General features: G+C 53.8%; 74 protein-coding genes, 1 pseudogene and 4 riboswitches. Of the genes and pseudogenes, 35 read left to right on the top strand and 40 right to left on the bottom strand.

Annotation, left to right across the window (positions count from 1 at the left end; translation table 11 throughout):
• Positions 1-680 (top strand): nucleotidyltransferase family protein (locus tag RRY12_03880; protein MEG2183795.1); only part of this gene is annotated, 680 nt, incomplete at its 5' end.
• A 78-nt stretch (positions 681-758) separates the two neighbouring features.
• Here RRY12_03880 and coaD read toward each other — a convergent pair.
• Both coaD and RRY12_03870 read right to left on the bottom strand, forming a co-directional pair.
• Positions 759-1,247, bottom strand: a complete 489-nt coding sequence (coaD, locus tag RRY12_03875; protein ID MEG2183794.1) for a pantetheine-phosphate adenylyltransferase — start codon at positions 1,245-1,247, stop codon at positions 759-761.
• Positions 1,240-1,746, bottom strand: coding sequence for an RsmD family RNA methyltransferase (locus RRY12_03870; GenBank protein MEG2183793.1), 507 nt, complete (start codon positions 1,744-1,746; stop codon positions 1,240-1,242). Before RRY12_03870 ends, coaD begins: the two co-directional genes overlap by 8 nt.
• A 94-nt stretch (positions 1,747-1,840) precedes the next feature.
• Here RRY12_03870 and RRY12_03865 point away from each other — a divergent pair, with 94 nt between their 5' ends.
• Positions 1,841-3,046 (top strand): MFS transporter, encoded by a 1,206-nt coding sequence (locus RRY12_03865; protein MEG2183792.1) that lies wholly within the window; start codon positions 1,841-1,843, stop codon positions 3,044-3,046.
• Positions 3,047-3,120: 74 nt separating this feature from the next.
• Here RRY12_03865 and trmB read toward each other — a convergent pair whose 3' ends face one another.
• The 4 genes from trmB to RRY12_03845 all read right to left on the bottom strand — a co-directional run bounded on the left by trmB (position 3,121) and on the right by RRY12_03845 (position 5,657).
• Positions 3,121-4,110, bottom strand: coding sequence for a tRNA (guanosine(46)-N7)-methyltransferase TrmB (gene trmB, locus RRY12_03860; protein ID MEG2183791.1), 990 nt, complete (start codon positions 4,108-4,110; stop codon positions 3,121-3,123).
• Positions 4,095-4,961: a 16S rRNA (adenine(1518)-N(6)/adenine(1519)-N(6))-dimethyltransferase RsmA gene (rsmA, locus tag RRY12_03855; protein ID MEG2183790.1), complete on the bottom strand. Its 867-nt coding sequence runs from the start codon at positions 4,959-4,961 to the stop codon at positions 4,095-4,097. Before rsmA ends, trmB begins: the two co-directional genes overlap by 16 nt.
• A gap of 144 nt (positions 4,962-5,105) precedes the next feature.
• On the bottom strand, positions 5,106-5,378 hold the full coding sequence (locus RRY12_03850; GenBank protein ID MEG2183789.1) for a type II toxin-antitoxin system YafQ family toxin: 273 nt from the start codon (positions 5,376-5,378) through the stop codon (positions 5,106-5,108).
• 3 nt (positions 5,379-5,381) lie between these two features.
• The gene (locus RRY12_03845; protein ID MEG2183788.1) at positions 5,382-5,657 is read right to left on the bottom strand and encodes a type II toxin-antitoxin system RelB/DinJ family antitoxin; all 276 of its coding nucleotides are present in this window, start codon (positions 5,655-5,657) and stop codon (positions 5,382-5,384) included.
• A 226-nt stretch (positions 5,658-5,883) separates the two neighbouring features.
• On the opposite strand from RRY12_03845, the gene lepA reads away from it, so the two are divergent.
• The 14 genes from lepA (at position 5,884) to RRY12_03775 (ending at position 30,611) form a co-directional block, all read left to right on the top strand.
• Complete coding sequence (gene lepA / locus RRY12_03840) at positions 5,884-7,695, top strand: translation elongation factor 4 (protein MEG2183787.1); 1,812 nt, start codon at positions 5,884-5,886, stop codon at positions 7,693-7,695.
• Positions 7,696-7,701: 6 nt separating this feature from the next.
• Complete coding sequence (gene hemW, locus RRY12_03835; GenBank protein MEG2183786.1) at positions 7,702-8,817, top strand: radical SAM family heme chaperone HemW; 1,116 nt, start codon at positions 7,702-7,704, stop codon at positions 8,815-8,817.
• Positions 8,818-8,907: 90 nt separating this feature from the next.
• The gene (selA, locus tag RRY12_03830) at positions 8,908-10,341 is read left to right on the top strand and encodes an L-seryl-tRNA(Sec) selenium transferase (protein ID MEG2183785.1); all 1,434 of its coding nucleotides are present in this window, start codon (positions 8,908-8,910) and stop codon (positions 10,339-10,341) included.
• Positions 10,341-12,251, top strand: a complete 1,911-nt coding sequence (selB, locus tag RRY12_03825; GenBank protein MEG2183784.1) for a selenocysteine-specific translation elongation factor — start codon at positions 10,341-10,343, stop codon at positions 12,249-12,251. The genes selA and selB overlap by 1 nt, the downstream gene beginning before the upstream one ends.
• A 141-nt stretch (positions 12,252-12,392) precedes the next feature.
• Positions 12,393-12,607, top strand: a riboswitch (cobalamin riboswitch).
• A 185-nt stretch (positions 12,608-12,792) separates the two neighbouring features.
• Positions 12,793-14,175, top strand: coding sequence for a hypothetical protein (locus RRY12_03820; GenBank protein ID MEG2183783.1), 1,383 nt, complete (start codon positions 12,793-12,795; stop codon positions 14,173-14,175).
• A gap of 134 nt (positions 14,176-14,309) precedes the next feature.
• Positions 14,310-16,187, top strand: a complete 1,878-nt coding sequence (locus RRY12_03815; protein ID MEG2183782.1) for a TonB-dependent receptor — start codon at positions 14,310-14,312, stop codon at positions 16,185-16,187.
• Between the two features lie 65 nt (positions 16,188-16,252).
• Positions 16,253-19,708: a Synerg-CTERM sorting domain-containing protein gene (locus RRY12_03810; protein ID MEG2183781.1), complete on the top strand. Its 3,456-nt coding sequence runs from the start codon at positions 16,253-16,255 to the stop codon at positions 19,706-19,708.
• A gap of 322 nt (positions 19,709-20,030) precedes the next feature.
• Positions 20,031-20,276: a Veg family protein gene (locus RRY12_03805; GenBank protein ID MEG2183780.1), complete on the top strand. Its 246-nt coding sequence runs from the start codon at positions 20,031-20,033 to the stop codon at positions 20,274-20,276.
• A 69-nt stretch (positions 20,277-20,345) separates the two neighbouring features.
• Entirely contained in the window at positions 20,346-21,206 is an 861-nt protein-coding gene (locus tag RRY12_03800) for a 4-diphosphocytidyl-2C-methyl-D-erythritol kinase (GenBank protein MEG2183779.1), read from the top strand.
• A 5-nt stretch (positions 21,207-21,211) separates the two neighbouring features.
• Positions 21,212-22,045 (top strand): phosphoribosyltransferase family protein, encoded by an 834-nt coding sequence (locus RRY12_03795; protein MEG2183778.1) that lies wholly within the window; start codon positions 21,212-21,214, stop codon positions 22,043-22,045.
• 256 nt (positions 22,046-22,301) lie between these two features.
• Positions 22,302-22,473: riboswitch (cobalamin riboswitch) on the top strand.
• 275 nt (positions 22,474-22,748) lie between these two features.
• Complete coding sequence (locus RRY12_03790; GenBank protein ID MEG2183777.1) at positions 22,749-24,677, top strand: TonB-dependent receptor; 1,929 nt, start codon at positions 22,749-22,751, stop codon at positions 24,675-24,677.
• A 27-nt stretch (positions 24,678-24,704) separates the two neighbouring features.
• Positions 24,705-26,048 carry a hypothetical protein gene (locus tag RRY12_03785; GenBank protein ID MEG2183776.1) on the top strand — a complete coding sequence of 448 codons (1,344 nt, stop codon included), beginning with the start codon at positions 24,705-24,707 and terminating at the stop codon, positions 26,046-26,048.
• Positions 26,049-26,125: 77 nt separating this feature from the next.
• Complete coding sequence (locus RRY12_03780; protein MEG2183775.1) at positions 26,126-28,165, top strand: hypothetical protein; 2,040 nt, start codon at positions 26,126-26,128, stop codon at positions 28,163-28,165.
• Positions 28,158-30,611, top strand: coding sequence for a Synerg-CTERM sorting domain-containing protein (locus RRY12_03775; protein ID MEG2183774.1), 2,454 nt, complete (start codon positions 28,158-28,160; stop codon positions 30,609-30,611). Before RRY12_03780 ends, RRY12_03775 begins: the two co-directional genes overlap by 8 nt.
• Positions 30,612-30,751: 140 nt before the next feature.
• On the opposite strand, the gene RRY12_03770 is transcribed toward RRY12_03775, so the two are convergent.
• The 11 genes from RRY12_03770 to RRY12_03720 form a co-directional block, all read right to left on the bottom strand.
• Entirely contained in the window at positions 30,752-32,659 is a 1,908-nt protein-coding gene (locus RRY12_03770; protein ID MEG2183773.1) for a TonB-dependent receptor, read from the bottom strand.
• A gap of 93 nt (positions 32,660-32,752) precedes the next feature.
• Positions 32,753-33,490, bottom strand: coding sequence for a TonB family protein (locus tag RRY12_03765; GenBank protein ID MEG2183772.1), 738 nt, complete (start codon positions 33,488-33,490; stop codon positions 32,753-32,755).
• Positions 33,487-33,876 (bottom strand): biopolymer transporter ExbD, encoded by a 390-nt coding sequence (locus tag RRY12_03760; protein MEG2183771.1) that lies wholly within the window; start codon positions 33,874-33,876, stop codon positions 33,487-33,489. The genes RRY12_03765 and RRY12_03760 overlap by 4 nt, the downstream gene beginning before the upstream one ends.
• On the bottom strand, positions 33,854-34,480 hold the full coding sequence (locus RRY12_03755; protein MEG2183770.1) for a MotA/TolQ/ExbB proton channel family protein: 627 nt from the start codon (positions 34,478-34,480) through the stop codon (positions 33,854-33,856). The genes RRY12_03760 and RRY12_03755 overlap by 23 nt, the downstream gene beginning before the upstream one ends.
• Positions 34,481-34,484: 4 nt before the next feature.
• Complete coding sequence (gene cbiR / locus RRY12_03750) at positions 34,485-35,288, bottom strand: cobamide remodeling phosphodiesterase CbiR (protein ID MEG2183769.1); 804 nt, start codon at positions 35,286-35,288, stop codon at positions 34,485-34,487.
• Positions 35,288-36,265 carry an iron ABC transporter permease gene (locus tag RRY12_03745; GenBank protein MEG2183768.1) on the bottom strand — a complete coding sequence of 326 codons (978 nt, stop codon included), beginning with the start codon at positions 36,263-36,265 and terminating at the stop codon, positions 35,288-35,290. Before RRY12_03745 ends, cbiR begins: the two co-directional genes overlap by 1 nt.
• The gene (locus RRY12_03740) at positions 36,262-37,035 is read right to left on the bottom strand and encodes an ABC transporter ATP-binding protein (GenBank protein ID MEG2183767.1); all 774 of its coding nucleotides are present in this window, start codon (positions 37,033-37,035) and stop codon (positions 36,262-36,264) included. Before RRY12_03740 ends, RRY12_03745 begins: the two co-directional genes overlap by 4 nt.
• Before the next feature lie 29 nt (positions 37,036-37,064).
• Complete coding sequence (locus RRY12_03735; GenBank protein ID MEG2183766.1) at positions 37,065-37,982, bottom strand: ABC transporter substrate-binding protein; 918 nt, start codon at positions 37,980-37,982, stop codon at positions 37,065-37,067.
• 192 nt (positions 37,983-38,174) lie between these two features.
• Positions 38,175-38,334, bottom strand: a riboswitch (cobalamin riboswitch).
• Between the two features lie 241 nt (positions 38,335-38,575).
• Positions 38,576-39,709, bottom strand: coding sequence for a methylmalonyl Co-A mutase-associated GTPase MeaB (gene meaB, locus RRY12_03730; protein ID MEG2183765.1), 1,134 nt, complete (start codon positions 39,707-39,709; stop codon positions 38,576-38,578).
• Positions 39,709-41,907: a methylmalonyl-CoA mutase gene (gene scpA, locus RRY12_03725; GenBank protein ID MEG2183764.1), complete on the bottom strand. Its 2,199-nt coding sequence runs from the start codon at positions 41,905-41,907 to the stop codon at positions 39,709-39,711. The genes meaB and scpA overlap by 1 nt, the downstream gene beginning before the upstream one ends.
• Positions 41,897-44,074 (bottom strand): methylmalonyl-CoA mutase family protein, encoded by a 2,178-nt coding sequence (locus RRY12_03720; GenBank protein ID MEG2183763.1) that lies wholly within the window; start codon positions 44,072-44,074, stop codon positions 41,897-41,899. The genes scpA and RRY12_03720 overlap by 11 nt, the downstream gene beginning before the upstream one ends.
• 130 nt (positions 44,075-44,204) lie before the next feature.
• Positions 44,205-44,366, bottom strand: a riboswitch (cobalamin riboswitch).
• 176 nt (positions 44,367-44,542) lie between these two features.
• On the opposite strand from RRY12_03720, the gene RRY12_03715 reads away from it, so the two are divergent.
• Together RRY12_03715 and RRY12_03710 are read left to right on the top strand one after the other, a co-directional pair.
• The gene (locus RRY12_03715; GenBank protein ID MEG2183762.1) at positions 44,543-45,079 is read left to right on the top strand and encodes a L,D-transpeptidase; all 537 of its coding nucleotides are present in this window, start codon (positions 44,543-44,545) and stop codon (positions 45,077-45,079) included.
• Positions 45,080-45,098: 19 nt separating this feature from the next.
• Positions 45,099-45,329 (top strand): hypothetical protein, encoded by a 231-nt coding sequence (locus tag RRY12_03710; protein MEG2183761.1) that lies wholly within the window; start codon positions 45,099-45,101, stop codon positions 45,327-45,329.
• A gap of 360 nt (positions 45,330-45,689) precedes the next feature.
• Here the strand turns inward: RRY12_03710 and RRY12_03705 are convergent, their stop codons facing one another.
• The gene (locus RRY12_03705) at positions 45,690-46,253 is read right to left on the bottom strand and encodes an ATP-binding protein (GenBank protein MEG2183760.1); all 564 of its coding nucleotides are present in this window, start codon (positions 46,251-46,253) and stop codon (positions 45,690-45,692) included.
• Positions 46,254-46,394: 141 nt separating this feature from the next.
• Between RRY12_03705 and glgP the strand changes: the two genes are divergently transcribed.
• From glgP to glgC, 3 genes are all read left to right on the top strand, one after another.
• Entirely contained in the window at positions 46,395-49,658 is a 3,264-nt protein-coding gene (gene glgP / locus RRY12_03700; GenBank protein ID MEG2183759.1) for an alpha-glucan family phosphorylase, read from the top strand.
• Positions 49,659-49,671: 13 nt separating this feature from the next.
• On the top strand, positions 49,672-51,150 hold the full coding sequence (locus tag RRY12_03695) for a glycogen/starch synthase (protein MEG2183758.1): 1,479 nt from the start codon (positions 49,672-49,674) through the stop codon (positions 51,148-51,150).
• Between the two features lie 104 nt (positions 51,151-51,254).
• Positions 51,255-52,556 (top strand): glucose-1-phosphate adenylyltransferase, encoded by a 1,302-nt coding sequence (gene glgC / locus RRY12_03690; GenBank protein ID MEG2183757.1) that lies wholly within the window; start codon positions 51,255-51,257, stop codon positions 52,554-52,556.
• A 78-nt stretch (positions 52,557-52,634) separates the two neighbouring features.
• On the opposite strand, the gene RRY12_03685 is transcribed toward glgC, so the two are convergent.
• Complete coding sequence (locus RRY12_03685) at positions 52,635-52,916, bottom strand: hypothetical protein (protein MEG2183756.1); 282 nt, start codon at positions 52,914-52,916, stop codon at positions 52,635-52,637.
• Between the two features lie 139 nt (positions 52,917-53,055).
• Here RRY12_03685 and RRY12_03680 point away from each other — a divergent pair, with 139 nt between their 5' ends.
• The 6 genes from RRY12_03680 (at position 53,056) to RRY12_03655 (ending at position 58,312) form a co-directional block, all read left to right on the top strand.
• On the top strand, positions 53,056-53,517 hold the full coding sequence (locus tag RRY12_03680) for an Rrf2 family transcriptional regulator (protein MEG2183755.1): 462 nt from the start codon (positions 53,056-53,058) through the stop codon (positions 53,515-53,517).
• 26 nt (positions 53,518-53,543) lie between these two features.
• Positions 53,544-54,725, top strand: a complete 1,182-nt coding sequence (gene nifS, locus RRY12_03675; protein MEG2183754.1) for a cysteine desulfurase NifS — start codon at positions 53,544-53,546, stop codon at positions 54,723-54,725.
• Positions 54,726-54,752: 27 nt separating this feature from the next.
• The gene (locus RRY12_03670) at positions 54,753-55,247 is read left to right on the top strand and encodes an iron-sulfur cluster assembly scaffold protein (GenBank protein ID MEG2183753.1); all 495 of its coding nucleotides are present in this window, start codon (positions 54,753-54,755) and stop codon (positions 55,245-55,247) included.
• Positions 55,234-55,683: an MOSC domain-containing protein gene (locus RRY12_03665; protein MEG2183752.1), complete on the top strand. Its 450-nt coding sequence runs from the start codon at positions 55,234-55,236 to the stop codon at positions 55,681-55,683. The genes RRY12_03670 and RRY12_03665 overlap by 14 nt, the downstream gene beginning before the upstream one ends.
• 76 nt (positions 55,684-55,759) lie before the next feature.
• Positions 55,760-57,832 (top strand): heavy metal translocating P-type ATPase, encoded by a 2,073-nt coding sequence (locus RRY12_03660; protein MEG2183751.1) that lies wholly within the window; start codon positions 55,760-55,762, stop codon positions 57,830-57,832.
• A gap of 51 nt (positions 57,833-57,883) precedes the next feature.
• Complete coding sequence (locus RRY12_03655; protein ID MEG2183750.1) at positions 57,884-58,312, top strand: TOBE domain-containing protein; 429 nt, start codon at positions 57,884-57,886, stop codon at positions 58,310-58,312.
• Positions 58,313-58,391: 79 nt separating this feature from the next.
• On the opposite strand, the gene pdxT is transcribed toward RRY12_03655, so the two are convergent.
• Positions 58,392-58,967 carry a pyridoxal 5'-phosphate synthase glutaminase subunit PdxT gene (gene pdxT / locus RRY12_03650; protein ID MEG2183749.1) on the bottom strand — a complete coding sequence of 192 codons (576 nt, stop codon included), beginning with the start codon at positions 58,965-58,967 and terminating at the stop codon, positions 58,392-58,394.
• Positions 58,967-59,845: a pyridoxal 5'-phosphate synthase lyase subunit PdxS gene (pdxS, locus tag RRY12_03645; protein ID MEG2183748.1), complete on the bottom strand. Its 879-nt coding sequence runs from the start codon at positions 59,843-59,845 to the stop codon at positions 58,967-58,969. Before pdxS ends, pdxT begins: the two co-directional genes overlap by 1 nt.
• Positions 59,846-59,958: 113 nt before the next feature.
• Between pdxS and RRY12_03640 the strand changes: the two genes are divergently transcribed.
• The 5 genes and pseudogenes from RRY12_03640 (at position 59,959) to RRY12_03620 (ending at position 64,655) form a co-directional block, all read left to right on the top strand.
• A complete protein-coding gene (locus RRY12_03640; GenBank protein MEG2183747.1) occupies positions 59,959-61,317 on the top strand; it encodes a PLP-dependent aminotransferase family protein in 1,359 nt (452 codons plus the stop codon).
• Positions 61,318-61,390: 73 nt separating this feature from the next.
• On the top strand, positions 61,391-62,221 hold the full coding sequence (locus RRY12_03635; GenBank protein MEG2183746.1) for an Mrp/NBP35 family ATP-binding protein: 831 nt from the start codon (positions 61,391-61,393) through the stop codon (positions 62,219-62,221).
• 181 nt (positions 62,222-62,402) lie between these two features.
• Positions 62,403-62,714: pseudogene (locus RRY12_03630) on the top strand (Spx/MgsR family RNA polymerase-binding regulatory protein).
• Positions 62,715-62,973: 259 nt separating this feature from the next.
• Positions 62,974-63,471, top strand: a complete 498-nt coding sequence (locus RRY12_03625; protein MEG2183745.1) for an Lrp/AsnC family transcriptional regulator — start codon at positions 62,974-62,976, stop codon at positions 63,469-63,471.
• A complete protein-coding gene (locus tag RRY12_03620) occupies positions 63,468-64,655 on the top strand; it encodes an aminotransferase class I/II-fold pyridoxal phosphate-dependent enzyme (GenBank protein MEG2183744.1) in 1,188 nt (395 codons plus the stop codon). The genes RRY12_03625 and RRY12_03620 overlap by 4 nt, the downstream gene beginning before the upstream one ends.
• Before the next feature lie 107 nt (positions 64,656-64,762).
• Here RRY12_03620 and RRY12_03615 read toward each other — a convergent pair whose 3' ends face one another.
• The 9 genes from RRY12_03615 to RRY12_03575 form a co-directional block, all read right to left on the bottom strand.
• On the bottom strand, positions 64,763-65,302 hold the full coding sequence (locus tag RRY12_03615; protein MEG2183743.1) for a prolyl-tRNA synthetase associated domain-containing protein: 540 nt from the start codon (positions 65,300-65,302) through the stop codon (positions 64,763-64,765).
• A 34-nt stretch (positions 65,303-65,336) separates the two neighbouring features.
• Positions 65,337-66,026: a GntR family transcriptional regulator gene (locus tag RRY12_03610; protein ID MEG2183742.1), complete on the bottom strand. Its 690-nt coding sequence runs from the start codon at positions 66,024-66,026 to the stop codon at positions 65,337-65,339.
• 19 nt (positions 66,027-66,045) lie between these two features.
• Complete coding sequence (locus RRY12_03605; protein ID MEG2183741.1) at positions 66,046-66,972, bottom strand: glycyl-radical enzyme activating protein; 927 nt, start codon at positions 66,970-66,972, stop codon at positions 66,046-66,048.
• 9 nt (positions 66,973-66,981) lie between these two features.
• Positions 66,982-69,405 (bottom strand): formate C-acetyltransferase/glycerol dehydratase family glycyl radical enzyme, encoded by a 2,424-nt coding sequence (locus RRY12_03600; GenBank protein ID MEG2183740.1) that lies wholly within the window; start codon positions 69,403-69,405, stop codon positions 66,982-66,984.
• Positions 69,406-69,503: 98 nt separating this feature from the next.
• Positions 69,504-69,890: a heme-binding protein gene (locus tag RRY12_03595; GenBank protein ID MEG2183739.1), complete on the bottom strand. Its 387-nt coding sequence runs from the start codon at positions 69,888-69,890 to the stop codon at positions 69,504-69,506.
• A 101-nt stretch (positions 69,891-69,991) separates the two neighbouring features.
• On the bottom strand, positions 69,992-70,774 hold the full coding sequence (locus RRY12_03590; GenBank protein ID MEG2183738.1) for an NAD(P)-binding domain-containing protein: 783 nt from the start codon (positions 70,772-70,774) through the stop codon (positions 69,992-69,994).
• Between the two features lie 68 nt (positions 70,775-70,842).
• Complete coding sequence (locus RRY12_03585) at positions 70,843-72,276, bottom strand: TIGR00366 family protein (protein MEG2183737.1); 1,434 nt, start codon at positions 72,274-72,276, stop codon at positions 70,843-70,845.
• Positions 72,277-72,318: 42 nt separating this feature from the next.
• On the bottom strand, positions 72,319-73,545 hold the full coding sequence (locus RRY12_03580; protein ID MEG2183736.1) for an amidohydrolase family protein: 1,227 nt from the start codon (positions 73,543-73,545) through the stop codon (positions 72,319-72,321).
• A gap of 76 nt (positions 73,546-73,621) precedes the next feature.
• A complete protein-coding gene (locus RRY12_03575) occupies positions 73,622-74,374 on the bottom strand; it encodes an SDR family oxidoreductase (GenBank protein ID MEG2183735.1) in 753 nt (250 codons plus the stop codon).
• A 451-nt stretch (positions 74,375-74,825) separates the two neighbouring features.
• Here RRY12_03575 and RRY12_03570 point away from each other — a divergent pair, with 451 nt between their 5' ends.
• Positions 74,826-75,356, top strand: a complete 531-nt coding sequence (locus tag RRY12_03570) for a GNAT family N-acetyltransferase (GenBank protein ID MEG2183734.1) — start codon at positions 74,826-74,828, stop codon at positions 75,354-75,356.
• A gap of 118 nt (positions 75,357-75,474) precedes the next feature.
• Here RRY12_03570 and RRY12_03565 read toward each other — a convergent pair whose 3' ends face one another.
• The 7 genes from RRY12_03565 to RRY12_03535 all read right to left on the bottom strand — a co-directional run bounded on the left by RRY12_03565 (position 75,475) and on the right by RRY12_03535 (position 81,670).
• Positions 75,475-76,596, bottom strand: coding sequence for a sodium ion-translocating decarboxylase subunit beta (locus tag RRY12_03565; GenBank protein ID MEG2183733.1), 1,122 nt, complete (start codon positions 76,594-76,596; stop codon positions 75,475-75,477).
• 39 nt (positions 76,597-76,635) lie between these two features.
• Positions 76,636-77,037 (bottom strand): biotin/lipoyl-containing protein, encoded by a 402-nt coding sequence (locus RRY12_03560; GenBank protein MEG2183732.1) that lies wholly within the window; start codon positions 77,035-77,037, stop codon positions 76,636-76,638.
• A gap of 33 nt (positions 77,038-77,070) precedes the next feature.
• Complete coding sequence (locus RRY12_03555) at positions 77,071-77,463, bottom strand: OadG family protein (protein ID MEG2183731.1); 393 nt, start codon at positions 77,461-77,463, stop codon at positions 77,071-77,073.
• A 17-nt stretch (positions 77,464-77,480) separates the two neighbouring features.
• Positions 77,481-79,040 carry an acyl-CoA carboxylase subunit beta gene (locus tag RRY12_03550; GenBank protein ID MEG2183730.1) on the bottom strand — a complete coding sequence of 520 codons (1,560 nt, stop codon included), beginning with the start codon at positions 79,038-79,040 and terminating at the stop codon, positions 77,481-77,483.
• Between the two features lie 94 nt (positions 79,041-79,134).
• Positions 79,135-79,539, bottom strand: coding sequence for a methylmalonyl-CoA epimerase (gene mce / locus RRY12_03545; GenBank protein MEG2183729.1), 405 nt, complete (start codon positions 79,537-79,539; stop codon positions 79,135-79,137).
• Between the two features lie 2 nt (positions 79,540-79,541).
• Complete coding sequence (locus RRY12_03540) at positions 79,542-79,958, bottom strand: cobalamin B12-binding domain-containing protein (protein ID MEG2183728.1); 417 nt, start codon at positions 79,956-79,958, stop codon at positions 79,542-79,544.
• 32 nt (positions 79,959-79,990) lie between these two features.
• The gene (locus tag RRY12_03535) at positions 79,991-81,670 is read right to left on the bottom strand and encodes a methylmalonyl-CoA mutase family protein (protein MEG2183727.1); all 1,680 of its coding nucleotides are present in this window, start codon (positions 81,668-81,670) and stop codon (positions 79,991-79,993) included.
• Positions 81,671-82,002: 332 nt separating this feature from the next.
• On the opposite strand from RRY12_03535, the gene RRY12_03530 reads away from it, so the two are divergent.
• On the top strand, positions 82,003-83,202 hold the full coding sequence (locus tag RRY12_03530) for an FprA family A-type flavoprotein (protein MEG2183726.1): 1,200 nt from the start codon (positions 82,003-82,005) through the stop codon (positions 83,200-83,202).
• A 2-nt stretch (positions 83,203-83,204) separates the two neighbouring features.
• A complete protein-coding gene (locus tag RRY12_03525; protein ID MEG2183725.1) occupies positions 83,205-83,942 on the top strand; it encodes an RsiV family protein in 738 nt (245 codons plus the stop codon).
• Positions 83,943-84,027: 85 nt separating this feature from the next.
• Here the strand turns inward: RRY12_03525 and RRY12_03520 are convergent, their stop codons facing one another.
• The 3 genes from RRY12_03520 to RRY12_03510 form a co-directional block, all read right to left on the bottom strand.
• Positions 84,028-84,498, bottom strand: a complete 471-nt coding sequence (locus tag RRY12_03520; GenBank protein MEG2183724.1) for a hypothetical protein — start codon at positions 84,496-84,498, stop codon at positions 84,028-84,030.
• Positions 84,491-86,056 carry a Na+/H+ antiporter NhaC gene (nhaC, locus tag RRY12_03515; protein ID MEG2183723.1) on the bottom strand — a complete coding sequence of 522 codons (1,566 nt, stop codon included), beginning with the start codon at positions 86,054-86,056 and terminating at the stop codon, positions 84,491-84,493. Before nhaC ends, RRY12_03520 begins: the two co-directional genes overlap by 8 nt.
• A gap of 396 nt (positions 86,057-86,452) precedes the next feature.
• A partial coding sequence (locus tag RRY12_03510) for a Na+/H+ antiporter NhaC family protein (GenBank protein ID MEG2183722.1) occupies positions 86,453-86,716 on the bottom strand: 264 nt, incomplete at its 5' end.

The following is an 86,716-nucleotide window of genomic DNA, read 5'->3' as shown; positions in this document are numbered from 1 at the left end:
ATTACGAAATGGCGGCGCTTCCCATAAAACGCGTCGGTGCCGCCTACACAAGCGCGGAGCTTGAAGAGGTATCAAGCGCCACGGCCATACGCAAAGCAATAAAAGAAGGGCGCACAGAAGAGGCGATTGGCGCTATGCCGGAGGCTTCCGCCAGCATCCTGCGCGGCGCGATGCTGGATGGGCGCGCCTGCACGGATAGCGCCGTGCTCTGGAAGCTGCTGCGCGCCGCGCTGCTTCGCGCCTCCGCCGAAGAATTGAGGCAGACCGCCGAAATATCCGAAGGCATTGAATATAAAATGAAAGAGCTTGCGCTTGAATCTGAAAGCTTCGAGCAGTGGGTGGACGGCTGCACCTCAAAAAGATATACGGCGGGCCGCATCAGACGATATGCGATACACGTCCTGCTCGGCCTCGGACACTGGACAAACCGCGCGGCGCAGAGGCTGGGGCCGCCATATATACGAGTGCTCGGGATGAACAGCGCTGGAAGAAAACTTCTGCGAAAGATGCGCGGCAAAAGCACTCTGCCAATAGCCGTCACATGCGGACAGGCGGCGCGCGCCTCGGCCTACGCTGCGGAGGCCGCACGCGTAGACCTGCTCGCCGCCGAACTCTGGGAGGAACTGATCCCCGGAGGGCGCCTCGGAGGAGAACACAAAAGAAAAATAATCATGGCTTGAACCAAAGCGGCATATCAATAAAGGCGGCGGCTTCGTAAAAATCAAAAAAGCCGCCGCCTGTTTATTATTTGATTATTTTTACAGATTCCTCGGGGGTATCCTTTCCCGCAGTCTTCTGTATACTCCGGGGGGAACCATATCCCGCACCGCCCCGCCGAATTTTATCGTGTCTTTTATCGCGCGGCTTGAGATGTAGGAATATTTTGCGTCCGTGACGATGAAGAATGTCTCTATCTCCGGCGCAAGCTGTCGGTTCATCTGAGCCAGCTGAAATTCGTATTCAAAGTCTGACAGCGCGCGCAGGCCTCGGATTATTATGCGGCTCTGCTGCTGGCGCATGAAATCCACCAGCAGGCCGTTGAAGTATTTGACTTTGACGTTCGGCAGATGGACCAGCGCTTCGCGCGCCATTATCTGGCGTTCCTCCTCGCTGAAGGTGGAACGTTTTTCGGGGTTCACAAGCACCGCGACTACCAGCTCGTCAAAGAGCGCGGCCGCGCGTTCTGATATATATATATGTCCGTTGGTTATTGGGTCGAATGACCCAGGATAGACCGCTCTAATCATTCTCCACACTCTCCGTCCTTCTGTTGTAAAAGCTGAGCACGGTGCCGCCGTATTTTCTGTCGCAGCGCTCCCATCGCGCCTCGTCCATCGGCGCTGGCTCCTCTTCGTCGGAATGTTCAAAGATTATAACGCCGCCGGGCGCTAAAACGCATTCGCTGGCTTCGATAAGTTTTATAAATTCCGCGCCCCAGCCGAGATTATATGGCGGGTCCGCGAATATGATGTCAAATTTTTCGCCGGCCTTCGCAAAACGCGGCAGCGCACGCCGCACGTCAAAGCAAAGGCAGGAGATCGAAGGCGGCGCTTTTTTTATTATCTCAGCATGGCGTTTTTTATCGGACTCCACAAGCACGACCGGCGCCGCGCCGCGTTTTGCGGCGTTTGCCGCGATTTGTCCGCTGCCCGCGAAAAGGTCCAGAAAGCTGCGTCCGTGAATGTTTCCCAATATATTAAAGAGCGCGAGCGTCACTTTGCCCGTCGTCGGCCTCATTTCCTTCATCCGTGATTCCCCCATAACAGTTGCCTCGTGCCGTAACAATAAGAGTATAATAGCGGATATGTCGGCTGTATATACAGCTTTTGGGGGATTTTTTATGACCGAGCCTTCCGCTTCAACTGAAAATCAAATTATCTCGCCGCAAAACAAACGCAAACTTTTCGGCGTTATCTTTCTTCACGGCTTCAACGACATGCATTCCACGGCGCTGCCCACCATTATCCCCATGCTTGCGCAGTCCATTGGGCTTACGCTGGGACAGGCGGGCTTTTTGAACGCGCTATTTGGCATAACGAATATTTTCGCGCAGCCGATAACCGGATATTTCGCAGACAGGCTGCGGCGTCCGTGGTTTGCCGTGTGGGGGCCGCTTATTTCGGTCTGCGGCGCGTGCCTTCTGCCTCTTGCCCCAAGTTACGGCGCGGCCTTTATTTTTGTCGGCATGATGAGCGCTGGCACGGCGCTCTTTCACCCTCAGGGCTCTGGCGGATGCGGGGCCGCGGCGGGAAAGGCTAAGCTTGCCTTCTATCTTTCGCTCTTTCAGGCAAGCGGCGGCATCGGAAGCTCGCTTGGGCCGCTTTACGTCGTATTTATGATCTCAATGCTGGGCAGACGCGGCTTTCCGCTTGTCGTGCTGCCGGCGGCGGCCGCTTTATGCTTTTATATCTGGCGCAGCATCGGAGGGCGCACAAGCGAAATAGTCCGCGATTTCAACCCTTCCGCAGATCAAAATATTTTCCGAAATCTGCGCTATCTGCTGTCAAAAATAGGCTGGATCGTCTCTATCACAAGCATTAGGGACGCGTCATATCAGTCTATAAAAATATTTCTGCCAATGCTCATCATCTCGCGCGGCGGCTCCATTGCTATGGGCGGCGCGATGCTCTTTGCGCTCACTCTCTCAGGGACGCTTGCCGGGATAGCGGGAGGGCGCATCGCCGACAGTTACGGCGACACCAAGGTGCTTTTCGGAGCGCTCGCCGCCTCTCCTGTATTTTTGATTGCGGGCCTGTGGAACAACAGCCTCTTTTCGCTTTCGATGCTTATGATAGGCTTTGCCTTTTTGCAGGCGAGCACCCCAGTCTCCACCGCGATGGCGCAAAGAAGATGTCCCGAGATGCGCAGCCTTGCAAGCTCGCTTGCTATGGGCGTATCGTGGGGGCTTGCCAATCTCGCGGTGACGCCTGTCGGGGTGATCGCGGACTACGCGGGACTCCAGCAGACGCTAAACGTTGTCGCCTTTCTGCCGTGGACGGTGACCGCCTGGTACGGAATAAAAAAGTTCATCAAAAACAGGGCGTAGGCTACATCCATAAAATAAAAATATGGCCGGCGCCTCGTACTGGCGCCGGCCATATTTTATGCGAGTATGCGAGTTTAATCTTCGCGTTCGGCATCCTCCGCGAGGCAGGCGGCCGCCTCGCGTGAATCCCTGCGGCCCGCCGCGTCGAGCGCCGCAAGCAGCGCGGCCCTCATAGCGGGCGTTCTGTAGGGATGTCCCACGGAGTCCACTTTTATATTTACGCCGCGCGGCGAGGCCAGCACCTTTAGGTAAAAATGCTGTTCAAAGCCTTCGTCGGCTGTAATGACGAGTATTAGGCCCGCTCCCTCGGCGGAGACGAAGGCATCGCGGAATATCCAGTGCCCCTTGCCGCCAACGCCACGGCCTTCAAGATCTTTCAGTGCCTCCATTACCTCTTTTACGTTCTTTTTTGTAAGCGCTTCGCCTTCCATCGGCCAATTCTCCTCTTCATGCGGCTTTTCTGTCAGTTTCGCCTCTTTTGTGACGACGAGGCTCCATGTATCTTTTCCCATTGCCTTCCATTTGCGTTCGTATTTTGTGACGTAGGGGCGCACCGGGTTCAGCACGGGAGTCTCCGCGCTAAAGAGCGGATTGCCGGCAAAGACCTCCGCCGTCTCCTCCGCGTACCAGTCCACGTCTGTGGCAAGTTCAAAGGCGCCTTTCGGTTCCAGCAGATATTCCAGCAGCCCGGCGAAGGAGGGAACGGTCACCCTGCGCTGTGCATGCCGCGTCTTCGGCCACGGGCAGGGGAAGTTCATGTGGACGCGGCTCACGCTCTCCGGCGCGAAGCAATGGCGCAACAGAAAACGCGCGTCGCCGTGCATGATGCGGGCGTTGGGCAGCTCCGCCATAAGTATGCGGCGCGCGCCCTTCGAGGCGCACCACTGCGAGACCTCTACGCCGACGACGAGCGCTTCAGGGTTGCTGTGCGCCAGATATTCAAGAAATTCTCCGTTGCCAAAACCTATCTCAACGATGACGCGTTTGTGCGGCACCGCCGCAGCCCAGTCTATTGGCAGATCATCGCTCTGAGAAACGATAACTTTGTTTATATCCCAGTACATTCGCCGCTCTCCGCTTCTTTTGGTTTTTTATTTTTAAGATAAAAGGCCGGCTCTTTTGCAAGCGCGAACCATTTATCCAACGTCACCTCTTCGGCGCGCTCCGTCGCCTTCATGCCGTGCGCTTCGAGTATCTCAAGCGCGCGCGCGCGGTCTACGTCGGTGTAGCCGACAGACCAGTTGTTGACCAGCGTCTTGCGGCGCTGTGTGAATGAACGTTTCAAAAGGCCGCGCCACGTCCTGTCGTTTGCCAGCTCGCGATTTTTGCCTATCTTTATGTCGATGATGGCTGAATTTACCTTCGGCTGTGGGTTGAAGGAAGAGGGCGGCACGCGTCGGACGACCGCGGCCTCTCCCATCGCCTCTACCGTGATACCAAGCGGCGAACGCTCTCTGTGCCCCGCGGGAGAACAGATGCGTTCGGCGGATTCAAGCTGCACCATGAGCAGCATATAGCCCACGCCGCGCGGCACAAGCTGTTCAAGGAAGGTCCACATAAGCGGCGTCGTGATGTGGTACGGGAGGTTCGCAATTATCTTTGTCGGGTGCTGCGGCAGGCCGTTTGCGTAATCAAAGCGCACCGCGTCGCCCCAGAAACATTTACAGCGCGCGTCACGCGCCTCGATTTTTTCTATCCCTTCGCGGAGGCGTTCGTCCACCTCGACAGAATAGAGCGCGGAAAGCTGCGTTGAAAGCAGCCCGCGCGTCAGCACTCCGTCGCCAGGGCCTATCTCCAGCACTACGTCGCCCGGCTGGATCTCCGCCTGCTTTACTATAAAATCCACAACAGAACGGTCTATCAAAAAGTTCTGTCCAATATCCGTGTTGTGCACAAAATGTTTTTTATCAGACATAGAGCGCCATACTTTCTAAAAGTTAAATTCGCCAAAAAACGGCTTTTTTTATTTTATCATCTACAGGTAATTTTATCCGCTGAAATTATAGAAAAAACTTGCTACAAGACGACATCTCAGCGCGCTTTTCTGCGCGCTGGGCGTCTAGAGCCTGTAAATTTCCGCATGTGTGCCGGCGCGCGCCAGCCGAACGGCGTCATCCGCCACCGAGTATATCAACAGCCAGTCCGGCGCAATGTGCAGTTCACGGTAGCCGTTCCAGTTCCCCGTAAGCGCGTGGTCTCTGCATAAATCGGGCACGGGACTGCCGCAGCGGAGCAGTTCTATTAAATCAAACAACGATCCGGTCCTGCGTCCCTGTTTTTCCGCCAGCTTAAGGTCCCGTTTGAACTGTGCGGATATACGCAGCTCTTTCATTTTTTATCTGGTGACGGTTACGCCCAAATCTTTGAACATCGACGCCGTATCTTTATATACGGAACCGCCGCCGTCGTTCAGTTCTCTGACCGCCGCGCGCGTGAGGTCGTTCGGGCTTTCCTGAACTGCGATGTCAAACGGCAGCCGCCCTGTCTCGGCAAAGCGCACCAAAAAGGCGTTGATCAAAGAAGAAAGCGGAATACCTACACGGTCGGCATAGTTCGACGCCCTCTCTTTTACCTCTTCGTTTACTCTTACATGTATCGTTGTTGTAGACATCTGCATACGCCTCCTAATGATTGCGATAAATTGCATCTTATCGTGTATGATATTATCACATATTCCGCAAAAAGATAACGTTATTTAACTATTTTACAGCGCAGCGGCACAACCTATTATTGCCGCCGCGCAAGCCTCTCGCAACATTCCTAAAATTATACATTGCCGAAGACGCGACATATCAGCTAAAATACAATATGGATATGAAGGAGTGAAGGAAAATAAAATGAAACTGGAAAACATACGAAACTTCAGCATCATCGCCCACGTGGACCACGGAAAGTCTACTCTTTCGGACAGGCTCCTTGAGGACACGGGGACTATAGAAAAAAGGAACATGAAGGCGCAGATGCTCGACACGCTGGACATTGAGCGCGAGCGCGGCATCACGATAAAGTCCGTGCCGGTGCGCATGGACTACCGCGCCGCAGACGGCAAAGATTATATTCTGAACCTCATCGACACGCCGGGCCACGTCGATTTTTCATACGAGGTCTCGCGTTCCCTTGCCGCGTGCGAAGGAGCCGTGCTGGTAGTAGACGCGTCGCAGGGCGTTGAGGCGCAGACTGTGGCCAACGGCTACCTCGCGGCCGACCTCGACCTTGAACTTGTTCCGGTGCTCAATAAGGTGGATCTTCCTTCGGCGCATCCGGAGCAGGTGAAGCGCGAGCTGGAGGAGATAATAGGCATCGACGCAAACGACGCGCTTGATGTTTCGGCAAAGACAGGCGCAGGCGTACCGGAGCTTCTGGAGCGCATCGTGCGCGACATTCCCGCGCCGTCTGGAGATTCGGAGGCTCCGCTTCAGGCGCTTATTTTTGACTCCATCTACGATAATTACAAGGGCGTCATCTGCTATGTACGCATTGTAAACGGCACGCTAGAGGCGGGCAAAAAGGTGCGCTTTATGGCGACGGGGCAGGATTACCAAATAGACGAAGTGGGAGTCTTCAAGCCCGGCATGGTCACGGTCGAAAAGCTCGGCCCCGGCGAGGTCGGCTTTATCTGCGCAAGCATCAAGAGCATTGAAGAGGCGCGCGTAGGAGACACCATAACGGAGTCCTCCCGCCCCGCCGGCGCCCCGCTGCCCGGATATAAAAAGGTGAAGCCCGTCGTCTTCTGCGGCTTTTACCCGGTTGAGCGCGAGGATATAAACCAGCTCCGCGAAGCTCTTGAAAAACTTCAGATAAACGACTCGGCCATCAGCTTTGAGCCGGAAAATTCCGTAGCGCTTGGATTTGGCTTCCGCTGCGGCTTCCTCGGGCTGCTCCACATGGAGATAGCAAAGGAGCGTCTGAACAAGGAGTTTGGCGTGGACCTAGTGGCCACAGCACCGAACGTCGTCTACCAGATAGTCTGCACCGACGGCTCAATAGTCGAGGCGCACAGGCCCTCAGACTTCCCCGACCAGGGGCGCACGGAGGAGATCCGCGAGCCGTACATCAAACTTTCTATATTTATGCCGGAGAGCTTCGTCGGCGCCGCGATGCAGCTTTGTCAGGAAAAGCGCGGCACCTACATAGAGATGCATTTCATAACGCCGGAGCGCGTGCGCCTCACCTATGACATGCCGCTTGCGGAATTTATACTTGACTTTCACGACAGGCTCAAATCATGCACGCGCGGATACGCATCGCTTGACTACGACCATATCGGATTTCGCGCGGCGAACCTCGTGAAGGTCGACCTGTTGCTCCAGGACGAGCCGGTGGACGCCTTCTCGTTCATCTGCCACGCGGACCAGGCCTATCACAGAGGACACGCCGTCGTCGGCAAGCTGAAGGAGCTCATCCCCAGGCAGCTCTTTGAGGTGCCGGTGCAGGCGGCCGTCGGCAAAAAGGTTATCGTGCGCATGAACATCAAGGCGGTGCGCAAGGACGTGCTTGCAAAATGCTACGGCGGCGACATCACGAGAAAGCGTAAGCTGCTAGAGAAGCAAAAAGAGGGCAAAAAGCGCATGAAGCAGGTCGGACGCGTCGCGATACCTCAGGAGGCCTTCCTCGCCTTCATGGACGTCACGAAGGCAGAGGATAAATAGCCCCTCATGGGGGAACTCTCCTCTTTATACATACATGTGCCCTTCTGCACCCGCAAATGCAATTACTGCGCCTTTGAAAGCGCGGTTCCAGAGGAGGGCGGGCGGGAGCTGTGGCTTACGGCGCTTGAACGCGAAGCGGAGCTGCGCGCACAAACTACGGCGCGGCGGCCGAGGCTTGCCACCTGCTACATAGGCGGCGGCACTCCTACGGTGCTTTCGCCGCTGCATTGGCGCAGGCTCATCCAAATCATCGACAAATTCTATGATTTTGAAGACGACGCGGAGGTGACGGTGGAGGCAAACCCGAACTCTCTGCGCGCCGAGCACCTGCTTGAATGGCGCGACTGGCGCGTCACCCGCGTCAGCATCGGCGTCCAAAGCTTCGACGACGCGGAGCTTGAACAGATGGGCCGGCTGCATACGGGAAATCAGGCACACGAGGCAATGTCCGCCGCGCTCGCTTCTGGATTTTACGTAAGCGGAGACTTCATCTTCGGTCTGCCGGGGCAAAGTTTCCAGAACTGGGGGCGGACGCTGCGTGAAGCCGCGCGATGCGGTCTGCATCACCTCTCGCTCTATCAGCTTTCTATTGAGCCGGGCACGCCGTGGGCTTCGCTTGACTCCGCCGCGCTTGGCGACGGATACGCCGCCTACAGGTTCGCCCAGTGGTATCTTCCCCAAAAAGGATACGCACAGTACGAGACGGCCAATTTCGCGCGCCCCGGAAAAGAAAGCCGCCACAACCTTAACTACTGGCGTGAAGGCTCCTATATAGGCCTTGGCGCCGGAGCCGCGGGATATATAGATGGAGTAAGATACAAAAACTTCGGCGCGCTTGCGCGGTGGGCGGAGGCGGTAGCGCGCGGCGAGCTTCCTATTGAGTCATCGGAAGAGCTGACCCCGGCTGCGCGCGCAAAAGAGGCGGCGGTGCTTGCGCTGAGGACGACGGCGGGCATAGAGGCCGCGGCCTACGCCGCAAGCTACGGACAGGAGGCGCTTGAGGCGCTTTACGCAAAACTTCGGAAATTTCCAGACGACCTCTGCACGGCGCGGGACGGACGGATTGCGCTTTCGCAAAAGGGAATGCGCGTCGCAAACCTCATCTGGGAAGAGATAATTTGATCCGCTCAAAATATCGCGGCCCAAACAAAAATCATAAACATACAAGCTCAATAAAAACATAAAACCAACACAGAGCGGGGAGGCTTTCCCTTGAAGACAGAGATACAAAACATCATGCGAAAAATTCCGTCAATGGACAAGATGCTTGCGCAGCCGTGGATCGGCTGCTATGAAAAGCAGCTCGGACGCGAGACGGTGAAGCTGCTTTTGACCGATCTGCTCGCAGCGCAGAGGGCAAAAATAATAAACGACCCGGAGACCGCCTTCGACGCAGAGACGATAGCGGCGGACGCGAAGGCGCTTCTGGCGCGCAGGGCGCAGTCGAGCATTCGCCCCGTCATCAACGCGACTGGCGTCGTCATCCACACAAACCTCGGGCGTTCGCTGCTTGCCAAAGAGGCGCTAGAGGCTGTGGACCGCTGCGCGTCGTCGTTCAGCACTCTTGAATTTTCCCTGGAAGAGGGCGCGCGAGGCCACAGAAACGACCACGTCGAGTGGCTGCTCTGCCGCCTCACAGGGGCGGAGGCCGCGCTTGTCGTCAACAACAACGCAGCCGCCGTCGTGCTTGCACTGATGGCTCTTGCAAAAGACAAAGAGACCGTAGTCTCGCGCGGAGAACTTGTCGAGATAGGCGGCTCCTTCAGGATACCTGACATAATGGCGCTCTCCGGCACAAAGATGGTGGAGACGGGCACGACGAACCGCACGCACCTAAAAGATTACGAAAACGCAATAACGGACGAAAGCGCGATGCTCCTGAAGGTGCATCCGTCCAATTACAGGATAACGGGCTTTGCCTCCTCCGTGCCGCGCGAAGAGCTTTCGGCTCTTGCGCGCAGCCGCGGCCTCGTCTTTATGGAGGACTTGGGCAGCGGGATGCTCATAGACATCTCAAAAGCGGGCCTTTCAAGCGAGAACGACCCCACCGTCGCGCAGTCGCTCAAGGCCGGCTGCGACATCGTCACCTTCTCCGGCGACAAACTGCTGGGCGGTCCGCAGATAGGCGCGATCGTCGGCAAAAAGGAACTCATCGCAAAACTGAAGAGTCACCAGATGCTTCGCGCCATGCGCGTGGACAAAATGACGCTCGCCGCGTTCGAAGCTACGCTGCGCCTCTATCTGCGCGGCTGTGAAAATGAAATCCCCACCGTTGAAATGATCTTTAAAAAACCGGAAGAACTAAATAAGGCGGCGCAGAATTTCTGCCGGAGGCTGAAAAAATTCTTCAAAACGACAAACATACAACGCGTACAGCTAGGCGTCGTACAGGCCGACGACACAGTAGGCGGAGGCTCGTTCCCTCAGTCCGTTCTGCCGGGATTTGCCGTCTCGCTCGCGCTGCCGGAGATGGGAAGCGCCGGCAAGCTGGCCGAGCGCCTGCGCACAGGAAAATATCCCGTCGTAACGGGCGCCTCTTTGGACAGAGTGCTCTTTCACATGAGGACGCTGCGCCCGCACGACGAGGACCGCATCATAGAGACGCTGAAAGAGATGCTCTACATGCCCGAAAAAGAGGCTCTGTGATGGCAAATCTGGAATACCCGTTTGTAATAGGCACGGCGGGCCACATCGACCACGGAAAGACCTCGCTCGTCAAGCGCCTGACCGACGTCGACTGCGATCGGCTCGCTGAGGAAAAAAAGCGCGGCATGACGATAGAGCTGGGCTTTGCGCCCTTCACGCTGCCTTCGGGACAGACGATAAGCATCGTAGACGTCCCCGGACACGAAAAATTCATACGACAAATGGTGGCGGGAGCCGCAGGGGTGGACGCCGTAATGCTGGTAATAGCAGCCGACGACGGCGTAATGCCGCAGACGCGCGAGCATCTGTCCATACTGTCGCTGCTTGGCATAAAAAACGGCCTCACAGTCATAAATAAAACAGACCTCGTAGACGAAGAGATGCTGGAACTTGCCGTAGACGACGCGCGCACGCTGCTTGCGGATACCTTCCTCGCCGACGAACCGGTCATCCCCGTATCCGCGCTGACCGGCGCCGGCATCGACGAACTAAAGGCGGCGCTGCAAAAAATGACGGAAGAGTCGGAGAGCAAAAGCCGCAGAGGCGCCTTCTTCCTGCCAGTCGACAGAGTGTTTCATATCTCCGGCTTCGGCACGGTCGTGACCGGCACCGCCATAAACGGCGAAATAAAAGAGGGCGACGACATAGAGGTGCTGCCTGAAAAAAACCTCACAAAAGTCCGCTCCATCCAGGTGCACGGCCTCCCCGTTGAAACCGCAACGGCTGGACAGCGCGTCGCAGTCAATCTCGCGGGGCTTGCGCTCGCGGAGGTAAAACGCGGAGACGTCGTCACCTCGCGCGGCTGCTTCACGCCCTCGTCGTGCCTTGACGTGCAGATGAGGCTGCTAGGCGCGGCGGAACCAGTCAAACACTGGCAGCGGCTGCGCCTCCATGTCGGAACGACGGAGGCGATGGCTCGCGTCAGCCTGCTCGACCGAGAGATACTGATGCCCGGCGAAAGCGCGCCAGCGCAGCTCATAACGGAGGAACCGGTCGTAACTTCAATGAAAAGCTGCTTCATACTGCGCACCTACAGCCCGCTCATAACGGTCGCCGGCGGAAACATATTGATGGCGGCAGGCGAACGCCCGAAGAGCCGCGCTACAAAGACCGCGCTCATAAAATATCTGGAAGAGATGGCCGAAGGCCCCGCGCTGAAAGAACAACTGCTTGCCTTCGTCAATTACAAAGGCAGGATATCCGCCGCGGACGCCGCGAGAATGAACGAAATAACGCTAACAGAGCTTATGCGCGCCGTCTCCCCTTTTGAGGCAAAGGGCGACATGGCGGTCGTGCGCGGCGCGGAGACGCAGCTTGTATCAAAAGAGCGGGCCGCGCTTTACGCCGGCGCGATAAAAGAACGTCTAGAGGCCTTCCACAAGGAACACCCCGAAAGACAAGGCCTAAGCGCCGAAGAGTGCGCAAAGAGCTTCGACACGCCGGACGTAAAGTTCGCAAAAGAACTGCTCACCCTCTTTGACAGGCAGGGCGCGCTGAAATTTACAGGCGAGCGGGCGCGGCTTTGCGGCTTCGAGCCGTTTGACGAAGAAAAATTCTCAAACCAGGTGGCCGCGGTCAAAAACTTCGCGCTCGCAAAGGGCTTTTCGATGCCCACGATAGACGAAGCGCGCGAAGCGGCCGCACTCTCCGCGGAGGAAATGAAGCGGGTCGTCTCCTACTTAAAAGAACGAAAAGAACTTGTAACGATTACCGGCGCGTTTCTTCTTTTTCCTGAAATTGAGTCTGAGTTCAAAAACAAACTCCAGACCATCGAAGGAGAGATAACGCTCGCGAACGTCCGAGACGCCACCGAAAGCAGCAGAAAATACACGCTTCCGCTGCTTGAATACTTCGACAGCAAAGGCGTCACCCGGCGCGCCGGAGAGAAGCGAATACTGATAAAAAGGTAGAGATATACAACAATTTGCACACAGGGGCGTCTTACAGCAGCCGCACTCTACCATGATTTCATCACTGACAAGCAACTCGAAATTTCATCTTGACAGAAACAATTCGCATGTTATACTGATTTTGAAACATGCAGTCATGCTTCAAAAAAACTGAATATCTGTTTCTACGTCGTAAGGGAATCCGGTAAAAGCCGGAGCGGCCCCTGCCACCGTGATTGGGACGAAACCGCAGCATGCCATTGCCGAAAGGTGAGAAGGCGCGGGATAAACAAGAAATTGTTTATACAGAGCAAAGTTTTACGCTCTGTAGAGGATGACCGAAAGTCGGGAGACCTGCCGTATGAAATGTAAGCAAGTGAAGCGCAGAGGGCGCGGAACGGCTGTCTTTTGACTAGCGCGGTATTTTGCCGTGCATACTAAATGTGAAGAGGACCGTTCGCTTGGTTCTCTATTTTTTTGCCCTCTGATCATGACCGTACAGTGGAGTATACGACAGGCCCGCTCGGGCCTCGTATTTCAAATGACAACGGAGGGTATTACTTTGCAGAAAAAAGATCATGTTTTGCGCCTTATTTTAACGTTTCTCTGTGCCGCGGCGATAGCTTCATTCGGTATTTTCCCCGAGAAGGCGTCCGCCGATCTCTTCTATGCAGTTTCCAATTACAGCACCGGCTCCGCCGGCACCCTTATCAAAGACTCGGGTGATTTCAAAGTAAAGGCGAATCAGGTAAATAACCTTGGACGCGACGCCTGGGGGTTCTCGTTCCGTGACGCCGGCGCCAATCAGCGCGCGATGATACGGGAGTACCGCTACGGCCCAAACGACACGGTCTATATATGGGACCCTGCAAACTGGAAGGCTCCCATCGTCAATGAATCCTGCTTCGGTACCAACCTCCATGCAGTAACTTCACATGGACCGTACCTTTTTGCAGTTACATACGAGGGGTATTTTAACGAAAACTCTAATCAGGACTCCGGTGAAATCGTTCGGCTGGACACCGCGAACGGCTACAAGGTGGATAAACGCTGGCAGTACAAAACGTTTACAAATTCGCTAGGCGCCGTTTGCTCGCCCCACGGCGAAGCGGTGGCCGTTTACAACGGAAAGGTCTACGCGCTCTTCGCGATTTCGTATAACGGCGTCTCTCGTTATGAAGAAAGCGAGCTTATCGAGTTTGAAATGGACCTAACCCCTACCGGGCGTAAAGCCAAGGTGGGAAAGAACGCCCTGCGTATGGCCGAATATAACGGAAAGGCCTATGTCGCGGCGATCGGCGGCTATCAGGGGCCGATGACCAGCGGGAATATCTACGAGGTCGACCTTGAGACGATGACGTCGAGAAAACTTATCGACTGCTCCGACTCTATGCAGGATCCAAGCAGGCCTGCAACCGTAAGTGGATATGGGATCACCATTGCTAAAGACGGCACAGCCTATATCATGGCGGGCTCATATCACGGCGCAGCCGATTCCCGAATGGGAGGCAACGATAATTACGCGGGTTTCAACGGCAGGATTTTTGTAACGACCGCCGAGGCTCTGAGCAAGATGGGCGACCCCGGAGAGGTCGCCGCCTCCTATTATAATGCCGGTTTCTCGTGGGACCTCGTCTTCGACGAGAAGGATTCCACGCTCTGGTGCATGGTCGGCAAAGCGCTTGAGGCAAGGGACAAAAGCGGCGCGTTAGTGCGTCGCTTCGAACCGGCGGAGCTGGGGGACAACATTTATTCTATTGCAGTGATGGACGATCTTAAGAATTTCGACAGCGACGACGGCGGCGATAACGATGGCGGCCACGGCGGCACTTCAGACGGCGGCGGTGGCGGCGGGTGTGACTCAGGCGCTGGCTGTGGATTCGCCGCCGCGATGCTGATTTTCCTCTGTCGCACGCGTCTGAAGCGTACCCAAAGGCAAAGATAAGCGCAATGATTATTTCACCTCTTCCGCTAATTCGCCTCGCCGCTGCCGCGCTGCTTTTAGCGGCTTCAGCAATGCCCTCGGCGGGTGCCGTTGACCTCCCTCCAGAAGTGATAAGTTCGGACAGCGGAAGTCCTATGGTACTTTCGCCGGGCGCCGTCACAGTAGTAATGCCGGGTGAGAGAAGCGGCGAACAGAAAAATCTTCCAGACCTCCTCGAAGAGGTGCCCGGGCTTCAAATAATCCGCCTACAGGGACGTCACGGCTACGCCGTCGCCTCCATCCGCGGCAGCACCTCCGCTCAGGTCGCCGTGTATGTGGACGGCATTCTTGCCAATTTACAGAGCGAAGCGGCGGTAGACCTCTCTGCTATCCCAGTTGATACGATAGAACGCATCGAAGTTTATCGCGGTTACATCCCCGCGCGTTTCGGCGCACAGGCAATGGGCGGCGTGATAAACATTATCACCAAGATGCCAGCGAAGCCAGAGACTCGCCTGTCTTTCGGTGCTGGTTCTTTCGGCCGCTACAAAGGAATCCTGTCGCACGCGGCGAGACTGGGCGACGGTAAATTTTTCGGCTCGTTCACCCGCGAGAGCTATCGCGGCGATTTCAAATACTGGAACGACAATGGGACTCCATACAACGACACCGACGACTATGAGGCTGAACGCCGCGACAACGGCTTTGAGAAGGCTGACCTCCTCCTTAAATGGGAGAACGAAAACTGGAGGGCGCGCGCCTCATGGGTGAAAAATGACCGAGACCTGGCGCTGGAGGCCCCCGGCATAGACAGACCCTACGGTTTGCAGCGTCCAGGAGCGATACTCGACACGGAAAAGTGGGACCTCTCGCTCGGACGCAGACAGAAGAGCGGAGATGTCGACTGGGGCTGGAAAACTATCTACACGCACCAGACAAAAGACTACGACAGCAGACGCGGAACGGCGCCAAGCATCATCGGCGGCGCATACGTGACGGAGAGCAAATATAAGACGGAACGCATAGGCGCGGCGGGAGACGCCGCCTGGCGCATTGGAGAACGGCACTATATCGAGGTGCTCGCGGAATTCTACGAGGAACGGCTCGACGTGCGCGGAGACATGCTTTACACCTACCTTAACGGCAAAGACCGCTATCGCTCCCGCAACTGGAGCGGCAGCCTGCAGGACACCATCTCCCTCGACGGCGGAGGCACCTTTCTAGCGACCCCTTCCGTACGCTGGTTCAGCCAGGACGACACAAGCCACGCCACCTGGCAGATAGCTCTCTCAAAGGCATTCTCCCCCGCATGGACCCTCAGAAGCACCTTCGGGACATACGCCCGCGCGCCCAACATGTACGAACGGTACGGCGACGGCGCCTTTATCCTCCCTGCAAAGGGCGATCTTGAATGGGAGACGGGAAAACAGTTTGACATCGGCGCGGCGTGGCACGGGGTTTCGGGAGAAACTCAAATAAAAGCGTCGCTCACAGGCTTCTGGCGCGAAAGCGACAACCTGATAGAGTTCGACATGGAAAGCCCCGCCTATGGCCGCTACAAAAACATCGCCAAGGCGAAAGTAAAGGGCGTCGAGCTGGAGACGGAACTTGAGTCGGAATTGTGGAAACTGACGCTATCCGGCACCTGGATAAGGGGAACCAACGAGACCCCAAACGACAGCGGCAGCGTCCGTTATTACGGCAAGACGCTCCCCAACCGGCCAGAATGGAGCGGCAAGGCGAGGCTCACGAGAAAATTTGAAAGAGGGCAGCTCTTCGCTGAGGTTCAGTATATAGGCGAAAACTACGCCGATTCATCACAAAAGGTCCTGTTTGACGCGCGCACGATATGCGGCGCAGGCGTCAAATATAAGCTCAGCCCCGTATCAACGATCATCGCGGGAGTAGACGACATTTTCAATCAGGCCGACGACTGGCGCATGAGGCCCGACGGGCTGAACGGCCCGGTGCGTATGCTTTGGTATCCCGTCGAAGGGCGGACATTTTACGTGACGCTGGAAACTGTACTTTAATTTTTTTGGCCGCCCGGCGCGCAGGCGGACATAGAAATATACAAACTAAAAATGGAGGAAATGCAATGATGAAACGGTTTATCGGCAGTTTCAGCTTCAGAAAGAACCGCGTCACCTATCTCATCGCGGCGGCTTTGATATGCGCTGTTGGTATCGCACTGGCAAATCCAAGCCTTATACCGAGTCCGTCAATGTTCGGTGGAACGACGGAGGCTACGGTAGACGTATCGGGAAAGCAGAATGTCTGGCACGTCACGGTCTTTGACAAAGACGACGGCAGCGAGGGTACAATGCGCTGGGCCGTCGGGCAGGCAGTGGCAAAGGGAGGCAAACAGACAGTGCTTTTTGCCGAAAGCTCACAAGGACGTACAAATGGGAAAGTTTCACAGATCACCGCTAACCCCATCGTGGTCAGCGGTGATATTGATCTTGATATTTCAGCGCTAAGTATGAATCAGAGTTATCAGTGGGGCAGCAACACGATTAAAAGGACTTCCGGAACTGGAGGCATCTTTAAAATAATCGGCGACAAGGCCCACGGCCCAAAAGTCCGCTTCCAGGGGCTGGTCTTTGAAGGCGCTAAAACGGCCGGAGGCAGTTATGATTCTGACCGCTCCAACGACGGCGCCATCCACATACAGGGCGAGTACACGCGCGTAGAGGTCATCGGCTGCACCTTCAAAGACAACCGCGCCATAGGCGGTGGCGCCATCTACGGCCGCGGCGGCACGCTGTACGTGCGCAACACGCTTTTTCAGTCTAACAGGGCACTCTACGGCGGCGCAGTCGACGTCTCAGATATGGACGTGACCTTCAAAGCCTGCGCATTCAAAGACAATGCAGCTTCTACCAGTGACTATATGGGACGCGGCGGCGCGCTCTTTGCCGGCGGCTTTGTGGACGGCACTCATGACAAACTGAGGATAGAGGGCTGCTCCTTCACCAATAATGGCGCAAACCTCCACGGAGGCGCGCTCTGTGTCGGCTCGGTCGTCCGCGATGTGACTGTCACCAACACCACCTTTGCCGGCAACTGGGTTCTCCAGAAAGGGGCAAATTGGGCCTGCGGCGGCGCCGTATACTTTGAAAACAGCGCAAACAGCAGGGGAACCAAAAAAATAGAGAGCTGCACCATCGTCGGCAACACCGCGATATATGACGGCTATCATGTAATGGCAGCCGCGATCGGCGGCGGCCTCTACGCAGAAGCCGGAAAGAATCAGGCGCTGGAACTTAGAAACTCGATACTCGTCGGCAACAGCACCAGTGTCACCGACACAGCTGAGCGCGGCGAGGGCAACGTCGCCTTCCATGCCGAACACGACGGAAAGCACGCAGATATTTACGGCAACGCAAGTCTCATGGGATACAACCTGGCGGCCGTTGTCTCAGAAAACGCCACAAAAACCACAAGCGATACGGTCAACTCTGATTTCAGCGACAGCACTAAAGGTTCTTATTTTGTAAAATGGCTCGCCAACGGTTCTTTCGTTCCCGACGGCTGGACGCCAAAAGGAGCGAGCTTTGACCTCTCGGAGGAAAAAACAGGGCCGATGGCGGGTGCTTACGAGATGCGTGATACCGTTACCGTAGCAACGATACCTCTTAAAGATGACGGTACAAAAGACTCTCTGAATAATAATCCCGCCTTTGACAAAATCCCCAAAAGCGCGATAACAGTCTCATGTGATGCTCTTGCGGTAATACGCCCACAGAGCAGCAACGGCGATATCGGAGCCAGAGAAGTGTTTTTTAATTCTAGCAACCTACCTTCAAGTCCAGAATTTACCAACCCCACCCCATTGACATCGGGAGGACAAAAGCCTGTAAACATATACCAGTATGTCCCTACCAATATTACTAAAATACACATCGACAGAGACGGCGGGTTTTTCAAAAGCATCGAGATGCTAAATTGTGGCATGGATTATGCTATATGGGTTCCTGGATATTGGGGGTTGCCGAAAGTGCTGGACATGCGGGTAACATCGTTTGGCGTAATGGTCGGATACCTTAAATCTGGAATGTACAGCTTGGATGCCGTACCAGCGTATTTGCGCGATGGCAAATACACAAACAAAAGTTACATTTCTGATATGCCAGGCTTAAAATCTTCCCTTGCACCTGAACAAGGAACTTTATCGTTCCCTAAAAACGAAATCACCGTCCGTGAGGGAGAGGCCCTTCCAGTACAGCTTCTCATCGCCTCCGCCGACGTCACCGACCCGCGCATGATCTGGAGCGTAAGCAGCGCCGACAACATCCTGCGCGCCACGGCAGCCGACGCCGACGACCCCGAATACAGCGGCTGGGCCTGGGTGAAGGGCCTGCACAAAGGAAGCGCGACGCTTAAGGCAACCTCCATCCGCAGCATGGAAGACAACAAAGACGACCCTGAATTCTGGGCTACGGCGACCTGCAAGATCAACGTCGCCTATCCCGCGAGCGCCGTCTATATCAAGAGCATCTCGCTCGAATCCTCAGCCGCGGAGCTCTACCTTGACTCCAGCGCCAAGGGGACGATGCGCGTCGTCTTTGACAAGAGCAACCCAGACCAGGCGGTAAATGTGCCCTACTCAGTTGAATGGTCCGTCTCCGATGAAACGATAGCCGCCGTCAAACAGCGCGCGTCAAACCCAGTATGGGCAACTCTCACTCCGCTCAAGGCCGGCTCCGTCGTCGTTACCGCAAAGGTGACTCAGGGCGGCGAGCTTCAGGAGAAGGATATTTACACAGCAAACTACACTGTAGTCATCAAAGCGACCGGAGGCGGCGGCATCGTTGACGAAACGCCTGACGGCGTATCGGTCTCCCCGGTGAAGCCCGCCATCTCCGTTCCCGGCATCGTGACTTCCGCTCCACAATTTGCGGCAGATGTCGATCTCGTCGCCACACTGATTGGCGCGAACTCGGCCAATATCACCGCCGACAGCAAGGGCAACCTGACCTTAAAAAACAGCCTTGTTTCCAGGTCGGCCGAGCAGGCGGTCGCCGCCGCAATAAAAGATGGAAAACTTGAAGCGGGAACAAAGATTGAGGGTATGCACACGCTTCCTATCTTCACCGCTACGGGAAATGAGCTGCGTGAAATCCTGGCTACCGGCTTTGCAGTATCGGGCGATGTACTGGGTGTTGGAAGGCCGCAGGAGCTACATCTGTTCAAAGTATTCCCTGATGACCGCGAAGGACGGCTGTTCGATTTTGCCGCAACGTCAGGCGACTACAAGGACAAGACATTCACAGTTCTTGACGGCTCTAATAACGTGCCGGAAAAAATTATCGCCAGTGAAAGCTACACCTTAGTCGTTTTCGTGCAGGACTGCGGCGAATTTGACCTCGACAAAACAGAAAACGGCGCAGTGACAGACCCCGTTGCGATTCTCAACACAAAAGCCGCCAGCGCCGCCCCTGACGCACCATCATCCAGCGGCAGCGGAAGCGGCGGCTGCAACGCGGGATACGGCCTGCTAGCGTGTCTCGCCTTGCTTCCGGCGCTGGCATTGAAAAAACACAAAAAATAAAACATTCCTAAAACCAGGGCGGCCTATCAACATGCCGCCCTGGTAGTTTGCTCCCCAAGCCCCTAAGAGAGCCCCTTCGCCTTCGCCTCTCAGAGCCTGTATTGACTGATAACATTAGAGCTCCCCTCTCACTTCTTTATTAACGCGGCTGTATGAATAACTACAGCAAAGGCGTCACCCGACGCGCCGGGGAGAAGCGAATACTGATAAAAAGGTAGAGATATACAACAATTTGCACATTACCCTTCACATTTATAGAGCGTGTTGCATTTTTGAACGTTTTGATGTACAATAATTCGACAGCGTTGTGGAGGTGTTGTAGATGCCATATACTTTAGAGTCGATTCGTGAGATAGTTTCTCTCCACAAAGGCGCCAGGGTCTTCTACAGAGCGGCCAACGGAAGGCGTAAAATTGAGGAACGTACAGGTGTGATCCAGGATACTTATCCAAGCCTCTTTACGGTGTTCATAGAATCACAGCAAAGCACCGTATCTTTCAGCTACACGGACCTCCTCACAAAAGAGGTCGAATTGCAGCTCGAGGCGAGCGGCGAGCACCTGTTCTAATCACGTAAACAGCACTGAACGCCCCGGCGGTAAAGCCGGGGCATTTTTAATATTCCAGGGAGGCCGCAAATGTCCTGCACCGTTTTGTCGCCAATTAAAATAAACCTCATCCTTAAAGTATATGATAGACGTCCCGACGGCTATCATGATATTTATTCACTTTTCTGGCAGAAAATCGCGGCTGAAAGGTTGACAATTTTCACAAATTGCGCTGAAATTACAGCAGACATTATTGACGTTGAAGGGGCAGTCATATCAGGAGAGAATATCCTGACAAAGGTGCTGAAAACGGCAAGAGAGCGCGGCCTCTTTATTCCGCCTCTTAAGATTCGACTGGAAAAACATTTTCCAGCCGGAAGCGGCATAGGCGCGGGAAGCGGCAACGCGGCGGCCCTCATAAAATGGCTGGGGACGGAGTACGGGCTTGCTCTTTCCTGCGGCGAAATCGCGAAATTAGGAGCCGACGTTGCCTTCATGACCACGGATCACAGCATAGCCGCGGCACGCGGCGCGGGCGAGCTGCTTTCGCAAGCGACGGCCGAGCTGAAATATACTTGGCTGTTGGTGTTTCCGACATGGCAGTCAAACACCGCGGAGGCATACCGGAAACTTGACGAAGCGCGCTGCGGCGCGAGCGCCTCAATGGTCGCGGACGACGCGCGGCTCGAAGAAGCCGTCCTCCGGCGGCTTTTAGCGGGAGAATGCGCGGGCCGTCTGCCGAATGACTTTTTCGATGTACTTGCCGCGGAGCACGCGGAGTATCTGCTTGCGGAACAAACGGTGCAGGAGAGCGGAGCCTCGGCATGGGGATTGTGCGGCAGCGGAAGCGCTTTTTTTGCCCTTTACGCGGACCGCGGTGCGGCGGAGGCGGCTGCGCAAATATTTAACAAAATGCAATGGGTCATAAAAACATATATTGATACGGAGTGATAACCATGAGGGGTCAAAGAACCGAACGACTTGTGCGGCTGGCGGCAAAGTTTATGCTCTGTCCGTCCAAATTGGTCTCATTAACAGATCTGGCAAATAAATTCAACGTTTCAAAGACGGTCATAAGCGACGACGTTGAGGTGATAAACTCGGCCATGGGCGCCGAAGGATTCGGCCAGATGCAGGTAGACCGCGGACGCAGCGGAGGGGCGCGCTTCGTGCCGCTCTCAACGCCGGAATACAGAAAATCATTGCTCTCAGAGATAGCGGAAAAACTTTCCGACCCTGAACGCAACCTGCCGGGCGGCCTCATCTACTACAGCGATCTAATCTTCAACCCAGAGACGGCGCTTTCTCTCGGCTTCTGCATGGCGTCGCTCTTTACAGACGCCGCGCCCGATGTGGTGATGACCTCAGAGGTCAAAGGCATCCCGATCGCAATGTTCGCAGCCTACGCACTCGGAGTGCCGCTTGCCGTCTGCCGATTCCGCAACCGCCCAAGCGACGGCGCGGCCGTAGGCGTCCACTACCCCACAGCAAACGGCGACGTCAAAACAATGTACATCGGCACGCGCCAGATGAAGCGCGGCAGCCGCGTCCTCATAGTCGACGACTTCATGCGCGGCGGCAGCACCGCCTCCGGTATGCTGCTCATGGCAAAACAGTTCGAGGCCGAAGTGGCCGGCATCGGCGTATTCATCGCCTACGACGAACCAAAAGAAAAGGCCGTCCCCAACTATCATTCGCTGCTTACGCTGCACCACAACCAGTCCGGAGCAAACAGGCTAGAAGTAACAGAAAGGCCGGAGCCGGAAAACAAAAAAGCAAAAAAAGCCTAAACCTCCCGCTGATATAACAGGATGAACATAAAGCAAAGGGCGCCGTATGACAAACATACGCGCCCTTTGTCTATTCTGATATACAAGTGGTCTTCTAACAGTATTGGATTGTAGTAAAATTATCCCGCCCTCTAACAGCGTCCGCATTGTTTTTTCAAAATGATATTTGTAATTCCAGGCCGTAATGCGGCATTTATTTAACAAGCCCCTTGACGTACACAAGAACGCTGGTATACAATCAGCCCGTTGAACGCCGTGACGTTCATAATATATCAGTTTCTACGGAGTAAGGGAATCCGGTCTATGCCGGAGCGGCCCCTGCCGCTGTAATCGGGACGAAACCGCAATATGTCATTGCCGAAAGGCGAGAAGGCGCGGTAGTAGGATGAACGAGAGCCAGAAGACCTACCGGAGATACGGAGTTAGCGATGCGCAGTGGGCGCAGAACGGCGATCTTCCGCATTTTTGATGCGCATTGTTGTCGTGTGTATATAGGGAGAGAGCTGTTCTGCAATGCAGAGCCTCTCTCCCTTTTTTCGTGTATATCCTCTTCGCTCTCTTCAAGAGGCGGCTTTGCCGTCATATCATATCTATTCATATATCGGAGGTCGCCATTTTGCAAAGAGAAATGCGAGTCATTTTGTTGTGGATATTTTTATTCACTTTATCGCCGTTCCCTCATCATTTGACCGGAAATATTATGATGGGCGCTTCAGAGGCCGTGGAAGCGCCAGTCAAACTGCCTGAAGAAAAAATCATCGCCGAAGCGGAAAATGAAGAAGACAAGCTGCTGCTCTCTCCCGGCACAGTAACGGTCATAAAACCGCAGGAGATGAAGGGAGAACAAAAAAATCTTCCGGAACTTCTAAAACAGGTTCCGGGACTGCACATAATTGAAACGCGCGGCCGAGGCGCCTACACCACGGCCACCGTGCGCGGCAGTGATTCATCCCAGGTCGCCGTATACGTCGACGGCGTGCTAATGAACCTCGGAAGCGAGGCGGCTGTGGATCTTTCCACAATTCCAGTAGAGGATGTCGAACGCATTGAGGTCTATCGTGGTTACATTCCGGCACGCTTCGGCGGAGCGTCGATGGGCGGCGTCATCAACATCATCACGAAGAAACCGGAAAAGGCAGGAGGCACTGTGACGCTTGGCGCGGGATCTTTCGGCCGTTTCCTCAGCGGAGCCACATACAACACAGCGCTTTCCGGCGGCGCGTTTATGGCCGCCGTTAATTACGAACGGACTGACGGCGACTTCCCCTATCCAAACGACAACAACACACCCTATACCCCCGCCGACGATTACGACGCCAACCGCCAGAACAACGGCTATAAAAACGCAAACGTCCTTCTAAAATGGAACAACGATAACTGGAATATCCAAGGCGGCTGGAAAAAAAATGACCGCGAGCTCCCCTATTCAGCCCCGGGCGCAGACAAACCACTCAGCCCCTCTGGAGCTACGCAGAAAACGGACCAATGGAACACTATTGTAAAAAACACCCGTAAAATCGGAGACCTCACGCTCGGCATCCGCTTTGAATACCTTCATCAGAAAAAACAATACGACGACCCAAACGACACTATAGGCGGCTGGGGAGAACAGCACAATACCTACACCACGAAGCGCTTCGGTACGGCTATTGACGGTTCTCTTCCAATCGGAGACGCCCACCTTCTTGAATTTTTATGGAACTACTACAACGAAGAGCTAACGACCGAAGGCGATGTCGTCAAGCGCTTCAGCGGAAGATCAGAGCACTCTCGCAACTCGTGGAACGGACAGATACAGGACACGATAGCGCTCAATAAAGACGGAAATTTTTGGTTTACGCCGATCCTCCGTTGGAACTCCGCAGACGGTGAAACAAAATTCTCCTATGGCGCGGCGCTTACCAAAAAATTCGATGAACACTGGACGGCAAAGATAACCGGCGGCAAATATAACCGCGCGCCAAACATGTATGAACTGTACGGCGACGGTGCTTTCGTCGTACCCAATCCCGGTCTGAAATGGGAAGACGGGACGCAGTACGACGCCGGACTTTCGTGGGAGGGAGAGATCAAAGAGACTCATATCAAAGCGGAGCTCACCTATTTTTACCGCACATCAAACAATCTGATTGACTATGTAATGGTAAACCCGCGTTACGCGCAATACGTCAACATAGGAAACGCGGAGGTCTCCGGAGTTGAACTGGAAACAACTTTAAAACGCGACAAATGGGATCTATATCTTTCCGCGACCTACATGGACCCCGTCAACAAGAGTGACGGATATATGTATGACACTCCTCTGCCCAACCGTCCAAAATGGGAAGGACTTCTGCGCGTCAGCCGTAAGATATTAAAAGACGACCGCGCCACTATTTTCGGCGAATTCCACTACATTGGCAAAAATTATTACGACATGCAGGGAGAGGTCGGATGGGACAACCTGAAAACCTTCGGCCTGGGGATTCGTTATCAGATAAACGACAGATTAAAATTGGTCCTCGGCGTGGACGACGTATTCAACGCGGGGCCCGATGTAATGCTTTTCGCAACCGGCAACGGGCCGGAAAGAACCCTATGGTATCCAATGCAGGGCAGGGCCTTCTACGCTACTCTGCTGTGGAATTTTTAAAACTATCTTATTCAGGAGGAAGAAATCATGAACAGATTCACCCGGGCTACCTTTTTAATAATAGCCGTGGCAGCGGCATCTTTAACCGCCATACCGGCCAGAGCTGACCTTATCTTCACACGTCAGGACAACTCGTACGCCAACACCGCGCTTGGGATCATCCAGGGCGCTTCGGCCCCCGTATCCCCACTCATCAGCAACATGGGCGGGAACGCGGGACAGGGGATTTATCCTTTTGTAAACGCAGACGGTAAATTCAGGACGGCAGTAACATTGTACACTTCAAACGGCACTGACGTCATCAACATATACAACCCCGGAGAGCAGAGCGCATGGGCCACGCAGTCCGCATGGAAAGCTCCCCTCTACGAAGCGGTGACGACGCTCCATAACACCAGAACAATGGTAGCGATGGGCGGCAGCCTCTACGCTACGGCCTACGATATTCCTATTGTAAGCAAAATATCAACGGGAGGCGACGTATATAAGCAGAGCAAAAAATACGAATACACGCACCTGAACGACAAATACAACGGTCACGGAGAGGCTCTCGTTGCCTACAACAACAGCCTATATGCAATATTCACAGGGGTAAACGACCCTTGGGACTTAACGAACGGCGACTACCGTTTGAATGAACTCGTCAAGCTGGACGCTGATCTTAATTTCGTGGCCTCGGCCGACATGACAGGCAAAAATCTTGATGGATTTACTCCCGGCTCCTATTGCGTAAAGGGAAACACCCTTTATGTCGCCACGTTGGGCGGCGTCCAGCAGTTTGGCGAAAAATGGAATCCAGGCTCGTGCATCGAAGCGGTCAATCTTGACACCATGGCAGTCTCGCAGCTTGTATCAGCAGACGCGGTAAACAAAACAGACCCTACGTTCAAACACATGTTCGACGCCGTGCTATGCGTCGGCGACAAAATATACATCCAAGCCGCAAAGTGGACCTCCAAAGACGACTACACGGCAGGATACGACATCCGTATATACGAGACAACGGCTGAAAAACTCAAAAAAGGCGACATCGGCGTGCTTCTTAAGAAATTCGTAGGCAGCTACGGATACCGTCTTGGACTTGTCCATGATGAAAAAACGGGGTATTTATGGGCCGGCGTCGGCTACAGCCTGTGGCGCTATGACGGCTCAAGCTGGACGGAATACGGAAGCAACGCTCTGAGCGGCAACATAGCCGCCTATGTCGCAATAAATCCCGCAGGCGCGATAGATCCCATAGCACCCACTCCAACGCCAAGCGGCGGCGAAAGCAGCGGCGGCGGCGGTTGCAGCGCCACAGGCTTTGGGTTGTTCTCATTCCTCACCATCGTTCCCTTATTAAAATACGGGAGAAAGTCACAGAAGGGATAACGCGGATATGGCGCTGCAAGAATATCTACAGCGCCTTTTACAACTTTTCAGTTAAATTCACAAGGAGGACTTTTAACATGGCCAAAGCAAAGATATTTTTGTGTCTATTGGCGGCCATCGCCGCCACTGCTTTCTCTTTCACCAGCGTCACTCAGGCGCAGGAGGCAAAATGGATCGACAGCGCCGATACGGGATGGTACACGGCGCGATCAGCTGACGTCGTCTTTACCATAAAGACCGCCGAAGAGCTCGCAGGTCTTGCGAAACTGGTAAACGAAGGAACGGAGAAATTTGCGAAAAAAACGGTGAAACTTGGCTCGGACATCGACCTCGGAGGCAAAGTTTGGACAGGGATAGGAATAACGGGTAGTACATTCCGCGGCCTCTTTGACGGACAGGGATACACCGTAGGGGGCCTTGGCGTGATCACCTGCGGCGAAGCTAACGGTAGATATTTCGGTCTTTTTGGAAAGCTCGCATTGAACCCCACCCTTAATATCCGAAATCTTAACGTTGCTGGGAACATTTCTATTTCTCCGGAGGATATCGCGGCAATAGGCGGCAATGAACACAGAATAGGAGCTATTGCCGGAGACGCGACAGGGGCTCCCGCAACTACCTCCATTGAAAATTGTTCTTTCAAGGGCAGCATTAAAGGCTGCGGGAGCGGCAAGATCGGAGGAATAACCGGGTATGGAAGTATTGTTCTTCGTAATTGCAGCGTAGAGGCAAATATAACCACCGACAATTCCCAAAATACTACTAACACAAGCACCGTTGCTATTGGAGGTATCTCTGGTTTTGCTAATGTAGCCATAGAAAACTGCTTCTTTAACGGTTCGATCAGTTCCTCCGAAAAAGCCGGGATGGGCAACGTCAATGCGGGCGGAATAGCTGGCGATTCAAATTTAGGCGCAACAATCACCAATTGTGCGGCCTCATGCGACATCAATATAACCGGAGGACGGCATCCACAAGCAGCTTTTGTAGACGACAAGGCTGTTTACGCCAATAACGCCGGAGGTATCGCGGGTGTGATCCATGGACAGCTTATTTCCGGCTGCTCCGTTCAGGGGACTATTAAGGCCGCATCTATGATACCAGGTGACATATATGTAACTGCCGGCGGCATAGCGGGATCCAACAAAGACGACGTGGTGTTAGAACATTGTTCTTCTACGGCGCGCCTCTCTGCCTCAAGCGACAACGAGGGGAGTATCCTGGGCTGTTTCGTTAAGAAAAATAATGTAAAAATGTATCAGTGTGAATGGCTTTCCGGAGAAGGCCTCCCTGTCAGGATAGCCTCCAACGACACCGCAATACCAACGTATGAAACAACGAATCCACTCCGTTTCAGCGTAACAGAGGCGAAGAGCGCAGCGGACCTCACGCCGGTAACTCTTATCACCGTCCCAACCGTACGCATTCTCGAAAATAAGAGCTATGCTCAAAAGGCGAGCCTATTCCCCTCGGGAGCCGGGAAAACAAACGGACTTTTATGGACGTGGGGATCTTCCGACGGCGCAGTAGCCTCTATCGCTTCATCCATGAATGAAAAGGCGGTAGTCAAAGGAGTAAAAGTAGGGGTAGCTTCGATAGTGGCGTCGGCAAGCGGCTTCCTTGGAGAAAATTCCTGGAGCGTAAAAACCTACGCCGCCGTCACAAAAGCGATGCTCGCATCGCTGAAACTTGACGTTAAATCTGTGACGCTGGGCGCAGCCGGTGAGTCAAAGATAGTCACAGCCGCTCTTGCACCGGAAGAGGCCTCCTATCCTGTGCTTAGGTGGGAGTTCAGCGTCGTATCGGGAGACGCGACGGCGGACGATGTTGAAATAACGCATGTCGGCAGTTCTAGAAAAGCGAAAATCACCCTGCTAAGATACGTGCCTGGCGCACAATACCGCCTCAGCGCCCATACCGTTGACGGTTCCGAACTCTCGGACGACGTGCTGGTAAACACCGCGTCTGAGCAGAAAGCTCCCTCCGAAGGTCCTGGAAGCTCCGGCGGCTGTAACGGCGGTAATTTTGGCTGGGGTGCGGCCTCTCTTACGCTGCTTGTCCTTTTACATACCTCGAAAAAAAACCGTTTGATAAAAGGAGGAAAAGACAATGAATAAAATGTTTAAAAAATGGGGACGCTCTTCCGCCATTGCGGCGGCGCTTGTTCTGATAACACTCTTTTACACATCCGCTGTGATAGGCGCATCTGGCGCATGGACGCCAGACACGTCATGGTACGACGCCTATAAAGATGAACGAGGAAGCGCCGAGAATCCTTTTCTCATCTCCACGCCGGAAGAACTGGCGGGCCTTGCGAAAATGGTCAACGCTCCATCAGGCACATGGGGAGTTACAAAGCTCAGCTTCCAAAACAAGCATATCCTTTTGACGCGCGATCTGAATCTCGAAGACAAAGAATGGGCTCCTATTGGATGGTATTTAAGCTACGCTACAAAACAGTCATGGGGAGGCACAACCAGGGAATACGAAGGCTTCGACGGGACCTTCAACGGAGGCGGACATACGATCTCTGGACTAAAAATAGAAACCTGCGAAAATGTGCCAGTATATCAAACAAAACAGACCGAAGCGGCTGGCCTTTTTGGCTATCTTGACAAAGCGGGAACGATAAGAAACCTCACCGTCAAAGGCAAGGTAAACGCGTCCAAATGTGAGGGCGTCGGCGGGATAGTCGGCTGGGCTGACGGACGTATCGAGAACTGCGTCTCAAACGTTGAGGTACGCGCCACAAGTTCCAAAAGAGGATACGCCGGCGGCATCGCCGGACTTAACGGCGGCAACCAAGGGGAGAACATCGGCACCGAGTATGAAAACCCATTTGCGGTCATACGCAACAACGTCGTTTTGGGCAGCGTCTCCTCCACCCCATCATCATTTTCCTACGCCGGCGGAGTTGTCGGCTTCTCGCACTGGTACAAAGGAAAGGTCCAGAACAACGTGGTGCTCAGTCCGGTGGTAGAGGCTGGGATGGATGCCGGCGGAATTTTCGGCGGCTTCAACAGCCTGGTGACGGAGGACAACGTCTCCGCCGCTCAGAAGATATTGGCCTCCCCCTCCTATGCAAAAGGCATCGTAGGTGCCTTCGGCTACGGCTATCAGAACTGCTACTGGCTCAAAGAAAATAGAGAGCAGCCCGAATACGGCTGGGCCAGTGAAACGACTGGACTGACGACAGAGGCTTCAAAGCTTCCGGTCGCCGCCGTAATAATGGACACTGCCTGCTTTAAAACGACCAAGCCTGGCGAAACGCGCGACATCCATATCACATCCTACCCTCTCACCTCAGACGCCTCGTCGCTCAAATACACATGGAGCGTGGAGACGTCAAAGCTTGATATAGTTAAGGGACAGGGCACAGCAACACTCACAGTGAAGGCGAAGGACGCCGCAGGCGCAGATGATATATTTGCCGCCGTATCGGCCGATGTCGCCGGTCTGCTGAGCCACACGACAACGCAGGCTGGAGGTCTTACAGTTTACACTCCAAAATTTGATACGACGGCCTCTCTGCAAGGCGTTCTTAAGATTGCGCCAAACGCGATTCCAGTTGAAGGCATAACGGCCTATGGCTCTAACACAGCCTGGAAAGAGGGCGAGACCAGAATTCTGGGAGCATCCGTTAGACCCTCAGACGCCGATTCAAGCGACGTCAAATGGACCCTAAGCGCGGTAAGCGGCGCAGCGTCCTCTGAAGATGTGATCATGAAAAACGCGGAGAACGGAAATCTTTCCATACTCCTGCGCACGGGACATGACAAGGATTACTCCTACACCTTTACAGTCTCTACCGTGGACGACAAATTCTCAGATTCCATCACAATCGTTGGAAACCCCGTAAAAGATGTTGAAGTTTCCGGGTTCATTCCGGCAGGAGAGGCTGTTCCAAATTTTGTAGAGGCTCTGAAACCGGTAGGCGCAACCAGTGCGATGATCGAAGAGCTTGCCGCCGCAATGGGAGTGGATATCTCCGTCTTCCGCGTTAATTCAAAAGGAATTCTCTACCTCAACAGTGAAAAGGTGAATGCCGCAGTAAACGAAGCGGCTAAAAAAGAAAATTTCAAGGTCTCAGTCATTCATCCTCTCCCCCTCTTCTCCGTTAAGGTAAGCGCTGCCGGCAAAATAGCGGCGGCCGGATTAATAGTCAGCGGTGACCAGTTGATGGCGGAGAAGGTCTCCGATATCAGGATAGTTAAAACAAGAGCAGACGGAACAGGAGATCTCTTCACCTATGCCGAGGACCGCGACGCCATCGGCGACAGGCGCTTCGCGCTGCAATCCATGAACGACAAGCTCATGGCTCCGACAGACGCGATAGAGGCTGGCAAATCATACAAACTTGTCCTCTACATCAGGGATAACGGAACAAGCGATCTAAACCCTGCTGACGGCGACATAATTGACCCTGTCGCCATTGTAAAGGCGGCAAGCGAACAACCCAAAGAGCCTGCGTCAGGCGGAAGCGGCGGGGGATGCAACGCTGCTGGGTTCGGAACTTTCATGCTCCTTGCCTTGCTGCCATTTGTTCACCGCAGAAAAAAATAGGGCCACAGGTTTTTAAGTTTCAACGGCACAGCGGCGAGCCTTCTTTATTGGAAGGCTCGCCGCTGTGCTGCAAGTGAGGGAAGTGCCGCAGAAATATATTTTTATTTTTGCCGGCAAGACTGCCAGCAAGTGATGCGGTCTTAGAATTCGTACGAGGCGGAGAGGACGATTCTTCTTTCCGGCGTGATGTACCCTGAATTATTCAGGAAGAACTCTTTGTCAAAAATGTTTGTGCAGGCAAGACGCAGCGTTGTGCGCTCCACTTTCCATGAGACGGCGGCGTTTACGATAAAGATATCCTCGTCGCTGTAATTAGTGTTGGAGATGCGCCTGTCTCCGTAATAATGCATCATAAGCTCCGCTTTCCACGGATCTTTGCTGAACCCAAGCACGCCCGATAGGTCAAGGCGCGGCTGGTCGGCTCGCTCCCACTCGCCGCCGCCAGATTTCTGTTCCGCGTGGATGTAGGACAGTCCCTGCGTGTAGGACCAGCTTTCGTGGAAGTTCCATTTATATTTTCCTTCGAAGCCCCATCCCCTATATTCGTCGACGTTGACATATTTGCCCATCCAAGTGAGGGGATCGGAAGAATAATTGATTTTATCCTTCATATCTATATAAAAGAGCCCAAAGTTCCAGGGATTTTTTGCGCCGTCGTCCTTGAGGCCTATGTCGTAGGTCCAACCCTTTTCCGGTTTCAGGTCGGGGTTCTTTTCAAGAGAAAAAGGAATGCTGCCAAACATCTGGTAGAAGCTAGGCATGGAGAAGTACCGTCCGGCTGTGACATAATAGAGCAGCCCGTTGCGGTTGGCCCAGTTGAGCGAAACACGGGGCAAAAATTCTTTGGCGTCCGCGCCGTTATCGATGTTCCAGTATTCGTAACGCAGGCCTATGTCAAAGGCAGCTTCGCCTATAGGGATGGAGGTCTCCATGTATGGCGCCCATCCTTCTCTTTTTGTGCTGTAAGCGTCCGCGTCGCCCCACGGGTTGTCGTGATTGGCGTAGTCGCCCTCTATGCGCTTCCAGTCAAGGCCAAAGACGAACGGCAATGTCCCTATTTCCGTTTTACGGTTGAAGGTGGCGCCCAGGGTCTTGTCCGTATAATAGGTGACGCCGGAGCTGTCATAGACGTCCTTGTCGTTTTGATTATGGTAGACGCGTCCCGTCGTTTTTCCATCCGCGTAGTTCAGGGCAAAACGGTGATATTTATTTTTCTGGCTGTCCTGTGATGTAGAGGGAGCACCCCATGTGCTGGTATAGTCCCATTTAGATTTATAATCCCCAACTGCTCCGACAAATGACCACGGGCCTTTGGCAAAGCGGAATGAGTAATCGTTTGCCTTGTAGTCTGTACCGTAATCGTAGAGCCCCGTCGCTGGGTCTGCAAGGCGCATCTTTACGTCGCCCTCCTGGGTGCGCGTGTATGAGATAGAAACTCTGAGGTCATTGCTAAGCACAAGGTCTCCGCGCACATTGCCGCGAAGCCAGTCTTTGTTTCCGCCCTCAACCAGAACGCGGCCAGATGATTTTTCAGCGCCGCCGCGCGTTATGACGTTGATGACGCCGCCCGCGGCGCTGGAGCCGTAGATGGCGGAGCTTGCGCCCTTTGCCACCTCTATGCGTTCTACGTCGGTAAGAGAGATGGAACGCAGGTCAAACGGGGAGCCAAGCTGCTCGCCCACACCAAAATTATTGTTCATAAATGGAATGCCGTCGACAAGCAACAGCACCTCTGTGTTGAGGCCGCGTATCGAAACTCCCTTGCTCTGCGCCATAGAGGCGGCGTTTACGAGGGTGTTCACTCCTGGGACGGAGGAAAGCGCCTCCTGGACGTCGCGCGCTCCGCTGCGTTCTATTTCTTCGCGCGTCACAACATAAGTCGGAGACGGAACGTCGGCGATGCTGTCGGCCAGACGCGATCCAGTCACCTCTACTCCGGCGACCTCGGCAATATCCCCGCTTTTTGTTTCGTTCGCGCTGAGCGGAGCTGAACAGAACAGGATAGTAAGAACTACGAATAAAGAAAATAACTTTAACTTTCCAGACATATCGAAAAACACATCCTTCAAAAATTTTTGCAAAAAAAAACCTGACAACAGCGGGTAAATTCCTATCAGCTAATTTGTTTCAGAGGAGCTGCGTTAATACGCGATTTTAAACGCAAACGGTATACGGACTCGGAGCCGTCCGTCGGAATGGAATTTCCATCCCTTTACGGCCTTCAGAGCGGCGCTGTCTAGACGCTCAAATCCGCTGGATCTTTCAAGCTCCGCCGATACGACCGCTCCGTTATCCAATGCGGCAAGCACGACGCTTGTTCCCTCCTCCTTTCTCTTGCGCGAAAAAAGAGGATAGTCCGGCAGCACTTTTTTTAGCACGGTAAGCCCACTTAGCTCAAAAACACCGCCGCCGTCGTCTCCAGCAGCACGCCCATCGCCTGCGGCAGACGCGCCGCCAAACTCCGAACCGACCCCGCCTGCGTTTTCAGAGGCGGGCGCGCCTTCGTCGCCAACCTGCTGCGCCGACGTTTCAGCAGCCATTGCTTTTGAAACAGGCAGTTCATCTTTCGTGCTGTTTTCCATCTTCTTTGACGCTCTATTTACATCGGTCTGCTGAATCTGCCGCTTTCGCTTTTCCTCCGGCACAGCGGACTTTGGAACCACCGAAGAAACTGGCTTGAGGCCTCCATGCTGCGCGGCTTTGGGTGAACGCGAGGCCGCGGCTCGATAGTCGGCTAGGCTGACAGTCATTATAGGCGTGGGCTCTGGGTGCGCCTTTAACTCGCAGCAGCCTATAAGAAGCAGTACCGCCGCGTTTAGCGCGATGCTGAAGACCACCGCCGCCGCCCATCTGTTGTGCGCTTCACAGGTATACGTCATTTTGCATCTTCTCCCGCAAGCATCAGCCCGGCTGATGGCACTCCGGACTTTCGCAGTAATGACAGCGCCTCTGTGACGCTGCCGTATGACACATCTTTATCGCCAGCTACGAGCAACTTGCGTCCGTTGAGCGCGGCCGCGAGCTTCGGCAGTTCGGCCTTTGTGGTTTCGCGCCCGTCCCATTGGAACCTGTCGCCTGGCGAGACTGTGAGAATGACGGCGCCGCGCGTATCTGTCGGCGCTCCCTCTCCCGCTGGAAGGTCTACCTTAAGATTGCCCTGCACGAAGGAGGCGGTGAGGACAAAAAATATTATCAGCATGAAGAGGACGTCGATGAGCGGCGTGATGTCGATATCCGCGCTTTTATTCCTTCCGCGTCTTGCCATCTGTGCAGCCCATCCGCAGTCTCGTTATAAAATCGGCGCCCCTTTTGAGCGTCTCCTCTTCGTTGTCTATTCGCGAGTTAAGCAGGCCGTAAACGAAAATGACGGGGATGGCGACGGTGAGCCCGGCAACCGTGGTATAGAGCGCCTTCCATATACCGCCTGTGACGGCGGAGGCGCTTATCTGGGCGCCCGCGTGGAGAGTGCCGAACATTTCGACCATGCCAAGCACCGTCCCCAGCAGCCCCAGCAAGGGCGCCGTTTTTCCGATGAGTTCAAGAATGTAGAGCTTCTTTTCCCATCTGAAGATTTCGCGGCGTATCTGCTGCGCCAGCAAGAGTTCCATTTCCTGCGGAGAGTCCTGCCATTCGCAGAGCGCTGCCGTAAAAAGTCTGTTCAAGGAGCCTGCCGAGGAGGCCGCGATGGCCTTCGCCTCTTCCATATCTCCGTTTTTTATCGCCTCGCCCAGTCGCTTTTCTAGTGTTTCCGGTTCCGCGCTTTGCTGGCGAAAGAAGAGAAATCTTTCGGCGGCAACGGCCGCGGCGACGACAGAGAGCGCCGCTATTATCCACATTATGATCCCGCCGTCGTTCATGTACTGCAGCATCTGGTCAATATCCTCCCTTTTCTTCCATTGATATAAATTTTCTTATGGCCTCGAGCGAAAGCTCGTAATTATTTTCAAAGACCTCAAGCGTCATCACGCGTTCACGGCCGTCCTGCGCAAGCATCGAGACGATCGCGCGAAACAGCGCGGGGTCGAAGCTGCTCATGCTGACGTGATCCGTGCCGTCTTCCGTTACGCCGTGGATATGAAGGCAGCGCGTGTGCGGCAGGTAACGGCGCATCTGTTCAAGCACCGGGTGTCCGTATCTGACAAGATGCCCTATGTCCAGGCACATTGAAAGGCCGCGCTCCTCTATCAGCGGACAGGCTATTTCTATGTTGTAGTCAAGCGTCTCGACGCATATCGCGGCTGGTTCGTCGATGTTGTCCGCGAGCCTTTTAAGTGAGCCGCCGCTTTTTTCAAGCCACGCCGGCATATCCGCGCTTGGAAAACGTCCGAAAAGCTCCCCATCCAGATGCAGTATCCACGCGAACGGCTCCAGCGGAGCGAAAAGCTCCATTATCCTGAGGCAAGAGTCCTCGCAGCGCACGCGCTCCGCGGCGTCGGTCGAAAGGCAGATGTCGTCCGGGAAATGAACGGTGCAGCTCATGTCAAGGTCGCGGCGCAGCGCGGCAAGTTCTCTTACCTCGGTCTGCGTTGGAATGTTTGAACCGTATTGATTGTCAAAGAGTACAAGCTGCATATCCTGCGCCTCTTTGGAGAGCACACGCATGTTTTCGGAAAAAGCGCCCGGCACGACCCATGAGGTGCCGCCCAGCCTCACGCCGGGAAAACGCAGCGGGTGCATCAGCCCCGCCCCTTTACTAGCAGCCACAGAAAGAACGACGAGCCTATCGCCGAGGTGATTATGCCTACCGGTATCTCCGTGGGCGCCCAGAAGGCCCTCGCGGCGGTGTCGCAGATGACGAGGAAGGCTCCTCCGAAGAAGGCGCAGCTTATCGTAAGCTGCCTGTGCGATCTGCCGGTCAACGCGCGTGCAATATGCGGGCACATCAGCCCGACGAAACCGATGGGGCCGCAGAGGGCGACGCTTACGCCTATTACAAGCGAAACAAAGAAGAAAACCAGCCGGCGAAGATTTTTCACAGATACGCCGCGGCTGGCCGCCATATCCTCTCCGCAGACGAGAAGGTCAAGCTGCGGTCCTACAAGCCACCCAACAGCGCCGATAATGACAAGCCCAGGCAGCGAGGCGAGAGCGGAGGCGAAGCCGACCGTCTGAAGGCCGCCCATCGTCCATCTCATCATCTTGAAGCTGTCTGCAAATCCGCCAGTATATTGGATCATCATGTTGAAACTGCCAAAGAGAAAGTTTAGAGCAACGCCGGCAAGCAGCAGCGAGCCCATTGAAAGGCCGCCTCTTTTAAAACTGCCCGCAGCATACAGCAGGGCAATGGCAAGAAAAGCTCCGGTAAAAGCGGCGAATGAGAGTCCAGAGATGAGGCCGAACAAGGCAAACGATATACCGAGCCTGATGTAGGCGACCGCGCCGAGAGCCGCGCCCATGGAGACGCCGAGCATGTCGGGCGACGCGAGCGGATTTCTGAACAGCGCCTGAAAGATAAGCCCGCAGATGGCGAGCGTGGCGCCCGTTAGCCAGCCTAGCGCGGCGCGCGGGATGCGCAGCTCAAACAATATCTGCGAAGCCGCGGGGTCCGCTCCTCCAAAGAGGGCGTCGGGAGATATAAAGTACGCGCCGATAAACGGCGACGCGCAGAGAACGAGCGCGGAAAGAAGATAGAGAACCAAGAGGCGGCGCTTCATGACACGAGCCCCATCGGCACGACATAGGGGCGCATCTGCCCCGCGTTTTGGAAAGCTACGAAATCCGTGCCGAATATATCGTTCATCATACCGCAAGAAAGAAAATCCTCCGCCGCGCCGTTCCAGACCAGCCCTCCGCCTTTCAGCGCGATTATGCGGTCCGCGCCGTGAAGCGCCATATTGATATCATGAGTGACCATGACTATCGTCTTTCCTTCGCTCGATGCCGCCTCTATCAACTCCAGCATCTCGGCCTGGCTGCTGTAGTCCAAGAAGCTCGCGGGTTCGTCGAGGAAAAGTATCTCAGTCTCCTGCGCAAGAGCCGCCGCAAGCAGAGCGCGCTGACGCTCCCCCCCTGAAAGGGTCGAAAGGACCCTATCCGCATATTTGTCGGCCCCGGCGCGTTTTAACATCTTCTCAACGATGACGCGGTCTTCATCTGATTCTCCGCTCAGTACAGGACGCCAAGGATAACGGGAAAGCATGGCAAACTGGCGCACAGTGTAGGGCATATCCGCGGCTCCGTTTTGATGGAGCCACGCGATGCTGCGGGCTATGCGGCACGCGCTCATGGAGGCGGTAGGCTCTCCCAGGACTGCGACGCTTCCTCCCGCAAGGGGCGCAAGGCCTCCCAAACACTTAAGAAGAGTGCTTTTTCCGGCCCCGTTCGGGCCGACGACCGCGGCAAACTCACCCTTCAGGATGTCGAACGAAATATCGGAAAGAATATTTTTTCCGGCAAAGGAACAGGAAAGGTTCCTAACCTCCATTATTGGCGTTACTTCTGACGCAGCGGAAATCACCATTTTACCTCGGGGTGCAGCGCCTTCGCGAAGGATTTTATAATAAAGGGCAGGCGCGGTCCTGGGCGCAGAAATACGGTGCCGTCCATGATATAGATACGCCCGTCGCGCACCGCTTTGACCTTGACCCCCGAAAGCCATTGGCCCTTTAAATATTTTTCATTGAATACTTTATTTATATCTATCTTGTCTGCCGAATGATAATATTTCGCTTCACCGACGAGGTCCACTATCACATTAGGGTCTATGAGCGCAAGCCCCTCCTGAGATATTTTGTGGTAGGTGACGACGCTCTTTGTCTTCCCCATAACGTTCTCGCCTCCGGCAAGCGATATGACCTCATTATAAAAATTCCTTGTGCCGGCGGCGTAAAACGCTGGTATGACATTGCCGGAGAGTTCGCGCGAGACGCAGAGCAGCACGCTGGGGCGCGGACGACCGTTCACCTTTTTGCTTATCGCCGCTATATCCTTCTTCATGCCGGCAACTATCAGCTCCGCCTTTTTAGAGGCTCCGCAGATTTTCCCAAGCCCGTCCACCGCTTTGTAAATATCAGAGATGTTTTCCTGCTTCACTACGAAATATGGTATCTTTAATTTTTCAAGATCCGGGATAGACTGCGAGTGCATATCTTGCAGCACGACGAGATCCACCCTCTGAGCTACCAGCGCCTCGAAGTTTATATCGGAATATCCGCCAATTTTGGGCTTCTTCAGCGCCTCAGGCGGATAGTCGCAAAAGCTCGTCACGCCCGCGATATTTTGCCCCTGCCCAAGTGCAAAAAGTATCTCAGTCCCCACAGGAGTGACAGAGATGATTCGTTTGGGCCCCGCCTCTGATAGAGAGGGGGCTGACGCGGTGGCTATAAATAAAAGAATGATGATAAAAGCGCCTCTAAGTCTGCAATGAAACAACGGCAAAACACCTTTCGCTGATAAATTTTCCAATTTATAAAGCGTATAGTTCCACTCGGTAAATCGGGCGAAACCATCTTGGTCATTGCGCGGGCATAAAAAACGCCGCCTGCGGGCGGCTTGGGAAGTTTATGCGTCAGACTGGCGTACGCCTCAGACGCAAAGCGACAATCTCCACCCGCGCGGAAAGTGTCCAAATCCTCTATCGCGGATAGGTCTACTGGCTTCCGTTCATCCTACTTGCGCGCCTTCCCAAATTTCTTCAGTGGCACGTGCGCTTTCGTCCCGGTTACAGTGGCGGGGCCGTTCAGGCGTTTCACCTGATTCCCAAATCCACGATGCTAATTAAACTCTTGTAATATATTATACGAAGATACGCCGTATAGTCAACGGGGATGGCAAGGCACGCCGAACAAGTAAGGGCCTCCGGCTGCTCACACCAGAGACCCGTTAGGAGAGTGAAACTGCTTCTATCTAAAAACGAGGAGGAGGAACTCCCCATAGACAGCTTTTGTAAAATCCGCCGCACGGCTAGGCTGTGCGGGCCGCGCCGTGCAACGGAAGTTGTGTGTGTTTTTTGTTGCAGTGTTTCGCTAACGACGGAAGAGTAATCTTTCCATGTCGTCAATTACCGCCTTTGCGGCCATCGTAGGGGTCACTTCGCCGCAAATCACGCTCCTTTCGATTTCCTCCCTGCATTTCGTAAGCGCTTCGTTCTGCGCGATGCGATTTTGCAGATGTTCCGCCGTCATTGCGCGGACCCATTCGATCGTCTGTTCTCTTCGTCTCTTTATGAAGATCCCTGACTCTGAAACATTGTCACGGAAATCTTTTATAACGTTCCATATCTCATCGATACCGTCGCCGGTTATTGAGGAACAGGCGTAGGCCTTTGTCTTCCAACCCTCGGTCGCTGGACGCAGATAGTGCAGTATCTGGTTGTAATCGGCGCGCGCCATGAGAGCTTTCATTTTATTGTCCCCGTCTGCCTTGTTGACGAGGATGCTGTCCGCAAGCTCTATGATGCCTTTTTTTAACCCCTGCAGCTCGTCGCCGGCTCCTGTTATGACGACTACAAGAAAATAGTCGACCATAGAACGTACCGTCGTCTCGCTCTGTCCCACGCCTACCGTCTCTACCAGTACGACGTCGTAGCCCGCGGCTTCGCAAAGAAGCATCGTTTCACGGCTTTTTCGCGTAACTCCTCCAAGCGACCCGCCAGAAGGCGAAGGCCGGATAAAGGCGTTTTTCTCGCGCGCCAGATTCTCCATCCTCGTCTTGTCACCCAGGATGCTGCCGCGCGTCACAGAGCTCGACGGATCGACCGCAAGCACCGCGATTTTGAGCCCCTCTTGGCAAAGGTGCTGGCCGAGCGCTTCGATAAAGGTGCTCTTGCCGGCGCCGGGCACTCCCGTGATGCCTACGCGCATGGCGCCTCCGGTGAGCGGCATGATGCGCTGGATTATCTCCTGCCCCAGCTCAAAATGCTTTGGCGCGTTGCTTTCTATTATCGTTATGGCGCGCGAAAGCATCACCCTGTCGCCCGCGGCTATCCCACGCGCATAATCTTCGGCGGTAAGCCTGCTTTGCGCGTAACGAGCCGGCCTGTTCTGGGCCGCGGCTGCGCCACCGTCCGCCGGCATTGGCACTCCGGGCATTACGGAGCAGGCAAATTCACTGCCCGCTCCCTCCGGCTGCCATTCGGGGCGGAAATTTTCGCCGCTCATTATGACCGGCCCTCGGCCTCCGCCAGCCGCCGGTTCAGAACCACAAGCATCTCCTTCGCCGCGGCCGGTATAACTGTTCCTGGGCCGAATATGCACGAAGCGCCGTGTTCGCGCAGGAACTGATAGTCCTGCGCCGGGATGACGCCGCCCGCGATGACCATGATGTCGCCGCGCCCGCGCTTTTCAAGCTCCTCTACGAGCTGCGGCAGCAATGTTTTGTGCCCCGCGGCAAGCGAGCTCATGCCTACTATATGGACGTCGTTGTCTACCGCGTCCTGCGCAGTCTCTTCGGGCGTCTGAAAGAGCGGGCCTATGTCCACGTCAAAACCCATGTCCGCGTAGGCGGTAGCTACCACCTTCGCGCCGCGGTCATGCCCGTCCTGACCCATCTTGGCTATCATTATGCGCGGCCTGCGTCCTTCACGTTTCTCAAAGTCGTCCGTCATTTGGCGGACCTCTTCGATGATGTCCTCATCCGCAAATTCACTGCTGTATATTCCGGATATTGAGCGTATCACTGCCTTATGCCTCCCGGAGACTTTTTCGACCGCAGCCGATATTTCGCCGAGGCTGGCCCTTGCGCGCGCCGCCTCTACAGCCAGCTCGAGCAGGTTGCCTTCGCCGGTGGCTACGGAATTTGTTATTTTTTCAAGCCAGCCGTCGACATCCTCTTGGTTTCTGTTGGCGCGGAGTTTTGCAAGACGAGCAAGCTGAGCTTCGCGGACGGCTGAGTTGTCGACTTCAAGAATGTCTATCGGGTCTTCCTGTTCAAGCTGGAAGTCGTTGACGCCGACTATTTTTTCGCTGCCGGAGTCGATGCGAGCCTGTCTGCGGGCCGCTGCCTCTTCGATGCGCATCTTCGGCAGTCCCGTTTCTATGGCCTTCGACATTCCGCCCAGTCCTTCCACCTCCTGGATGTGCCCCCAGGCGCGGCGGATGAGCTCATCGGTCAGCGCCTCCACGTAATAGGAGCCGCCCCACGGATCGATAACCTTGCAGACATTTGTCTCGTCCTGTATATAAAGCTGCGTGTTTCTTGCGATACGTGCGGAGAAGTCGGTCGGAAGCGCTATCGCCTCGTCAAGCGCGTTGGTGTGCAGCGACTGCGTATGTCCGAGCGCCGCCGCCATCGCCTCTATGCAGGTGCGCGAGATGTTGTTGAAGGGATCCTGCGCCGTGAGGCTCCAGCCAGAGGTCTGAGAATGCGTGCGCAGAGCCATTGACTTTGCCTTTTTGGGGCCGAATTGATTTACTATCTTTGCCCAGATCATGCGGCCCGCGCGCATCTTCGCCACTTCCATAAAGTAGTTCTTGCCTATGGCCCAGAAGAACGAAAGACGCGGCGCGAAATCGTCAACGCCAAGGCCCGCGGCCTTTCCGGTGCGTATGTACTCAAGACCGTCGGCAAGCGTGTAGCCAAGCTCTATGTCCGCGGTCGCGCCAGCCTCCTGCATGTGATATCCTGAGATGCTTATGCTGTTGAACTTAGGCATGTTGCGCGAGGTATAGGCGAAGATGTCGCCGATTATCCTCATGGAGGGCGCTGGCGGATAGATGTAGGTGTTGCGCACCATGAATTCTTTCAGTATGTCGTTCTGGATGGTGCCGGAGAGCACAGCCTTGTCTACTCCCTGTTCCTGCGCCGCAACGATGTAGAAGGCAAGCACTGGAAGCACCGCTCCGTTCATCGTCATAGAAACGGACATCTGCCCCAGCGGAATGCCGGAGAAGAGTATCTCCATGTCGAGAATGGAGTCCACGGCGACGCCGGCCTTCCCGACATCTCCAACGACGCGCGGATGGTCAGAGTCATATCCTCTGTGGGTCGCAAGGTCGAAGGCTATTGAAAGCCCTTTCTGCCCCGCCGCTAGGTTGCGGCGGTAAAAGGCGTTGCTTTCCTCGGCTGTGGAGAAGCCCGCGTACTGGCGCACCGTCCACGGACGCGTGACGTACATGGTTGGGTACGGCCCGCGCAGGAATGGCGGAACTCCGGCCGTGTATTTTAAATGATTCATGCCTGCATAGTCGGCGGCCGTATATAGTGGAGCCACTTCTATCTGTTCCATTGTGCGGTGTAGCAGCTCTTTGAGCGGCCTTCCCGTCTCTTTTTCGACGCGGTTCTTCCATTCTTCGCGGGAGAGCGGCGCGCGCGGCGCCATGTTCAGCGGGATTTGGGTAAAATCTGGGTTATTGAGCATTTTTAAACCCTGCCTTTGATTCCTGGATGGATTTTAGTATCTGGAGGCAGTTTGCCTTGACGTGTATAAAGTCGTCAACGCCCGCCTCGACGTATGAATCTTTGAACTCAGCCGCAGGCGCTCCGGCGAGCAGCACCTTCATTTGCGGCGCTGCCGCTTTGATGCAGCGCGCGGTTGGAGGCACCAGCTCGGGGTAGGTATCGTCGGTAGAACAGATGACCGCGGCATCCGCGCCTGAGGCAACAGCGGCGGCCGCCGCCTCTTCGGGGGAGGCAAATCCAGTGTTTTTGATCACTTCGAAATTCGCCACCTCCATGAAGCCGGTGGTGAAGTCCGCGCGTCCCTTGTGCTGCGGAATGGGCCCCATGTTCGCCAGGAAGATACGGATATTTTTGCCAGTTCTTGCCGCATAATCTTCCGTAGCCAGGCGAAGAGCCTCTATCTCCTCCGTCTGACGGTGCGGCGCGACAGGACGTACAGCCTCCGGTCTTCCGTCGAACCCGTCGTCCAATATTTTTCTTATCTCGCCAGCAGAGGCTCCCGCCATATAGGCCTCGACTACAGCTGGAACAACGTCATCGCCGCCCTCCGCCAATTTGGCGGCAAGCTGGCGCGTGACGTCGGCAAGATGTTCGTCGTCACGCAATTTCTTGAAGTTTGCAACGGCGGCGGCTCGCAGCGCGCGAGCGGAAGCGGGGTCCGCACCATCCGTCTCAAGAGGCTTTTCCGTGGCGTTCGGATACATATTCGTTCCCACTGCCCGGTCTTTTCTAAGCGCCAGATTTTTTAACCGACTCTTGAATACCTTGTCTATATCTTCCTGAACGAGGCCCTTTTCAAGAGAGGCGTAAAGGCCGCCGTCAGCCTCTATCTTCTGCACAAGCGCCCAAATTGTCTGGGCGCACTGCGCTGTAAGGCGCTCTACGTACCATGAGCCTCCTGCCGGGTCTACCGGCTGGAGCATCTCAAACTCCGTCTGAAGCATTATCTGTATGTTGCGCGCTATTCTTTTAGAATTTTCACCGGCGGGACGCACCGCCTCGTCGAAGCAGCCCACCGCCATATCGGCGACGCCGCCCACAGCGCCAGAAAAAGCCTCGGTCGTGGTTCTTAAAACATTTACGTAAGGGTCATACTTGGACATTGTAAAGCTGGAGGTTTCGGCGATAATATCTATTTTTGCACATTCGGAGGAGCCGCAGCCGAACGCTTCGGCCACCTGCGCCCAGACGACGCGGATGGCGCGCAGTTTCGCAATTTCCATAAAGAAATCTTTGCCGAGGGAGAGGCTGAATTTCATCTGTTTCATGGCGGCTTCCGGCTCGATCCCGCGGCTGCGCAGCGCCCGGATGTAGGCGATAGCGGAGCAAACGGCGTATGCTGCCTCCTGAGTGGCGGACGCTCCGCCGTTGTGCCAAACGCTTCCGCGAATGAGGATAGTCTTCAAAGAGGGAGCCTCTTTTTCGGCCCATTTTACGCAGTGAGCCATCTCATCGTAAAGTTCTTCAAGCGGAATGGCAAGAGCGCCACACTCAGCAAGAGCGCCAAGCGGGTCGGCCCCTATGCAGCCCTTTACCTGTTGAAAAGACAACTGCCGCCCCGACGCCCTGAACTGCGCCGCGACAAGCGGCAGCAGCGTCATGGCGGAGGATCCCGCATAAAGATGAACGGGCCTCTTGGTGAGGTCAAGCCCTTTGAGCAGTTCGTCCATATCCTCAAGCGTGGAAATAGAAACGCCGCCTTCGCTCCTGTCGGAATGGTCGGGGTCGGAGCCCGCCAAGCTTTTCTCATCAAGCTTGAAATGCAAGATGGTCGCGCCCTTTGCAAGCTCGTGCGCGACGGCGGCGTTTGCCGCGGCAGGACTTGATTCCGAAACGCTCTGAGCTATGCCCCACGGCGCGCCGACATATCCAGAACTTTTTGTGCCGCGCAGATACGGAGCGTCGCCGGGCAGGCTTTCATTCTGCAGAAGATCGGCACTGCCGTCCAGCGTGTAGATTGGATCAAGCGTGATGCCCTCGTAGGTCGAGGTATACATCCGTTTGTCGAACGGAGCGCCCTTAAGCGCGGCTTCGGCCTCTTTGCGCCACTCTTCATGCGAAGGCTCGGCAAATTCATCAAATGAGACCGGTTGGAACGCGTCGGTTCGTGCCTCTGTTTCGTTCATTATTCGGCTTCCTTTCTGAAAATATTGCGCGGGCATAAAAAAATGCCGCCTGCGGGCGGCCTTGTGAGTTTATGCGTCGAAGAGGAAGGAGTGTGACGCAAAGCGGCAATCTCCGCCCGCGCAGAAACTGTCTCAACTCTCTGTTGCGGACAGGTCTCCTGGCTTCCGTTCGTCCTACTGGCGCGCCTTCCCGAATCTCTTCAGTGGCATATGCGCTTTCGTCCCGGTTACAGTGGCGGGGCCGTTCAGGTTTTTCACCTGATTCCCAAAAATCCGCAGTACTTATTTGATTTGTGCATATAATATACGCAAATACGCCATTTAGTCAATGGGATACGAAATTTGCTTTTAGAAGTAACTTATCGACAAACCGCAAAATGCGAGATGTGCCTTTCGGTCATTTGTGTTTTTCAACCTTAGGATAATGTTGTATAATATGAACCAGTTTTAAAAAAATGGAGTGTTCTTATGAAAAAGATTTTTCTTTCAGCGGTTCTTTTGATTTTCCTTTTCGCGGCGGCCGCCTCAGCCGCTCAATGGAACCCAAAGCAGGATGAATACTGGATCCGGATAAACAAGCAGCAGCTCAGACTTTCTTTGGTAAAGGGCGAAAGCGTTGTAAAGAGCTGGCCGGTATCTATCGGCAAGGGCAGAGGCAAGGAGAAGACTTCGCGCATGGACCTCATAACTCCCACTGGCACCTTCACCATTTACAGGGTGATACCGGACGCGGAAAAACTTGTATTCGATCCGGCGTGGTTTGACGAACCGGGCGAGGCGAAGGCGGGCGTCTACGGCACGAAGCTCATATCCTTTTATAACAAATGGGAGATAGCCATTCACGGGACAAACGCCCCGTGGTCCGTGGGCAGGTGGGCCACTCACGGCTGCGTGCGCCTGCGCAACGCCGACATCGAGGACCTTGTGAAGTATGTAAAGCCCAAGATGAAGGTAGTGATAGTGGAAAAGAACGAGAAGCTCCCATTCTCCAGGGAGACAATATAAAACAAAAGGGGGGACTGTCATGAGCCGAGCCTTTGTTAAGGAAGACGACGGCGAACGCGGCAACGCCGTTTCGGACATAGAAGCCCGCGAATCAAAGGTCGAGTGGCTGAAGATCCAGCAAAAGAAGCTGGATACGCTGCTTAACGACCCGAAATCCCAGAAAATCCCCGAGGATAAGCTTAAACGGTGGATAGAGACGACCGCCGCCGATATAGAAAAGACAAAAAAAGAATTGGGATATACAGACTGAAATAAAAATAACGATAAAAATAACGAAAAGAGGTTTGCCGAAAATTTCGCGCAAACCTCTTTTTATAAGTATAAACCCCCGCGGAGCCGTGCATGGGAGGCCTTGACCCGATCCTAATAAAGGATAAGGGAGGTTTCCGCTTAACTTGGTCGATACAAAAAGTATCTCCTCCGCCTTCGGAGAACATCCCAAACGGGATTAGTTGTTGGCTCAAGACTCAACCCATGACGCACGCACCCAGCAGGGAAATTCAAGTCTATTCGTCTTTAAGACGCATTATAGTAGGCGATTCAAAAAATTCAAGTCCTGCCATGAGATATTCCGCAGAAATGATAATCTTTGGGGCCCCGATTCGGATGTTTACGCAGTTTGCCCCTGACGCAGCGCGCAAAGTTCGCTTTTTATCGTCTCCATTATCCAGAGGCCGACGTCGGGCGAGGCGAGCATATCGCGGTCGCCGTCCAGCGCCTCCACTATCTCGTCCGTGTCCATCACATACTCCATGCCGTTTATGGAATGTCTGTAGACCCAGTGGACCGCGGGCGCGCCCATTATCAAAGTCATAACGGAGGCGGCGACGTCTCCAAGGGGAGGCCTGTCTACGCTTGAGAGCATGAAGGTCGCCGTGGTTTTTGTGCCTACTCCGACTTCGGACTCGATTTGAAGGCCGCCGCCGCACAGTTCGCAGGACTGACGCAAAAAGGGCAGCCCCATACCTACGCGGCGCGTCGTGCGCGTCGTGGTGAACGGATCCGTCACCTTCGCCACAAACTCGGGCGTCATGCCTTTGCCGTTGTCCTTCACGGAAAAGAGCAGCAGATCTTCTTTTTCGTCCTCTTTTATCGTGACCTCTATCTCAGTTGCGCCGGCCCTCGTGCTGTTTTCGGAAATATCGAGCACGTGAGCCGAAAGATCTTCGAGCATCCCAATTCCTCCCTGTGGGAAAAGCCTGATTTTACAACATCTTAACTAACTCTTTAAAATTTATAGATTTTTAATAGTATAATAATAACATGCAAAATGGTTATGGCAATTAAAATTTTCTGGGAAATAAGGGGAACGCACTTGATAAATATTGTTATACACGGGCATTTTTATCAGCCTACACGGGAGGACCCATGGAGCGGCGACGTGCCGCGGGACGCGACTGCGGCTCCCGCGCACGACTGGAACGAAAGAATTTACGCCGAGTGCTATCAGCCTAACAGCTGCGCAAAAATATTGGGCGGCGACGGGCGGATAAAATCCATAATAAACAACTACTCCCAGATGAGTTTTGATTTCGGGCCTACGCTGCATCGGTGGATAGAGGGCCGCGACGCGGCGCTCTATCATCTTATCACCTCTTCTGGACGGATGGCCATTGCGCAGGCCTACAACCATATCATAATGCCGCTTGCTTCGGACAGCGACCGGCTTACGCAGACGATATGGGGCATAGAGGATTTTCGGTACAGGTTCGGGCGCGCTCCGGAGGGGATGTGGCTCCCGGAGACTGCGGCAAACACACAGACGCTAGAGACGCTCGCCTGCTGCGGGATAAAATTTACCATTCTTGCGCCGCGTCAGTGCCGCGCGGTCATCGACGAAAACGGCACACACCCAACGCCGGGCGGTGCTGGTCTCGACGTCACGAGGCCCTACCTCTGCACTCTGCCCTCAGGGCGCTCCATCACGATAATTTTTTATCACGACGGAATTGCCCGCGACATCGCCTTCGGAGGGCTGCTCAACAACGGCGACCTTTTTGCGCAAACGGTGATGCGGGCCGCGGCGGAGGGCGACGACCGGCTGCTGCTTACTGCGACGGACGGCGAAAGCTACGGCCACCACCATAAATTCGGAGAGATGGCGCTTGCGCGCTTTTTTGAACAGACAGCATCCGCACCAAACGTTTCGCTGCCTTCGATAGCGGAGTTCATAGAAAAACATCCGGCGCGGGCGCGGTGCGTCATTGAGGAAAACACCTCATGGTCCTGCGTACACGGCGTTGAAAGATGGCGCTCGGACTGCGGATGCAGCACCGGCGGAGAGGCCGGCTGGAACCAGAAATGGCGCGGGCCGCTGCGTTTTGCTTTTGACCAGCTTGCCGCGCGCGTCGACGAGATTTACGAAGAGGCCGTGCGGGAATACGGCGACCCCTGGGCTTTGCGCAACGAGGCGATAGAGCTTTACAGATGCGGCCTCCATCTTTCAAAAGAAGAACGAACGGCGCAAAAAAGAGCTTTCGTAGCCGGCAGGCTGGACGGAATATCAGAAGCCGCGGCCGACAGGACGGCGGAGATGCTTGAAATGCAGCGTATGCGCATGTTCATGTACACCTCGTGCGGCTGGTTTTTCAACGACATAGCGGGAGTGGAGACGAAACAGGCCATTGCCTGCGCGGTGCGCGCGGCGCAGCTTGCCTCGCACGCCGCCGGCAAAGATATTATATCCGGCCTTATCGAAGATTTAAAAGAGGCGCGCGGCAATACGGCGGAATATCCAAACGCCGTGGTCGTGGCGGAGCTTGCGGTGATGCCGCGGCTCAAAGAAGAAGAAAAAGAAGAAGTTGCCTACGAAACAAAATCGGAGAACAATGGATTGGAGAGTGTAACGGGCATGAATTTTGGAACAAACCTTGCGGCGTCGCTGCTTTCAACTCTTGAGTGCGACCCAGCCTTTAGAAACATCGCCTATTTTTCAATGGAGATAGCGCTCATGCCTGAGATACCGACCTATTCAGGCGGCCTGGGCGTGCTTGCCGGAGATATTTTAAAAAGCGGCGCGGATCTTGGAGTGCCTATGGTAGGAATTACGCTGCTCTACAAAAAGGGCTACTTCGCCCAGAAGATAAACAAAGAGGGGCGTCAGACGGAATACCCCGTCGAGTGGAACCCGCGCGAATTTATGACGCAGCTGCCAAACCGGATCACGATCACAATGAACAACCGTCCCGTAAGCGTAGGCGTGTGGTGCTATACGTTGGTGGGCCAGTCGGGGCACTCGCTTCCGATATTCTTCCTCGACACGGACCTGCCGGAGAACTGCCCTGAGGACAGACAGCTTACTGCGGAGCTTTACGGCGGAGACAACAAATACCGCCTATGTCAGGAGCTGATACTTGGCATAGGCGGCCTGCGGCTGCTGCGCGACATGGGCTTCCGCAACGTCACCACCTTCCACCTGAACGAGGGTCACGCGGGCTTCATCACGCTGGAGCTGCTGCGCGAGCAGGGCTACGGGGACCTCGAAAAGGTAAAGAATCAGGTCATCTTCACGACGCACACGCCAGTGGCTGCGGGACACGACTTTTTCTCGTACGACCTGATAAACGAGGTGTTGGACGGGAACTTCGCGCAGATACTGCGCCAGAACATCGGCGGCAGCGGCCTTTCCATGACGGACCTCGCGCTCAAGCTCTCGCGCTACGTAAACGGCGTCTCTCACAAACACGCGATGGTGAGCCGCGCTATGTTCAGCGACCAGTCTATAGACTGGGTGACAAACGGCGTGCATACGACGACGTGGACCTCTCCGAGCTTCGCGCGCCTCTACGACAAACACATCCCCGGCTGGCGCAACGACCCTTCGCGCCTCATGCAGGCGCTGCACATACCAAACGACGAAATATGGAAGGCGCATCAGGCGGCGAAGATGAAGCTGCTTGCTCTGGTGCTTGAAGAGACCGGGCAGGAGCTAGACGCCGACGTGCTGACAATAGGATTCGCGCGACGCGCGGCCACCTACAAGCGTGCGGACCTCGTCTTCTCAGACATAAAACGCCTCGTGGAAGTGGGCGGCGGCAAAGTGCAGTTCGTCTTTTCCGGCAAGGCGCACCCGCACGACGAACCCGGCAAGGATATACTCCAGAAGATAAACAGAATATCGGCGGAGCTTGGGACTACGATACCGGTAGTCTTCATCGAAAATTACAACATGGGCCCCGCCAAGGTGATAACCGCGGGCGTGGACCTCTGGCTCAACACGCCGATGCGTCCGCGCGAAGCCTCAGGCACGAGCGGCATGAAGTGCGTCCACAACGGCGTCATGAACTTCTCCGTGCTGGACGGCTGGTGGATAGAGGGCTGCATCGAGGGCAGAACGGGCTGGGCCATCGGGCCGGAGCCTACCGAAAACGAAATGGTGGAGTATAATGAGGCGGAGGACGCGGTCGACCTCTATAATAAGCTTGAGGAGAAGATAATCCCCACTTATTACACGAACCGCGCAAAGTGGATAAGCATGATGAAATTCGCAATAGCGGTGAACGCAAGCTACTTCAATACTCACAGGGTGGTGCACGAATATTGTGAAAAGGCTTATGGTACCGTTTTCCGCGGACACTAACGCGGGGGCCGGCATGAAAAACTCAGATCAGTTCATAACTAAAATCCTGCACGTAGCGCCGGAATGCGCGCCTCTTGCCAAAAAGGGCGGCCTTGGCGACGTTGTCGGCTCTCTGCCCAAGGCGCTTCGCGGAGCGGGCGTCGACGCGCGCGTGCTGATGCCGGGCTGGCCCGGCGTGCTGGAAAAAGCGCGCGCTTTGGGCGCTCTGCACAGCCGCCCCATCGGCTCTATCGCAATCGCCATAAACTGGCGCGCCCTTACGGCGAAGCTGTGGCGCGCGGAGCTTGACGGCCTTCCGATCTATATTCTGGAAAATGACGAGCTGTTCTGCGACGAAAATATCTATCCCGAAAGAATGAACGGACAGACTGCGGAGCCGATGCTATGTCTCTCCTACGCGTCATTCGAGCTGGCGCGCGCGGCGCGGTGGAAGCCGCAGATAATCCACGCGCACGATTGGCCGGCCGCCATAATACCGAGCGCGCTCAAATGGCACAAGCACTATTCAAAAATGGCGGCGGACTACGACACCGCCTACACCATACACAACATGGCGCATCAGGGGCTGTTTCAGAGAGAATGCCTCCCCGGCTGGGGCTTCAAAGAAGAGGCCTTCTCCGCCGCAGACCCCGCCTCAATGGAATTTTACGGACAACTGAACCTCATGAAGGGCGCAATAAACACGGCGGAGGCCATAACCACCGTCAGCCCCAACTATTCGTGGGACATACAGACGGAGGACGGAGGGTTTGGGCTTGACGGCGTAGTCTCCGCAAACAAAACAAAACTCTCCGGCATCTTAAACGGCATAGACTACGACGTCTGGAACCCGCACAAAGACCCGCTTCTGCCCGCGCACTACGACATAGCGCACAGAGAGGGCAAAAAAAGCTGCCGCCGCGCCGCGATGGAAAAATTCGGCATAACGGACGACGGGCGGCCCTTCGTCATCTTCGTCGGACGCCTCACGGAACAAAAAGGCGTCGACATCATGCTGGACGCGCTGGAACGCTTCATGCCGGATAAAATTTACGCGCTGATAATCGGCTCCGGCAGCGAGATGTACAACAGAAAACTGGCGGACTTCGCGCAAAGACACCCAGAGTCCGTGCGCACCGTAACGGAGTTCAGCGAGGAGAGCGCGCACCTGGCTTACGCCGCGGGCGATATTTTAGTGATGCCGTCGCTCTTTGAGCCGTGCGGCCTCTCGCAGCTAATAGCCTTCGCCTACGGCACAGTGCCGGTAGTGCGCGCCACAGGCGGCCTCGCGGACACGGTAATAGACGCCGACGCCTCTCCCGACGGCACCGGCTTCGTATTCACAGACTACAGCATCGCGGAATTTGAAGAGGCGCTCAACCGCGCGCTTGAAGCAAAGACCGACGACGAAAGATGGAACCGCATAGTCAGGAACGCCATGAAAAAAGATTTCTCATGGAACAGCTCCGCAAAGGAATACGCTGAGCTTTATCACAGCATTATTACATCCTGACAATAGACATTTAGCGATAAGTTGTATAAAATAAATCAAGAAATTAGAAATAGCTGAAACTATCAAAACAGGCGCAAATCCTCATCACAAAAGGAGGGCTTATTATGATACAAGGCAAATACGGACGTGTGCTGGGCATGGTCCTTGCCGGAGGCAAGGGAGAACGCCTCATGCCGCTTACGAGGTACAGGGCGAAGCCGGCTGTGCCGTTCGCCGCGAAATACCGCATCATAGACTTCGCACTTTCAAACATGGTAAACAGCGGCCTCTTCTCAATATACTGCCTCATCCAGTTCAAGAGCCAGTCGCTGCACGAACACATAGGCAAAGGCTGGCAGTTCGGCGGCGCTCTGCGCGGACGCGATTTCTTCGTCAACGTAGTACCGGCGCAGATGTGGGACGGCGAACGATGGTACGAAGGAACCGCCGACGCCATCTTCCAGAACATGCACCTTATAACGCTCTTTGACGCCGACCGCATCTGCATCTTCGCGGCGGACCACGTTTATAAAATGGACGTGGAACAGATGCTCGCATATCACATGGACAACAAGGCCGACGTCACAGTGGCCGCCTATGTCGTTCCCTCGTCCGAGGCGAGCCAGTTCGGCTGCATCGCGACGGACGAAGACGGGCGCATAATAGATTTCGTCGAAAAGCCGGCCGTGCCGCCTGAGATACCGGGACGTCCCGGCTACAGCTTCGTCTCGATGGGAAACTACATCTTTGAGCGCGAGATACTTGAGGAATCGGTGCTCTCCGACAACGAACGCAAAGACAGCACCCACGACTTCGGGCGCGACATACTGCCGCTGCTCTTCAAAGGCTACAAGCTGATGGCCTACGACTTCTCCACCAACGTGCTGCCAGGCGGCGACAGGCCCTACTGGAAAGACGTAGGAAGCATCAAGGCCTACTGGGAGGCGCACATGGACCTGCTGCACCACCCGTCGGCGCTTTCGCTGTACAACCCTCAGTGGCCGATACGCACAGTCTCCTTCTCAGACCCGCCCGGCTTCACCTATCCCGACAAGGATCACTCCTGCTCCGTGGACGGATGCCTTCGCGCCGAGGCAAGCCGCGTGCTTGGCGCCTACGTGCGCAAAAGCGTGCTCTCGCGCAACTGCGTGATAAACTCAGGCTCAGTCATCGAAGAAACGATAATCGGACAGAACGTCGACATCGGAGAAAACTGCCGCCTGCGCCGCGTCATAGTTGACGCGCACAATCACATCCCGGCCGGCACCTCCATCGGCTACGACCCTGTAGCCGACGCCGCGCGCTACCATGTAGACCCCGCCTCCGGCATAGTGGTAGTCGGAATGCCAAAGATACAACTGCGCAAAAAGCTGCAGATCCCCGGCTCCTACGAAAGCATGTTCACCACAGAAGGCTCCGGCTTCTAGCCGCTCTGCCATAAAAATAACGAGGCCGCCCCGTTTGGAGAAACTCTCCGCGGGGCGGCCTCGTTTTAGTAGCGTAATCTACGCGCGGCCTTCGTCCTCCGTCGCAAAAACTTCGCCGACGACGCAAGCCTCTTCCGCCGGCACGATAAACTTTCGGCTGATGTTCTCCACTATCGAGCGGCCCCCCGCCATATACCATCTGTTGAGCATCGCAAGATCGGGCCCATTGATGAGCCTCTCAAAATCAGTCTCCCAAAAGGCGCGCTTTTCTTCATTAAAACGCGCAAGTCCCACAAACCCCCGCGAAATAACAAACGCCGTCTCTTCCGTCCCATTATGCTTTATCTTAGCAAGCTTCATCTGCGCACCCCGTTGTTTGAAATTTCTTGTACTATTATAAGATATAAGGAGGCGATTTTTTTAAAATCGGTTTTTGATATATTGACAAATAAACGAAGCCGTTGTAATCTCTACCAAGTTGGTAGAGAAGGTGAGGATAATGGCGATAACACAAAAATGTCAGTACGCATTAAGGGCGATATTTGAGTTGGCGAAGCGTCAAAGCGACGGCCCGTGCAAGATAGGCGCGGTTGCTGAGGCGCAGGGCATCCCCGTGCGCTTTCTCGAAAACATTCTGAGCAGCTTAAAGAGCGCTGGCTTTGTCGATTCCGCGCGCGGCAAGGACGGCGGATATTTTCTTGCAAAACCTGCCGATGCAATAACGGTAGGCGAGGTGATACGCTTCGTCCAGGGCCCGCTGGGGCCGGTCGAATGCACCACGCGCGACGAAGACGACTGTTCCTTTTACGACGACTGCGTTTTCCGCCCTCTGTGGGAAAAGGCGCGCGTCGCTCTGGAGTCGGTCTACGACGGAACGACCTTCCGCGATCTCGTCAACCAGTCTGAGAATAACTGTTGCCGGCCTGAGTGCCGCTGCGGCAAAAAATATAAAAATAATTAAATAATTTAATCTATGAGGTGATATTCATGGAACCGCGTGAAGTGTATTTGGACAATTCAGCAACAACAAAGGTAGACCCCAGAGTTAGAGAAGCCATGATTCCCTATTTTTCAGAAAAGTACGGCAACCCAAACAGCCTGCATAAGTTTGGCCGCGAATCACGGGCGGCGATAGACAAGGCGCGCGGGCAGGTCGCGTCGCTCATCAACGCAAAGCCGACCGACATCGTATTCACGGGCGCGGGCAGCGAAGCGGACAACTTGGCCATCAAGGGCGCGGCATGGGCGCTTAAGGAAAAGGGCAAGGGAAATCACATTATCACAACGGCCATCGAACATCACGCAATATTGGATACGGTGAAATGGCTGGGCAAGATGGGCTTTGAATATACTATACTGCCAGTGGACGACAAAGGAATGGTCGACCCAAAGGAGCTGGAGGCGGCCATCCGCCCCGACACCATCCTTGCTTCGATAATGTTTGCGAACAATGAAATAGGCACTATCCAGCCAATAAAGGAACTTGGAGAAATATGCAGGAAGCACGGCGTCATGTTCCATACGGACGCGGTGCAGGCTACGGGACACATCGCAATCGACGTGCAGGAGCTTCCGATCGACATGATGACGATGGCGGCGCATAAGATGTACGGCCCGAAGGGGCTGGGCGCTCTTTACGTGCGCAAGGGCATCAAGCTGATCCCGACGCTGCACGGCGGCGGCCAGGAGTTCGGCCTCCGCTCCGGCACGGAAAACGTCCCCGGCATAGTAGGCTTCGGCGAGGCGGCGGAGATAGCAAAGGCGCGCCTTGCAAACGGCGAGGACAAAAAACTTGCCGAACTTCGCGACTATTTCATCGAGGGCGTGCTTTCAAGGATCCCGGAATCGCACCTGACCGGTGCGGCAGGCGACAAGAGGCTTCCCTTCCACACAAGCTTCACTGTGAAGTATATCGAAGGCGAAGGGATGCTGCTGCTTCTTGATGCGGCGGGCATCGCAGCCTCAAGCGGATCTGCCTGCACCTCGGGAAGCCTTGAACCCAGCTACGTGCTGCTTGCGACGGGCATCGACCACACCACCGCGCACGGCTCCGTCCGCCTTACGATGAGCCACGACACTACAAAGGAAGACATCGACTACGTGCTGGAGAAGTTCCCCGTCATCGTTGAAAAGCTCCGCGCGATGTCGCCCTTCTACAATAAAAAATAAAAGATTTGATATACAGGAGATGAAAACATGTACAATCAGAAGGTAATAGATTATTTTATGAATCCGCGCAACTCAGGAAAGATGGAAGACGCCTCGGCCATAGGCGAAGTGGGCAACCCCACCTGCGGCGACGTAATGAAGATATATCTTAAAATAGATCCCAAGACCGAGGTTATCGAAGACATCAAGTTTGAGACCTTCGGCTGCGCCGCAGCTATCGCCACCAGCTCGATGGTGACGGAGCTGGCAAAGGGCAGAACGATAGAAAACGCGCTCAAGATAACAAACAAAGAGGTAGCGGACGAACTTGGCGGACTGCCGCCCGTAAAGCTGCACTGCTCGCTGCTTGCGCAGGAGGGCATTGAGGCCGCGGTGGCCGATTATTACATGCGCCGCGACGGAAAGCTTCCAGAGGGCTTCAAGCCTCCGAAGAACACAATTACTAACGAGGGCGCCGACGGCACTCAGCAGGAAGAGGAAGAAGAAAGATTCGTGGGGGACGATCACCGTGTCGCAGAATAAAGAAGCGCGCGGAAAGATAATCGCCGTCTGCACCGCACCGGAAAAGGGCATGATAAAGCACGATGTGGGCCGCGGACTGCTGGTCGAAGGGCTGGGCATCGAGGGCGACGCGCACAAGGGCTTCATGCACCGCCAGGTGAGCCTCATTTCAATGGAGGACATCCGCACGATGATGGAAAAACTGCCGGACCTTATCCCGGGCAGCTTCGCCGAAAACCTCACAACGGAGGGTTTCGACTTGAGCCAGCTCAAAATAGGCGACATGCTGAAGGTCGGCGAGACGCTGCTGGAGGTCTCTCAGATAGGCAAGGAATGCCATTCGCACTGCGAGGTCTTCAAAAAAACCGGCGAGTGCATCATGCCGAAGAAGGGCATCTTCACTAAGGTGATCAAGGGCGGCACGGTAAAAACAGGCGACACGATAGAATTTGCTTAAGTTGATTTTATGAGCCGCTCTCAAGCGGCTCTTTTTTTTAACTGTTTACGCACGAAACTGGAGGAACAAAGGCAAAATGAGCTGCAATCACGAGCACGAAGATAAACATTGTCACGAAGAGGAGCACGTCCACACGCACGAACACTGCGCAGAAAGCGCCGAACGCTGCGGCGCCTGTGAAGATGTCGAGTGCGCGCACCACCATGTGCACGGACACGACACGGCCTGCGGCTGCGCCTCGTGCCACGTAGTTGACAATATATTTGCGGAAAACGAAGCCGACGAGAAAGAGGAGCAAGGCGAATTTCGGCGCGAGCTGATTTTTCTTGCGGTATGCGGCGCTATTTTTCTCGCGGCGCTTGCCGCGGAGGAATTTGCGCCCGGCATAGCCCCTAAATGGGCTTTTGACGCGCTCTTTGTCGCGCTCTACGCGGCCACGGGCTGGACTGTGCTGCGCCAGATGCTGCGCGCCGTCGTGCGCAGAGACCTCTTCAACGAGTTCACGCTGATGGGCGGCGCTACGCTTGCGGCTCTTGCCATAGGCGAGATGTCGGAGGCTGTGGGCGTCATGCTCTTTTACAGGCTGGGCGAGGCCTTTCAGGAGCGCGCCTCATCAAACTCGCGCCGTTCCATAAAGGCGCTGCTGGCCCAGAAACCGATGACAGCGCGTCTTGTGGTGGACGACAAAATAATAGATACGGACCCGGGGGAAATAGCGGAAGGCGACATAGTGCAGGTGCTGCCGGGGGAAATAATACCAATCGACGGCGAGATAATCAGCGGCGCCGCGCAGATAGACGCATCTGCTATAACTGGCGAATCTATGCCCGTGTATTCTTCCGCAGGCGCAAGGGTGCACGGCGGTACGCTCTCGCTGGACGGCGTGCTGCTGATACGCGCGGCCGGCCCGTTTGAGGATTCCACCATCTCGAGGATGCTGGAGATGGTGCAGCAGGCGGTCGAACATAAATCGCCGACGGAACGCTTTATAACGCGGTTCTCGAAATGGTACACGCCGGCGGTCTTTTTCCTCGCCTCCGCCGTAATGACGCTGCCTCCGCTTTTGGGCCACGGCACGTGGCATGAGTGGATATACCGCGGTCTGGTGCTTCTGGTCATCTCGTGCCCCTGCGCGCTCGTCATCTCCATCCCTCTTGGATATTTCGGCGGCATCGGCGCCGCCTCGAAGAACGGCATCCTCGTCAAGGGGGCGAACGTCTTCGACGCCGTTGGAAACGTCGAGATAGCCGTCTTTGACAAGACCGGCACGCTCACCTACGGCAAGTTCACCATCGCAAAGATTGCGCCAGCCTGCGGCGTAACCTGCGAGGAGCTGCTTGAGGCGGCGGCGCTTGCCGAAAGCGGCTCGACGCACCCGGTGGCGGCCGCAATATCGGCTGCGGCGGGGGAACATCCTCTGCCGGCCGGAGCTTCCATAACTCAGGCGCCCGGCAGGGGAATGATCTATAAAGAGGGGCAAGTTACGATACTCGCGGGCAATGCTGCTCTGCTTGACGAATACGGCGTGAAAGCGCCCGAAGTCGAAGGGCACGGAACGATCGTCCACGTCGTGAAGAACGAAAAATACATCGGCTCTATAATCGTTGCCGACTCCATCCGTGACGACGCGGCGCGCACAGTGCGCGAGCTGCACGAGCTTGGCATAAGAAACGTCTATATGCTGACCGGAGACCGCAGAGAGACTGCGGCGAGCGTAGCGGCAGCCGTGAAGCTTGACGGATTCAAGGCGGAACTGCTGCCGGGCGACAAGGTTGACGCGCTGAAAGAGCTATGCGGCGGCGACACTAAAAAAACTATATACGTCGGAGACGGCGTGAACGACGGCCCCGTGCTCGTCACATCGGAGACGGGCATCGCAATGGGCGGCTTTGGCTCGCAGGTTGCGGTCGAAGCGGCGGACGCCGTGATTCTCGACGACTCGCCGTCAAAGGTGGCGGAACTGCTGCGGATCGCGAAAAAAACAAGAATAATCGTATGGGAAAACGTAGTAATGGCGCTTGGCGTAAAGGGCGCCTTCCTTATACTGGGAATAGCGGGGCTTGCCGGGCTTTGGGAGGCGGTATTCGCCGACGTCGGGGTGGCGCTGCTTGCCATTCTAAACTCCACACGTGCAACTCGGTTTAAATAAACCGCACGTTACGTTATAATAATAAGACTAAACCACAAGGAGGAAAAAATCATGCAGCTAAGCGCACGCAATCAGCTAAAGGCGACAGTTACAGAGGTAAAAAAGGGCGCGGTCAACAATGAGATAGATATGCGCCTCGAAAAGGGAACGCTTCTCACTTCGATAATCACGACGGCAAGCTCGGACAGTTTGGGACTTGAAGCCGGAAAAGAGGTCTACGCCGTGATCAAAGCCTCCAACGTGATGATAGGCGAAGAACCGGGCGGCCTCAGGCTCTCCGCGCGCAACCAGCTCAAAGGCACGGTTGCCGCCGTAAACCACGGCGCGGTGAACGCGGAAGTTCTGATCACGCTTGAAAGCGGCGAGGAGATAGCCTCCATCATCACAATGGCAAGCGCGGAAAGACTGGCGCTTGCGGCCGGAGTAAAGGCGGCTGCCATCATCAAGGCCTCCGACGTAATGATCGGCGTAAAAGAATAGCTCTCGTAAAAACCAACGTCGGCAACGGCGTTCGTATAAAGGTGCAGGGCGTCCCACGAGGGACGCCCTGTTTTTTGCCTCACGGCTTTATCATAGACAAAAAATATTCGTGGACGCAAAGCTCTTGCGTTATTTCAGGATGAAAGGCAGAAGCCAGCATATTTTTTTCGCGAACGGCCACGGCAAAGCCGCCGTATTCCGAAAGTATCTCTACGCCCGCGCCTATGGCCGTTATCTTAGGGGCGCGTATGAAGGGCATCTCAATATTTTCTGTCCCCGCAAAGCAGCCGCGCGCGCTAAAGCTTGACAGCTGCCTGCCGTAGCCGTTTCTGCCGACGGTTATATCCATCACCGAAAAATGCCGCGCCACATCGTTTTCTATACGCGAAGCAAGCAGTATCATGCCGGCGCAAGTGCCCCAGACTGGCATTCCCTCTTCTATGCGTTTTTTAAGCGGAGCAAAAAGACCCGTAGAACGCAGAAGCCGCCCCTGCGTCGTACTTTCGCCGCCCGGCAGTATCAGCGCGTCAATACCCTCTATGTCGCGGAGAGCGTGAAGCTCGACGGCCCGCGCGCCCAATTTTTCAAGCGCCGCGCAGTGCTCCGCAAAGGCGCCCTGCACGGCCAAAACGCCAACCTTCGGCCCGCTGCTCATTATTTTCCGCGCTCCGCCATGAGCAGAGCTACTTCGCTTTCGTTGAGCCCAACCATAGCGCCGCCCAAATCCTCGGAGACGGAGGCAAGCAGTTTTGCGTCCTTGTAGTTTGTGACGGCCTGTACGATAGCCACCGCGCGTTTTTCAGGGTTGCCGGACTTGAAGATGCCGCTTCCGACAAAGACGCCCTCCGCGCCCAACTGCATCATAAGCGACGCGTCCGCCGGAGTGGCTATGCCGCCCGCCGCGAAATTTACAACAGGCAGCCTGCCGCTTTCGTGCACCTCAAAGAGCAGTTCGCACGGCACCGCAAGCTCCTTCGCCGCCTCAAACAGTTCGTCCGCGCGCATTGCCGACACTCGCGCCAACTCCGACTGCACGGCCCGCATGTGGCGCACCGCCTGCACAACGTCGCCAGTGCCAGGCTCCCCCTTCGTCCGTATCATCGAGGCTCCCTCTGCAATGCGCCGCAGCGCCTCGGAGAGGTTTCTCGCGCCGCAGACGAATGGGGCGCGAAACTTCGTCTTGTCGATGTGACAACGGTCATCCGCCGGGCTAAGCACCTCGCTCTCGTCGATATAGTCGATATCGATCGCCTCCAGTATCTGCGCCTCGGCAAAGTGTCCGATGCGGCATTTCGCCATCACCGGTATCGAGACGGCGCGCTGGATGCCCCTTATCATCATCGGGTCGCTCATACGCGACACTCCGCCCGCCGCGCGGATATCCGCCGGAATACGCTCAAGCGCCATCACCGCGCAGGCGCCCGCCGCCTCCGCTATCTGCGCCTGCTCCGGCGTAGTGACATCCATTATTACGCCGCCTTTGAGCATCTGGGCCAGGCCGCGGTTTAGTTTGATCTGTTCATTTGTCGTCATTGCAGTAGACTTCCTTAAAAAGTATTTCACAGCTGTGCTGACTCTTTTATATGATAAAATTGTCATTGGTGCAATGTATAAATATCAATTAATTTACAATGACAGATGGTGACATGATGATCTTCGACTTTATCAGGATAGACGCAGGCTGCGGCGTGGCGCTTTGGAGACAGATATACGACGAGCTTGCCGCGTGGATAGAAGGCGGCGCCGCTCAAGCAGGCACTCGTCTGCCTTCGATACGGGAAATGGCCGGAGGCCTTGGCGTAAGCCGCTCGCCGGTTGAAAACGCCTACGCGCAGCTTCTTATTGAGGGCTACATCGAAAGCCGCCCGAAGAGCGGTTACTTCACAGCGCGGCGCTCAAAGCGGGAGGGCGGGAAGCAAAGCGCCATAGGCGGAGGCGGCGCAAAAAACATCCGCTGCGATTTCCGCACGGGGCGCGTTGACCCTGCTCTTGCCGACATAGAGCTGTGGAGTAAATGCCTGAGGGCGGCGCTTAAAGAGCGTGGCGAAATAATATCGCGCGGAGAGCCGTGCGGCGAGGAGGCTCTGCGCAGGGAACTTTCGTCATACGTCTACAAGGCGAGGGGCGTTGCATGCTCATGGAAAAACATTATAGTAGGCTCCGGCACGCAGGAGCTGCTGTCGCTGCTTTTGAGGGCCATCGGAGGTGCGGGCACGGCAGTAATCGAGCGGCCCGGCTTTGAGCAGGCCGAACGCGTGCTTGCGGACAACGGCTGGCAGGTGACGACCGCCGCGGGAGAAAACAGTCTTAAAGAGGCGCTTGCGGAGGCCCGGCTCTATATTGAGATATCGTCGAAGCACGCGCCGAGTCCTCTTGGGGAAACGGCGGCGCGGCGCGCCATGCTCTGCGGCTGGGCGCGGGGCACGGCGCGGCTCATCGTCGAAGACGACTACAACGGCGAACTCCGTTACTGCAACAGGCCTATGCCCGCGATGCAGCCGCTCGCGCCGGAAAACATCGTCTACATCGGCAGTTTTTCGCAGCTTTTGCTGCCCTCCGTACGCATAGCCTACATGGCGCTGCCTCAGACGCTTTCCGCGGACTGCGCGGCGAAGGCGGAGCTTTACGACCAGACCGCAAGCAAGGTGGAACAGCTGGCGCTTGCCACGTACATCAAAGAGGGCCATCTTGAACGCCACCTGAGGCGAAGCAGGAAGGCATACCTCAGAAAAAGCCGGCTCATGGCGGCGGCGCTTGAAAAATATTTCGGAGCGCAGGCCTCCTTCCGGCTGCTGGAGACGGCCACCTCATACGCGCTACGCTTCCAAGAGCAGGCGCACGTGCTGCGGGAAAGAGCTGACGCGGCCGGCATCGCCGTAGATTGGCAGCCGGACGGAGCCTCCGGAGAGCTGCTGCTCTTTTTTGCGGCGACGCCGGAAGACAAGATTGACGAATCGGTGCGCGCGCTCTGTGCGGCATTTGACATACCATCTCAATTTGGCTAATATCTTAACGGACATAAAGCGCCAGCGTAAGTTTCGCGGCGTTTCTTTTCACTAAAGACAAGGAGATGCTCAAATGGCAAATGAAGAGTGTACGCATGACTGCGGAAGCTGCGGTCAAAAGTGCTCCGAGGCGGAGCGGCCTGATTTCAGCGCGCCGGCCAACGCGCTGAGCGACGTTAAAAAAGTGATAGGCGTAGTCAGCGGAAAGGGCGGCGTCGGCAAATCGCTCGTCACTTCGCTTCTTGCTTCCGCGATGCAGAGAAAAGGCAGCCAGTGCGCCATTCTTGACGCGGACATCACAGGCCCGTCTATACCTAAAATGTTCGGCGTAGAGGCGCTCGCCTCCGCAAACGCCTCAGGGATAGTGCCGCAGCACTCAAAGAGCGGCATAGACATGATCTCCGTCAACCTGCTCGTAGAAGACAAGGCGACCCCCGTAATCTGGCGCGGCCCCGCTATCGCCGGCGTCGTCAAACAGTTCTGGAGCGACGTAATATGGAGCTACGAAGATTATATGTTCGTCGACATGCCTCCGGGAACGGGCGACGTGCCGCTTACAGTATTCCAGTCGCTCCCCGTAGACGGCATCATCATCGTCACCTCGCCGCAGGAGCTTGTCTCGATGATCGTCGAAAAGGCGATGCGCATGGCAAAAGAGATGAACATCCCCATCCTCGGCATCGTTGAAAACATGAGCTATCTGGAGTGTCCAGACTGCGGCAAAAAACTCTTCCCGTTCGGCGAGGGAAAGACCGCGGCCACAGCGGAGAAATACGGCATAGATTTCCTGGGGCAGATACCAATCTCACCAGAAATAGCCGCCCTCTGCGACTCCGGCAACATAGAATTTTATATCCCGCAGACGCTGGACGCCGCGATAAAAAAAATAGAGTCCCTAAACTAAAGTCCGCCGATAGCGCGGAGATAAAGAAGAGCCAACGGACGTTCCCTCGCGCAAACGGCGAGGGAACGTCTTTTCTTGCGTAACGCCGCGTTTGATGTATCATAACTGCATCACGTCTAAAAACATGGAGGCCCGTAAAATGCTGTTATTTTGCTACCCGCAGTGAAGCACCTGTAAAAAAGCCCGTGCATGGCTTGAAGAACACCACGTCGCCTTTGAAGAGCGCAACATAAAGACCGACGGCCCAAACGAGGATGAGATAAAAAATATACTCACCGCCTCGAAACTGCCGCTAAAAAAATTATTCAACACGAGCGGCAATTCATACAAAGAGCTGGGCCTAAAAGACAAGCTGCCGCAGATGCCAGAGGCGGAACAGATAAAGCTGCTTTCCTCAGACGGAATGCTGGTCAAGCGTCCGCTGCTCGTCTGCGACGGAGGCGCGCTTGCCGGGTTCAAAGAGGACGAATGGAGCGCCGCTCTGCTAAAATAATAATTCTTGCCAAAATCGTAAGAAAACACGGACGCTAACAGCGCGCCGGACTTTGCCAAAGTGACGGCGAAAGGCGCGCTGAAGCCGCTCTTTTATTGTTTTGCCCTCTTATACAGCGCGCATTTGAGGCCCCAAGCAATTTTGGCTTAAAATATATTTATTTTTGCGCTATTTATTTAAATATTGATATTTATACTTGACGTCCGCGGCAAAAAGGCTCAAAATTAACGCTTATATTCTCGCAGACGGAGGTTTAATAATGGACAAAAGCAAAATAAGGGAAGAGATACTGCGGCTTCTTGAACAGAACGCCAGATACACTCCAAAAGAAATCGCCGTTATGCTCGACCTTGACATCATAGAGGTAAAAAACGAGATAGAAATAATGGAAAAGGAGCGCGTCATCTGCGGCTACCACGCGCTTGTCGACTGGGACAAGACCGACGACGAAACCATCTCAGCGCTCATCGAGCTTAAAGTTTCCCCCCAGCGCGGTGAAGGCTTTGAGCGCATCGCGGAAAAAATCTACCAGTATCCCGAAGTAGAATCGCTCTACCTCATGTCCGGCGGATATGACTTCACCGTCATACTCAAAAAAGCCACCATGAAGGAGATAGCGCACTTCGTCGCCTCGCGCCTCGCCGTACTGGAAGAGGTGCAGAGCACCGTGACGCACATCGTCCTTATGCGCTACAAGGACCACGGCACGCTCTTCACGGCCCCAAGAAGAGATATGAGAATGAAGGTGACGCCATGAGAGATTTCATCTGTGACAAAATAAAAAAAATAAAGCCCTCCGGCATCCGCCGCCTATTTGACATCGCAAACGAGATACCGGACGTCATCTCGCTCGGCGTAGGCGAGCCGGATTTCGACACCCCGTGGCACATCCGCGAAGAGGGCATCTATTCGCTGAACAAGGGACGCACCTTCTACACCTCAAACGCAGGGCTGCCTGAGTTAAGAGAGGAAATTGCGCACTACATGCGCCGCAAATACGGCATAAGCTATGATCCGAAGCATGAGATCGTACTCACCGTCGGCGGCAGCGAGGCCATCGACATAGCGCTGCGCGCCGTCCTTAACCCTGGCGATGAAGTAGTATTTCCGCAGCCCTGCTTCGTCTCATACGAACCCTGCATACTGCTCTCCGACGGGGTGCCGGTGCCGATATCGCTTTCCGCAGAGACAGAGTTCCGCCTTACGCCGGAACAGCTCGAAGCCGCCGTGACGCCGAAGACGAAGGCGCTGCTCATCTCTTTCCCGAACAACCCGACCGGCGCGGTGATGGAGCGCGAGGACCTTGAAAAGCTCGTTCCTATAATAATCAAGAACGACCTGCTCGTCATCTCCGATGAAATATACAGCGAGCTCTCGTATAAAGCGCCTCACGTAAGCATAGCCTCCCTGCCGGGAATGCGCGAGCGCACAGTCGTTATCAACGGCTTCTCAAAATCATACGCAATGACGGGCTGGCGCCTTGGATACGCCTGCGCGCCCGCTCAGATAATGGAATACATGGTAAAGATACACCAGTTCGGGATAATGTCAGCGCCTACGATGAGCCAGTATGCCGCCGTCTCCGCGCTGAGAAACGGCGACCGCGACATCGATATGATGGCCGCCTCCTACAACCAGCGCCGCCGCTATCTGATGGAGGCCTTCCGAGAGATGCAGCTCCCTTGCTTTGAACCCTACGGCGCCTTCTACGTCTTCCCTGACATTTCAGAGTTCGGCATGGGTTCAGAGGAATTCTGCACAGAGCTTTTGAAATCTGAAAATGTAGCCGTCGTTCCCGGCAACGCCTTCGGCGACTGCGGCGACAAACATGTGCGCATCTCCTACGCCTACTCCATCGAAGAGCTAAAAGAGGCGATGACGCGCATAGCAAGATTCATCGGCAAGCTGCGCATGAAAACAAAAGAAAATTCGCTCTATTAAATCCACCCCAGTTTGCGCGAATCTACTACAACCTACAAAAACTGCCGCCTCCTCTTCCAAAAAGAGAACGCGGCGGTTTTTTTACAGGTTGGTGGATAATAGGAGACTTACAATTCAACCACAACGGCCTTATGGCGCGTAGAAGGAAGAAACGATTCCAACATTTGAGCGGTCTTAAGCTTTATGTGAGTAGTGTTTGCGCCGGGGTTGCAAGCAAACCACTCGGCGTCTGCAACCTCTTTATCAATTACCACCTTGACGCGCAGCGTCGCGTCGTTTATCAGGCTCATTACACTTGCGGTGCCGGGCAATACACCCAAAATCTCGCTCATGCACTCTGCCGGAGCAAACGACACTCGCGGACAATCAAGCTTTTCACAGAAAACCTTTGTGTTAAAGGATTTTGCCGCCGGCATTATGACGAGATAGAAATTATTTTTTTTCCTATCGCACAGAAAGACGCTTTTTCTGATTTCGGCGCCCAGCTTACCGCTTATTTCAACACATTCATCCATTGATTCGACTGTATCGTTATCTACGCGCTCAAAGGGTATCTTTAACTCGTCTAGCAGCTTATATACCTTTGTTTCCAGCTCGCCGCGTTCATCTGTAGGCGCTTTTGTATATACTTCACTTATGTTAAGCATTTCGCCCTCCCGTTTATTATATGGGGCCGTACACTCAGCCGGATTTTTTTCTCACCTTAAGCTTTTCCAATTCGGCGATTCTGTCTATCCCCATCTGATATCCAAGCTCAATGTGATCCTTGTTTAAAATTTCAAGAGCTTTGTCAAAATCCTTTTCTCTGACAGCATGGAAAAACGCCTCAATACTCGCATGCATAACTTCATAGTGGGCCGGTTGTTTATTACACAGCATTCCGATGCGTATCAGTTCGTCCTGGTTGTTTCTATATATGCGGTCTATCCTGTCGCTCTCCATAGCTTTAACTATTTCGCGATGAAAGGCCGTCTCGTGAAAATCCCATTGATATTGATCATTTACAGAACCCTTGAGGCGTACCAGGCATTCTTCAAATTTAAAAGAGTACTCCCATGTGAGCTCTTTTTTGAAAATTTCTTTTAACGCAGAGACTTCAAGCAACTGTCTCAGCTGGTATATTTCATGGACGTCTTTAACTGTGATCTCACGTACTCTTATTTTTTTCCTAAAATCCGCCAAAAGCCAACCTTCGCTCTCAAGCTTGCGCATCGCAACACGAACAGGCATACGGCTGGTATTAAGCTCTTTAGCAACAGAGGCTTCAGTCAGAAAGGAACCGGGATAATACTCCACACGCATGATCCTGTCTTTTAATATGTCATAGATTTGTGTATACAAAGCATCATCTTTATTTAATACCGGATCCATGTTTATGCACCTTTCAATCTTAAATTTCACCTCCGTTGATTTTAACAGAGAGGCTAGGCAGCGTCAATTTAAGGCGTCGTGCTATCTGAAGCATGTCGTTTTTGCTAGGAGGCTCCATATGGTTTAATTCCATTTTTCTTCCAAGTTTTCTATAAGTTATCATACCCAGTTTATGGTACGCCAACAGTTCAAGCTCGGAAATATTTTTTAATCCCCTGCAAAAATCGGCTGTTGCCTTTATATTGTCTTCTCCGTCATTAATTGTTGGTATCACAGGGACTCTAATGGTTATATCGCATCCGCATCCGTCAATTTTCCTGATATTGTCAAGCACGATTTCGTTTGAAAGTCCCGTAAGTTCTTTGTGGCGTACAGGGTCCATGTGCTTGATATCAACATAAAACTTTGGTACCAAAGGAACGACCGCGGCAATATTTTCCCAAGGAACGCACGCGCTTGTCTCAATAGTTCCAGAGATACCTCGCTGCATCGCGAGTTTAAAAACCTCCGCCACAAACTTTGGCTGCGTCAATGCTTCCCCGCCGCTAAATGTAAAGCCGCCTCCAGAGTGAAAATATAAGAGTTCGTCTTTTGCGATCTCCGCCACGACTTCATCTGCGGTCATACTTTTGCCGTATAAAGAAATCGCGTTAGTAGGACAGTTTTTCGCACATTCACCGCAGCCATTGCATTTCCCGTCAGCCATTTTAGGCACCCCCTGAGCGCTTTTGCTCAAGGCCCTATTAGGGCATAAACTGACGCATAGCCCGCAGCGCAGACACTTGACATCATCGCAGCCAATCTCATTGACAATTTTTTGCGATTCAGGTGTAGAACACCAGATACACGACATAGGACAGCCTTTGAGAAAGATGACTGTGCGCAACCCTTCCCCGTCATAGCTGGAACTTCGTTCGATACGTAATACCTGCCCAGTTGCGACCATAAGAGAGGCCTAACCGCACGAAAGTGGCGAGGAAAGCGAGCTTTGCATTGTGCGCCCTATAATTTCATCCTGCACGTCTTTACCCAATTCTGTGAAGTATGCGGTGTAGCCGGCAACTCTTACCAACAGTCCCTGATATTCTTCAGGATGTTTTTGTGCGTCAAGAAGTTTTTCCTGGTCTATTACGTTGAATTGAACGTGAAAGATGTTAAGGGAACAAAGCGTTTTAAGAAGCGCCATCACGTTTTGAATGCCCGACTCTGTTGCGAAGAGTGTAGGTTCTATTTTCATGTTAAGTAGCGTCCCCTGCACAAATCTGTCATGTGGAAGCTTTGCAACAGATTTCAATACGGCGCTCGGACCATCAAAATCGGTGCCTCCATTCGGACTCACGCCATCCGCCAAAGGTTTCCACGCAAGACGTCCCGAAGGCAGCGCTCCGACTTCAAGCCCAAACGGAGTATTGCCGGAAACTGGGAGGATGCCAGGAGTCATTGTGCCAAAACGGCTCTTATAACTCTCTATCTCATCGGCAATATAGGTGAATATATCGGCTGCGATATTATCGACCCATTCGATGTCGTTGCCATATTTTGGAGCGTCCTTGCAAAGTTTTAGGATTTCAGGCATATGCTCAAAGTTTGAATCAAGCGCCGTCAATAGTTGGTCCATCGAAATCTGTTTAGTATCATAAACAAGATGTTTGACGGCCGCGATACTGTTGATCAAATCTGCTATACCAATGAGGATTATTCCGTTTCCAGTGTTATATTTGGCTCCGCCCCAAGCATAGTCCAAACATTTCTCAACACATTCTCTAAAACTCAACGAAAGAGCTGGTACAGGACGATTAAAACCTATCTCGTCAATTAAATGGCTCCCTTTGACCACCGTATGTACTGCATAAGCCAGCTGTTTTTTTAAAGCCGCAAGAAACTCTTCAAAATGTTCAAATCCAACAGGATCTCCAGAGTCAGTCGATATTTGCAGTCCTGACTTCCTGCATTTTCCGTTCAGCATCGTAAACTCTATCATAGAGCCGAGGTTGATATCGGCAAGGGCGGTGTACCCCCTCAGACGTCCTTCCAAATTTGTTTCCACGCAGCCGCTCGGATTCCAGTCAAAAGCTTCGCGTAAAGGAACGCCCTTATTCATCAGCATCCTTATGCCGATATCATCGTTATGAAACGCAGGAAAACCTGTCCCTAATTTTATCAGTTCGACAATTTTACGAAGAAAAGAGTTTGGGTTTTTTGCCAAGCTGTAACGGACGGAAAGTGACGGCTGGTAGAGCTGGACGTCCATAGTTGCCTGCAATATCATATAAGACAGTTCATTCACTGCATTTTTACCAGCGATATCCACGCCGCCCACGGTGACGTTCTGGAACATTGGGTAGCCTGCTGCAAATTCAGCGGTTGTTTTGTCCTGAAAAAGACAAGGTTCCGCAAATTTCACCCATAGACAATCAAGCAGCTCCTGAGCCCTGTCTTCTGTTAGACGGCCGGCTTCGATGTCCGCCTTATAAAACGGATAAAGATATTGATCCATACGGCCGGGATTGTAACTTGCTGCGTTTTGTTCCATGAATATACAAATTTGATAAAAATAAAATGACTGAAGCGCTTCATGGAATGTTTCCGCAGGATAGGCGGGGACCTTTGCGCAGATGCGTCCTATTTCCATCAATTCTTGCTTACGCACTGGGTCGTGCTCTTCTGACGCAAGACGATATGCCTCCGCAGAGTATCTTTCCGCCAGTGTAATGATCCCCTCGCCGGCAATAAGCAGCGCGTCAAGATAGATCATTTTCGCATAATCTCCAGGGACCGTCATATCCAGCTTCGACCTGCGTTCTTTTATCTCATCGCATATTTTTTTGATACCTTTATTGATAACGTCGCTGTATCCGGCAGTTGTTTCACCCCAGCCGCGAACGGCTTTGCGGTCGATGTAAATAACTCCATTATCTCTGAGAGCGCGCACATCATCCGGTATCTGCGCCAGCCATTCTTCATAATTAGAACGCCCGTTCCAGAAGGGTTTTATGACATCCAAAAAAAGTTTTCTGTCTTCTTCTCTGAGATAAAACGGATCATAGCGGCGTGTACTTATGGTATCTAATTCTTCGTTCAGCACGGACCAGCAGGTATCGGCGCAAAGTATACCTGCACGGATTTTGCTTCCAGAACAGCCTACGATCAATTCCTGTTCCCAAATCTTGACAGTTTTTTCACTGCACTGTTTGTAAACGCCTTTAGCCTTTCTAAGAGCCCAGGGAAGCCCTCCTGTTTCCATAAAACTTTCCGTTAAGATCCTCGCATTCTCCAAATCCATCTCCGGACGCGTGCTGAGGACTCTGTTCTTCAAAACACTGATTCTATTCATGTATGTTGAAGCTGTGCCCTGAGGGTCCATGATTTTTTTATCCATGCCAATTCCTCCAATTTACTATATTTTTAGGAGCCTGTGTATTATTTAGGATACTATAATAGATAGTATAGTACAACTGAGGAGGTTGTCAACCGGTTTTAATTAGATATTGCGGCGGATGCTACGGCAATATCCTCATCCTCGGAGCCCCCGCTGACACCAATGGCGCCAATCAGAGTTTCATTATCAAATATCAACTTCCCGCCGCCTATTAGAGATATCTCCGTCTCGTAACGGATATTGCGCAAAAGGCCGCTATCCTTTTTAACTAAGTATGCAACCTTCTCCGTATCAGCGCCAATTTTCAATGCCGTCAGAGCTTTTGCAGACGCCAGCTTGGCGCTTAAGTTTTCCGTACCGTCCATCCTATAGAAAAACACAGGTTCCTGGCTTGCGTCAAAAACTGAAAAAGCCATTGAAGCTCCAAATTCATTGGCCTTTGTTTGAGCTTTTTCTATCATTTTTAAAGCTTTTGCGATGTCCATTGTATATCTCTCCTTATCTTAATCTTTAATTATAGTTTATACGCTTAATTGAGAAAAATCCTCCCTGCACAGGAAGGATTTTTCTCAATTATGATTAGAGCCTACAGATCGTAATGTTTGCCGATTTTTTCAAGCGCGCTTCTCCATGGCCCATATCCATCCGTCGCTTTCATTTCGTCCCACCCCAGTTCATTCATTCCGCCTGGCGTAGTATTTTCCAGCATGAAGGCCTCTATATCTTCAGTACAATCTTCACGCATCAAGGTTGAAAGCGCCTCATTCATATAGGAGGTATAATCCAGAGCGCTCTTAAAATCAAGATCTTTTGTCATGCACCATCTAACGATTTCTCCTACGAGGCCATAATACGGAACCATCACGCCAGTTACAGCGGCAAGCACTTCAAGATCTTTTTCGCTCTTGACCTTGACGATAGTTCCAAGAAGTGCCAGCACTTCGCAGCTCAATTCGTCGTCACCGAAAAGAACGACGGGGCCGATCTTTCTTGCGGCAAAAGGAAGCGGGACCGCACGAACAACGCTCTGAGCTGGAGCGAACCACGGAGCAGCCTTTGATATTTTTGTGCCGGCTGCAATATGTATAACATGATTTTCTTTTCTAAAATTTATTTCGGGCGCAACCTTCTCAAGCACCTTAGGAAGAAGGGTTGGAAAAACAACATCTACGTTATTTACAAGTTCCTGGTTCGATGCTGCAACAATTATTTTGTCCGGATACAGCTTTTTTAAGCAGTCAGTTCTTTCCTTATTTATATCAAAGACATAGACTTTGCCTTCAAACTCCGGCGCAGTGCAGAAACCTTTGGCAAGCGCGGTAGCTATACCGCCTGTGCCTATAAACCCGATCTTAACGTTAACTGTCATCATAGTACCTCCTGAATATGGTCGTATCATACTGTTGAAAAACTATTTAAACTTCCATTGGCCTTTCTTTAAAAGGGCCCCAGCTTTATTGCAGTAGCAATGAGCAGAGTGACGCAGGCAACTCCAACCAGCATGAAATAAAGCGGATAGACCCATTTTATATACGTTTTAAAGTCAACCTTGGCAATGCTGATATAGATGATCAAGGTACCAAAGGTGGGTATTATCATATTGGTCAGGCCGTCGCCCATCTGAAAAGCTATAACTGCGGTCTGGCGCGTCATGCCAATGATATCGGCCAGGGGAGCCATGATAGGCATAGTAACAGTGGCCTGTCCGCTGCCTGACGGTATAAAGAAATTGATTATAGACTGGGTGAAATACATCCCTATGGCTGAAAAGGAGATCGGGATCTGTTTTAGTGGCACCGCAAGAGCGTAAATTATCGTGTCAAGCACATTGCCCTTTGTCAGCACCAATGACACCGCGCGCGCAAAGCCAATGCAGAAGGTTCCAATAAGGATATCCGAGGTCCAGCTGCGTACGAAAATACTGCATATTTTTTCGTTATTGTAGCCGGCAACTACGCCTGCCAAGATTCCAGAGACCAGCCACAGGGCGGCTATTTCTGAAAAACCCCATTCAAACTTGATAGGACCTACCATCTGAAGAACGGTGGTTATCAGGAACATGACCATCAATACTTTTTGACGTACGCTCATTCGTTCATCGCGCATCTTTTCCAATTCTTTGTCGCCAGCGGCAGACGAGGGATTAACAAACCCTGTAACGCTCAACGAATGGTCAGCTTTCACTCTCTTGGCGTAACGGAAGATATACCAAAAAGTTATGGCGCAGCATACCAGCCATATCACTACGCGGAAAGCCATGGCGGAATAAAGCGGCAGACCGGAAATCCCCTGAGCGACGGCCACCGTGTATATATTCAGGGGACCCACGGCAAAGGAAACAAATGTCGGCATGAATACCAATAGAAGGCCTACCATGACGTCATAACCGCATATCAGGGAGATGCTTATAGCAAGCGGAACAAAGGGTATATGGTGCTCCATCGCTCCCATCGCGCCCCTGCATGCAAAGAAAATCATGAGACCGAGCATGATCACTTTGTCGCTGCGGCAGGTACGAAGGATCCAGCTTATCATTTTTTCCATGGTGCCGCTTTGAATGTAGATGTCAGTGGCTGCTATCGGGCATAGCACCATACACATTATCGGCATGGACTGCTGCATTCCTTCGATGATGCACACGAACCAACCAAAAACGCTTACAGGGGATTGTGTTATAAAATGAAAGGTATTAGGATCTACAACTTTGCGTCCAGCGACTTCAATGCGGTCATACAGACCTGCTGGAATCAAATAAGTCATGAGGCCCGCCGCAATCAGGCAGAAAAAAATTATCGTCCATACATGTGGGATTTTGATTCCTTTTGAAGCTTCTACCATACTTTCGGGATTGCTTGAAATGTGTTCGCTCATATCTTACACTCCTTTCAATATTACGCTGCGTTATGCTGCTTGCTAGATCAGCTTCTTGTATGTCTTTCCGTCCTGCATGATCACTAAAACGTTCTCTGCGGAATTTTTAAAGAGCTCCATGTTTTCTAACGGATTCCCTTTAACAACGATAAAGTCGGCCAGTTTACCGGCTTCAATGGTTCCGACCTGTTCTGATATACCCATAATCTCCGAGTTTACCTTTGTAAACGATACTATCGCGTTCATTGCGCCCTGTGCCCTAGCCTGGTATGTAATGGCGCCAAAGGCATATTGTGTATTATGTCCGGTAAGGTCGCTGCCGCCTCCGATTTTGACACCTTCTTCCATAGCGATTTTGATGGCTTCATAGCCTCTGTCATTCACTGCGATAAATTTATCGTACATAAACTTTGAAAGAGTATCTCGAGCATGTTCCAGCACCATTTCATAGGTTATTTGGGTGGGTACAAGATAGGTGCCTCTCTCAGCCATCATCTTAGCGGTCTGTCGCTCAAGCAGATTCCCATGTTCAATCGTGCGGATTCCGGCTTCGGTGCAGCGGCGTATGCTCTTATCCGAATAACAATGTGCCGCGACGTAAGTCCCAGCGTTGTCCGCCACTTCTACTGCGGCCGACATCTCTTCCGGTGTATATTGACACGCGTTTGGACCTCCGGTCGGACTCGCGCATCCGCCGCACGCCATGATTTTGATAAAGTCCGCACCTTCACGCAGTGTCTCTCTGCACGCTTTCAGAACTTCAGCTCTGCCGTCGGCCAATCTTGATCTGAATCCCATGGAACCTTCATAGTAAGGGCGATACTCCGACGGACCTCTGTTGTCGCCGTGGCCGCCGCTTTGCGCTATGCACGGTCCGCTGACTCTCAAACGCGGCCCAAGCGCTTCACCATTTTCCATCGCAAGGCGAAAACCCACATCCGCGCCGCCGGTATCACGGGCTGAAGTATATCCCATCGCCAACGATTCACGCATATTTCTGAACATTCTCGCGGCTATCAGTCCGATAGGATTGCGACGAACGATATCAACTACTTCTATCTCAATAAGCCCAAGGTGCATGTGACCGTCAATAAGCCCTGGCAGCAAAGCATTTCCTTGACAATCTATTACATCTGCGGAGGCGCAATGTATTTCATTATCTGCAACCTCTTTTATAATATTATCTTCAATCAATACCGACGCGTTATACTTAGGATCTCCTCCGTTACCGTCTATCAATGTTGCATTTTTAAATATTGTGTAACTCATATTCTTTTCCACCTTTCATTAATGAGATATTTATCGTGGTATAGGTAATATAAAACGCCATGGAAGAAACGTATTTCTAACCTGCTGTGGTTCCTCCGTCAACAGAAAGCGTCGTTCCCGTGATGTAACTAGACTCTTCCGAAGCAATGAAGAGCACCGCTGAAACAACTTCTTCGGGGGCGGCCATACGCTGCATCGGTATAGTTAGACGGCAATTTTCTATAAGACGCTCGCGCGTCATTTCGATTCCATGCTTCGACATTGGCATAGAGGTATCAGTCGCTCCTGGACAGACGGCATTGACACGAATTTGGTCGACTGCGCAGTCAAGGGCCATACAGCGAGCCATCTGCACTACAGCGCCTTTTGTAGTTGCGTATGCAATGTGACCTTTACGCCCGCCAAGAGCGCTGTTGGAGGCAATATGAACAATATTGCCTTTTATATGATGTTCACGCATGACTTTGATTGCCTCTTTGGAAAGATAAAAAACCGCATGTACGTTGATATCAAAAAGTTTTAGCCATTCTTCGTCAGGAGTGTCCGCTATATCACCTCGGAACATTGCTCCCGCGTTGTTGATCAATACGTCAAGGCCTCCAGCCAGCTTATAAACATCTTGAATTATTTTTTTGCAGTTTGCTGGATCAGTGATATCGAGGGTGGAATGATAAACTGCACCACAACACCTCGCTACCTCCGCTGTCCGCTCCTTGTCCCTGCCGACGAGAGCTACAGCGGCACCTTCTCTTGCGAATCCCTTTGCTAAAGCCCTGCCGATCCCCCCGGACGCACCGGTTATCAGAACGGTCTTGTTAAGAAATTTCATCTCTTGCATCTCCTTTTTTACAGAATAAAAGCAAGCTCGACATCACAGATGTCTAAATTATTTTACCATCCCCAATCATTAATAGGATTTTGTAATTATTTTAAAATCCCTTATTATTTTTGGGATTCTATTTCGTTGGCAAAATTATTACATTGTTTTTTAATTTTGTCAATTACAAATATTGTGTGATCAATGGAGGGCGCTAAAAGAAGTATAATCTTTATGCGGTAATTAAATTTTCAATTAAAAATTTAATTAAAAACAAAAATGAACAGTATTGTTATAAATGAGAAGCGTAAAGTAAAAAACAAGCGGCATAAACGTGAGGTCAGCATAATCAATATTTAGACATAGGAAATCACGTTTTCCCTCCCACGTTGCTTTTTTTGCTTATTTCATATTATACTTAACTCAAGAAAATTGCTATCTATATATTTTAGGAGGCGGCGTTTTGGAGTACAGGATCAGGCCATTCAAGGAAAGTGATGTTGAGGACATCAACGAAATGCGCACGATGCCGGGAGTGATGGAGACTATCCCAACGCTCACTTCGGAGAGCGTCAGCTTCACACGGGAGCTTTATACGAAATACGACCCGGACTTCCCAGCTTTTTGCGCCGTAGTCGACACCCCAAACGGGGAAAAGGTCATAGGGCACGCTATGCTTGTGCTTTATAAAAAGGCGAGATTACGCCACGTGGCCTCCGTCGCCATCATCGTAAACGCGAAATATCAGGATATGGGCGTGGGCCGCGCGCTTCTTTCCAAGCTACTCGATATCGCGGACAACTGGCTGATGCTGGTGCGTGTGGAGCTTGAGGTGCAGGCGGAGAACGCCCGCGCGGTGCATCTCTACCAGTCGCTCGGCTTCCAGCACGAAGGGCTGATAAAATACGGCGTCATGCAGAACGGAAAGTATAGGGACATTATCATTATGGGAAGATATAACATGCACGAAGGAGCGTTTGACGCGGAGCGCTAGTTTTTTGCGCGTCCAGTGCACCACGCAGGTATAAAAATCTCCGAGGCCCTAAGCGCAGAGCTTAAAGGGCCTCGGAGATTTTTTTGCGTTTAAACGGGTCGTCCGTTAGCTGCCGTGATTATGAAAGAAGCGTGAGCATAGCTCCCGCGGCTACCGCCGTGCCGATAACTCCGGCTACGTTCGGGCCCATGGCGTGCATGAGGATGTAGCTGCCAGGGAATTCTTTCGAGACTACCTTCTGGCAGACGCGCGCCGCCATAGGAACGGCAGAAACTCCAGCCGCGCCGATGATCGGGTTGATCTTGCCGCCTGTGGCAACCTTCATTATCTGTCCGAAGAGGACGCCGCCCGCTGTGCTGAATACGAAGGCGACAAGGCCCAGGGCGATGATCTTGATGGTGGCGACTGTGAGGAATGAGGCTGCGCTCATTGTCGCTCCAACGGATATGCCGAGGAATATCGTCGTTGCGTTAAGCACTTCGTTCTGCGCGGCGAGCGAGAGACGCTCCGTGCAGCCGCATTCGCGCATGAGGTTTCCGAACATCAGCATTCCGACGAGCGGCACGGAGGCGGGAAGCACCAGTCCGCAGGCTATCGTGGAGATGATGGGGAAGAGGATCTTCTCCGTGCGTGTTACGGGGCGAAGCTGCTCCATCTTGATGCTGCGGTCTTTATGCGTTGTAAGCAGCTTGATGACCGGAGGCTGGATGAGCGGAACGAGCGACATGTAGCTGTACGCCGCAACTGCGACGGCAGGAAGTATGCCTTTGGCGAGCTTCGAGCAGAGGTAGATGGCCGTGGGGCCGTCAGCTCCGCCGATGATGCCGATGCCGGCCGCTTCCTGGATGGTGAAGCCCATGAACATGGCTCCGATTACCGCGAAGAAGACGCCTATCTGGGCGGCAGCTCCGAGAAGGAAGGTTATTGGGTTCGCAAGAAGCGGGCCAAAGTCAGTGAGCGCGCCTATGCCCATGAAGATGATGACGGGATAGAGCTCATGGTCGATGCCGAACTTTACGAAGTACAGGAAGCCGCCCGGGTCGACGATGCCGGAGAGCGGCAGGTTGACGAGAAGGCAGCCGAAGGCGATGGGCATCAGAAGAAGAGGCTCAAAGCCTTTAGCAATGGCGAGGTAGAGCAGTATGAAGGAGACAAGGAGCATAACGAGCGTTGGCCCGTTGAGCGCAATGAATCCCGACTGGTCTATGACGCCTTTTAGTGCGGTCAAATAAAGATCCATTCAGTTTTCCTCCCTAGGAAAAGACTGCGTGGCCGCAGACTAAGCTACTACAAGGAGCGTGTCGCCGGTGCTGACCGTGTCTCCTTCTTTGCAGCAGATCTGAGAAACTGTTCCTGCTACTGCTGTGAAGATTTCATTTTCCATCTTCATTGCTTCGAGTATTATTACGAGCTGGCCCGCCGTTACAGCCGCGCCCTGCGCTACGACTATTTTGAGGACTTTGCCGGGCATCGGCGCGATGACAGAGCCTTCGCCTGCCGCGACAGGCGCTGCGGGAGCCGCAGGTGCGGGCGCCGCTACGGGAGCGGGGGCCGCCACAGGGGCCGGCGCGGCTACAGGGGCCGCTGCGGGCGCGGGCGCTGCTACTGCTCCTGCACCCATCTCTTCTACATCTACATCGTATGCTTTTCCGTTTACGGTGACTCTATATTTGCGTGACATCAGAGAAAAACCTCCCAAGTTTTTTTATTAAGGCTAGCAGCCTTCTGAGTTCTGGATTCTGCCGATGTTCTTCCATGAGGAAGAGACCGGCGCTTTTACAGGGCTGAAGGCGACTACGCGCGCCGTTGAGCCGCAAGCGGCCATGATAGCAGCAGAGATGACGGCAAGAAGCTCGTCGTCAGCAGCAGCTGCCTGGACGGAAGCCGCAGGGGCCGCCGCTTTTGCTGGTGCGGGAGCCGCGGGCGACACCGGAGCCGCCGCCTTCGGAGCGTGCATGTTGTCGATGGCGCGGCAGAGGTGCTTCATTCCCATCATAACGAGCATGAGCCCGAGTATGACGATGAAGACTATGCTGAACGCTATCAGCGACATGGTGAGCCCGCCGGTGACGCCGGTGAAATAGGTGCTTAAATGTTCACTTCCCATAATTTAGCTCCGGCGCCTTAGTTGGGCATTACGCCGTGCTTGCGCTTGGGGCGGAGTTCGCTCTTGCTCTCTGTCATCAGAAGGGCCTGATAGAGGGCGGGGCGTGTCTCTTCGGGAAGAATGACGCGGTCGACGAATCCACGCTGCGCCGCTTTATACGGGTTGGCGAAGTTCTCTTTGTATTCTTCTATCTTTTCCGCGCGTTTTGCAGCTTTGTCTTCCGCAGCGTCGATGTCCTTGCGGAAGATGATGTTTGCCGCGCCTTCAGCGCCCATAACGGCTATCTGCGCCTGCGGCCACGCGAGCACTACGTCCGCTCCGAGGTCTTTGCTGCACATGCCAAGATAAGAACCGCCGTAAGCCTTGCGCATTACGATCGTGATCTTGGGGGCTGTCGCTTCGCTGTAGGCGTAAAGGAGTTTCGCGCCGTGGCGGATGATGCCGCCCATCTCCTGATTGAGGCCGGGGAGGTAGCCGGGAACGTCTTCAAAGGTTACGATGGGGATATTGAAGGAGTCGCAGATGCGGATATGGCGGCTGGCCTTGTCGGAGGCGTCGATGTCGAGGCATCCGGCCATGAACTTCGCCTGGTTGGCGATGATGCCGATTACGCGGCCGCCGACTCTGGCAAAGCCCGTTACGATATTCTTCGCGTAGAGTTCCTGCACTTCGCAGAAATCGCCGTTGTCAACGACCTTTTTGAGGACGTCGCGGACGTCGTAGCCCCTGTTGGGGTTCGTGGGGACTATTTCGCGGAGGGCGGCGTCCATGCGTGACGGATCGTCGCCTGTTTCCACAAAGGGAGGCTCTTCCATGTTGTTGCTGGGGAGGTAGCCCATCACTTTGCGCGCGAGGGCGTAGCAGTCCTGCTCCGTAGCGGAGAAGAAATGCGCGCAGCCGGAGGTCGCGTTGTGTGCCATGGCTCCGCCTATCTGCTCGGAGGTGACGTCTTCACCGGTGACGGACTTGATGACCGCGGGGCCGGTGATGTGCATGATGCCGACTTTGTCCACCATGAAGATGAAATCGGTCAGCGCGGGGCTGTAAACGGCTCCGCCGGCGCAGGGTCCCGCAATGATTGAGAACTGGGGAATGACTCCGCTTGCCTTAACGTTGCGGAAGAATATTTTGCCGTATCCTGAAAGGGCGTCTACCGCTTCCTGGATGCGCGCTCCACCTGAATCGTTGATGCCGATGCAGGGCGCGCCGTTTGTCAGCGCAAGGTCCAGCACCTTGCATATCTTCTGGGCGTGCATTTCTCCAAGGGAACCGCCCATTACTGTGAAATCCTGGCTGAAGACATAGACGATGCGTCCGTCTATGGTTCCGTAACCAGTGACTACGCCGTCGCCAAGAAATGTCGTCTTGTCCAGGCCGAAATTCGTGCAGCGATGCTCTACAAACTCGTCAACCTCAACGAAGCTGCCGGGGTCAAGAACTGCGTCAATGCGCTCGCGTGCGGTCATTTTGCCTTTAGCGTGCTGCTTTTCGATGGCCTTCTGGCCGCCTCCAAGAGCGGCCTTTTCGCGTCTGGCCGTAAGTGCCGCGCACAGTTCGTCGATCGTTTTGTCCGCCATTACTTCTTACCTCCTCATAATCTGTTGCAGGTAGCTATTGGTTAAGACGCGCCCCATGTCCAAACGCGGGCACGGGGTGCGTCTAATTCCTTAGTTAATCGCGCTGGCAGAGCTCCAGGAGCACGCCGCCGCTTGCCTTCGGGTGTATAAAGGCAATTTTTGCGCCGCCCGCGCCGATGCGCGGCTTTTCGTCGATAAGACGGACGCCCTTTTCTTTGAGCTCGGCAAGAGCGGCTTCGATGTCAGGCACTCTGATTGCGAGGTGCTGGATGCCCTGGCCGTTCTTCTCGATGTACTTCGTGACGGGGCTGTCTTCGGCTGTGCCTTCGAGCAGCTCTATCTCTGTGTCGTCGATGGGAAGGAAAGCCGTCTTTACCTTCTGCTCCACGACCTCTTCGATGCCGTGGCACTTCACTCCGAGAGTATCCTCCCAGAATTTCAGTGCTTCGTCGATGCTTTTTACAGCAACGCCGATATGATCTATATTTTTAAGATCCATAGTTAATTCGCCTCTTTTGCTCTCTTTTCGGCAACTGTCTTCTCGAGCCACGCTATCGTCTCTGTGGTGGGCGTGCCGGGGCCAAAGATGGCGCCCGCGCCGAAGCCGAGCAGTGTCGGATAGTCTGTTTCGGGAATGACTCCGCCGCCGAATACGATGATGTCTTCTGCGTTCTTCTCTTTGAGAAGCTCGATTATTGTCTTGAAGCAGTATTCATGCGCGCCCGAAAGGATGCTGATGCCGATGGCGTCAGCGTCTTCCTGGATAGCCGTGTTTACTATCTGTTCCGGCGTCTGGCGAAGCCCTGTGTAAATGACCTCCATGCCGGCGTCTCTGAAAGCTCTGGCAATGACCTTTGCGCCGCGGTCGTGGCCGTCAAGCCCTGGTTTCGCAACAACTACGCGAATTTTACGGTCCATTTTTTCTTCCTCCTTAAAAAGCACTCGCAGTCCTAAAGGACCACGTTCTCTTTGTACTCGCCAAATACATCGCGGAGCACGCCGCAGATCTCGCCCTCTGTACCGTAGCAGCGGACTGCGTCGAGAATGAGCGGCATAAGATTCGCGTCGCCCTTTGCGCCTTCGCGGATCGCGTCGAGCGTGGCTTTGACCTTTACGTTATCGCGGTTTTCCTTCATCTCGCGGAGCTTCTTTATCTGATTTACGCCGACGCTCGCGTCGACCTTCAGAAGCTTGCGCTCCGACATGTCTTCGTCAATATGGAACTTGTTGACGCCGACGATGATGCGGTCGCCAGACTCGATGGACTTCTGGTACTGATAGGCCGCGTCCTGGATGTTCTTCTGAGGATAGCCCTTTTCGATGGCCGTCATCATGCCGCCCAGCTCGTCGATCTTCTTGATGTACTCCCACGCGCCCTCTTCGATCTCTTTTGTGAGGGACTCGATGGCGTAGCTTCCGGCAAGCGGGTCAACCACGTTGGTGACGCCTGACTCGTAGGCTACTATCTGCTGCGTGCGGAGCGCGATGCGGACGCTCTTGTCCGTGGGCAGAGCGAGCGCTTCGTCAAGGCTGTTCGTGTGCAGCGACTGCGTGCCGCCGCAAACCGCCGCCATAGTCTGCACCGCGACGCGGACGATGTTGTTCTCGGCCTGCTGCGCGGTAAGCGTGCAGCCCGCCGTCTGCGTGTGGAAGCGGAGCGTAAGCGCGTTCTTGTCGGTGACGCCGAAGCGTTCCTTCATGATGCGCGACCACACCTTGCGTGCGGCGCGGAACTTCGCTACCTCTTCGAGGAAGTCGTTGTGCGAGTTGAAGAAGAATGAGAGACGCTTTCCGAATACGTTGGGATCCTGTCCCGCTTTGATGGCGGCTTCAATATAGGCGATGCCGTCGGCGAGCGTGAAGGCCACTTCCTGGATAGCCGTTGAGCCGGCTTCGCGGATATGGTAGCCGGAGATGGAGATGGTGTTCCATTTCGGGATGTTCGTTGAGCAGAAATCAAAAATGTCCGTGATGAGACGCATTGACGGTTTTGGGGGGAAGATATATGTGCCGCGCGCTATGTATTCCTTGAGAATGTCGTTCTGGATGGTTCCAGAAAGAGCGCTCATAGGCACGCCATCCTTTTCCGCGACCGCGATGTACATGGAAAGCAGCACGGAGGCAGGAGCGTTGATCGTCATTGATGTGGAGACTTTGTCGAGCGGAATGCCGCCGAAAAGGATCTCCGCGTCGGCAAGGCTGTCTATTGCCACGCCGACCTTGCCGCATTCGCCGATCGCCATAGGATCGTCTGAGTCATAGCCGATCTGCGTGGGAAGGTCGAACGCCACTGAAAGCCCCGTCGTGCCCTGGCTGAGCAGGTAACGATAGCGCTTGTTGGAATCTTCCGCCGTAGCAAAGCCCGCGTACTGGCGCATTGTCCAGAAACGGCCTCTGTACATCGTGGGCTGCACGCCGCGCGTGTACGGATACATGCCAGGGAATCCAAGATCCTTCGCGTAATCGATGTTGTTGACGTCTTCCGGCGTGTAGGTCCTCTTAAGTGGGATACCGCCGCCTGTTGTGAATTGCTCTTTTCTTTCCGGACCCTTTACGAGCGCCTTTTCAACTGACGCGTCGTAGGCCTTCTTACCCTCTGCTACTTCCTGGAGCTGTGTTGGTTCGAACAATTACTCCGCCTCCTTGCGAAACATATGAGGTCATCGTCAGGATGACCGTCTGCACACTAGTAAACTTTACAAAAAACCACACGGCCCTATTATTGCCTATCTCCGCCGAAATTGCAACATTTGAGCATCAATTTCCGACAAAATAATTTAATAAATTTTTTTGAACAAGCGCAAAATATTTTCAAATTGGTTATATTTCTGCCGCAATTTTCACAGAAAGGCCGCAAGTAAAAATTGAGCGCTTCCAGCCAATGTTATTATAAAAATTTTGAGATATAATATTTATCACAGGGAAATTAAAATCTGTTTAGGAAGGGACTGCTGCCAAAATGATGCAGGAAGCCATTAAAGTAACGGACAGGATATACTGGATAGGAGGCAACGACCGCGAAACCGACCTTTTTGAAGGCCTATGGTCTCTGCCGCGCGGCGTAGCCTACAACGCCTACTTCATCAACGACGACAAATGCGCCGTCATCGACACCATTAAGGCCGACAAACTTTCCGAATATATGGAACGCCTCGTCTCCATAATGCCCGAAGGCAAAAAAATAGACTACCTCATCGTCAACCACATGGAACCGGACCACTCCGGCTCCATCAGGATAATGCGCAAGCTCTACCCTGAAATGAAGATCGTCGGCAACAAAAAAACCATTGAGATGATAAACGCCTTCTACGGCATCACAGACAACATGATAGAGGTAAAAGAGGGCGACGTGCTCGATTTGGGCCACCACAAGCTCGCCTTCGCGATGATCCCTATGGTGCACTGGCCCGAAAGCATGGTCTCCTACGACACGACGGAAAAGGTGCTCTTTTCAACAGACGCCTTCGGCGGCTTCTGCGCGCTTGAGGGCGGAATCTTCGACGACGAGCTGGACATGTCGCTCTACGAGGACGAGACGCTCAGATACTTCGCAAACATCGTAGGACGATACTCAGGCCCCGCGCAAAAGGCTATAGCCAAGGTGCGCGCGCTCGCGCCAAAAATAATCTGCCCCGCGCACGGCCCCATCCTCCGCACCGACCCGATGCGCATCGTAGACCTCTACGACAAATGGAGCCGCCATGAAACAAAAGAGGGCATCGTAATAGTCTACGGCTCCATGTACGGCAACACAAAATTCATGACCGACACAATAGCGCGCGCCGCCTGCGAAGCCGGCGTAAAAGATGTGATAGTGCACGACGCCTCCCGCTCCGACCTCTCGCACATCATACGCGATATATGGAAATACAAAGGCCTCGTCATCGGAAGCTGCACCTACAACACAGAGCTTTATCCGCCGGTTGCGACGCTCTGCCGCGCCCTCAAAAACAAAATGATGAAAAACCGCGTGCTCGGCCTCTGCGGCTCCTACAGCTGGAGCAAAGGCGCGCTCGCAGAACTTCTTGTCTTCGCGGAACAGGGCGGCGACTGGCGTCTCATAGAGCCGACGATAGAGGTGAAATCCGCCCCCACCGAAGAAGACCTTGAGCTCTGCCGCGAACTTGGCCGCAGCATGGCCGAAGCAGTTAAGGAGGCATAACCATGAGAAGCTTGAAAAACATCGCGGTCATTGCGGCCGCCTGCGCGCTTTTTGCGGCAAACGCCGCCTTCGCACAGGAGCCTGGCGTCAACATCTTAAAATTCAGCGTCTACAACTCGGAGTTCCGTGGCTTTGAAGCAAAAATCGTGACGCCGGTAGTGACGGGCCTTTCCGTAAAAAAAGAACAAGAGGCGGTAAACGACGCCATCTTCCAGAGGGCGCTTTCCGTCACGACGCAGTATCAAAAAGAGGTGCAGATGACTCTTGCGGACGACCCGAATTTCAGCGGACACATGGGCGTCGTCTTCGACTACGCGATACGCTGCGACAGCGCGAAGGTGCTGGCGCTTGACGTATATGAGATGAACATAGCAGGCTCCTCCTCCACCACGCATACCTTTTACAACTTCGACAAACAGGCCGGCAAGCTCATCTATCTGGAAGACTTCTTCAACGGCAAAGCGGACTTTGTAAAGCCGATAAGCGAATACATAACGCAGGAGATGAAGCGTAGAAACAAAAAAGACGGTGCAAACTTCTGGATAGCGCCCAAAGACCCCTCCGGCTTCACGGGGATAACGGCCACACCGAAATTCTACATCAACGACAAAGGCAGCATCGTCATCTGCTTCGACAAATACGAAGTGGCTCCCGGTTCAACGGGAAGCCCAGAGTTCGTCATCCCACACAAAGTGATAGCGCCATATATGGCAAAGAACAACATTCTGTCAGGGAAATAGACATAAAACTAACGCCGCCTAAAAATCAAACAAAAAGAGAGCGTCCTTTGCGGACGCTCTCTTTTTGTTTGACTGTTTGTTTTGATTAGAATCTTGAATTGCTTTCGTCTATTCTTATGGGGATTTTTGGGGCGTGCTGCTTTATGGTCTCTTTAAGCAGCGGTATGTCCTTTCTTTCAAAAAGCAGCTTCCAGCCTAAAGTGTCTCTTTCTATGAAGGCAAGCAGCTTTTCTCCTTTGGACATGAGCGTCACGTGCTGTATCTCACTCCAGGGCAGCATGTCCCTGTGGTGCGAAAACCAGGTGTGCGTCTCTTTGACAAACCCCTCAGGCGAGAGATATATCCTTTTTTCATATTTCGTCACGACTATGCTGCACAGTCCGAGAAAGATGTTCAGCGCGGCGCGCCCCGTGAGGCCGTCGTGATAGATCTGCCAGACGCCGGCTGTAAGCAGGTAGAGAGCGATGAGCGCAAAGGAGATGCTTTTCCACACTCCCGACTCTCTGCCTGACTTTGAGGAAATTATATTTTCCAGTGGTTCAAGGTTTCTAGCCAATAATACTCTCCGTTCCGTCGTCAAGTTCCTTCGGGCGATGGCGTCCGCCGTGTACAGGCTCGCCGTCCTTGCCGCGCCAGAAGACGCCAAGTCCCATGTAGGTCATGGCGATTGCCACAAGCGGGTTCAGGTAGTTCAGGAAGCAGTATGGAGCGTAAGCGAAGGTGGAGACGCCAAACACTCCAGCGTGATAGGCTCCGCAGGTGTTCCACGGAATGAGCACGGAAACGAGCGTTCCGCAGTCTTCCAGCGAGCGGGAGAGCATCCTCGGATGCAGGCCAGTGCGCTCAAAAACGTTCTTGAACATCGTTCCGGGCATCGCTATTGAAAGATACTGGTCGCCGAGGAAGAGGTCGCAGACGAAGCAGGAGAATACGATCGCCGTGATGAGGCCGCCGACTGTCCTTATCGGCTTCATGATGGCCTCAAGGATGACTTTGAGGAATCCGCAGATGTTCATCGTAGAGCCGAAGGTGAAGGCGCAGAGAATGAGGGAGATGGTCCAGTTCATCGACTGGAGTCCGCCGCGTTCCATGAGCGATACGATGTCCTTGGCCGATTCGACTATTATTTTGGCGTCCATTGTGATGCCGTTTTTCGTCAGGATGGCCGCAAGCGCCGCAGGATCTTCCGCAACGCCCGAGATCTCAGAGGAGAGCGTCGGGACGTAGCCGTTCTGCATGATGTTCAGGATGTCGCCGAAGGTGTTGCCCTGTGCGAAGGCAAAGCCGATGGATATCGCTATGCCTATCCAAAGCGACGGAAGGGCGGGCTTACGCATTGCGGAGAGCGCTATGACCGCGATAGGCGCTATGAGCGAGAGCGGGCTGACCCAGAACTCTTTGGAAATGAGGAGCTTCAGCGAATCTATCTTTGAATAGTCGAGCGTGCCGCTTGCAAATCTGAAGCCCAAGAAGAGCGTTATCGCCACTACGATGACGTAGGTCGGGCCGGTCGTCCAGACCATCGCGCGGATGTGCTGGAAGAGGTTCGTGCCGGAGACGGCGGGCGCAAGGTTCGTCGTGTCAGAAAGCGGTGACATTTTGTCCCCGAAGTATGCGCCGGAGATGATTACGCCGGCGGTCATCGGAGCGGGGATGCCAAGGCCGAGCGCGATGCCAAGAAGCGCGATGCCGACCGTGCCGGAGGTGGCCCAGGAGCTGCCCGTGGCAAGAGAAACGATGGAGCAGATGATGAGCGTGGCCAGCAGGAAGATCGAGGGCGAAAGTATCGAAAGCCCGTAATAGATCATGCTGGGAACGACGCCGCTACATATCCAGGTTCCGATAAGAGGGCCTACCGTGTAGAGGATGAGGCAGGCCTGCATGCCGACCATAATGCCGTCGATGATGCCGGTTTCGATGGTTTCATATTTGAAGCCCAGAAAAAATACGCCTACGGCTCCCGCCAGAATGGCGCCAAGGATAAGCACGATGTGGATGTCTGTGCCGTATTTCAGGACTGCCGCCATAATCATGCCGGCTACGGCAAGAAGGATAAGAAGTGACAACATAAGCGATGGGATCTTTGGGGCTTTGGTTTCGGTTTTCTGTTCCATTATAAAGCTACACTCCCCTCATAGAATAAAAAGATAAAATATGGAAACAAATAAAAACAAGATGCCTGCCTTGAGTTTTTGCCGTCATCCACCTCCCCGCTGGATAATATAATAATCGATCAAGATGAAAAAAAGTTTCGGGGGACGTTTCCCCTTCGTTCTTATTTTAAATCTATATTATGGGAATTGTCTATACTTTGAAGGCTGATATATCTTAAAAATAATAATAAAACTGTGTATACTCTGAATAAAATTGTTATTTCGGGCAAATAATTCAATATAAAGATATTCATTGAGCGTCCATTGCTTAAAAATATTCGGAGCTTTTGCCATATAAGGCGAAGCTCCGAATACTTTTTAATATAAATATGCAGTTTTTTTGATTATTTCATCAAGTTATCCGATCAGATTATCGGTGCCGTCGTCAAGCTCCTTCGGGCGATGGCGTCCGCCGTGTACCGGTTCGCCGTCCTTGCCGCGCCAGAATATGCCAAAGCCCATATAGGTGAGCAGGATGGCCATGAGCGGGTTAAGGTAGTTGAGGAAGGCGTAGGGCGCGTAGGCGAAGGTCGATACGCCAAACAGCCCGGAGTGATAGGCTCCGCAGGTGTTCCACGGGATGAGCACGGAGACGAGCGTGCCGCAGTCTTCGAGCGTACG

Source organism: Cloacibacillus sp., from assembly GCA_036655895.1.
Lineage (GTDB): Bacteria > Synergistota > Synergistia > Synergistales > Synergistaceae > JAVVPF01.
This window is presented reverse-complemented; position numbering and strand designations above follow the sequence as displayed.

Excerpts from the sequence above, each read along its gene's own strand:
- coaD (MEG2183794.1), bottom strand. The coding sequence starts at position 1,247 with ATGATTAGAGCGGTCTATCCTGGGTCATTCGACCCAATAACCAACGGA.
- RRY12_03870 (MEG2183793.1), bottom strand. The coding sequence starts at position 1,746 with ATGAAGGAAATGAGGCCGACGACGGGCAAAGTGACGCTCGCGCTCTTT.
- RRY12_03865 (MEG2183792.1), top strand. The coding sequence starts at position 1,841 with ATGACCGAGCCTTCCGCTTCAACTGAAAATCAAATTATCTCGCCGCAA.
- trmB (MEG2183791.1), bottom strand. The coding sequence starts at position 4,110 with ATGTACTGGGATATAAACAAAGTTATCGTTTCTCAGAGCGATGATCTG.
- rsmA (MEG2183790.1), bottom strand. The coding sequence starts at position 4,961 with ATGTCTGATAAAAAACATTTTGTGCACAACACGGATATTGGACAGAAC.
- RRY12_03850 (MEG2183789.1), bottom strand. The coding sequence starts at position 5,378 with ATGAAAGAGCTGCGTATATCCGCACAGTTCAAACGGGACCTTAAGCTG.
- RRY12_03845 (MEG2183788.1), bottom strand. The coding sequence starts at position 5,657 with ATGTCTACAACAACGATACATGTAAGAGTAAACGAAGAGGTAAAAGAG.
- lepA (MEG2183787.1), top strand. The coding sequence starts at position 5,884 with ATGAAACTGGAAAACATACGAAACTTCAGCATCATCGCCCACGTGGAC.
- hemW (MEG2183786.1), top strand. The coding sequence starts at position 7,702 with ATGGGGGAACTCTCCTCTTTATACATACATGTGCCCTTCTGCACCCGC.
- selB (MEG2183784.1), top strand. The coding sequence starts at position 10,341 with ATGGCAAATCTGGAATACCCGTTTGTAATAGGCACGGCGGGCCACATC.
- RRY12_03815 (MEG2183782.1), top strand. The coding sequence starts at position 14,310 with ATGGTACTTTCGCCGGGCGCCGTCACAGTAGTAATGCCGGGTGAGAGA.
- RRY12_03810 (MEG2183781.1), top strand. The coding sequence starts at position 16,253 with ATGATGAAACGGTTTATCGGCAGTTTCAGCTTCAGAAAGAACCGCGTC.
- RRY12_03805 (MEG2183780.1), top strand. The coding sequence starts at position 20,031 with ATGCCATATACTTTAGAGTCGATTCGTGAGATAGTTTCTCTCCACAAA.
- RRY12_03800 (MEG2183779.1), top strand. The coding sequence starts at position 20,346 with ATGTCCTGCACCGTTTTGTCGCCAATTAAAATAAACCTCATCCTTAAA.
- RRY12_03795 (MEG2183778.1), top strand. The coding sequence starts at position 21,212 with ATGAGGGGTCAAAGAACCGAACGACTTGTGCGGCTGGCGGCAAAGTTT.
- RRY12_03790 (MEG2183777.1), top strand. The coding sequence starts at position 22,749 with ATGGGCGCTTCAGAGGCCGTGGAAGCGCCAGTCAAACTGCCTGAAGAA.
- RRY12_03785 (MEG2183776.1), top strand. The coding sequence starts at position 24,705 with ATGAACAGATTCACCCGGGCTACCTTTTTAATAATAGCCGTGGCAGCG.
- RRY12_03780 (MEG2183775.1), top strand. The coding sequence starts at position 26,126 with ATGGCCAAAGCAAAGATATTTTTGTGTCTATTGGCGGCCATCGCCGCC.
- RRY12_03775 (MEG2183774.1), top strand. The coding sequence starts at position 28,158 with ATGAATAAAATGTTTAAAAAATGGGGACGCTCTTCCGCCATTGCGGCG.
- RRY12_03770 (MEG2183773.1), bottom strand. The coding sequence starts at position 32,659 with ATGTCTGGAAAGTTAAAGTTATTTTCTTTATTCGTAGTTCTTACTATC.
- RRY12_03765 (MEG2183772.1), bottom strand. The coding sequence starts at position 33,490 with ATGACGTATACCTGTGAAGCGCACAACAGATGGGCGGCGGCGGTGGTC.
- RRY12_03760 (MEG2183771.1), bottom strand. The coding sequence starts at position 33,876 with ATGGCAAGACGCGGAAGGAATAAAAGCGCGGATATCGACATCACGCCG.
- RRY12_03755 (MEG2183770.1), bottom strand. The coding sequence starts at position 34,480 with ATGCTGCAGTACATGAACGACGGCGGGATCATAATGTGGATAATAGCG.
- cbiR (MEG2183769.1), bottom strand. The coding sequence starts at position 35,288 with ATGCACCCGCTGCGTTTTCCCGGCGTGAGGCTGGGCGGCACCTCATGG.
- RRY12_03745 (MEG2183768.1), bottom strand. The coding sequence starts at position 36,265 with ATGAAGCGCCGCCTCTTGGTTCTCTATCTTCTTTCCGCGCTCGTTCTC.
- RRY12_03740 (MEG2183767.1), bottom strand. The coding sequence starts at position 37,035 with ATGGAGGTTAGGAACCTTTCCTGTTCCTTTGCCGGAAAAAATATTCTT.
- meaB (MEG2183765.1), bottom strand. The coding sequence starts at position 39,709 with ATGAGCGGCGAAAATTTCCGCCCCGAATGGCAGCCGGAGGGAGCGGGC.
- scpA (MEG2183764.1), bottom strand. The coding sequence starts at position 41,907 with ATGCTCAATAACCCAGATTTTACCCAAATCCCGCTGAACATGGCGCCG.
- RRY12_03720 (MEG2183763.1), bottom strand. The coding sequence starts at position 44,074 with ATGAACGAAACAGAGGCACGAACCGACGCGTTCCAACCGGTCTCATTT.
- RRY12_03715 (MEG2183762.1), top strand. The coding sequence starts at position 44,543 with ATGAAAAAGATTTTTCTTTCAGCGGTTCTTTTGATTTTCCTTTTCGCG.
- RRY12_03710 (MEG2183761.1), top strand. The coding sequence starts at position 45,099 with ATGAGCCGAGCCTTTGTTAAGGAAGACGACGGCGAACGCGGCAACGCC.
- RRY12_03705 (MEG2183760.1), bottom strand. The coding sequence starts at position 46,253 with ATGCTCGAAGATCTTTCGGCTCACGTGCTCGATATTTCCGAAAACAGC.
- RRY12_03695 (MEG2183758.1), top strand. The coding sequence starts at position 49,672 with ATGAAAAACTCAGATCAGTTCATAACTAAAATCCTGCACGTAGCGCCG.
- glgC (MEG2183757.1), top strand. The coding sequence starts at position 51,255 with ATGATACAAGGCAAATACGGACGTGTGCTGGGCATGGTCCTTGCCGGA.
- RRY12_03685 (MEG2183756.1), bottom strand. The coding sequence starts at position 52,916 with ATGAAGCTTGCTAAGATAAAGCATAATGGGACGGAAGAGACGGCGTTT.
- RRY12_03680 (MEG2183755.1), top strand. The coding sequence starts at position 53,056 with ATGGCGATAACACAAAAATGTCAGTACGCATTAAGGGCGATATTTGAG.
- nifS (MEG2183754.1), top strand. The coding sequence starts at position 53,544 with ATGGAACCGCGTGAAGTGTATTTGGACAATTCAGCAACAACAAAGGTA.
- RRY12_03670 (MEG2183753.1), top strand. The coding sequence starts at position 54,753 with ATGTACAATCAGAAGGTAATAGATTATTTTATGAATCCGCGCAACTCA.
- RRY12_03660 (MEG2183751.1), top strand. The coding sequence starts at position 55,760 with ATGAGCTGCAATCACGAGCACGAAGATAAACATTGTCACGAAGAGGAG.
- RRY12_03655 (MEG2183750.1), top strand. The coding sequence starts at position 57,884 with ATGCAGCTAAGCGCACGCAATCAGCTAAAGGCGACAGTTACAGAGGTA.
- pdxT (MEG2183749.1), bottom strand. The coding sequence starts at position 58,967 with ATGAGCAGCGGGCCGAAGGTTGGCGTTTTGGCCGTGCAGGGCGCCTTT.
- pdxS (MEG2183748.1), bottom strand. The coding sequence starts at position 59,845 with ATGACGACAAATGAACAGATCAAACTAAACCGCGGCCTGGCCCAGATG.
- RRY12_03640 (MEG2183747.1), top strand. The coding sequence starts at position 59,959 with ATGATGATCTTCGACTTTATCAGGATAGACGCAGGCTGCGGCGTGGCG.
- RRY12_03635 (MEG2183746.1), top strand. The coding sequence starts at position 61,391 with ATGGCAAATGAAGAGTGTACGCATGACTGCGGAAGCTGCGGTCAAAAG.
- RRY12_03625 (MEG2183745.1), top strand. The coding sequence starts at position 62,974 with ATGGACAAAAGCAAAATAAGGGAAGAGATACTGCGGCTTCTTGAACAG.
- RRY12_03620 (MEG2183744.1), top strand. The coding sequence starts at position 63,468 with ATGAGAGATTTCATCTGTGACAAAATAAAAAAAATAAAGCCCTCCGGC.
- RRY12_03615 (MEG2183743.1), bottom strand. The coding sequence starts at position 65,302 with ATGCTTAACATAAGTGAAGTATATACAAAAGCGCCTACAGATGAACGC.
- RRY12_03610 (MEG2183742.1), bottom strand. The coding sequence starts at position 66,026 with ATGGATCCGGTATTAAATAAAGATGATGCTTTGTATACACAAATCTAT.
- RRY12_03605 (MEG2183741.1), bottom strand. The coding sequence starts at position 66,972 with ATGGTCGCAACTGGGCAGGTATTACGTATCGAACGAAGTTCCAGCTAT.
- RRY12_03600 (MEG2183740.1), bottom strand. The coding sequence starts at position 69,405 with ATGGATAAAAAAATCATGGACCCTCAGGGCACAGCTTCAACATACATG.
- RRY12_03595 (MEG2183739.1), bottom strand. The coding sequence starts at position 69,890 with ATGGACATCGCAAAAGCTTTAAAAATGATAGAAAAAGCTCAAACAAAG.
- RRY12_03590 (MEG2183738.1), bottom strand. The coding sequence starts at position 70,774 with ATGACAGTTAACGTTAAGATCGGGTTTATAGGCACAGGCGGTATAGCT.
- RRY12_03585 (MEG2183737.1), bottom strand. The coding sequence starts at position 72,276 with ATGAGCGAACACATTTCAAGCAATCCCGAAAGTATGGTAGAAGCTTCA.
- RRY12_03580 (MEG2183736.1), bottom strand. The coding sequence starts at position 73,545 with ATGAGTTACACAATATTTAAAAATGCAACATTGATAGACGGTAACGGA.
- RRY12_03575 (MEG2183735.1), bottom strand. The coding sequence starts at position 74,374 with ATGAAATTTCTTAACAAGACCGTTCTGATAACCGGTGCGTCCGGGGGG.
- RRY12_03565 (MEG2183733.1), bottom strand. The coding sequence starts at position 76,596 with ATGGATCTTTATTTGACCGCACTAAAAGGCGTCATAGACCAGTCGGGA.
- RRY12_03560 (MEG2183732.1), bottom strand. The coding sequence starts at position 77,037 with ATGTCACGCAAATATAGAGTCACCGTAAACGGAAAAGCATACGATGTA.
- RRY12_03555 (MEG2183731.1), bottom strand. The coding sequence starts at position 77,463 with ATGGGAAGTGAACATTTAAGCACCTATTTCACCGGCGTCACCGGCGGG.
- RRY12_03550 (MEG2183730.1), bottom strand. The coding sequence starts at position 79,040 with ATGGCGGACAAAACGATCGACGAACTGTGCGCGGCACTTACGGCCAGA.
- mce (MEG2183729.1), bottom strand. The coding sequence starts at position 79,539 with ATGGATCTTAAAAATATAGATCATATCGGCGTTGCTGTAAAAAGCATC.
- RRY12_03540 (MEG2183728.1), bottom strand. The coding sequence starts at position 79,958 with ATGGACCGTAAAATTCGCGTAGTTGTTGCGAAACCAGGGCTTGACGGC.
- RRY12_03530 (MEG2183726.1), top strand. The coding sequence starts at position 82,003 with ATGCAGGAAGCCATTAAAGTAACGGACAGGATATACTGGATAGGAGGC.
- RRY12_03525 (MEG2183725.1), top strand. The coding sequence starts at position 83,205 with ATGAGAAGCTTGAAAAACATCGCGGTCATTGCGGCCGCCTGCGCGCTT.
- nhaC (MEG2183723.1), bottom strand. The coding sequence starts at position 86,056 with ATGGAACAGAAAACCGAAACCAAAGCCCCAAAGATCCCATCGCTTATG.